Here is a 110,683-nt window from a genome sequence, read left to right on the forward strand (position 1 = left end):
GCCGCGCGCAAGCGCGGCTGCGATCATCCGCACGCAGTGCGCATATTGGCTCGCGCCTGGACTCGTGTGCTCTGGCGTATCTGGACCGATGGCTGCGCCTACGACCCCGCCGTCCATTCCAGCGCTTGTCGCATCGAAATTTCTCAAGAGGGTTGACACCGGATGTCTCATGCCTCGACTCCTTCGGCCGCAGCCGCAGCAACGGCCTCCAGCCGCAGGCAGCGCACCGCATGGTCGCCCGGCAGCGGCGTCGGCGGCACCGGCGTCGTGTGGCAATAGTCTTCGGTGAAACTGCAGCGGCCCGCGAACGGGCAGCCGGCCGGCAGGTCGACCAGCTCGGGCACGCTGCCGCGGATGGTGGCCAGCCGGCCCCCGCGCGGTGCGCCCAGCACCGGCCGGGCGGCGAAAAGCCCCTGGGTGTAGGGATGCGCCTTGGCCGCGAACACCGAGGCTGTCGGTCCGCTTTCGACCACGCTGCCGCCATACATCACCAGCATGCGCTGGACGTTGTTGGCGATCACGCCCAGGTCGTGCGAGATGAGGATCAGGCCCATGCCGCGCTCCTTCACCAGGTCCTGGATCAGATCGAGGATCTGCTTCTGGATGGTCACGTCCAGCGCGGTGGTGGGCTCGTCGGCGATCAGCAGGTCGGGCCCGCAGGCCAGCGCCATGGCGATGCCGATGCGCTGGCGCTGGCCGCCGGAAAACTGGTGCGGATAGGCGTCCAGCCGCGAGGCTGCATCGGGAATGCCCACGCGGTCGAGCAGGGCCAGCACTTCCTTGCGCGCCTCGGCCTTCGACAGGCCGCGGTGCAGCCGCAGCGGCTCGCCCACCTGGCGGGCGATGGTGTGCACCGGGTTCAGCGCCGTCATCGGCTCCTGGAACACCATGCCGATGCGGTTGCCGCGGAGGGCGCACATCGCCTTCTCGGGCAGGCCCACGAGTTCCTGGCCGTCGAAGCGGATGCTGCCGGTCACGCGTGCGGTGTTGGGCAGCAGGCCCATCAGTGCCATCACGGTGATGGACTTGCCGCAGCCGGATTCGCCAACGATGCCGAGCGTCTCGCCGCGCTCCAGCGAGAAGGAGATGCCGCGCACCGCTTCGGCCGGGCCGCGGTGGGTCTGCAGGCCGATGTGCAGGTCGTTGACGTCGAGCAGGGCCATGGTCAGCGCGCCGCCCGGTGCAGGCCGGGCGCGTAAAGGAAGGCGAAGGGAATGCGGTTCATCGTGCGCGGGCCAAGCGGGGATCGAGCAGGTCACGCAGACCATCGCCCATCAGGTTCAGGCCGAGCACCGCCATGGCGATGGCGGCGCCGGGCCACACGGCCAGCAGCGGCTGCTGGAACATCAGCGTCTGCGCCTCGCTCAGCATTCGGCCCCAGGAGGGCTGCGGCGGCTGCGTGCCCAGGCCCAGGTACGACAGCGCGGCCTCGGCCAGGATGGCGATGGCGAAGCGGATGGTGATCTGCACGATCAGCACCGCCGAGATGTTGGGCAGCACGTGCTGCATCGTGATCGCGAACGGCCCCTTGCCGCAGGCCTGCGCCGCGGCGATGTACTCGCGCGACCACACGGCATTGGCCGAGGCGCGCGTGATGCGCGCAAAGATCGGGATGTTGTAGATGCCGATGGCGATGATGGCGTTGACGATGCCCGCGCCGAACACGGCCGTCAGCATGATCGCCAGCAGGATCGCCGGGAAGGCCAGCGAGAAGTCGGTCAGGCGCATGATGGCCTCCTCGACCCAGCCGCGTTTTGCCGCTGCCAGCAGGCCCAGCGCGGTGCCAGCCACCAGGCCGATGCCCACCGCGATGATGCCCACCAGGATCGACGCCCGTGCGCCGACCAGCAGCAGCGAGGCCACGTCGCGGCCGAAGGCGTCCGTGCCCAGCCAGTGCTTTGCCGACGGACCGGCCAGCTTGTTGGCCATGTCCATGTCGTAGGGCGACCAGGGCGTCCACACGAACGAAAGCGCAGCCGCCACGATCAGCGCCAGCGTGAGCACGCCGCCGATCATGAAGCTGCGGTGGCGCAGCGCGCGCTGCCAGAAGCCGTGCCGGCCTGCAGGCCTTGCTGTGGCGGAGGGCGTGGCCGCAGGAATGCCGGCGCTGCTCATATGTCGGAAGCCTTGATGCGCGGGTCGATCACGGCATAGAGCACATCGACCACAAAGTTGACGATCACCACGAAGGCGGCCAGCAGCATCACGCAGTTGCGCACCACGACCAGGTCGCGGTTGCTGATGGCCTGGAAGATCAGGCGGCCCAGGCCGGGCAGGTAGAACACGTTCTCCACCACGATGGTGCCCGCCAGCAGTTCGGAGAACTGCATGCCCATGACCGTGATGACCGGGATCAGCGCATTGCGCAGCACGTGCAGCCACAGCACGGCGCGCTGGCTCACGCCCTTGGCGCGGGCGGTGCGCACGAAGTCCTCGCGCATGACCTCGAGCACCGCCGAGCGCGTGATGCGCGCCAGGATCGCGGCCTGCACCACCGCCAGCGACAGCGCGGGCAGCAGCAGCGACTTCACGCCGTCGAGGATGCCGCCCATGCCTTCGCCCCAGCCATCGAAGCCGCCCGCCGAGAACCACTGCAGCTTCACCGAGAACAGCAGGATCAGCAGGATGGCGAACCAGAAGTTGGGAATGGCGATGCCCACCTGGGTGAGGCCCATCAGGCCCACGTCGCCCAATTGGTTGTGGCGCGCGGCGGCCGTCATGCCCACCAGCAGCGCCAGCACCGTGGTGAGCAGCATCGCCATGAAGGCGAGAGGAATGGTCAGTTGCAGCCGCTCCAGGATCAGCTCAGCCACCGGCGAGCCGTAGGTGTAGCTGTCGCCCAGATTGCCGGTGAGCATGCCGCCCACCCAGTGCCAGTAGCGCGTCCAGGCCGGCTGGTCCAGGCCCAGCTTGGTGGCCAGGGCCGCCACGGCATCGGGCGAGGCATCCGGACCCATCAGCATCTGGGCCGCGTTGCCGGGCAGGATTTCGAGAACGAGGAAGATGATGACGGACGCCCCGATCAGGGTGCCGACCAGCGTCGCCAGACGCTTGAGAAGAAAGAGACTCATCGTGAAAGCTGGGCCCGCGAAGGCAAGCGGCGCAGCATAACCGGACAGGGGAATGATTCACGCGCATGCAACGTGCGTGCCCGCCCAGGGATAATCCGGGGATGGCCTTGATGATCACCGACGAATGCATCAACTGCGACGTCTGCGAGCCGGAGTGCCCCAACGACGCCATCTCGATGGGCGAATCCTTCTACCAGATCGATCCGCACCGTTGCACCGAATGCGTGGGCCACTTCGACGAACCGCAGTGCGTGCAGATCTGTCCGGTGGCGTGCATCCCGGTCAATCCCGCGCATGTGGAGACCCGGCCGATGCTGATGGCCAAGTACGAGCGGCTCACGGCTGCCGTGCCCCTGGAGCCGGCAGCGCCGCAGCGTTGAGCGCCGCGGCACCGGGCCGCGTCACGCCTCCGACTTTTTCTTCTTCTTTTTCTTGGTGCCAGCGGGTGCCTCGCCCGCGGCGCGCGCGCTGAAGTCGCCGCCGACGGTGGCGCGCTTGGGAGCGCGGGGCTTGTTGAGGTGGTTGTCGGCCAGCGCAGACCCGGTGTGCTGGGGCTGCGGATGCTCGAAGACGGCGGGGCGCTGGCCCGTGGCCCGGTCCTCCAGCCGCTCGCGCTCGCGAGCCATGGCGTCCGCGCGGCGCTGGATGCGGTCGGTCTGGGCCTGTGCCTCGCGCGCCTTCTGCGGCGACGACGCTGGCGCCTCGTCGAGCGACCGGCCGTTGTCGCAGGGAATCTGGCTGTAGAGGTTGCCGCAACGCCAGATGGTGCCGCTGCGTGCGGGTTGGGGCTGTTGCGCTGCTGCGGTGGCGCCCAGCAGCGCCGTCAGCAGGACCAGCGTGGCCTGGCGACTCCTGCGGAGCCTGGACTGATCGGTGTGCGCCGTTTGTAGGTGGTGATGGGGTCGCACGGTCTCTCCCTGATCGAAAGTAGGTGGTTTAGCCTGGCGGTTTATCCGCAGGCGCGCTCTCCTGGCGCGGCAGCTTGGGCCGGGGCGGCTTGTGGGTGTGGATCTGCTGCATCGCGGCGGTCATGTCGCCGGCCAGGAGGGTGGGGACCGCCCGCAGGCTGCGGACGATGGCGTCGTCGATGGCTTCGCGCTGTTCGCGCAGCGGCTTCTTCAGCACCCAGTTCACCACTTCGGACTTCACGCCCGGATGGCCGATGCCGATGCGCAGACGCCAGTAGTCGCCGGTGCCGAGCTGGGCGTGGATGTCGCGCAGGCCGTTGTGGCCGGCGTGGCTGCCACCGAACTTGAGCTTGGCCTGGCCGGGCACCACGTCCAACTCGTCGTGCACCACCAGGATTTCTTTCGGCGCGATCTTGAAGAAGCGGGCGAGCGCCGCCACAGACCTGCCCGACAGGTTCATGAAGGTCTGCGGCTCCAGCAGCCAGACCGTCTGGCCGCCCACATTCGTTCGGGCCGCCAGGCCGTGGTAGCTGCGTTCGGGTGCGAGGTGGAGCTTCCAGTCGCGGGCGAGGGCGTCGATCCACCAGAAGCCGGCGTTGTGGCGCGTGTCCTCATACTCGGGCCCCGGATTGCCGAGGCCGACGAAGAGCTTGATCATGGATGGATTATCCCGGCGCCTGGCCGGGCCAAGGAGAGAAGGAGTGGACGATCGGCCCATGAAAAAGGCCCGCGCGAGGCGGGCCTGTTCGAGCCGTGAGGCGGGCGCACCGAAGGTGCGCAGCCTCGGGCGAAGAAGCAATTACTTCTTCTTGCCCTTGCCCTTGGCGGGCTCGGCAGCCGGAGCGGGCGCAGCAGCAGGCGCCTCTTCCTCGACCACAGGCGCCACGGCCGACACGATCACGGGGTTCGGCTTGCCATGGGTGATGGCCTTGGCGCGGCCGGGCAGCTTGATGTCGGCCAGGTGCACGGTACCGCCGGCAGCCAGACCCGACAGATCAACCTCGATGAACTCGGGCAGGTCGGCCGGCAGCACGCTGATTTCGATTTCCGTCATCACGTGGTTCACCAGGTTCTGGTGCAGCTTGACGGCTTCGGACTCTTCCTCACCCTTGAAGTGCAGCGGCACCTTCACGGTCAGGCGGGTACGGGCATCGACGCGCTGGAAGTCCACGTGCTGGACCAGTTGCTTGTACGGGTGGTACTGCACATCGCGCAGCAGCACCTTGGTCACGTTGCCGCCCAGGTCCATCTCGAGGATGGAGGAGTGGAAGGCTTCCTTCTTCAGGGCGTGCCACAGGGCGTTGTGGTCGAGCTCGACCAGTTGCGGCTGGCCTTCGCCACCGTAGACGATGCCGGGCGTCTTGCCCGAATTGCGGAGACGGCGGCTCGCACCCGTGCCCTGCTTGGCGCGCTCGAAAGCGACGAATTTCATAAGTGACTCCTGTGAGGCCTGGGCCGAAGGCCCGCCTCTGTGGCACCCACCGCGACCAGTGCGGTGCCGTTCGACAAAAAGGCGCCGCGAGGGCGCCCACTGAAAGTTCCAGGACCGGAATGTGCCTCAGGCGGCGCTGTCCGAATCCGAGAACAGGCTCATGACCGATTCGCCATTGGCGATACGGTGGATGGTTTCCGCGAAGAGGGGAGCCACGGACAGCTGGCGGATCTTGCCGCAGGCCAGGGCGCCGTCGGACAGCGGGATGGTGTTGGTGACGCAGACCTCATCGAGTGCGCTGCCCTGGGCGATGCGTTCAATGGCGGGACCCGAGAAGACCGGGTGCGTGCAATAGGCGTACACCTTCTTGGCGCCGCGCTCCTTGAGCACCTCGGCCGCCTTTACCAGCGTGCCGGCGGTGTCGATCATGTCGTCCATGATCACGCAGTTGCGGCCTTCGATCTCGCCGATGACGTGCATCACCTCACTGACGTTGGCCTTGGGGCGGCGCTTGTCGATGATGGCCAGGTCGCAGCCCAGTTGCTTGGCGATGGCGCGGGCACGCACCACGCCGCCGACGTCGGGGCTCACCACCATCAGGTCTTCGTAGTTCTTGGTGCGCAGATCGCCCAGCAGAACCGGAGAGGCGTAGATGTTGTCGACGGGGATGTCGAAGAAACCCTGGATCTGGTCGGCGTGCAGGTCCATCGTCAGCACGCGCGATACGCCGACGGTCTGCAGCAGGTTGGCGACGACCTTTGCCGAGATCGGCACGCGCGAGGAGCGCGGGCGGCGGTCCTGGCGGGCATAACCGAAGTAGGGAATCACGGCGCTGATCCGCTCGGCCGAGGCGCGCTTGAGTGCGTCGACCATGATCAGCAGTTCCATCAGGTTTTCGTTCGTGGGCGCGCAGGTGGACTGCACCACGAAGACCTCACGCGCCCGCACGTTCTGGTTGATTTCGACCGTGACCTCGCCATCGGAGAAGCGGCCGACGCGCGCAGCGCCAAGCGAGGTGCCGAGATGCTGAACGATCTCTGCTGCCATGCCCGGGTTGGCATTGCCGGTGAAAACCATGAAGTCAGGATGTGGGGCCTGCATGTGTGCTTCCCGGCGGTCAGAGAGAAAAGGTGGGGCCTGATGCTTTAGAGCATTTGGCAGGGGAGGAAGGACTCGAACCCTCGAATGCCGGAATCAAAATCCGGTGCCTTAACCAACTTGGCGACTCCCCTACACAGGAGGACGGTCCAGTGACCATCCACCGATGAATGTCGCAACCAATCGCGAGCGACTGGTTATTGCCTACGCGGCCCAGCCCTGGAGGGGATGGTGCGCGAGATTGCTGCAGATCCGATATTGCCAACCCTCGGGAAGATCCTTCGAGAGATGATCGATCGGGCCCTGCGGCGCATCGTTCGGCAGCTGCGCGAAGACGGCACTTCCGGAGCCGGTCATCCTGGCGCTGAGGCCTTGTGCATCGAGCCATTGAATGGCCTGACTCACTTGCGGACAGAGCCGCTGGGCAACCGGCTGCAGGTCGTTGTGTCCGAATCGGAAGATTCGTTTGCCGTCCTGAGCAGCGAAGACAGAAACTATAGCAGGTTTTGTGGCCCTGTGAAGATCATCCGCAGAAAAAATATGGCGTGTGTCGAGTCCAGCCTCTGGCTTGAGCACGGCGAAGCGGGCTGCGGGCACCGTCAGCGGAGTGATCTGCTCGCCGATGCCCTCGACCCACGCATTGCGGCCGCGAAGAAAGAAGGGCACGTCGGCGCCGAGCTTGAGGCCGATGCGTTCGAGTTCGGCCAGCGGCAGATCCAACCGCCAGAGCCGGTTCAGCGCCAGGAGGCAGGTGGCCGCATCCGATGAGCCGCCGCCCATGCCCGCCTGCGCCGGTATGCGCTTGTGCACGCCGATGTGGGCACCCTGCTGCGTGCCGGTCGCGCTCTTCAGCGCGCGGGCGGCGCGCAATACGAGATCGTCGGCGGGCAGGGGTTGTCCCAGGTCTTCGCGCGACAGGCCACCGTCCAGGCGCAAGTCCGCATGCAGCGTGTCGCACCAGTCGATCAACATGAACACCGACTGCAGCAGGTGGTAGCCATCTGCACGCCGACCGGTGATGTGAAGGAAGAGGTTCAGCTTGGCAGGCGCGGGCAGGTCATAGAGGGCCTTCACGGCGAAGGGCGCTCGAAGACGACACGCAGCTGCGCGGTGGGCAAGGGGGCATCGCGCGTCGCCTGGAGTCGGCCTTGCGCCACCTGCGACAGTTCGGCCCGCCAGCCCGGGACCGGGGCCGGGCGGCCCTGCAGCCATTCGAACAATGCATCGATGGGCAGCGCCGCGCCGGTCACGGCCTCGGTCAGCGCGGCGATGGAGGCGAAGCGTCGCTGCTGTGCGCCATCGCGCAGCACGGCGGTGCCCGGGCTCCATTGCAAGGCGCCCAGGGTGTTGCCAAGCGGCGTGGTCAGCAAGAGCTCGCCTTGCTCCGGATTGCCGTCCAGCTCGAACACGGCTGCGAAGGACTGCGGCGGGTTGCTGTCGACCGACAGGGACAGACGGCCGCTCCAGTGGCTGCTGCCCGTGTCCGCGCGGCGTGCCGCCTGGGGGGCGGCACAGCCGGCCAGCGCAAGGGTGGCGCCCGCCACGCCGGCCATCAGCACGCGTCGCTTCACAGCTTGACGCGCAGGCGCCGCAGCGTGGCCTGCAGGGTCTCGTTCTCCGCGTCCGCCATGGAGGCCTCGCGCCAGATGCTCAATGCACGGTCGCGTTGGCCCTGCGCCCACAGCACCTCGCCGAGGTGGGCCCCGATCTCCGGATCGGGCCGCGTCTTGTAGGCGCCTTCGAGGATGCGCTGCGCCTCGGCCATATTGCCGAGCCGGAACTCGACCCAACCCAGGCTGTCGGCGATGAAAGGGTCGTTGGGCGACAGTTCCACCGCCTTGCGGATCAGCTGGCGGGCTTCGGGGAGACGGACATTCCGATCGGCGAGCGAATAGCCCAGCGCGTTGTACGCGTTGGCACTGTCCGGCTTGAGGGCGATCACGCGGCGCAGCAGCCGTTCGGTCTCGTCCACGCGGTTGAGCTTCTCGGCCGCCATGGCGAGGTCGTAGAGCAGGTCGGTGTCGTTCGGCGCCTGGGCACTGGCGGCGGCAAGCAGGTCGTACACCGCCTGGTTCATCTTGGCCTCACGCAGCACCTGGGCTTCGGCCTGCAATTGCTGGCGGCGGTCGGCATCCGTGCGTGCGGGCATGCTGCGCACGATTTGGCGTGCCTCGGCGACCTTGCCCTGCTTGGCCAGCAGCATCGCCCGACGCAATTGGGCGGACGCCATGTCCTCGTCGCCCTCCACGCGCGACAGGTACTGTTCGGCGGCGGCGAAATCCTTGCGACGTTCTGCCAACTGGGCGAGCTGCAGGTATGCCTGAGCAATGCCGCGGGCGCGCTCGTCCGCATCGCCCTGGCGGGTGGCGAGGTCCAGGTAGCGCTGCAGGGACGTCTGCGCGGCCGCGTCCTGATGGACTTGCGCCTGCAGGGAGCCGAGCAGCAGCCAGGGATCGGGCAGGTCGGGTCGGCTGCGCGTGAGCGTCTCCATCTGCGCCGTGGCCTCGTCGTAGCGCTGCCCCAGTGCCAGTGCGCGGGCATAGGCCACGCGTGCCTCGGGCAGGGCGTCCTCCTGGCTCAGGTAGCGGCGCACGAGTGCCTCGGCTTCGGGCCGGGACGGATCCATCAGTTCGAGTGCCAGCACGGCAGGCGCGTCGGCCTTCGGGTCGGCGGCGTTGCCCTGCTGGGCAGCCGCCAGGGCGCCGGCGGTGTCGCCCGCGTTCAGGCGCAGACGGCCGACGGCCGCCCAGGCCAGGCCAGCCGAGGGGGCGCCCGCCTTCAGTTCATCCGACAGGCCTTGTTCGAAGGCCTGGGCAGCGGCCTGCTTGTTGGACGCCCGGCTGTAGGCCCTGACGGCGCTCGCAAGGGCTGCGGGGCGCTCCGGCACCGGCGTGGCGGCGAGGTCCGCACGCAGCGGGTCCACGGTCTCGGTCAGGCGGCCCAGCAGGATCAGGATCTGCAGCTCCAGCCGGCGCGGCTCCCGGGCGTCCGGAATGGCCTGTTTCCAGGCACGAACGGCCACCAGGGCGGCTTCGGGCGAGCGGGCGCGCACGGCGACATCGACGGCGCGCTGGAAGAGGGCCGGCTCGCGGGTACGGCGAGCGGAGTCCAGAAGCAGTTGGAAGCCCTCGACCGGATCGCCGTCGCGGGCGTTGAGTTCGCCCAGCAGCACTTCGTAGAACAGCTCGGCCGTCATGGCCGAGGGCTGGGCGGGTTCCGCGGCCGGGGCGGGCGGCGCGGGTGGTGGACCGGGGGGCACCGACTGCGCGGCGGCGCTGAGCGAGGCGAGGGTCAGAACGGCTGTCGCCAGATGGCGCCGGCGGGGCAAGGGACTCATCGAACCATAATAATCCAAGCCTTTGTCCGCATCTGGGGCGAGGGCGATGGTCCGCTGCTCCTGCGCATGCGGCGTGTTCCGATGCCCGAGCTCCCAGAAGTCGAAGTCACCCGCCGCGGTTTTGCCGACCGCATCGCCGGCGGCGTCATCACCGCCCTGCGTGTGGGCAAGCCGCTGCGATGGGCGCTGGAGGTGGATCCGGACGCGCTGGTCGGGCGCACCGTGGTGCAGGTGCGGCGGCGTGGCAAGTACCTGCTGGTCGATCTCGACCGGGGCATGCTGCTGGTGCACCTTGGCATGTCGGGCAGCCTCCGGTTTGCGCCGGCGCTGCCCGAGCCCGGACCGCACGACCACTTCGACCTGACCACCACGCGTGGCACGCTGCGGTTGAACGACCCGAGGCGCTTCGGCGCGGTGATCCACGTCGATGGCGAGGATGCGCCGCTGGCGCGCAAGCTGCTGGGTGGGCTGGGCATGGAGCCGCTCGGCGATGCCTTCGACCTCGGCCGCTTCCACGAAGGTCTCAGAAGACGGCGCGCGCCGGTCAAGCAGGTGCTTTTGGCCGGCGACGTGGTGGTGGGGGTCGGCAACATCTATGCGTCCGAGGCATTGTTCCTTGCCGGCATCCGGCCGACGGTGCCGGCGGTCCGCATTTCACGGCCGCGTGCCGCACGGCTGCATGCCGCCGTCCGCGAGGTGTTGGCGCGTGCGGTCGAGGCGGGCGGCAGCACGCTGCGCGATTTCTCCCACATCGACGGTCAGGCTGGGCACTTCCAGCTGCAGGCCATGGTCTACGGACGGGCAGGCGAGCCCTGCCGGCAGTGCGGGGTGCCGATCCGGCTCCTGCGGCAGGGCCAGCGCTCGACCTATTTCTGTCCGAATTGCCAGAAGGCTTGAGGGCCCTGCGGGCCGGCCTCGCCGGGTGCGACCGCCTTGCCGCTGGGCCGTGAGGGGCATTCGCAACTGTTATATTTTGTAAATTCTTCTGCAGGCGTCCGTGAGCGTTCCTTTCTCCCAGCAGTTCGAGCAGCACGGCGCCTGGCGACGCAGCCTGGCACATCGGCTTCGCTGGCTGGCTTCCTGGCTGGGCGACAACGACCTGCTCGACGACGCCGTGGCGGAGCGGCTGAGGGATGCCGAGTCCCTGATGCGTGACAGCCGGGTCATGGTGGCCTTCGTCGCGGAGTTCTCGCGCGGCAAGTCTGAGCTGATCAACGCCTTGTTCTTTGCGGACTATGGCCGGCGCATCATGCCGGCCAGCGCCGGACGCACCACCATGTGCCCTGTGGAGCTTCGCCATGACGCGGGGCAGGCCCCCGGGCTGCGGCTGCTGCCGATCGACACGCGGCTCGTGCCGACGTCGTTGCAGCAGTGGCGCGAATCGTCCGATGGGTGGACGGAAATTGCCGTGTCGCCCGACGACGGCGAGCAACTCGCGGCCGCCATGCAGAAGGTGGCCGAGGTCGACCGGGTGCCGCTCGAACGGGCCAAGGCGCTGGGCTTCTGGCGCGAGGACGCCGGAGACGACGTCTTGCCCATCGATGGGCATCAGCACGTCGAGGTCCCGCGCTGGCGCCATGCGGTGCTCAACCTTCCGCATCCCCTGCTGGAGCAGGGCCTGGTCATCCTGGACACGCCGGGCCTCAATGCCATCGGCGCCGAGCCCGAACTCACGATGAGCCTGCTGCCCCAGGCCCACGCCGTGCTGTTCATCCTGGGGGCCGATACGGGGGTGACCCGCTCCGACCTCGCCATCTGGCGCGAACACCTGGGCGGGGCCGCACCGGCCGTTGCCTCGCGCATCGTCGCGCTGAACAAGATCGACACGCTGTGGGATTCGCTCAGCGCACCCGGACAGATCGAGGCCCAGATCGAGCGGCAGTGCGCCCTGTCCGCCGACATGCTGGGCGTGCCCCGCCGGCGCGTGCTGCCGGTGTCGGCGCAGAAGGGCCTGCAGGCGCGCATCGCAGGCGATGCACCGCTGCTGCAGGCGAGCCGGCTGCCGGCCCTCGAGGCGCTGCTGGGCCAGGGGCTGCTCGCCGAACGGGAGGCCATCCTGCGCCGCGCCGTGGAGGGCGGGCTGGACGCCGTGCGCGCCGAGGCGCAGCGCATCCTGCGCCTGCGCCAGCGGGAGCTGACGGAGCAGGGCATGGAGCTCGAAGGCCTGCGCGGCAAGAACACCGCCACGCTGCGGCACATGATGCGCCGGGTCGAGCAGGAACAGTCGGAATTCGAGGCGGGCGCCGAACGCGTTTCGGCCCTGCGTGCCGTCCTTGGCAAGCGCATGCGCGAGATGCAGGCCGTGCTCGGCCCGACGGCACTCAGGTCCGACATGGCGCAGTTCGCGCAGGCATTGGGCCGGCCCGGCATCAAGCTGCAGCTTGCGCAGGTCTACGCCCGCACCTTCGACGGGCTGCGCACCAACCTCGGCGATGTGCAGGCCACCATGGCCGAGCTGCAGGCCATGCTGCATGCGGCCTTCCGCCAGCTCAATGCCGAACATGGCTTTGCCCTGCAGGCCCCGGCCGAGCCCGATCTGTCGAAGTACATTGCCGAGATGAGCAGCATCGAGCAGAGCCATCTGCACTACCTCGGCATGGGCAACATCCTGCGCCTCGTGCAATCTGAATTCTGCGAGCGGCTGGCGCAGGCCCTGTCCAGCCGCGTGCGCACCGTCCGCGACGCCGCGCTGGGCGAGATCGAGGACTGGCGCCGCAGCGCCTTCTCCCAGATGGACCGCCAGATGAACGAGCGCCGCGCGACCTATGCCCGGCGCGTGGAGTCGATGGCCCGCGTGCGCGACGCCGCCAGCAGCCTGGACGAGCGCCTGGCGGAACTCGCCGGCCAGGGCGCGCAGCTTCGTGCCCTGGAGCAACGGCTGCGTGATCTCTGCGAGGTGCTCGTCGGCCGCAAGCCCGAGCCTGGCGCCCCGCCGGCTGCCGGCGACACCCAATTGCGCGCGGCGTGAGATCCGCCGCGACCGACGCCGCACCGGTCGTGCGGCAGGCGCGCCAATGCGCCGATGCTTTCTGGCTGCGCCTGGTGACCTGGCAGAAGACGCATGGCCGCAGCAGCCTGCCCTGGCAGAACACCCGAGACCCCTACCGGGTCTGGCTGTCCGAGATCATGCTGCAGCAGACGCAGGTGTCGACCGTGCTGGGCTACTACGAGCGCTTCCTGGCGCGCTGTCCCACGGTGGCGGACCTGGCTGCCGCACCTGAAGACGAGGTCATGGGCCTGTGGAGCGGACTGGGCTACTACAGCCGCGCACGCAACTTGCACCGCTGCGCCCAGGACGTGGTCGCGCGCTTCGGCGGCAGCTTTCCGCACAGCGCCGAACTGCTGCAGACGCTGCCCGGCATCGGCCGCTCCACGGCTTCCGCCATCGCCGCCTTCTGCTTCGGTGAGCGGGTGTCGATCATGGACGGCAACGTCAAGCGCGTGCTCTCGCGCCTGCTGGCCTTCGAGGGCGACCTGGCGAGCAGCGCCAACGAGAAACTGCTGTGGAAGGCGGCCGACGAACTGTTGCCGCCCGAGGGCAACACCGAGGCCATCTCCCGCTACACGCAGGGGCTGATGGATCTGGGCGCCACGGTCTGCCTGCCGCGCCAGCCGCAGTGCCTGATCTGCCCGGTCGAGGCGCTGTGCGAAGGCCGCCGGCAGGGCGATCCGGCGCGGCTGCCCATCAAGACGCGCAAGCTCAAGCGCAGCGCGCAGTCGCTGTGGCTGCTGCTGGCGCGCTCGGCCGACGGGCAGGCGGTGTGGTTGCAGAAGCGGTCGGCCAGCGGCATCTGGGCCGGCCTGCATGCGCTGCCGGTCTTCGACAGCGCCGAAGCGCTGGAGGCGGTCATGCCAGAGGCCTTGCGCTCGGCGTTGCAGCATCTGCCGGCTTTCCTGCATGTGCTCACGCACAAAGACCTGCATCTGCACCCCGTCCAGGTCGACGCGGCGCGCAGCGACATGGCCGGCCTGGAGGGGCGGTGGGTGGCGGCCGAGGACTGGCCGGCGCTGGGCCTGCCTGCGCCGGTGCGTCGGTTGCTGGAAGAGCGCGCCGCCCGGATCGGCTGAGTCCGCCGGGTGGGACCCGGGTCAGGACGCCTCGCCCGGGGCGGCGGAGTTCGGGAGATCAGCGGCTATTCGGCGTCCATCTCGCGGTGCCGCCGCAGCGTCACCCAGCGCTCGCCGAAGGTGCGGGCCAGTTGCTCGACCAGGAAGACCGAGCGGTGCTGACCGCCCGTGCAGCCGATGGCCACGGTGACGTAACTGCGATGGTCGTCCGCGAGTGCGTCCATCCAGTGCTGCAGGAACTGTTCGATGTCGCCGAACATGCGGGCCACCGCATCGTGCTGGCGCAGCCAGTCGATCACGGGCTGGTCGCGTCCGGTCAGCGGGCGCAGCGACGCGACGTAATGCGGGTTGGGCAGCATGCGCACATCGAAGACGTAGTCGGCATCGAGCGGAACGCCGCGCTTGAAGGCGAAGGACTGGAACACCAGGGTCAGCGTGCGCTGCGGCGCCTCGATCAGCGCCTTGATGTAGGTGCGCAGCTGGGCCGGGCGGATCAGGCTGGTGTCGATCAGGTCTGCACCTTCCCGCAATTCGGCCAGCAGTTCGCGCTCCAGCTCGATGGCCTGGATCAGTGCGCGCTCCTGCTCGGGCGCATCGACCCCGCCGTGCTGGCGCGACAGCGGATGCCGTCGGCGCGTCTCCGAATAGCGGCGCACCAGCGCCTCGGTGGTCGCATCGAGGAACAACGAGCGCACGGCCATGCCTTCCTGCCGCAGCGCCGCCAGGCGGATGGGCGCCTTCGACAGCGAGGTGCCGCTGCGCGCATCGATGGCCACGGCCACCAGCGGCGCCTGGTTCTCCTTCTGCAGCCGGATGAAGTCATCCAGCAGCTCGGGCGGCAGGTTGTCGACGCAGTAGTAGCCGGCGTCTTCGAGCGCGGCCAGGGCCACCGACTTGCCGGAGCCGGACATGCCTGTGATCAGCACCAGGTCCATGGAGGGATTCATCGTCGTCAGCTTTCCTGCGGGCTCAGCATTTCGCGGGCATGGGCGAGCGAGGCGGCCGATACCCGCTCACCGCCCAGCATGCGGGCGATCTCCTGCATGCGGCCTTCGCCGTCGAGCGGCGCGACCGTGCTTTCCGTGACCGGCTGCGGCTTGCCGCCCTGTGCGGTCGCCGCGTTCAGCGTGCGCTTGGCCACGCGCAGATGGTGGTCGGCGCAGGCGGCCACCTGCGGCAGGTGGGTCACCGCCAGCACCTGGCGATCGCGGCCGAGCTGGCGCATCAGGCGACCCACGGTGTCGGCCACCGCGCCGCCGATGCCGGTGTCCACCTCGTCGAAGATCAGCGCCTGCGCTGTGCCCAACTGGCTGGTGGTGACCGCGATGGCCAGTGCGATGCGCGACAGCTCGCCGCCCGAAGCCACCTTGCCCACCGGCCGCGGCGTGCCGCCGGCATGGCCGGCCACGAGGAAGGCGATGTCCTCCATGCCGTGGCGCGCTGGTTGCGGCAGCGGCTGCAGATCGACGGCAAAACGGCCGCCCTGCATGCCCAGGCCCTGCATCGCTTCGGTGATGGCCGCGGCCAGCTTGGGGGCGGCCTTCTTGCGGGCCTGGCCGACGGCGCGTGCCTCCTTGTCGAAGGCCTGGCGCGCCCGCTGCTCGGCCTGCTCCAGCGCGGCCAGGTCGGCCTGGGCTTCCAGCGTCTGCAGTTCCTGCCGCCAGCTGGCGAGCAGGGCGGGCAGCTCCTCGGGGGGGCGGCGGTAGCGGCGGGCCAGTGACATCCACAGGCCCAGGCGCTCGTCCAGCGCCTGCAACTGGTCGGCGTCGGTCTCGGTGCGGCGCAGGTAGCCGTGCAGCGCATGCAGTGCGTCGGAGGCCTGAGCCAGGCTACCGGCAAGTTCGTCGCCCAGCGTCTTGAATTCGGGTTCGATGTGGGCCAGATCCTGCAGGCGGTCGGCGGCGCGCGAGAGCAGAGCCAGGGCGCCCTGTTCGTCCTCTTCCAGCAGGCCGGCGGCGGCCTGCGCGGCGTCGATCAGCGACTGGGCGTTGGCCAGCCGGGTGTGCTGGCTGGAGAGTTCTTCCCACTCGTCGGCGCCGGGCGCCAGCTTGTCGACCTCGCCGATCTGCCACTGCAGGCGTTCGCGCTCGCGCAGCAGGCTTTCCTGCGCATTGCGGGCGGCTTCCAGCGCAGTGCCGGCCTGGCGCCAGCTCTGCCAGGCGGTTTCCAGTGCGGCGGTTCGGACCCCGGCATAGGCGTCCAGCAGGCCGCGCACGGCATCGGGGCGGGTCAGGCTCTGCCACGCATGCTGGCCGTGGATGTCCAGCAGGTGCGCGCCCAGTTCACGCAGCTGCGTGGCGGTGGCCGGGCTTCCGTTGATCCAGCCGCGGCTGCGGCCCTGGGTGTCGACGGTGCGGCGCAGCAGCAGGGTGTCGCCGGCCTCGAAGCCGCCTTCTTCCAGCCAGGTGCCGAGCGCCGGGTCGGCGTCGAATTCGGCGCTCACATCCAGCCGCTCGGCGCCTTCGCGCACGGAACCGGCGTCGGCCCGGTTGCCCAGCGCCAGTTGCAGGGCGTCGATCAGGATCGACTTGCCGGCGCCAGTCTCGCCCGTGAGCACGGTGAAGCCCTCGGCCAGGTCCAGGTCGAGCGCGCGGACGATGACGAAGTCGCGCAGGACGATGCGTCGCAGGGCCACTCAGGAGCCTCCTTCGTTCCAGTGAAGTTTCTTGCGCAGGGTGTCGAAATAGCTCCAGCCGCGCGGATGCAGGAAGCGCACCCTGTGCTCGGAGCGCCGCACCAGCACCTGGTCGCCATGGGCGAGGGAGGCGAGGGACTGCATGTCGAAATTGGCGCTGGCGTCGCGCCCGCCCACCACCTCGACCGAGATCTCCTCGGCGTCGGGCAGCAGGATCGGCCGGTTCGACAGCGTGTGCGGCGCGATCGGCACCATCACCCAGCCGGGGATGGAGGGATGCAGCATCGGCCCGCCCGCCGACAGTGCGTAAGCGGTGGAGCCGGTAGGCGTGGCGATGATCAGGCCGTCGGCACGCTGGTTGGCCACCAGATGCCCGCCGACCGAGACGCGCAGCTCGACCATGCCGGAGGTGGCGCCGCGGTTGACCACCACGTCGTTCATGGCCTGGGCGGTGAACACGACCTCGCTGGCGCGCATGACCCGGGCCTGGATCAGGCTGCGGTGGTCTTCCTCGTACTCGCCGGCCAGCATCGGCGTGAGTGTGGCCTCGTAATGTTCCAGCGGGATGTCGGTGACGAAGCCCAGGCGGCCGCGGTTGATGCCGATCAGCGGCACGCCGTAGCGGGCGAGCTGCCGGCCGATGCCCAGCATGGTGCCGTCGCCGCCGACGACCAGGCCCAGGTCGCACTGCTCGCCGATCTCCTGCACCGTGAGCAGGGGCCAGCGGCCCGCGCGCGGCACGCCGTCCTCGCCGCATTCGGCGCTGCTGCGCTCGAGCACCACGACGCAGCCGCGCGACTCCAGGAACGCCGCAATGCCCTCGATGACGGCATCGCGCTCGCGCGCCGCCGTCGCCTGGTACTTGCCGATGAGCGCCACATGGCGGAAGGGTGCGTGCATGGGGACAAATTACATCACGACACCGGAGGCGTCCCACCGCCTGGCAAGGCCTTGTCCGCCGCCTAGGGATCGCGGGCCGCGGGGTATCATTTGCCGATGCTGGACGACCGCGCCAAGCTGCTGCTCAAGACCCTGGTGGAACGCTACATCGCCGACGGCCAACCCGTCGGCTCGCGCACGCTCTCGCGTGCCGCCGGTCTCGAGCTTTCCCCCGCCACCATCCGCAATGTGATGGCCGACCTCGAGGACCTGGGGCTGATCGTCAGCCCCCACACCTCCGCCGGCCGCATTCCCACTGCGCGCGGCTACCGGCTGTTCGTCGACACCATGCTCACGGCCCAGCGGGCCCAGTTGCAGTCCACGCCGCCGAGCCTGCCGCCGGACCAGCCCCAGAAAGTGATCGCCAGCGCGGCACAGCTGCTGTCGAACCTCTCCCAGTTCGTGGGCGTGGTGATGGCGCCGCGGCGCACGACGGCCTTCCGGCACATCGAATTCCTGCGGCTGTCGGAGCGGCGGCTCCTGGTCATCATCGTCTCGCCCGACGGCGACGTGCAGAACCAGGTGATCTTCACCGACCGGGACTACACCCAGTCGGAGCTGATCGAGACCTCCAACTACCTCACCGCGAACTACGGCGGGCTGTCCATCGAGCAGGTGCGCGACCGCCTCAAGAGCGAGATGGACGGCCTGCGCGCCGAGATCGCCTCGTTGATGCAGGCGGCGGTGCAGGCGAGCTCGCAGGCGTTTTCGCAGGCGCAGGAAGAGGTCATCATCGCTGGCGAGCGCAACCTGCTGGCCGTGAGCGACTTCTCCAGCGACATGGGCCAGTTGCGCCGTGCCTTCGAGTTGTTCGAGCAGAAGGCCGAGCTGATGCGGTTGCTGGACATGTCCAGCAAGTCCGACGGCGTGCGCATCTTCATTGGCGGCGAAAGCCAGGTGGTGCCGTACGAAGAGCTGTCGGTCGTCAGTGCCAACTACGAAGTCAACGGCGAGGTGGTCGGCACCCTGGGCGTGATCGGACCGACCCGCATGCCCTATGACCGCATGATCCAGATCGTGGACATCACTTCCCGCTTGGTCAGCAACGCGCTGAGCCACAACAACAAGTAGCCGTTCGGCGCCGCGCCGACATGGCGTAGAGAGACGGGGCACGCCGTTCGGACGACCGCGGATCAGCGCGCCGGCGCTTCCCCCGCCAGCGCCTGCAGCGCCGGCACGTCGCGGATCAGTACGACGTAGCCATGCATCTCGATGCATCCCAGTTCCACCAGTCGCCGGAAGCAGCGGGACAGCGTGGCCTGTGCCATCACCAGCTGGCGCGCAATGGAGCGCTTCTGCACCGGCAATCGCACCGAGCGGTCCTTGCCGGCGGCTTCGAAAGGTTCGCGCAGCAGCCAGGCGGCCAGGCGCCCCAGCACGTCCTTGGTGGCCAATTCGTGCCGCCCGTCCGTCAGTTGGCGGATGCGCTCGGCCATCACCAGGCCGACGGCGCGCTGAAGGGCCGGATCCTGCCGAGCGGCTTCCAGCAGGTGCTCCAGCGGCAGTGCGGCCAGGGTGACGCGAGCCGGACACACGGCTGACTCGATCCAGTCCGACTCCAGCCAGGCGGAGGCGAGATCCAGCCACTGGCCCGGGCCGAGAACGCGGTTCTCGACCAGACCCCCATCCGCACCAATGCGGCCGACCACGATGCGGCCTTCGGCAACGAGCCACCACGACGGTGGATGGTTGTCCGGCATGGCGGCGATGGCGCCCTTGGGCAGCACATGCAGGCGCAGGGCGCCGGCCAGCCGCTCCAGCGTGGCCGGTGCTGGCTCGCGGGGGGCGAAGGCGCCGCGCAACAAGGGCACGCCGGACAGGACGACCGGCCGCCGCCCGGTGGCGGCTTTCCAGCGCCGCGCTTCGGGGCGCGGTGCGTCGGAGGTCAGGGAAGACAGGGCCGGCAGCATGAAAGGTCGGGGTGGCGTCAGGTGGTCGATGCCCGACTCTGCCCACGATGCGACCGCGCTGCCTTGAGCCAGCGCAAGGGTTGGCGGATCGGCCGCCGCCCGCCATCAGCCGCACAGTCCGGTGAAGCCGCAGGCGGTACAGAAGCTGCAGCCATCCTTGCGGATCAGGGTGGCGTTGCCGCATTCGGGGCAGGCGGCGCCGGCCATGGCCTGCTGCACGCCCGGCGCTGTGACGGCAGGGGCGGCCAGGATGCCCATCTCCTGAAGCGGAAAGCCTTCCTCGTCCAGCACACCGAGCATGGCGTAGCGATGGATCACCAGCCGCGCCAGGTAGGCCACGGTCGAGGGCCAGGTCTGCTGCCGCCGCACCTTCGGATCCAGGCTGGGCACGAAGGCCATGAAGTGGCCCAGCGGCTCGGCATAGCTCAGCAGCTTGCGCAGCTTCATGCCAATCCATGCCGGGTCGATCACCCGCATGTCCAGCGACAGCACGCGCGCCAGTCCGTCGAGCGCGCGCGGATAGTTGCCCGAGAAGCCCAGGGCGCAGGGCCGGGTGTGGGTGGCGCCGCTGGGGCTGGGCAGCAGCACCTCCTTGAGCGTGAGGGTGAAGGCTTCGCCCGTGGCCGGGTTCTCGATGTCCACGGCCCAGGCCAGCGTGCCGGAGGGGCCGGTGTGCGGCTCGTCCAGGCTGAACAGGGCGTCGAGCACCGGCGTGCCGGGCGCGGGCGGGTTCCACAGACCCAACTGCTCGCAGCGCCAGCGCAGCACGGCGGCGGTGGCGGCAACCACGCCGGGGAATGTGCGCACCTCGCCATGGGGTGGGAAGGGCATGTCGAAGGGGCGCTCCTCCTGCACGGTGGCCAGCGCGTCGAGCTTGAGGCGCACCCATTCGGCGTCGCGCGCCCGCAGGTCCATCGACAGCGTCTTGGCCAGGGCGCCCAGGCCGCGGGGCTGCTCGGCGCCGTTGACCCACACCTCGAAGGGCAGCGGCCGGGCGCCCTCGCCGCCGTCCGGGGCTTCGCCGACGAAAAGCGCGAACTGCCCGTGCGGATGCCGAACCATGGTGCACCAGGCCGCATTGCCGGCGGGAAAGTCCGGCCGGCCGGGCCAGCGCAGCGAGGCCAGCACCGGCTCGCGCGGCAGGCGATCCAGCGCCAGGCGGCGGTCGGCGATGCCCGGCGCGGGCAGGGCGGCGTCCGGCTGCGGCACGCTGAGCACGGCGCCCAGCACGGCATTGGGCCGGTAGGTGGCCAGGCCCTTCAGGCCGGACTGCCACGCCTGCAGGTAAAGATCCTGGAAGGCCGCGTAGGGATAGTCTGCCGGCACGTTCACCGTCTTGCTGATCGAGGTGTCGATGAAGGGCGCGACGGCCGCCACCATGGCCGCATGCGACTGGGCGCTCATCTCCAGCGCCGTGACAAAGGCGGGCGGCAAAGGCGCGTCCGGCCCGCGCAAGTGGCGGAACAGGCGCCAGGCATGGTCCTCCACCGCGAATTCCTGGAAGGTGCCGTCGGCCATGCGCTTCTTGCGCTGGTACGTCCAGCTGAACGGCGGCTCGATGCCATTGCTGGCGTTGTCGGCAAAGGCCAGGCTGATGGTGCCGGTCGGCGCGATCGACAGCAGGTGCGAGTTGCGCAGGCCGTGGCGGCGGATGCGCTCCCGCAGCGCCGCCGGCAGGCGCGCGGCGAAGCGCCCGCGCTGCAGGTAGAGGTCGGCATTGAACAGGGAGAAGGCGCCACGCTCGCGCGCCAGTTCGGCGGAGGCGGCATAGGCCGCGTCGCGCAGCCGCTCGGCGATGCGCGCCGCCATCTGCCGCGCCGGCGCCTCGTCGTAGCGCAGCCCGAGCATGGCCAGCGCATCGCCCAGTCCGGTGAAGCCCAGGCCGATGCGGCGCTTGGCCATCGCTTCCTCGCGCTGGCGGGGCAGGGGCCAGAGCGACACGTCGAGCACGTTGTCCAGCATGCGCACGCAGGTGGGGATGAGCGCGTCGAAGGCCGCCTCGTCGAAGCGTGCCTCGGGCTCGAAGGGCTGGCGCACGAAGCGCGTCAGGTCGATGGAGCCCAGGCAGCAGCAGCCGTAGGGCGGCAGCGGCTGCTCGGCGCAGGGATTGGTGGCGGAGATGGTCTCGCAGTAGCCGAGGTTGTTGTTGGCATTGATGCGGTCCAGGAAGAGCGCGCCCGGTTCGGCGTGGTCGTAGGTGGCGCGCATGATCTGGTCCCACAGCGCACGTGCGGGTACGCGGCGGTAGACCCAGGCGCCATCGCCACGTGGATGGGCACCTTCGGCCTTCTGCGCCTCGCCAGGCTCGGCGCGGTGCACCAGCTCGATTTCGGCATCGGCCTGCACGGCCTGCATGAAGGCGTCGGTGATGCCGACCGAGATGTTGAAGTTGCGCAGGTCGCCCGCGTCCTTCGCGTGGATGAATTCCTCCACGTCCGGATGGTCGCAGCGCAGCACGGCCATCTGGGCGCCCCGGCGCGCGCCGGCCGATTCCACCGTCTCGCAGGAGCGGTCGAACACGCGCATGTAGCTCACCGGGCCTGAGGCGCTCGATTGGGTGCTGCGCACCCGTGCGCCCTTGGGGCGGATGCGCGAGAAGTCGTAGCCCACGCCGCCGCCGCGCCGCATGGTCTCGGCCGCTTCGGTCAGGGCCGTGTAGATGCCGGGATGGCCTTCATCGTCCTCGGCGATGGAATCGCCGACCGGCTGGACGAAGCAGTTGATGAGCGTGGCTTCCAGCGTGGTGCCGGCGGCCGAAAGGATGCGCCCAGCGGGGATGAAGCCAGCCTCCAGCGCATCGACGAAGACGTTTTCGAAATGGGCGCGGCGCTCCGGTGCCTCGACGGCAGCCAGCGCCTGGGCCACCCGCCGCCGGACGTCGCCGACTTCGCGTTCGTCACCCTTGGCGTATTTCTCGCGCAGCACGTCCTGGCTGATGGCCTGGGCGGGCAGGACGGTGCAGTTCAGGATGGGCATGGGCAACTCCTGTTGGGTGGCGGCCGCTGTAGTGCCCGGCAGGCAAGCGGCAGCGATCGGGTGAACTGTATGAAAAACCAGCCCTTCGGTCTGTCGGAAAACCACTCTGCTGCCGTGGGCTGTAGCTTTGTCGTTTTTCTTGATCTTTCAAGATATATCATTGATTCATCTTGAGCTTTCCGAAGGATTCGCATGACTGAAGAATGGATGCACCCGGGGCGCGGCGGCGGTCGAGGCCATGGCCATCGGCGTTCAGGTGCCGACACGCTGGCCGAGGGGGCGATGGAGGGCCGCGGTGGCGGCCGGCGCCCGCGCCAGTTGGAGCCCGGCGACCTTCGCCTGCTGATGCTCCATGCGCTGGCCGCCCAGCCGAGCCATGGCTATGAGCTGATCAAGGCGATCGGGGAGTGGGTGGGCGGCGACTACACCCCCAGCCCGGGAACCGTCTATCCGACGCTGGCGTTGCTGGAGGACCTGGGCCTTGCCCGCTCGGAAGCCAGCGATGGCGGCCGCAAGCGCTTCCATCTGACGCCCCAGGGCGAGGCGGAACGTGCTGCGCAGGCGTCGGCCATCGAGGCGGTGCTGGAGCGCCTGGCGCAGGCGCGAGCCCGCGCCCACGCGCGCCGCTTGCCCGAGATCCGCCGTGCCATGGAGAACCTGAAGATGGCGCTGCGCCTGCGCCTGGAAGGCGAGATGGAGTCGACGGAACTGGTTCGTCGACTCGCCGAGATCATCGACCGCGCCGCGGTCGAGGTGGAACGCGCCTGAGTGGCGCCCCGACAGAGAGACCGACCATGAAACAACACCGCTACCGAATCACCGTCGAACACCTGGCCGATGCGCACGGCAACCCGTCCACTCACCCCGAGCCGCTGCGCTTCGAGGCCGGCAACCACGACGACATCCTCGCCATCGCTGAGCGCATGCGCGGCCGCGGCGAATTCCCGCCCGACACGGCCAACGCGCTGGCGGTGGGCCTGAAGCTGTTCAGCGAGGTGATGCTGGAGAACCGAGGCCATCCACTCTTCGCGGATTTCGCGCCGCACTTCCGTGCCTTCATGCAGCACCTGAAGAAGAGCCCGCAACGGCTGGGGGGCGATGCGCCGGCGGCCGACGTTTCGCCTGCAGCCGGCCAGGCTCAGTAGTTGAGCCGCTCCGGCCGCAGCTCCTGCAGGATGGTTGTCGCGATCTCTTCGATGGACTTGGTGGTGGTCGACAGCCAGCGGATGCCGGCCCGGCGCATCATGGCCTCGGCCTCGCTCACCTCGTAGCGGCAGTTCTCGATGCTGGCGTAACGCGAATTGGGCCGCCGCTCGTTGCGGATCTCGGCCAGCCGCTCGGGCTGGATGGTCAGCCCGAAGATTTTCTTGCGGAAGGCGATCAGCGCCGGCGGCAACTGCCGGCGGTCGAAGTCCTCGGGGATCAGCGGATAGTTGGCCGCCTTCAAGCCGTGCTGCATGGCCAGGTAGAGCGAGGTCGGCGTCTTGCCGCTGCGGCTCACGCCCACGAGGATGACGTCCGCCGCCTCCAGGTCCGCATGGCTCTGGCCATCGTCGTGCTGCAGGCTGAAGTCGATGGCGGCGATGCGGTCGTGGTATTCCTTGCTCTTGCTGATGTCCGAGAAGCGGCCGATGCGGTGGTTGGACTTCATCGCCAACTCGATCTCCAGCGGTCGCACGAAGGTGCCGAAGAGGTCGAGCAGCATGCCCTTGCAGCCAGTCTCGATCACCTCCAACACTTCCATGTTGGCCAGGGTGGTGAAGACGATGGGCCGGTAGCCTTCGAGCTCGGCCGTGTGGTTGATCTGGCGCACCGCCTGGTGGGCCTTGTCCACCGTGTCCGTGAAGGGCATGCGCACATGGCGTGCCTTGAGTTCGAACTGGTTGAGCACGGCATTGCCGAAGGTCTCGGCGGTGATGCCGGTGCCGTCCGAAACGAAGAAAACGGTGCGCTTGTGCATGGGGCGGCCTGTAGTTTCTGTCCTGCGGCGCCGGCTCGGGCCGGCCCCTACAATCCCGCAGATTATCGGCGCGCGCCCTCCGTGCGCCTCACCCGCATCCCTTCCCATGCAGTCGCCCCGCGCACCCAGAGCAAGAAGAACGATCGCGCCCGGCTGCCCGCTGCATGGAACGCACCGCTTTTTAAACTCCGGAGTCTTCCCATGTCTGCCCTGTTCGAAGCGACCGCCCTGGTCGTCCCCTTCGAAAACCTGAGGATGAGCGATGTCGAGGCCGTTGGCGGCAAGAACGCCAGCCTCGGCGAGATGATTTCCCAGCTGCCCGAGGGCGTGCGCGTGCCCACCGGCTTCGCCACCACCGCCCATGCCTTCCGCGAGTTCCTCGCGCACGAAGGCCTGACGCAGCGCATCAGCCAGCGCCTGGCCACCCTGGACATCGAGGACGTGCGCGCCCTGGCCGCCGCCGGCGCCGAGATCCGCGGCTGGATCGAGGCGCAGCCCTTCCCCGCCGACCTCGAAAGGGCCGTGCGCGAGCACTTCGCCAAGCTGAGCGCGGGCAACGACCAAGCCAGCTTCGCGGTGCGTTCCTCGGCCACTGCCGAGGATCTCCCCGACGCTTCCTTCGCCGGCCAGCAGGAGACCTTCCTGAACGTCGTCGGCATCGAGGACGTGCTGCACAAGATGAAGGAGGTGTTCGCCTCTCTCTACAACGACCGTGCCATCAGCTACCGCGTCCACAAGGGCTTTGCCCACGACGTGGTGGCCCTGTCGGCCGGCGTACAGCGCATGGTCCGCTCCGACCTGGGTGCCGCAGGCGTGATGTTCACCATCGACACCGAATCGGGCTTCGACCAGGTCGTCTTCATCACCTCCAGCTACGGTCTGGGTGAGACGGTGGTGCAGGGCGCCGTCAACCCCGACGAGTTCTACGTCCACAAGCCGATGCTCGAAGCCGGCAAACGCGCGGTGATCCGCCGCAACCTGGGCTCCAAGCTGATCCAGATGGAATTCGCCACGCCCGAGGAGAAGAAGGCCTCGGGCAAGCTGGTCAAGACCACCGACGTCAAGACCGAACTGCGCAACCGCTATTCGCTGACCGATGCCGAGGTGGAGCAACTGGCGAAGTACGCCATGGTCATCGAGAAGCACTACGGCCGCCCGATGGACATCGAGTGGGGCAAGGACGGCACCGACGGCCAGCTCTACATCCTGCAGGCCCGTCCCGAGACGGTGAAGAGCCAGCAGCAGGGCAAGGTCGAGCAGCGCTTCAAGCTCAAGGGCAAGAGTGCCGTGCTGGCGGAAGGCCGCGCCATCGGCCAGAAGATCGGGACCGGCCCCGTGCGCCTGGTGCACAGCATCAGCGAGATGGACAAGGTGCAGGCCGGCGACGTGCTGGTCACCGACATGACCGACCCCAACTGGGAGCCGGTGATGAAGCGCGCCAGCGCCATCGTCACCAACCGCGGCGGCCGCACCTGCCATGCGGCGATCATCGCGCGCGAACTGGGCATTCCGGCCGTTGTGGGCTGCGGCGACGCCACCAGCCTGCTCAAGGACGGCACGCTGGTCACCGTGAGCTGCGCTGAGGGCGACACCGGCCACATCTACGACGGCCTGCTGGAGACCGAGGTCACCGAGGTCCAGCGCGGCGAGATGCCCAAGATCCCGACCAAGATCATGATGAACGTGGGCAACCCGCAGCTCGCCTTCGACTTCGCCCAGCTGCCCAACGAAGGCGTGGGCCTGGCGCGGCTGGAATTCATCATCAACAACAACATCGGCGTGCATCCCAAGGCCATCCTGGACTATCCGCAGGTCGATCCCGACCTGAAGAAGGCCGTGGAATCGGTGGCCCGCGGCCATGCCTCGCCCAAGGCCTTCTACGTCGACAAGGTGGCCGAGGGCGTGGCCACCATCGCGGCGGCCTTCTGGCCCAAGCCGGTGATCGTGCGCCTGTCGGACTTTAAGTCCAACGAGTACCGCAAGCTGATCGGTGGCAGCCGCTACGAGCCGGAGGAAGAGAACCCCATGCTGGGCTTCCGCGGCGCGGCGCGCTACATCAGCGCCGAGTTCGGCGAGGCCTTCGCCATGGAGTGCGAGGCGCTCAAGCGCGTGCGCAACGAGATGGGCCTGACCAACGTGCAGATCATGGTGCCCTTCGTGCGCACGCTGAAGCAGGCCGAGCGCGTGACCACGCTGCTGGGCGAGCACGGCCTCAAGCGCGGCGAGAACGAGCTCAAGATCATCATGATGTGCGAGGTTCCCAGCAACGCCATCCTGGCGGACGAGTTCCTGCAGTACTTCGACGGCTTCTCGATCGGCTCGAACGACCTGACGCAGCTCACCCTGGGCCTGGACCGCGATTCCGGCCTGGAACTGCTGGCGGCGGACTTCGACGAACGCGACCCGGCGGTGCAGGCCATGCTGTCGCGCGCCATCGAGGCCTGCAAGAAGCAGGGCAAGTACGTGGGCATCTGCGGCCAGGGCCCCAGTGACCATCCCGACTTCGCCCTGTGGCTGGCGGACCAGGGCATCGCATCGATCTCGCTCAACCCGGACAGCGTGATCGAGACTTGGCAGCGACTGGCGCAGCGCTGATCGCAGCCTTCAGCGCTGCGAGACCGACCCGGCATGTCGCCGGGACGGACGCACATTGAAAAGGGCGGCCCGTCTGTGCGGGCCGCCTTTGTCTTTGCAGGTTCTGGAACTAAGCTGGCGAGGTTGGCCTGTTCCGGTATATACTCGTGGGCTTTCCCTTGCCACACTGCCTGGACGCGGCGGGTGGCTTTTCTGGACCTCGCGCATGCGCGCCTGGTCCGCAAACCCCCAAGGAGTGTCATGCGTCACTACGAAATCATTCTGCTGATCCATCCGGATCAAAGCGAGCAGGTTCCGGCCATGCTGGAGCGTTACAAGGGCATGATCGCCGCCGGCAACGGCAAGGTGCATCGTGTCGAAGACTGGGGCCGCCGCCAGCTGGCCTACCAGATCAACAAGCTGAACAAGGCCCACTACCTGTGCGTCAACATCGAGGCCGACCAGGCCGTGATGTCCGAACTGGAGCATGCCTTCAAGTTCAACGACGCCGTGCTGCGCCACCTGACCGTGCTGAAGAAGAAGGCCGACACCGGCCCCTCCTCGATGATGAAGACCGTCGAGCGCGAGGAAGCCCGCAAGGCCCAGCAGGCCGAGTACGCCGCCAACAACAGCAGCAACTGATGTGGCTGCGCCCGCGGCGGCCAACCATCTGCTCCTGACGGCCTGCATCGAAGAGATCGCCGCCTTGCGTTTCACCCCGGCCGGGCTCCCGGCCATCGACCTGCGGCTCGACCATGAGTCGACCCAGGACGAAGCCGGACAGACCCGGCAGGTGAAGGCGGCACTCAAGGCAGTGGCCTTTGGCGCAGTGGCCGAGCGGCTCGCGCGGCAGGCGCTGGGCAGCCAGTGGCGGTTCCAGGGTTTCCTGGCCAACCCCCGCAACGGCAAGCACCCGGTGCTCCACGTCACGGATTTTCAGCAAGATTAATTTTCGACAGAGGTCCCTCCATGGCCACGTTCAAGAAATTCAACAAGGACAAGCGTCCGAAGCGCAACACCCAGTCGCTGCTGTTCAAGCGCAAGCGTTTCTGCCGCTTCACCGTCGCCGGTGTCGAAGAGATCGACTACAAGGACATCGACACCCTGCGCGACTTCGTTGGCGAGAACGGCAAGATCGTCCCCGCCCGCCTGACCGGCACCCGCGCCATCTACCAGCGTCAGCTGAACACCGCGATCAAGCGCGCCCGCTTCCTCGCGATGCTGCCGTACAGCGACCAGCACCGCGTCTGAGCCGGAAGGAGTACATCCCATGCAAGTCATTCTTCTGGACAAGATCGTCAACCTCGGTGCGCTTGGCGACATCGTCAAGGTCAAGGACGGTTACGCCCGCAACTTCCTGATCCCCACCGGCCGTGCCCGCCGCGCCACCGAATCGGCCAAGGCCGAGTTCGAAGCCAAGCGTGTCGAGCTGGAAAAGGCTGCCGCCGCCAAGCTGGCTGAAGCCCAGTCCCAAGGTGAGAAGCTGTCTGGCTCCACCGTCAAGCTGACCCAGAAGGCCGGCGTCGATGGCCGCCTGTTCGGCTCGGTGACCAACCACGACATCGCCGACGAACTGAAGAAGTCCGGCTACGACGTGGCCAAGTCGCAGGTCCGCCTGCCCAACGGCCCGATCAAGACCGTTGGCGACACCACGGTGAGCGTGGCCCTGCACACGGACGTGGTCGTCGAGATCACCGTCACGGTCTACGGCGAAACCGCCTGATCCCCCTGCGAACGGCCGGCGGATTTCCGCCCGCCTTCACATCCCAAGGCCGCCTCCGGGCGGCCTTCTCATTGGCGCACCGGCCAGTTGTCCCGGCCTGCGCACCGGAAGCCCACGGGTTGTCCCCAGACTTATCCCGTGACTCGGCTGCCATGGCGGCCTAGCATCGCCGCCTGCACTGCACGCCATGTCCGCTGTCTTTTCTCCCTTTGCTCCCAACGATCCTTCCGGTGACCGCCAGGTGGCGCAGCTGCGCGTGCCGCCGAACTCGGTGGAAGCCGAATCCAGCGTGCTGGGCGGCCTGCTGCTCGACAACAGCGCCTGGGACCGCGTGGGCGACCTGCTCACCGATGGCGACTTCTACCGTCACGAGCACAAGCTGATCTTTGGCGCCGTCGGCCAGCTGATCAACGGCAACAAGCCGGCGGACGTGATCACGGTGCACGAGCACCTGCAGAACCTCGGGCAGTCCGAGGAAACGGGCGGCTTGGCCTACCTCAACTCGCTGGCCCAATTCGTGCCCAGCGCGAGCAACATCCGCCGCTACGCCGAGATCGTGCGCGAGCGGGCAGTGCTGCGAAAGCTGATCTCCGCCGCCGACGAGATCTCCACCGCCGCCTTCAATCCGCAGGGCAAGGCCGTCGACAAGATCCTGGACGAGGCCGAGCAGAAGATCTTCAACATCGGCGAAGAGGGCTCGCGCAACAAGCAGGGCTTCCACAGCATGGACTCGCTGGTGGTCGAGCTGCTGGATCGCGTGACCGAGATGGCCGACAACCCCAACGACATCACTGGGGTGCCGACCGGCTTCTACGACTTCGACCGCATGACCTCGGGCATGCAGGCTGGCGACATGATCGTGCTGGCAGCGCGCCCGTCCATGGGCAAGACCTCGCTGGCCATCAACATCGCCGAGCACGTGGCGCTCAACGAGGGCCTGCCGGTGGCGGTGTTCTCGATGGAAATGGGTGCCGCTCAGCTGGCCATCCGTATCGTGGGCTCCATCGGCCGCATCGACCAGGGGCACCTGCGCACAGGCAAGCTGACCGACGAGGAATGGCCGCGCCTGACCGAGGCCATCGAGAAGCTGCGTAACATCTCGCTGCACATCGATGAGACCCCGGGCCTGTCCACGAGCGAGTTGCGTGCCAATGCGCGACGCCTCGCGCGCCAGTGCGGCCAACTGGGCCTGATCGTGGTCGACTACCTGCAGCTGATGAGCGTGTCGGGCGGCATGGCCGACGAGAACCGCGCGACGGCCGTGGGCGAGATCTCGCGTGGCCTCAAGATGCTGGCCAAGGAACTCAAGTGCCCGGTGATCGCGTTGTCGCAGTTGTCGCGCGGCGTGGAAAGCCGCACTGACAAGCGTCCGATGATGAGCGACCTGCGCGAATCGGGCGCCATCGAGCAGGATGCGGACGTGATCATGTTCATCTACCGCGACGACTACTACAACAAGGACTCCAAGGAGCCCGGCGTCGCCGAAGTGATCATCGCCAAGCAGCGGAACGGCCCGACCGGCACGGTGAAGCTGGCCTTCCTGAAGCCGTTGACCAAGTTCGAGAACCTGGCAGGCGGCTTCGGGGGCGATGACTTCTGAGTAGGAGCGACCGCCGACTCGCTGGTGAATGCGCACGTCGCGAGGCCGGCGTGGCTGGAGGCGCTCCCGATGCTGCATATGCGGCGCGCCGTCGTGGCAATCGGCACGCTCTATTTCTTGAACGTCGCCGGTCGGCCGCTCAGATGCTGCGGTCGTCCGCGCAGTTGGCTTCGATCCGGCGGCGCAGGTCGGCCAGTGTGCGACCGGGCTCGTCCCTGAAGCCTTCCTCCAGCATCCGCGCATCGCTGATCCGGTCCATGCGGAAGGCGCGGAAGTCCTGCCTCAGCTCGCACCAGGCGGCCAGCGTCCAGACCTTGCCCCAATAGAAGCAGCCCAGCGGACGCACCTGGCGCTCGCTGGGCTTGCCGCCCTCGTCGCGATAGTCGAGCCAGAGCTTGCGGCGCGCCTGCGCCGCCTCGCGCAGGGTGCGCAGGTGGATCCGGGTCACGTCGTCCAGGGCAATGGCAGGCGCGTACAGCGCGAGCGATTCGGCGGCCGCCCGCGCCGTTGGCGGCAGCACCGACAGGATCTTGCCCAACGCACTGTCGATGTTGTCGCCCAGCGCCGGATCGACCCAGCTTTGCGCCAGCCGTGCCGCAGCCACCAGCGCCCGGGCCTCATCCTGCGTGAACATCAGCGGCGGCAGATCGAAACCCTGGCCCAGCCGGTAGCCGATGCCCGCTTCGCCCTCGAGTGGCACACCTTGGCGCTGCAGGTCGGCGATGTCGCGGTAGACGGTGCGCTCCGACACCTCCAGCCGCCCGGCCAGGAAGGCGGCGGTGGTCAGCCGACGGCCGCGGATCAGCTGGACGATCTGGAACAGGCGGTCGGCACGGCGCATGGGGCAAACGGATCAGGTGGGATCGGCGATGGGAAGGCGGGCCTGCATGGCGGCGGCGATACGTCGCATGTCGTCCGCGCCGATTTCGAACAGGCCGAAGCGCAGCTTATAGCCCCATCCGCGGCGGTCTCGGGTGAAGTCCAGCTGGTCCACCAAGCCGGCGATGGGCACCTCGCAGGCCTCGGCATAGTGCACGTCGCGCCGCCAGGGCACGAAGCCACCGCCCATGTCGGCCTGGTAGGGGGCCGACGGCGCCACCGTGCCCACCGAGACGAAGGCCTGCAGCCGGTCACGCGCGCCGAAGCGCTCGGAGGGCGCGTAGTAGGCCACGCAGTCGCCCGCCGCCAGGCGCCGCAGCGGCGCGCCGCGGCCATGGCAGACCTGCATGAAGCCGGCGGGCCGGTGATCGCGGCCCAGGCGGGCATGTTCGGCGCTGGCCACGGCGATCCAGTGGCGGGCCGGCCGGGCGGACGCGCTGCACGGCGGCATGAGCAGGCCGAAGGGTGGGGGCGGCACGGCGTCAGTCCAGGGCATGCAGACCGACCACATTGCCCTCGGGATCGCGCACCAGGGCGAAATAGCCGATGCCGGGGGCGATGAGCGTGCGCGGCGTGACGACCTGGCCGCCGGCTTGCATGGCGCGGTCGAGCGCGCCTTGCACGCCTGGCTCGCAGTCGAGGTAGACGACGGTGCCGCCTTCGGCCGGACGATGCCCCTCGCGGCGCACCAGGCAGCCGCCCGCGCCGGGCTTGTCGTGGGCGAACACGGCCATGGTGCCGCCGCCCATGTCCTCGGTGCCGCGCATCGCGCGGTCGAGCATGCGTTCGTAGAAGCGCTGGGCAGCAGCAAGGTCGGTGACGGGGATCTCGAACCAGGTGTTGGCGTTGCGCATGGAAAGCTCCTTTCGGTGGTGATGAACAGGAGCGTGATGCTGCGCCGAGGCTCCTGACAGCGTGTTGTCAGGAGGCCGGCGGTGGTACGCGTTCGGCCGGCGAGCGCCCAGGAAAAAGCCCGCGCGGCCTGGCGGCGGCGCGGGCAGTGACGACGATGCGGCCGTCGATGGACGAGCGTCAGAGCACGTCGCTGGCGAAGTCGGCCAGCCGCGAGCGCTCGCCGCGCGCCAGCGTGATGTGGCCGCTGTGCGGCCAGCCCTTGAAGCGGTCGACCGCGAAGGTGAGGCCCGAGGAGCCTTCGGTCAGGTAGGGCGTGTCGATCTGCGCGAGGTTGCCCATGCAGATGATCTTGGTGCCCGGGCCGGCGCGGGTGATCAGCGTCTTCATCTGCTTGGGCGTCAGGTTCTGCGCCTCGTCGATGATCACGTACTTGTTGAGGAAGGTGCGGCCGCGCATGAAGTTCATGCTCTTGATCTTGATCTTGGAGCGGATCAGTTCATTGGTGGCCGCACGGCCCCATTCGCCGGCGCCGCCGTTGTCGCCCTTGGCCAGGAACTCCAGGTTGTCGTCCAGGGCGCCCATCCAGGGGCCCATCTTCTCCTCCTCGGTACCGGGCAGGAAGCCGATGTCCTCGCCCACGCTCACGGTGGCGCGGGTCATGATGATCTCGGTGTAGCGCCTGTCGTCGAGCACCTGCGTCAGGCCCGAGGCCAGGGCCATCAGCGTCTTGCCCGTGCCAGCGGTGCCGGTCAGGGTGACGAAGTCGATGTCCGGGTCCATGAGCAGGTTCATGGCGAAGTTCTGTTCGCGGTTGCGCGTGGTCACGCCCCAGACGGCGTTCTTGCCCGAGCTGTAGTCCTTCAGCGTCTTGAGCACCGCCGTCTTGTCGCGCACCTCGGTCACACGGGCGTACATGCTCGGCTCGCCGGGGGCTTCGAAGTAGACGAACTGGTTGATGTAGAGGCTGGGCACCAGCGGCCCCGTGATGCGGTAGAAGGTGCTGCTGCCCGACTGCCAGCTTTCCACCGCCTTGCTCTGGCGCGTCCAGAAGTCGGCCGGCAGCGCGAGCGAGCCCGAATACAGCAGGTCGCCGTCCTCGAGCGCCTTGTCGTTCTGGTAGTCGTCGGCGGCCAGGCCCAGGGCGCGCGCCTTGACGCGCATGTTGATGTCCTTGGACACCAGCACCACCTCGCGCCGGTCCGCGCCCTTGTTCTTCTCGTGCAGCGCGCGCAGGGCCTGCACCACACCCAGGATCTGGTTGTCCGCCTTGCCCTGGGGCAGGCTGGTGGGCAACTGGTAATCGAGCGGCTGGGTCTGGAAGAACAGCCGGCCACCCGCTTCCTTGTGGCCGGTGGTGTCGAGCTTGAGCCCCTCGCTCATGTCGGCGCCCTGCGCGGCGGCCAGGGCGTCGAGCGTGCGGCTGGCCTGGCGGCCATTGCGCGCGACTTCGGTCGTGCCTTTCTTGTGGCCGTCCAGTTCCTCCAGCACGATCATCGGCAGGTAGATGTCGTGCTCCTCGAAGCGGAACAGACAGGTCGGGTCGTGCAGCAGCACGTTGGTGTCGAGCACGAACAGGCGCTTGGGGCCGGTCTTTTTCACGCTGCGCTTGCGGCGATCCTGGGCCGGCTCCTCGGCGGCACGGCTGGCCAGGGGTGCCGGGGGCAGCGGGGCGACGACCGGCTCCGCCAGGCGAGCCGTGATCGGCGCCGCGACGGGCGCGAGCGCCACGGCTGGCGAGGCGCCGCCTGCATCGGGCAACTGGCGGTCGTCGAACAGCGTGGGGGATTCTTTCCGCGCGTCCGTCTGCCGTTCAGCCGAAGTACGGCGCGCCTTGGGGGCGGCGCGCGCCGGTGCGTCGAGCGCTTCCGGCGAAAGCAGGGCTGCACGCTTGGTCGGGGCGGGGGGCAGGGGCATGGAGGAACAGGCTCGCTGAAAAGTCGCGCGCAAAGGCGCAGGGGCCGAAAAACGAAAAAGCCGCCTGGAGACCAGGGCGGCTTCTTTCGGGGGATGCTGTCGTCGGGCTCAACGGCATGGGGCCATTATGCACACCGACCGGGCTCCCTCTCGTGACGGACGGCGCCGCTTGGCGATGACCGCCACCAGGGCGTCAGGCGGCCTTCTTGAGCGCCTTGACTTCCTTGAGGACCTCGTCCACATGGCCGGGCACCTTGAGTCCGCGCCATTCGGCCTTGAGCACGCCGTCGGGGCCGATCAGGAAGGTGCTGCGCTCGATGCCCTTGACCTTCTTGCCATACATGATCTTGTTCTTGACCACGCCGAACATGTGGCACATCTTTTCTTCGGTGTCGGCGATCAGTTCGAAGGGCAGCTCGAGCTTGGCCTTGAACTCGTCATGGGACTTCATGTTGTCGCGCGACACCCCGAAGACCACCGCGCCGGCCTTCACGAAATCCTTGTAGTGGTCGCGGAACTGCATGGCCTCGGTGGTGCAGCCGGGCGTGTTGTCCTTGGGGTAGAAGTACAGCACGACGGTCTGGCCGAGGTGGGACGTGTTCGAGACCTTGATTCCGCCGGTGGCGCTGGCATCGAATTCGGGAATGGGTTTGTTGACAACGATCGCCATGAAACTTGTAATCTCCGCTCTGGGTTCCCGAGAAATGACGCGAAACCGGGATCCCTTGATGCAACGAGGTTGCGTTCCACGACGCAAGCATGTGCAAATTCTTCGAGGGAACGCGGTCCGGTCTGCAACCGCAGATTTTATCCCGATTGCCAATCAGCGGATAGCCGTCCGTGCTTCCAAAAGGAGGGCGGCGACCACATGGCGTCCTTCGCCGGCCAGGATGTTGTAGGTGCGGCAGGCGGCGGCGGTGTCCATGGTCTCCACCCCGGTGCCCGCCGCGATCAGCGGGGCAAGCCATGCAGGCTTGGGAAAACGGATCCGCTCCCCGCTGCCGAAGATCACCACCTCCGCCTTCAACTCGGCCAGCTGTGCGAAGTGCGAGGGCGTCAGCGCCTCGAACCGGTCGCAGGGCCAGTCGAAACGCTCGTCGCGCGAGCCGACGACCACGCTCGCATCCACCCGCTGACCATTGATGGCCACCCATCCAGGCCCCGTCGCGGTGACGGTCTGGACGTCGTGTTTGTCGGGCTGGAGCTTCATCGGGAGGGGGCTTTCATCTGTGTTCCAATTGTAGGTTTCCCCTTTTGGCGGGCCCCTCGGAGGGACTTTGAAAGCGATCAAGAAATCGGCCAAGCTGGCCCATGTGCTGTACGACATCCGCGGTCCCATCATGGACGCGGCCAAGCAGATGGAGGAAGAGGGCCAGAAGATCATCAAGCTGAACATCGGCAACCTTGCGCCCTTCGGCTTCGATGCGCCCGAAGAGGTGCAGCAGGACATGATCCGCCACCTGCCGGCGTCGGCGGGCTATTCCGACAGCAAGGGCATCTTCGCCGCACGCAAGGCGGTGATGCACTACACCCAGCAGCAGGGCATCGCGGGCGTCACGCTCGAGGACATCTACCTGGGCAATGGCGCCAGCGAGCTGATCGCGATGGCCACCAACGCGCTACTGGACGACGGCGACGAACTGCTGCTGCCCGCGCCCGACTATCCGCTGTGGACGGCGGTCACCAGCCTGTCGGGGGGCAAGCCGGTCCACTACCTGTGCGACGAGGCCAACCAGTGGATGCCCGACCTGGACGACATCCGCGCCAAGATCACGCCGCGCACCAAGGGCATCGTGGTCATCAACCCCAACAACCCGACGGGTGTCGTCTACAGCGACGCGTTGCTCAAGGGCCTGGTCGAGATCGCCCGCGAGCACGAGCTGGTGCTGCTGGCCGACGAGGTCTACGACAAGGTGCTGTACGACGGCGTCAAGCACACGGCGCTGGGCAGCCTGTCCACCGACGTGCTGACGCTGACCTTCAACTCGCTGTCCAAGAGCTACCGCTCCTGCGGTTACCGCGCGGGCTGGATGGTGGTGTCCGGCGACAAGCGCGCCGCCAGCGACTACATCGAAGGCCTGAACATGCTGGCCAACATGAAGCTGTGCTCCAACGTGCCGGGCCAGTGGGCCATCCAGACGGCGCTGGGCGGCTATCAAAGCATCAACGAGCTGGTCGGCCCCGGTGGCCGGCTGCGCCGCCAGCGCGACCTAGCCTATGACCTGATCACCTCGATCCCCGGCGTGAGCTGCGTCAAGCCGCAGGCGGCGCTGTACATGTTCCCGCGGCTCGACCCCAAGGTCTATCCCATCGCGGACGACCGGCAGTTCTTCCTCGAACTGCTCAAGGAAACCCGCGTGATGCTGGTGCAGGGCACCGGCTTCAACTTCCCCGACCAGCAGCACTTCCGCATCGTCTTCCTGCCGCACGAGGACGACCTGCGAGAGGCCATCGCCCGCATCGAACGCTTCCTTGCGCGCTACCGCCAGCGCCACGCCTGATTCCCGAGCATCCCGATTGACTGACGAGTGATCCGCTATGACGACTGAATCCATGAAACCCATCCAGGTCGGCCTGCTCGGCATCGGCACCGTGGGCAGCGGCACCTTCGAAGTGCTGCGCCGCAACCAGGAAGAGATCCGCCGCCGCGCGGGCCGCGGCATCGAGATCGCCATGGTGGCCGACCTCGACACCGAGCGCGCCCGTCGCGTGGTGGGCGAGGGAGTGAAGGTGGTGGGCGATGCCCGCGAGGTGATCGCCAATCCCGAGATCGACATCGTGATCGAGCTGATCGGCGGCTACGGCATCGCCAAGGCGCTGGTGCTCGAAGCCATCGCGGCTGGCAAGCATGTGGTCACGGCCAACAAGGCGCTGCTGGCCGTGCATGGCACCGAAATCTTCGCAGCCGCCCATCAGCGCGGCGTGATGGTGGCCTTCGAGGCCGCGGTGGCCGGCGGCATCCCGATCATCAAGGCGCTGCGCGAGGGCCTGACGGCCAACCGCATCGAGTGGATCGCCGGCATCATCAACGGCACCACCAACTTCATCCTGTCGGAGATGCGGGACAAGGGCCTGGACTTCGGCACCGTGCTGAAAGAAGCGCAGCGCCTGGGCTATGCCGAGGCCGACCCCACCTTCGACATCGAAGGCGTGGACGCCGCCCACAAGCTCACGCTGATGAGTGCGATCGCCTTCGGCGTGCCTGTGCAGTTCGACAAGGCCTATGTTGAAGGCATCACGCAGCTGGCCGCGCAGGACATCAAGTACGCCGAGCAACTGGGCTACCGCATCAAGCTGCTGGGCGTGACGCGCCGCACGGCCAAGGGCATCGAGCTGCGCGTGCACCCCACGCTGGTGCCGACCAAGCGCCTGCTGGCCAATGTGGAGGGCGCGATGAACGCCGTGGTCGTGCACGGCGACGCCGTCGGCACCACGCTGTACTACGGCAAGGGCGCGGGCAGCGAGCCCACGGCCAGCGCCGTGATCGCCGACCTGGTGGACATCACCCGCCTGCATTCGGCCGACGTGCAGCACCGCGTGCCGTACCTCGCCTTCCATCCGCAGTCGATGAGCGACCTGCCCGTGCTGCCCATGAGCGAGGTCACCAGCAGCTACTACCTGCGCCTGCGCGTCGCCGACCAGGCCGGCGTGCTCGCCAAGGTGACGGGCCTGTTGGCCACCGCCGGCATCAGCATCGACGCCGTGCTGCAGCGCGAGGCCGAGGATGTGGGCGGCGAAGGCTCCACCGACACCGACCTGATCATCCTCACGCACGACGCGCGCGAAGGCGCGGTGGACAGCGTGATCGCCGAACTGCAGGCGCTGCCCACGGTGCTCGCGCCGGTGGTGCGTCTGCGCAAGGAAGAACTGCGCTGAAGACGCCGCGATGAACTACCTCTCCACCCGCGGGGACCCGACGCCCCGCAAGTTCTGCGAGATCCTGCTCGAAGGCCTGGCCCCCGACGGCGGCCTGTACCTGCCCGAGCGCTATCCGCAGGTCGATGCCACCATGCTGGCGCGCTGGCGCACGCTGGCCTACCACGAACTGGCCTTCGAGATCCTGTCGCTCTACATCGACGACATCCCGGCCGACGACCTGCGCACCCTGTGCGCGAAGACGTATACCGAAGAGGTCTTCGGCACGGCCGACATCACGCCGCTGCGCGAACTGGAAGACGGCGTCTACCTTGAAGGGCTGTCCAACGGCCCCACGCTCGCCTTCAAGGACATGGCGATGCAACTGCTAGGCAATCTGTTCGAGTACGAACTGGGCCGCCGCGGCGAGCAGCTGAACATCCTGGGCGCGACCAGCGGCGACACCGGCAGCGCGGCCGAGTACGCCATGAAAGGCAAGAAGGGCGTGTGCGTCTTCATGACCTCGCCCGACGGCCGCATGAGCCCCTTCCAGCAGGCGCAGATGTTCAGCCTGCAGGACGCCAACATCCACAACATCGCCATCACCGGCGTGTTCGACGATTGCCAGGACATCGTCAAGGCGGTGAGCAACGACCTGGTCTTCAAGCGCCAATACCGCATCGGCACTGTCAACTCGATCAACTGGGCGCGGCTGCTGGCCCAGGTCGTCTACTACTTCAAAGGCTGGATCGAGGCCACGGGACCGCAGGGCGGCGAGGTGAGCTTCACCGTGCCTTCCGGCAACTTCGGCAACGTCTGCGCCGGCCACGTGGCACGCATGATGGGCCTGCCGATCCGCAAGCTGGTCGTGGCGACCAACGAGAACGACGTGCTCGACGAGTTCTTCCGCACCGGCGTCTACCGCGTGCGCGGCGCGGCCGACACGCACGAGACCTCCAGCCCGTCCATGGACATCAGCAAGGCCAGCAACTTCGAGCGCTTCGTCTTCGACCTGCTGGGCCGCGACGGTGCGCGCACCAAGGCGCTGTTCCAGGACGCGCTGGCGCGCGAGGGCCGCTTCGACCTGAGCGCCGACCCGGTCTTCGCCGATGCGGCGGGCCGCTTTGGCTTCCGCTCGGGCCGCAGCACGCATGCCGACCGCCTGGCCACCATCCGCGACACCGACGAGCGCTTCGCCGTGCTCATCGACACCCACACGGCCGACGGCCTGAAGGTGGCGCGCGAGCACATCGAACCGGGCGTTCCGATGGTGGTGCTGGAGACCGCCCTGCCGATCAAGTTCGCCGCCACCATCGTCGAGGCCCTGGGCCGCGAGCCCGATCGGCCGGCCAGGTTCGAGGGCATCGAGTCGCTGCCCAAGCGCGTGGTGCGGCTGCCGGCCGATGCCGAGCAGGTCAAGCGCTACATCGCCGAGCACTGCGCCGCATGAAGGTCGTGGTCTTTGCCGGCTACTCCGGGGCGGGCAAGACCACCCTGGTCGAGCGGGTGATCGCCGAGCTGCGCGGGCAGGGCCGGCGCGTCTCGGTCATCAAGCATGCCCACCACAAGTTCGACATCGACCATCCCGGCAAGGACAGCTGGCGCCATCGCCAGGCGGGCGCCTTCGAGGTGGTGGTCGCCTCCGACCGGCGCATGGCGCTGATGCGCGAATTCGAGCAGCCGACGGAGCCCGACGTGCACCACCTGCTGGCCGAACTGTGGGACGGCGTGGACTGGGTGCTGGTCGAAGGCTTCAAGCACTGCGACCTGCACAAGGTCGAGGTCATGCGCCGCATCGAGCCGGGCCAGGAACCGCGCCCGGCGCTCTATCCGCTGGACGATTCCGTCTGCGCCATCGCCACCGACACGACCGAGAACCTGCCCCAGCCCACCGACCTGCCAGTCTTCGACCTGGACGATGCCGCGGGTGTGGCGCAGTGGCTGCTGCAGAGCGGCGAACGCTTCGTCTACCACCCCGAGCACCATGTCTGACGCAACCGCTGCCCCGGCGCCCGCTGCGCGCCGCCCGCTGATGCCCCTGGACGACGCCCTGGCCCGGCTGATGGCCCAGGCGCAGCCGCTGGCGGGCATCGAGGACTGCAACACCTTCGACGCCGATGGCCGCGTGCTGGCGCGTGACCTGGTCGCGGCGCTCACCGTGCCGCCGGCGGACAACAGCGCCATGGACGGCTATGCCGTGCGCACCGCCGACTGCGCCGCGCCGGGCACGGTGCTGCGCGTGGCGCAGCGCATCCCGGCCGGCAGCACCGGCGAGCCGCTGGCGGCCGGCACGGCGGCGCGCATCTTCACCGGCGCGCCCATCCCGCCCGGTGCCGATGCCGTGGTCATGCAGGAAGACGCCGAGGCCCTGCCCGACGACGGCAGCCTGGGCCGGGTGCGCGTGACGACCGTGCCGCAGGCCGGGCAATGGATCCGCCGCGCCGGCGAGGATGTCGAGCGCGGCAGCGTGGTGCTCGCCGCCGGCCAGCGCCTCACGCCGCAGGCCCTGGGCCTGGCCGCCAGCATCGGTTTCGCCAGCCTGCCGGTGCGCCGCCGGCCGCGCGTGGCGATGCTTTCCACCGGCGATGAGCTGGTCATGCCCGGCACCATCGCGCCCGAGGCCATGCCGCCCGGCGCCATCTACAACTCCAACCGCTTCTTCCTGCGCGCGCTGCTGCTGCGCATGGGGTGTGAGGTGCAGGACCTCGGGCTGGTGCCCGACCGGCTGGAGGCCACCATCGACGGCCTGCGCGCTGCGGCCTCGCAGAACGACCTGATCATCACCACCGGCGGCGTGTCGGTGGGGGAGGAAGACCATGTGAAGGCCGCCGTGCAGTCGCTCGGCACGCTGGAGCACTGGGCGCTGGCCATCAAGCCGGGCAAGCCGTTCGCGTACGGCACCATCGCGCGGCCGGCGCTCGAAGAGGGCGGCATCGAGCGATGCCATGTCTGCGGACTGCCGGGCAATCCGGTCTCCAGCTTCATGACCTTCCTGCTGCTGGTGCGGCCCTTCCTGATGGCGCTGCTGGGCGCCACCCAGGCCGTGCCGGCCGCGGTGCAGATGACGGCGGGCTTCGACTGGCCGCGGCCCGACCGGCGGCGCGAGTTCCTGCGCGCGCGCATCGGTGCAGACGGGCGGCTCGACCTCTTCGCCAACCAGAGCTCGGGCGTGCTGACGTCGACCGTCTGGGGCGACGGCGTGATCGACAACCCGGGCGGCCAGGCCATCGCCGCGGGCGACACTGTGCGCTTCATCCCCTTCGGCGCCTGGCTGGCATGACGAAGACGATCCGCGTCCGCTATTTCGCTTCGATCCGCGAGGCCCTGGGCACCGGCGAAGAAGCTGTCATTACACAGGCCGAGACGCTCGGCGCCCTGCGCGACGAACTCATCGCACGGGGTGGGCCGCATGCCGCCGCGCTGGCCCGCGGCCGCGCCGTGCGGCTGGCGCTGGACCAGGTGATGGCCAAGGACGACGCCGCGCTGCGCGACGGCGCCGAGGTCGCCTTCTTTCCGCCCGTGACAGGCGGCTAGGGTCGGGGAACGGCCCCTGGGCGTCTGCCGCGGTCCTCTGCGTCGTCGGCCCGGCGATGCTGTGTCCCGATGATGCTGATCGACCTCAGCCGCCGCTGGACAGCGCCGCATCCAACGCCAGCAGGCGCGCCGTCAACGCCCCACCGGCGCTGGTCATCGGTGCGCGCAACTCACCGGCCATCTCGGCACGGCCGCTCAGCACCGCCTTGATCGGCGCCGGGTTGGGTGCCTCGAACAGCCCCTCGATCAGCGGCAGCAGCGGCTGCCACAGCGCCCGGGCCTCCAGCAGCCGGCCCTGGCGCAGCAGCGTGATGACGCGGGCCAGCCGTGCCGTCTGCACATGGGCGCAGGCTGCGATGGCGCCGCAGCCGCCTTCGGCGACGGTGGGGAAGATCTGGGCGTCCTCGCCCGCCAGCACCTGCAGCCGGCCGTCGGCGATCAGGGCGCGGGTCTTGCTGAAGTCGCCCCCGCAGTCCTTCACGCCGACGATGCGCGGGTGGGTGGCCAGGGCCAGCAGCGTCTCGCGGGCCAGCGTGCTGCCCGTGCGATATGGGATGTCGTAGACGAGCACCGGCACCGGGCTGGCATCGGCCAGCTGCTGGAACCAGTCGAGCAGGCCGGCCTGCGAAGGGCGGATGTACAGCGGTGCGGGCAGCAGCACGCCGGCCAGGTCTGCACCGACGAGTGCGCGCAGCCGCTGGGCGGTGTCGCCCAGGTGGTAGCCGGAGATGCCGAGCACCCGACGCACGCCGGGTGCCACGTCGGCAACAGTGGCCAGCACGGCCTGCTGCTCCGCATCGCCCAGGGACGCGGCTTCGCCGGTGGAGCCGCAGACCACGAAGCCGGCGATCGGCTCGGCGGCCAGGCGCAGGGCCAGCGCTGCCAGGGCCGCATGGTCCACGGCCCCGTCACGGAAGGGCGTGACGAGCGGCACCCAGAGGCCGGAGAAGTCGCGGCTCGGCGAAACATGGGGCGATGCGCCGACGGCGTCCGATGCCGGATCGGTGGAGAGGCGGGGGGAGAAAGAGGACACGCGTTTTCCTTGAACAACAGGCTTCGACCGACGACGAGGCCGTCGGCGGATGCAGGCAACAGGGGAAACGCAAGGGCGGCTGCTGCCGCCCGGAGGCTGCCGTGTCGCTCATCCGACGACGGCAGCCGCAGCTCCGGTCAGATGAGCTGGACTTTCTTGGCTTTGGCCGCAGCCGCCGGCTGCATGCCGACCGCCTGGGCGCGATGCCGGGCGGAGAGCGTGTGCAGGAAGCGGGTGGCCATGGGGCGCGAGTGTAGCGACCCTGGGCCCGCCCGCGCCCGCCCGGGGCCAGCCACAGCGGCCGGGGACATCGGGCGCGGCAGAATGGGCGGATGACTGCCCCATCGCGTGTTCGCATCCAGACCGAGGACTTCGACCTGACCACCGAGGTGGCCCTGCTGCGTGCGGGCAATGCCGGCGTCGGCGCCGTGTGCGCCTTCATCGGCACCGTGCGCGACCACAGCGAGGGCGCCACTGTGGCGGCCATGGAGCTGGAGCACTATCCCGGCATGACCGAATCGTCCATCGAGGCCATGATCGACGAGGCGCATCGGCGCTTCGACATCCTCGGCGCACGGGTGGTGCACCGGGTCGGCCCGCTGCAGCCGACGGACCAGATCATGATGGTGGCGGTGGTCTCGGCCCACCGGGGCCAGAGCTTCGAGGCCTGCGAGTTCCTGATGGACTACCTCAAGACCCAGGCGCCGTTCTGGAAGAAGGAGTCGACGCCCGATGGTGCCCGCTGGGTCGACGCACGGGTGAGCGACGACCGGGCGTTGGCGCGGTGGGGGCTGGACCTGCCGAACGCCTGAGCGCCACGCGGGCGTCGGTCGTGCAACGGACCGGCCCGGCTCGCCTGTCCGCGTCCACGCCTCTCAGGAGCCGTCCTGCAGCCGCCGCCAGGAGATGCGGCGGGTGCCGGCCGCGGTGGTGGAGGTGGGCACCGTCGTGATCTTCACCGCGCCGGTCGAGTCCTTGGTGGTGGCCACGATCCGGCCCGACGGCGTGATCGAGAGCGTCGCCGCGCTCGACACGCCGGCGCTCGACAGCAGCGCCCCCACGTTGGTGGTCCCCGTCACCGCCAGGCCGGTGGCGAAGTTCACGTAGTTGATGAAGCTCGAGCCGCCCGTGGTGCAGGCGCCTGCATTGCTGGGCGTGTTCGACACGTAGACCAGCGTGCCCGCGTACAGGATCGGATCCACATCCACCCGCTCGCCGGAGCGCGGCAGGTCGGCATACCAGCCGTTCATCGTGCGGAAGTCCATCGTCGTGTTCGCCAGGCTGCTGGCCGTGCGCGTGCCGGCGTTGTCGGTCAGCGTGATCGGCATGAAGCAGTTGGTGGTGGCACCCGTGGTGCAGGCGTTGGTGCGCGGCGTGTTGAACAGGGCGCTGGTGCTCGTGGTCAGCGGGTCCTTGATGGCGTACATGGTCTGCGCCTGCGTGGTGGTGACGTCGGTCACGCCCAGGTAGGCGCCAGTGCCGACGAAGACCACGTGCTGCCCGGCCGCCAGGCCCAGTTCGGGCGTGGTCGTGACGGGTTGGCGGGTGTTGGCGGCATCGGTCAGCACGGCCAGAAGCTGCACGGGCGCGGTGCCGCCGCTGGCGGTCACGCTCCGCAGGTCGAAGCGCCAGAGATTGCCGTAGAGGTCGCCGCCGTAGACCTGCGTGGCGGTGTTGTCGACGGTGCTGTCCGTCCAGGCGCTGATCTGCGACAGGCCGCTGGGACAGGGCGCTGCCGAGCAGCCGGTGACCGTGCCGGTGCCGCTGGTGCCCAGGCCGTTGCCGATCTTCTTGATGAGCGCGCCGGTCACGGCGTTGAGCACCCAGATCGTGCCCTGGCCACTGCCGGGCGACAGGTTGTTGTAGCCCGAGCTGACGATGGCGACCCAGGTGCCGTCCGACAGCTTGGTCACCACCGGTGCACCGTAGGTGAAGCCCACGTCGTCGTCGCGGCGGCTGGTGGGCAGCACGCTGCTGCTGCCGAATTCCCACAGCACCGTGGGCGAGGCCGGGTTGGTCACGTCCAGCGCCCAGTACGCACGGCCGCCGCCGCCCAGGCCACCCACCAGGATCGTGCGCCAGCTGCCGCTGGCGTACACGTCCGCCTGCGTGATCTGGCCATCGACGAAATAGCTGTGGTTGGCGGCGTAGTTCTTGTCGGCGAGCTTGTACAGGTTGGGCAGCAGCACGGAAGGGATGTAGGCCCAGGCCTCGGCGCCGGTGCCGGCATTGATGGCGTGCAGCATGCCGTCGTTGGCACCCACGTAGACCATGCCGGTGCGCGAGGCCTGGCTGGACTTGTAGGCGGCGTAGCCGGTGTCGGCATAGTTGCGGATCGGCGCCTGCACGTACACCGGCGCCGAGTTGACGATGTCGCCCAGCACATGCGTGCGCGAGCGGTAGTAGCGGGTGCGCGGCGTGCCCTCGTTGCTGCGGTCGCCGCGCAGGTAGTTGACGAGGTTGAGGCCGCCGGCGCCGGTGGTCGTGCCGGCCTGCGTGCTGTCCACCCGCTGGTCCGCCGGCAGGCAGCTGGTGCCGGCGGTGCACAGCTGCGACATCGACGAGATGGACGCGATCTGGAAGTAGCCCTGCATGGTGGTCGTGAGCGAACTCCAGTCGAAGCTCACGCGCGCGCTGTTGGCCGCGTCGTAGGTGAAGATGGTGCGGGCGGTGTAGGCCGTGTTGTCCAGCAGCGGCGCCGTGGTGAGGGCGCCGGAGTTGCTCGCGCAGTCGCTGCCCGCGCCCGAGAGCGACCAATCGGGTGTGGTGCCGGTTGCGCCCGTCGTGGCGTCCACGGGGTAGCGGGCCAGGTCGCCGAACCACTTGCCGGAGCAGAAGGTCGCCGAGTAGGTGTAGCTGCTGGTGCTGGTGCTCAGCACCTGGGCGCTCTGCGCCACGGCCGCCGAGCTGGCGGTGGTGGCGTCCACCGTGTTCAGGAAGTTGCTCAGTCCGGCCTTGATGTCGGCGGCGTTGGCGGCGCTGTAGTAGGTGCCGCGGCCGTTGACGGCGGCGTGCCAGAGGTCGTCGATGGCCGTCTGCGTGTCGCCCACCGGCGCGGGCCAGGTGCAGCGGCCCGAGCTTTGCCAGATGCAGGTGCCGGCGGTCTGGGTGCTGCTGCTCGTGAGCGTGCCGTTGGCCACGGCGAAGTAATCGCCGCTGGTGGCGTTGGCGTAGTCCGGGTCGTAGAGCATGAAGCCCGAGGCCCCCAGCCCGATGGTGGACGTAACCATGTTCTGCAACTTGTTGGAATAGGCGTTGCTCGAGACGTCGGTGCCGGCGCTGTTGGTGGTGTTGCCGAAGGCCGAGGCGCGCAGGTCGGTGACGTAGTAGTACTCGGCCACGTCGGCCAGCGTGTCGGCGATGGCATTGCCGTCGAGGAAGGGGCGCGACTCGGCGCCGTCCCGGTCGCCGATGGCGCCGCCGGTGACGGTCACCCCCAACTGGCCGGTGGCGGTCGAGGCGTTCCAGTAGCCGTCGGTGGACAGCAGCGTGTAGTTGCGCTGGCAGGCGTACTGCATCGGGTCGGTGGTGGTCACGCCGTTGATGCTGCTCACCTTGGCCGCGTAGTACTGCCCGGCCTGCGACAGCGCGAAGCGCAGCGGCGTGCCGCCGCCGGGCAGGGCGGTGGTCAGGCGGCTGTACCACAGCTGCTTCTGCCCGCCGCTGCCCGCGTTGTTGTCCGCCACGTTCAGGAAGTTGGTGGTGCCGCTGCTGTTGTTGATGCTCATGTACCCCAGGCGGTAGTTGGCCGTCAGGGTGTTGAAGGCGATGCTGGTAGCGCTCTTCATGGCCTGCATCCGCGTGCGGTAGTACGCCCACCAGTTGGCGAAGTTGGTCATCTCCTCCGCGTAGGTGCAGGTGGTGGTGTTGGTGGTGCAGTCGGTGCGGGTGCTGGCGCGGGTCGTGGTGCCGGGGTAGGTGTAGGTGGCCGTGCTGGACGTGATCGTCGTCAGCAGGTTGCTGCCGGGCGTGCCGCCGCTGAAGGCGGTGGGCGTGACCGAGAAGGCCCCGGCGCGCGTGACCACCGGCGTGGCCGTCGTGCTGCCGTCCGGCGCCGTGACGGTCACCGTGCTGCCGCTGGCGCTCGCGCTGTAGCCGGCGGTCTGGCAGTTGCCGGTCGCGGCGGCCGTGCAGTTGTTGATGTTGCTGGCGATGCGGGAGGCCACGGTCGAGGTGCTGGTGCTGCCCGAGGTGGTGCCCGACAGGATCTCCAGGCCGTTGACCTTGATGCTGCTGACGGTGGTGTTGGTGAACAGTGTGAAGCCCGAGACGGAGATCGTGGCCGTGGCCGGCATGCCCGCAGGCCGCTCGAAGGTGTAGGTGGCCGGCGCACTGCTGCTGTCGATGCGCGAGGCCTGGCAGTTGCTCAGCGACGCCGAGGTGCACCAGCGCAGGTAGGCCGGAAAGGGGTAGGTCGTCGAGGGCGCGCTCTGCGTGTTGCAGGTGCGCAGGTTGGCAGCGGTGCAGTACTCGCCGGGCACGAAGGTGTAGTAGTAGGCCTGGCTGGTGAGGTTCTGCGTGCTGCCCGAATTGGAGTTGGTGAAGAGGTTGTTGGTGCCGGTGTTCGGGATGTTGCTCGTCGACATGGCACCGAAGCCGTCGTAGGGAACCCGCGTCCAGGTCGACGTATTGGCCGCCGTCATGCTGGGATAGCTGCTGCCGTCGTAGTAAAGCGGTGGCGAGTAGGTGATGGCCGGGTCGTAGTACACGCCGTTGAAGCGGCTGTTGCGCACCAGCGAATCGTTGTTCCGGTAGTCGCTGTCGCCCGCCCAGTCGGGCATGAAGTCCCACACCATGCTCCCGGAGTTGTCGAGCACGTACAGGATGTTGGGCTTGACCAGCGTGGCGCTCGATGTCTCCAGCGGGGCGGTGGCCAGGTCGGTCACCGCGCCGAGCGCCGGCGCCACCAGGCCGAGCGCCAGCAGGCCCAGTTGCACCCGCCAGCTGCGGGAGCGCGCGACGTGACGGCGAAGGGATGCATTCATAGCGCCACCATGGCTTGGATGAAGGAGACGGTGTTGCGCGGCCCCGCCACGCGCACGGTGATGCGGTAGTACACCTGGGCGTTGGTCGGAGGCGCCAGGCTGCCCGCCTTGCGGCTGCTGGAGGTGTCCAGCGCCAGCGGCGACGCGCTGCAGCCGTTGGTGCTGGAGGCATCGCCGGCCGTGCTGCACATGCGCTGGATCAGGTAGGCGGGGGTGTTGCCCGCACTGTCCTGCGCGGGGCTCAGCGTGACGGCGGTGTAGCCGGCCGCGACGAGGGTGTTCCAGACGGTGGTCCAGGTCTGGCCGCTGGCCGGGTCGGTGCGCACCGCCGCATAGCCGGCGGCCTTCTGGTCGCAGGCGAGCACGGTGGTGCCGGTGCTGCAGGTGCCCAGGCCCGACACGCTGGCCTTGCCGGTGCTGTTCTCCAGCCATGCGATGGCCGCCTCGACGGCGCGGTCGGCCGACGTCGCCGCCGCCTGTTCGAAGGCCAGGTTGCCCGCGATGGTGGCCGAGGTCGAGACGGTGCGCATCAGGCCCAGGGCCGCCAGCGTCATGATGACCAGCGCCACCAGCGCGATCACCATGATGAAGCCGCGCTGGCCGCGGCGTGGCCGGCGCGTGCTCAGCATTTGACGTTGCCCCCCTGGTAGCTCTGCTGGTTGCCGTTCCAGATGATGTTGCGCAGCGGGATGCTCACCTCGATGGTCTTGTAGCGGTAGTGCTGCCATTCGCTGTTGCCGCTCAGGTCGATGGGGGCGGCCGTGGGCGTGACGGTGGTGAGGGCGGTGGTGGTGCTGGTGTTGGCCGTGGAACCCGACCAGGTCGGCGCTGCCGTGGTGACGAGCGCCTTGTCGTACTGCTGGCTGCGCGCCACCAGCGCCAGGCGCAGCCCGATCACGCGCAGCCAGCCGCAGTACAGCGGCACGGTGCCGCCGCTCGCCGGCGTCGTCTGGTCGAAGGTGTCGACCACGCCGTCCATGGCCGAGGCGGCCAGGCCGCTCGTGTCGCGCCCGTACTGCGCACGCAGGCTCACTACGTTGCTGGTGACCGGCACCCACACGGCGCTGTTCGACACGTTGCTGCTGCTGCCGCAGTTGTTGACCAGGTAGTCGCACATGGTCAGGTTGCCGTTGCGCACGGCAAAGGCATGGATGCTCGGCTGCGCGCCCAGGTTGTAGGCGCCGCTGTTCAGCGGCAGGCTGGCGGTGGCCGAGGTCAGCGTCAGGGCTGAGCCGGAGATCGCCGTCACCCGGCCCAGGCGCAGGGCGCAGGCCGAGCTGCTGTCGCGCGTGGTGCCGGCCGCCACCACCCAGTCACCGACGGCGAAGCTGGCCGGCGTGCTGACCGTGAGGCTGGTCGATGTGCTCACGGCCAGGGTCGCGTCGCCCTCGGACGGGCTGCCGGAGGCGCCGCCGATGACCAGCAGCGTGTCGGTGTTCGCGTCGCCCGCCGGCACCAGCGAGGTGGCGGGATTGACCGTCACGGGCGCCAGCGCGCCCAGCGTCACGGCCGCGCCATCGCCGGTCGTGGTGTAGCCCAGCGAGCAGCCCAGCAGCGTGTAGGCGCTCAGGCCCAGGCCGGCCTGTGTCAGCTCACGGCTGAGCAGGTGCGAGGCGAGGGCGCCGTTGATCTGCGCGTCGCCGCTGCTGCCGGCCAGCCGCTGCTGCGTGCTGGCGGAGGACAGCAACTGCAGGATCACCAGCACGGCGAACATGCCGATCAGGATGCCCACCATGATCTCGACCAGGCTGAAGCCGCGCTGGCGGCTGCGGCGCCCGGCGCTGGGGGCGGGGACGGTAGGACGCGTGGCGGTCATGGCTTCATCTGCGCCAGGGCGACGTACTGGTGGGCGGTGGCGTCGCCGGGCCCCTTCCAGAAGATGGTGATGGTGGCCAGGCTGGTACTGACGGGCGACGTGCCGCCACCGCTCACGGTGCTGAAGGTGACGGTGGGGGCCAGCGTGCTGCTGTCCGCCCCGGGCAGGCCCGAGTTGGTGACCGCGGCGCGCCAGCTGGCATAGCCGGCGCCGTTGCCGCTGCTGCCGTAGTTGCCCTGCAGCGTGGCGGCGGTGCGGTCGCTCATCCACATGCGGCCGATCAGGTCGTTGGCCAGCATGGCCGCGGTGGTGCGGTACTCGGCACCCGAGGCTTGGCGCACGGCCGTGGCATAGAGGCCGGCGATGCCCAGCATGCCGATGGCGAAGATGGCCAGCGCGACCAGCACTTCGATGATGGTGGCGCCCTGCTGCGGCCGAGCGCAGCGGGCGCGGGTGTGCACCTGGGTCAGCATTTCATGGGGTCGTTGGTGGTGGTGCGGGTCAGGTCGCACAGGCGCGCGTCGCCGCTGACGCTCACGGCGATGCGCAGGCAGCGCACGTTGCCGCCCTGGGCGATGCAGCTGCCGCCGCTGCTGCCCAGGTCGACCGTGAACTGCGCCGGCGTCGCGACGGTAGGGTTGGTGGTGCCCGTCATGCGGCCCAGCGGATCGAAGGCGATCACGCCGCTGCCGCTGGCGGTCAGGGTGATGTCGCTGGTCGCATTGCTCACCACCGGACTCTTCTGGATCAGGAAGGGCGAGACGGTCGTGCTGATGGCGCCGGCGCAACCCGAGGCCGGCGACACGGAGGCGCCGGCGTTGCTCACCCAGAAGGGCCCGCTGGTGCTCAGCGCGCAGCCGTTGTCCAGGGTGGTCACGAGCTGGAAGCGCACGTTGGCATTGCGGCGGATGGCCTCGGCGCGCGCCTGCTGCAGCCCGGCGCGCAGCGACTCGGCCGTGGTGCGCACCCGGGCGTTGCGCATCCAGTCGCCGAAGGCGGGCACCGCGAGCGCCAGCAGGATGGCCAGCAGGGCCACGCCCACCATCAGCTCGATCAGGCTCATGCCCCCCGCGCCCCGCCGACGCCCCCGCTGCATCAGCAGATCCCGCCCTTGTTGGTGACCCAGCAGTTGTTGGGCGTGGCGGCCGTCCAGCCGGAGACGCCGGTGATGGTGCTCGTCTTGTTGCCGTCCTGGTCGACGGTGTAGGTGAAGCCAGCCATGCTGCCGGAGCCCGTGGCGGTGAGGGTGTAGGTGGTGGTCGAGCCGTTCGTGTTGGCCGCGCCCGGCGTGCAGCTCAGGCCGAAGTACTTCAGCGTGACCGCCGCCTGCATCGCGCCGCAGACGGTGGCGGAACCGGGCGCGGAGTAGGTCTTGGCGTCCTGGAACCATTGCTCCATGCGCCCCTGGTAGGCGGCGAGGTTCGAGGTCGCCTCGGGGATGCGCCCGCGGCGGACGTAGTCCGAGTAGGCGGGCAGGGCGATCGCCGCCAGGATGCCGACGATGGCCACGACGATCATCACCTCGATGAGGGTGAAGCCCGCCGACGCGGGGCGCCGTGGGCGGCCGGAGGAGGGGAGGGGGCAGTGCGAGGAGGTCACGTCAAGATTCTTCATATTGCAAACAAATGCAATATTCCTCGAACTTAACGTGGAGCCGGGCGGGTGTTAACGCTTTCGGTTGACGTTTATTAACATTTCCGACGAGCGGTTTTCAAGGCGCGACGAGTGGCACGGGCTGCGCTCGGCTTTGGCAGACGGGCGGGACACGTCCCCCGTGCATCGGTGGGCGTGCCCGGCAGCCCGCGGCCGTCCCGTCCGAGGGCGGACATGAAAAAGCCCCGGGACCGGAAGCCGCGGGACAAGTGGGACGTCGGCCGCGCCAGGGCGGCCCACCGGCTCACTGGGGCTGGAAGCCGCTGTCCTTGATGATGCGTTCCCAGGTCTGGGTGTAGCTGCGCACGCGCCCGGCGAATTGGCCCTGCGGCTCGTAGTTCACATGCAGGCCCATGTCGACCAGCTTCTTCTTGGTCTCGGGCTGCGCCAGCACTTTCTGCAGCGCCGCGCTGAACTTGTCGATGACCGGCTGGGGCGTGCCCACGGGAGCGAAGACGCCATACCAGGGATAGTCGTCGAGGTTCTCGAAGCCCAGTTCTGTGAAGGTCGGCACCTGCGGCAGCAGCGGATCGCGCTTGGCGCCGATGGCGGCCACCACGCGGACCTTGCCGGTGCGCTGCAGTTCCATCAGGTCGGGCACGCCCGCGATGCCGGCGGCGATCTGGTTGCCCATCATGTCGGCCAGCAGGGGCGCGCCGCCGCGGTAGGGTGCGGCCTGCACGTCGATGCCGTACTTCTTGCCGATCAGCTGCGTCAGGAAGACTGGGATCGAACCCGGCGCGGGCACGCCGATGGAGTCCTTGCCGTCCTTCTTGGTCTTCACCCACTGGACGTATTCCTGGATCGTCTTGGCGGGCGTGCCGCCCGAGACGGCCAGCACGTTGGAGAAGGTGGCGATGCCGGCCACGGGCGTGAAGTCGGCCGCGGGGTTGAAGCCGGGGTTCTTGGTCACGGCCGGCAGGATCGAGATCGTGTGGTCGTGCGACACGAAGAAGACATGGCCGTCGGCCGGCGCGGTCTTCAGGTACTGCGCGGCGATCTGTCCGCCCGCGCCGGCGCGGTTCTCCACCACCACGGGAGCGCCCAGCTCGTCCTTGAGCTTGTCGGCGATGGTGCGGGCCAGCGCGTCGGTGCCGGCACCGGCCGGGAAACCGACCAGCAGGCGGATCGGACCGGTCGACTGGGCCTGGGCCAGACCGGCGGCGACCAGCAGCGCGCCCAGTGCGAAGGTGCGGCGCATCAGGCCCGGACGAAAGACAGAAGGCAGGGACATGGGGCAGAACTCCGAGGAAAAAAGCGAGCGTACCCGCAACAGGGGCAGGGGACCGACTCGTTTGTTGAAGGAATGATCCATGGTTTCACCAATGGATCATGTGAGAGGTTTGAGCCAACGCAAGAGATGTGCCCGCGCTGGTCTTGAATCGTCCGCGGCCAGCCCAATCTCCCCGTCAACCCGGAGGTTTTTCACCACCATGCGCCAAGACAAACTCACCACCAAGTTCCAGGAAGCCCTGGTCGACGCCCAATCGCTCGCCCTGGGCAATGACAACGCCTACATCGAACCCGCCCACCTGCTGCTGGCCATGCTGCGCCAGAGCGACGGCCCGCGCCCGCTGCTGGAGCGCGCCGGCGTCAACGTGCCGGGCCTGAGCCAGGCGGCCGCGCAGGCCGTCAAGAACCTGCCGCAGGTGCAGGGCGGCGACGGCGTGCAGGTCGGCCCCGAACTCGGCCGCCTGCTTCAGGCCACCGAGAAGGAATCCATCAAGCGCGGCGACCAGTTCATCGCCAGCGAGCTCTACCTGCTGGCCGTGGCCGATGCCAAGGGCAGCGTGGGCGACATCGCCCGCCAGAACGGCCTGACGCGCAAGTCGCTCGAAGCGGCCATCGACGCCGTGCGCGGCGGGCAGTCGGTCAACAGCGCCGACGCCGAGGGCCAGCGCGAGGCCCTCAAGAAGTACACGCTGGACCTCACCGAGCGCGCCCGCATCGGCAAGCTCGACCCGGTGATCGGCCGCGACGAGGAGATCCGCCGCGCCATCCAGGTGCTGCAGCGCCGCAGCAAGAACAACCCCGTGCTGATCGGCGAGCCCGGCGTGGGCAAGACCGCCATCGTCGAAGGCCTGGCCCAGCGCATCGTGGCCGGCGAGGTGCCGGACTCGCTCAAGGGCAAGCGCGTGCTCTCGCTCGACCTGGCGGCGCTGCTGGCCGGCGCCAAGTTCCGCGGCGAGTTCGAAGAGCGGCTCAAGAACGTGCTCAACGAGCTGGCCAAGGAAGAAGGCCAGGTTATCGTCTTCATCGACGAGATCCACACCATGGTCGGTGCCGGCAAGGCCGAGGGCGCCATGGACGCGGGCAACATGCTCAAGCCCGCCCTGGCGCGCGGCGAGCTGCACTGCATCGGTGCCACCACGCTCGACGAATACCGCAAGTACATCGAGAAGGACGCCGCCCTGGAGCGTCGCTTCCAGAAGATCCTGGTGGGCGAGCCCAGCGTGGAGGACACCATCGCCATCCTGCGCGGCCTGCAGGAGAAGTACGAGGTGCACCATGGCGTGGAGATCACCGACGCGGCCATCGTCGCGGCGGCCGAGCTGTCCAACCGCTACATCACCGACCGCTTCCTGCCCGACAAGGCCATCGACCTGATCGACGAGGCCGCGGCCAAGATCAAGATCGAGATCGACTCCAAGCCCGAGCAGATGGACCGGCTGGACCGGCGCCTGATCCAGCTCAAGATCGAGCGCGAGGCCATGAAGAAGGAGACCGACGAGGCCTCCATGCGCCGGCTCGAACTGCTCGACCAGGAAGTGGCCAAGGTGCAGAAGGAGTACTCCGATCTCGAGGAGATCTGGAAGTCCGAGAAGGCCGCGGCCCAGGGCTCGGCCCAGATCAAGGAAGAGATCGACAAGCTGCGCTTCCAGATCGAGGAATCGACCCGCAAGGGCGACTTCAACAAGGTCGCCGAGATCCAGTACGGCCGCCTGCCCGAGCTGGAGAAGCGCCTGAAGGAAGCGCAGGCCAAGGAGGCCGGCGCCGACGGCAAGGGCAGTGGCAACCGCCTGCTGCGCACCGAAGTGGGCGCGGAAGAGATCGCCGAAGTGGTGTCGCGCTCGACCGGCATCCCGGTGTCCAAGATGATGCAAGGCGAACGCGAGAAGCTGCTGCGCATGGAAGACAAGCTGCACGAGCGCGTGGTGGGCCAGGACGAGGCCATCACCGCCGTGGCCAACGCCATCCGGCGCTCGCGCTCGGGTCTTTCGGACCCCAACCGGCCGACCGGCTCCTTCCTCTTCCTGGGCCCCACGGGCGTGGGCAAGACCGAGCTGTGCAAGGCGCTGGCGGGCTTCCTCTTCGACAGCGAGGACCACCTGATCCGCATCGACATGAGCGAGTTCATGGAGAAGCATTCGGTGAGCCGGCTGATCGGCGCGCCCCCCGGCTACGTGGGCTACGACGAAGGCGGCTACCTTACCGAGGCCGTGCGCCGCAAGCCCTACAGCGTGGTGCTGCTGGACGAGATGGAGAAGGCCCATCCGGACGTGTTCAACATCCTGCTGCAGGTGCTGGACGACGGCCGCCTGACCGACGGCCAGGGCCGCACCGTGGACTTCAAGAACACGGTGATCGTGATGACCAGCAACATCGGCTCGCCCATCATCCAGGCGATGGCAGGACGCGACCAGCAGGAGGTGAAGGACGCGGTGTGGGACGAACTGCGCAACCACTTCCGCCCCGAGTTCCTGAACCGGATCGACGAGACGGTGGTGTTCCACGGCCTGGACGCGAAGAACATCGAGGCCATCGCCGCCATCCAGTTGCAGGTGCTCAAGGCGCGCCTGGCCAAGCTGGAGATCGGCCTGGACGTGGCGCCGGCCGCGCTGGCCGAGGTGGCCAAGGTGGGCTTCGACCCGGTGTTCGGTGCGCGGCCGCTCAAGCGGGCGATCCAGCAGCGCATCGAGAACCCGCTGTCGAAGCTGCTGCTGGAAGGCCGCTTCGGCCCAAAGGACGAGGTGCGCGTCACCGTGGACCCGATCCGCGAGCCGGGCGCCTTCCACTTCGCCAAAGCGGGCGAGAGCGCCGAGGCGGCTGCCTGAATGCCGGGCGTGTCGTGAGGCAGGGGGCCTGCGTCCATCCAGGGCGCAGGCCTTCTTGCTTTTGCGAACTGCGCGCACGCCGGGCGCCGGCCGCTTCTTTTCAATTCGTATCGATGCGGAACCCCTGGGTGCCGCCTTCGCCTAAGCTCTCATGATGAACTTCCTGATCCGAATCGTCCTCGTCCTCATCGGCCTCGTGTTTGCGGCGAGCCTCGCCGTGGCAGCGCTGCTGCTGGCGGCCGTGCTGATGGTTCGGAGCCTGTGGGCGCGGCTGACGGGTAAACCGGTGTCGCCTCTGGGTGCGGCGGTGTTCGGCAGCCGCTTCGATCCGCGCGCCGGCTTCGAGCGCTTCCGCGCCGCGGCCGAGGCCCGCAAGCCCGAGCGCACCGCGGCCGACGAGATGGCCGCGCGGGCCCGCGGCGAGCTGGTGCCTGCCGGCCGTCGCGGCTTCAACGCCGACGTGAGCGACGTCAGCGCCCGTCCGGTCGGCCGCGACGACTGAGCATTCTTGCGGGCGTGCGGCCCGCCGCCGGGGCGTGCTAGAAACGCCCGCATGACCTCCGCGCTTCCTCCCATTACCGAACTGCGCCGGCGCATCGCTGGCGGCGCCCTGACGCACACGTCGCTGGTCGAGCAGGTGCTCGAAGGCGCCTCGGCGCCGGCCGCCGGCCACGTCTTCACCCGCCTCTATCCCGACGCCGCGCGGGCGGCCGCGCACCATGCCGATGCCATGCAGGCCGCCGGCGTGCCGATGCCCCCGCTGGCCGGGCTGCCGGTGTCGATCAAGGACCTGTACGACGTGGCCGGCGAGGTCACGCTGGCCGGCTCGGTGGCCTGCAAGGGCGAGCCGCCAGCCACCCGCGATGCAGCGGCAGTGGCCAGGCTGCGGCTTCAGGGCGCCGCCATCGTCGGTAAGACCAACATGACCGAGTTCGCCTTCTCCGGCGTGGGCATCAATCCGCACTACGGCACGCCGCGCAATCCGGCCGATGCGCAGGTGGCGCGCATTCCCGGCGGCTCCTCCAGCGGCGCGGCGGTGTCGGTGGCGCTCGGGCTGTCGGTGGGCGCGCTGGGCTCGGACACTGGCGGTTCGATCCGCATCCCGGCCGCGTTGTGTGGGCTGGTGGGCTTCAAGAGCACGCAGTCGCGCACGCCGCGCGACGGGGCCTTCGAGCTGGCCCGCTCGCTGGACACCGTCTGCGCCATGGCGCGCACGGTCGAGGACTGCCTGACCCTGGACGCCGCCCTCGCCGACACGCCGCTCGTCGTGCATCGGCGCGACAGCGTGGCAGGGCTGCGCTTCGCCGTGCCTGCGTCGCTCATGTTCGATGGCGTCGAGCCCGCGGTGGCACGCGCCTTCGACCAGGCGCTGTCGCGCCTGTCGGCTGCAGGCGCGCTTGTGACGGAATTGCCGCTGAATGAATTGACCGAGATCTCCCGCATCAACGCGCCCGGGGGCTTCTCGCCGGTGGAGGCCGCGGCGGTGCACCGCCGCCGCATCGGCGCCCGGCGTGCCGAGTACGACCCCCGCGTGGCGGCCCGCATCGACCTGGGCATGTCGGTGGGCGCGGCCGACTACATCGCCATGCAGGACGCGCGCCGCGACTGGATCGTGCGCATGGAGGCGGCCGTGCAGGGCTTCGACGCACTGGTCTGCCCGACCGTGCCGATCACCGCGCCGGCCATCGACGAACTGCTGGCCAGCGACGAGGCCTTCTTCAAGGCGAATGGCCTGCTGCTGCGCAACACCTTCGCCATCAACTTCCTCGACGGCTGCGCCTTCAGCCTGCCCTGCCAGGCGCCGGGCGAATTGCCGGTGGGGCTGATGCTGGCCTCGGTGCGGGGTGACGATGCGCGGCTGGCAGCGGCCGCGCTGGCCGTCGAGGCCGTGCTGGCTCAGTCCTGAGCCCGACCGGCGATCACTTCAGCCACTTGTCCGCGGCTTGCCGCAGCGCTCCGCGCGTCTCCATCTGGTCCCAGACGAAGTTCATCACGCGCAGGTAGTCGGCATCATCGGCCGGCAGCATGAAGCCCAGCTTGCTCGGTGGCGTCAACGGCGCGTCGATGAAGGCCGCGTGCAGGCGCGGATCGGCCTTGGCGTAGACCAGCGCTTCGTAGGTCTCGGTGATCATGACGTCGCCCTTGCCCTCGGCGATCAGCGCGGGGATCTCGGCGTTCTTCTCGTGCGTGCTCACCTGCGCCGCCTTGAGGTTCTCCAGGACGAAGGCCTCGTTGGTGCCGCCGGGGTTCTTGATGACGCGCACGCCGGGCTGGTTGAGCGATTCGAGCGTGGTGAACCTGGCCTTGTCGGCCGCGCGCACCAGTGCCACCTTGCCGAAGGGCGCGTAGCCTGGGAGCATCGCCACCACGCGCATGCGGGTCACGTTGCGGGTGATGCCGCCCACGGCCAGGTCGTACTTGTCGGCCTGCATGTCCTTGAGCAGGTTGGGCCAGGTGGTGGGCACCCATTCGATGCGAACGCCCAGTTCCTTCGCCATGCGCTCGACCAGGTCGATGTCGTGGCCCGAATAGCCGCTGTCGGTCTTGATGGCGAAGGGCCGGTAGTCGCCCGGCGTGCCGACACGCAGCACCTTGGTGTCCAGCACGCGGTCCAGGCGCGGGCCGGCGTGGGCGGTCGAGATCAGGGTGAGGCCGGCCACCAGGGCGGTGGCCGCGAAGGAGAAGAAACGACGGGTGAGCATGGGCGGTGGCTCTTTGGGAAGTGGAAGTGCGCGCATTGTGCGGCGCTCCCGCCGCGCGCCGCAGGAGCCCGTCCCTAGAATCCGGCGGCCCGCGCGTGCATCGCCGGCAGCGGGCGTCCTTCATCGGAGACAAACGAGCATGAGCGACGACACCTACCCCCTGCTGCTCTCGCGCGAAGGCGCGGTGGCCATCCTCCGCTTCAACCGGCCCCAGGCGCTCAATGCCATTGACGTGCCCATGGCCCAGGCCTTCCTGGCGGCCGTGCGGGGGTTGGCCGCCGATCCGGGCGTGCGGGCCCTGCTGTTGTGCGGCGAGGGCAATGGCTTCATGGCGGGCGGCGACCTGGCGGTGCTGTCGGCCGATCCGCAGGGCGGCGCCGCCGCGTTGATCGGGCCGCTGCACGAGGCCCTGCAACTGCTCGCCACGCTCGACCTGCCCGTCATCGCCCAGGTGCATGGGGTGGCGGCCGGTGCGGGCCTCAGCCTGATGCTGCAGGCCGACTTCGTGCTCGCCGCCAAGGGCACCCGTTTCAACCTGGCCTACGTCAACATCGGCGCCAGCTGCGACGTCGGCGCGTCGTGGGCACTGCCCCGCTGGGTGGGCCTGCGCCGTGCGCTGGAGATCGCCCTGCTGGGCGACATGCTGGATGCCGACGCAGCCGAGCGCATGGGCCTGATCAACCGCGTGGTCGAGGCCGACGCGCTGCCGGCCGAGGCCATGGCGCTGGCGCAGCGGCTGGCCGCCGGCCCCACCCGGGCGCTGGGCCAGCTGCGGCGTCTCCTGCGCGGCAGCACGGAACGCGATCTTCCGGCACAGTTGGCGGCCGAGGAGGCCGCCTTCCAGGCCTGTGCCGCCACGGCCGATTTCCGCGAGGGCGTCGACGCCTTCTTCGCGCGGCGCAAGCCCGCCTTCCAGGGCCGCTGATCGCGGCACCGCTCCCTTTTCACGACGAGGACCCCACCATGACCCCACGCGACATCTACGTCGTCGGCACCGCCCGCACGGCCATCGGCACCTTCGGCGGTGCGCTCAGGGACGTGCCCAACACCCAGCTCGCCACCACCGCCGTGAAGGCCGCTCTCACGCGCAGCGGCGTGGCGCCCGACGCCATCGGTCATGTGGTGATGGGCAACGTGATTCCCACCGACACCAAGGATGCGTACCTCAGCCGCGTGGCCGCCATCGATGCCGGCTGCCCCATCGAGACGCCGGCCTTCAACGTCAACCGGCTGTGCGGCTCGGGCCTGCAGGCCATCATCTCGGCGGCGCAGGCCATCGCGCTGGGCGACTGCGACATCGCCATCGGCGCCGGCTCCGAGTCGATGAGCCGCGGCCCCTACTTCGACACCGCCGCCCGCTACGGCGCCCGCATGGGCGACGTGCAGCTGGTGGACTACATGCTGGGCATCCTGCACGACCCCTGGCAGAAGATCCACATGGGCATCACGGCCGAGAACGTGGCCGAGCGCCACGGCATCACGCGCGAGCAGCAGGACGCGCTGGCCGCCGAGAGCCATCGGCGCGCGGCCGCGGCAATCGCTGCCGGTCGGTTCAAGGACCAGATCGTCCCGGTCGAGATCAAGACCCGCAAGGGCGTGGTGGTCTTCGACACCGACGAGCATGTCAAGGCGTCCACCACCGTCGAGGTGCTGGCCGGCATGAAGCCCGCCTTCAAGAAGGAGGGCGGCACGGTCACGGCCGGCAACGCCTCGGGCATCAACGACGGGGCCGGCGCGGTGGTGCTGGCCGAGGGCGAGCGCGTCAAGGCGCTGGGGCTCAAGCCGCTGGCGCGCCTGGTGGGTTATGCCCATGCAGGCGTGGAGCCGGCCTACATGGGCATCGGCCCGGTGCCGGCCACGCGCAAGGTGCTGGCACGCACCGGCCTGAAGGTGAGTGACCTGGACGTCATCGAGTCCAACGAGGCCTTCGCCGCCCAGGCCTGCGCCGTGATGAAGGAGCTGGACTTCGATCCGGCCAAGGTCAACCCCAACGGCTCGGGCATTTCGCTGGGTCATCCGGTGGGCGCGACGGGGGCCATCATCACCGTCAAGGCACTGGCCGAGCTGCACCGGGTGCAGGGCCGCTATGCGCTGGTGACCATGTGCATCGGCGGTGGCCAGGGCATCGCCGCGATCTTCGAGCGCGTGTGAGAGACGCCCGCGTGGCCGCTTCCAAGGGCATCTGCATACAGGGCGCGCTCATGGCGTCCAGGCACAGCAGGCGAGGGCCGGTGCGATGCCGGGACTGATCACCAGCCCGGCGGCCGAGCGCAACAAGGGCCCCATCCTGGCCGAACTGCTGCGCCTGCTGCCGGTGCGCGGCCATCTGCTGGAAGTGGCCGCCGGCACGGGCCAGCATGCGGCGCACTTTGCTGCGGCCCTGCCGGAATGGACCTGGTTGCCCACCGAGCCCGACGCCACCATGCTCCCCGCCATCGCGGCGCGCTCGGCAGATCTGCCGCAGGTCGCGGCGCCGGTGGCGCTGGATGTGCGTGAGGCCTGGCCCGTCGCCCCGGCCAGCCTGGACGCGGTGTACTGCGCCAACATGGTCCACATCTCCCCCTGGGACTGCACCGAAGGACTGATGCACGGCGCGGGCCGGGCGCTGCGGCCGGGCGGGCTGCTGGTGCTCTATGGACCCTATGTGGTCGAGGGCGAGCCGCTGGCGCCCAGCAATGCGGCGTTCGACGCCGACCTGCGCCGCCGCAACGCCGCCTGGGGACTGCGGACACTGGCCGATGTGACCGCGCAGGCGGCCGAAGCCGGACTCGATCCGCTGGAGCGGTTGGACATGCCGGCCAACAACCTGTTGCTGGCTTTCAGGCGGCGGGGCTGAGGCGCACGGCGCGCTTCGCGGCCCGCCGACGGGGGCGGGCGAAGGCGGGTTGCAATCCTACGCAGCGGCACTCCGGCGTCCCTCGCGCCTTCCCCTGGCGCGGATTCATAGTGCGTGCGCAAACTGCTCAGACACCCATGCGCATCACCAACATGCTGGCCGGCGTGGCCGTGAAGGACCTGGACCAATCCATTGCCTGGTATGCGCTGCTCATCGGCAGCGCGCCCGTGCGCCGCGACGCCGAGATCGCCGAATGGCGTTTCGAGGGTGGTTGCTGCCTTCGCCTTGTGCGGCAGTCCGCCGGCGGTACGGGCGCGTCGGTCACGATGGTGGTCGACGACCTGGACCAGCAGCTGGAACAGATGGATGGCGCTGGCGTGCGCCCCACCCGGCGCCAGGATGCCGACGCCGTCCGCATCGCCTTCCTGCGCGATCCCGATGGCAACCAGCTGGTGCTGGCGCAGGTGTTGAGCGCGGCGCTGGCGTGCTGAGCGCTTCTTCCAACCTTTTGAACTTCCGGTCGGTGCTTCGTCAACCGCGCTGACGGGCGTGCGCCTCGATCTGCTGGACGAGGGGATGGTGCTGCCCTCGCCGTGACCGGATCAGATGGATTTCTTCCTGAAGTTCGTCACTGCGACCGAGCAGCCGGAGCCCCCGCATCAGCCCCAGGTCTCCAGCCCCTAGCCGGCTGACGGGAAACACCCCCAGTCCGCGGGCCGCGAACACCGCCAGCAACGCCGAATCCTCGAACTCGCCCGCGACGCGCGGGCGCATGCCATGGCGCTCGAACCAGCGCTCCAGCTGCGGGCGCAGCGCGGAATGTGCGGTCGGCAGCAGCACGGGCAGATCGCCCAGGCTCTGCGGAAACTCGCGCATGGCGGCGGCGCGCACCAGCGCCGCCGGCCCCCACCAGTCGACCGGTGCCTCGGCGATGCGATGGCTGCTCAGCCGCAGGGCCGGCCTGGAGGGCGCCGGCTGGCCAGCCAGCACCATGTCGAGGTGGTGCATGGCCAGCTCGCCCAGCAGCTGTTCGAGCTCGCCCTCATGGCAGACCAGGCGCAGCGCGGGGGTCTGCAGCACCGGCTCCACCATCGCATGGGCGGCCAGCTTGGAGATGCCGTCCGACAGCCCGATGGCCAGGCGCACCGCCGGCTCCGTGGCGGCCTGGCGGACCAGCTCGGGCAGCTCCTGGCCAAGCTGGAAGATCTCCTCGGCCCGCTGCAGCGCGGCCATGCCCGCTTCGGTCAGCGCGACGCTGCGGCCCTCGGGCTTGAGCAGCTGGTGACCCAGCGACTTCTCCAGCTCGCGCACCTGGGCGCTCACCGTCTGCACCGCCACGCCCAGCCGGGCGGCCGCCTTGGAGAAGCCGCCCTCGCGCGCCACGGTCCAGAAGTAGTGCAGGTGCCGGTAGTTGAAGTCGTAGGACGCCATGCCTTGAAGTTTCGTAAAAACCGAAGAGTCGTTCCACCTCCGGCTGGTTTTTCTTGAGCGGACGGCTGGGCATCATCGCCGCCAGTTCCACTCCATCACCACCGACACCATGGAAACCCTGCTCTCCTTCCTTGCGGCCGACTTCCTCGGCCGGCCGGCCGGCCTCTGGCTGGCCTTCATGGCCATCGTGGTCACCCTGCTGGCGCTCGACCTGGGCGTGCTGCACAAGGGCGACCGCGAGATCGGCGTGCGCGAAAGCCTGCTGCTCTCAGGCGGCTACATCAGCGTGGCCCTGCTCTTCGGCGGCTGGGTCTGGTGGAGCCTGGGTGCGCAGAGCGGCATGGAATACCTCACCGGCTTCATGATCGAGAAGTCGCTGTCGATGGACAACGTCTTCGTCATCGCGCTGATCTTCAGCTTCTTCGCCATTCCGCGGCAGTACCAGCACCGGGTGCTGTTCTGGGGCATCCTGGGCGTGATCGTGCTGCGGGCGCTGCTCATCGGCGCAGGCGCGGCCCTGGTGACGAACTTCAGCTGGGTGCTGTACTTCTTCGGCGCCTTCCTGGTGTTCACCGGCATCAAGATGTGGCGCATGGCCGATGCCGAGCCTGACATCGCCAGCAACCCGGTGCTGCGCTTCCTTCGCGGCCGCATGCGGGTGACCGAGGGCCTTCGTGGCAATGCCTTCACGGTGAAGGAGGTCGACCCCAAGACCGGCCGCGTCGCCCGCTTCGCCACGCCGCTGCTGCTGGCCCTGGTGCTGATCGAGATCGTGGACCTGGTGTTCGCCGTGGACTCGGTACCGGCCATCTTCGCCATCACCACCGACCCGTTCATCGTCTACACCAGCAACATCTTCGCCATCCTGGGCCTGCGTGCGCTGTACTTCGCGCTGGCCGCGATGATCCATCGATTCCACTACCTCAAGTACGCGCTGGCCCTGGTGCTGGTGTTCATCGGCACCAAGATCTTCCTGGTGAACTTCATCGGCAAGTTCCCGCCGGTGATCTCGCTGGCGGTGACCTTCGGGCTGATCGCGGGTGGCGTGCTGTACTCGCTCTACCGGACGCGCGGCCAGCAGGCCGAGACGCCGCAGTTGCCCGGCCCGTCCGCCGCGCGCTGACCGTCTGCAGTCCCGCACGAAGCGGCCGGGATGGGCGCCCCGGCCGCTTTTTTTTTGGGCGGCGTCGGGCGCTCAGCCGCCGGACTGCATCTGCTGCAGCGCCTGCTGCCCTGCATAGAGCGCCGACATCATGGTGGGGAAGGTGCCGAGCGATTCGCACAGCGGCACGTCCTCCTCGTCCAGGCGTTCGACGATCAGCCAGGCATAGCGGCGGTAGGGTGGTGGCGTCTGCGCGGCGAGGACGGCGAACTGCTGGGAAGGCGACATGGCCGGCAGCTTGGCGGGCTTTCAAGTCGGCCTCATGAAGGCGCCGGTGGCGGCCCTGCGGCCGGGAGCGCCATGTCCGCCGGGTAAGCTCGCGCCCCATGAAGCGCAGCAGCCCCGCCCGACCGTCCAACGCCAAGACCCCTGCGCCTGCGCCCCAGCCGGTCGCAGCCGGCGGGCAGGCCCTGGCGGTGCTCGCGCGCATCGAGACGCTGTGGTCCTCGCTCGGGCCGGTGGGGCAGCGCATCGCCAGCTTCATCGCCAACCATCCGCGCGAGGTGGTGCACATGTCGGTGAGCGAGGTGGCCGAGCGCACCGGCTCCAGCGAAGGCAGCGTGGTGGGCCTGTGCAAGAACCTGGGTGCCACCGGCTTCCAGCAGGTCAAGATCGCCCTGGCCCAGGAGATCGTGCGGCCGGTGCAGTTCATCCACGAGGACCTCGATCCGCAGGACACGGCCGCGGGCGTGATCCGCAAGATCTTCCAGAGCAACATCCAGACCTTGCACGACACCCAGGCCTCGCTCGACGCGGCGGCGCTGGAGCGTGCGGTCAGGCTATTGCGCCAGGCCGAGCGCATCGAGATCTACGGCATCGGCAGCTCGGCCACCATTGCCGAGGATGCGCACTACCGCATGCTGCGCATCGGCCTGAATGCCAAGGTGGTGGTCGACTCGCATGTGCAGGCGATCTGCGCCTCGCTCACCGATGCGAAGGTGGCGGTGCTGACCATCTCGCATTCGGGCAGCACGCACGAGACGGTGACGGCCACGCGGCTGGCCAAGGAGGCGGGCGCCTCTACCGTGTGCATCACCAACTTCGGCAAGTCGCCGCTGCAGGCCTTCGCCGACGTGGTGCTGTTCACCATGGCACGCGAGACCCATTTCCGCACCGAGGCCATGACCAGCCGGCTTGCGCAACTGGCCATCATCGATGTGCTGATCGCGTGCTTGGCGCTGTCGGACTACGACACCGCCGTGCGCACACTGCGCCAGACCTTCGACGTGCTGTCGATCAAGCGCTACTGAGCTGCACCGGCGCCGCTGGCGGGGCCGCCAGCTGTGCCACGGAGGCGGCGTGGGCGCTGGGCGCATCCCCCACCAGCAGGCAGGCCAGGCCCAGCCGGGCCGCACCGGCGGCGTCGGTGGCCGGGTTGTCGCCCACCACCAGCGTGCGGGCCGGATCGGCGCCCAGGCAGCGCAGCCCCTGCTCGAAGAGAAGCGGCTCGGGCTTGCCCACGACGCGCCAGGGCCGCACGCCGCTGGCGGCCACCACGGCGGCCAGCAGCGCGCCTGTTTCCGGCACCAGCCGGCCCTGCGGACCCGGATGGCTGGTGTCGGCATTGGCCACCAGCAGGCGGGCGCCTCCACGCAGCTCGTGCACCACGGCGGACAGCCGGGCATGGCTGAAACGCAGGTCCAGCGCCAGCAGCACCACGTCGGCCTCTGTGGCCACCGGCCGCAATCCGCGCCCCACCGCGAGCCGCTGCAGTGCCGCGCTGCCCACCACCATCACACGCGCGCCGGGCTGCTGCCGCGCCAGCAGTTCCACGGCGCATTCGCCGGCCAGCACGATGCGCCCGGGCGGCACGCGCAGGCCCAGCCGCCGCAGGCGCAGCGACAGGCCCTGAGCCGTGTGCGTGGAGTTGTTGGAGACGATGGCGAAGCGGCCCTCGAAGCGCGCGAGCAGCTCGGCGGAGCCGTCGATGGCTTCGTTCTGCCGCACCAGCGTGCCGTCGAGGTCCAGCAGCAGGTGGTCGGCCCGTGCCAGCGCGTCGCGGACGTAAGCGCCCGTCTTCTGCAGGGGGTGCCGCGGCGGGCGGGCGAGGGAAGCGAAGGTGTTCATGAATCGCGGGGCAGTTGGCCGGCGGGCAGGGCGCCGGCGTGGGGCGCGATTCTATTGAGTAAAGCTCAGCATATGGCATTAAATGAAATGAGCTTATTTCATTTGCCTGTCATCTTGGCTTCCTAAGCTCACCGGCATCCGAGCGGCACCGGCCCTCGTCCCCGCCTCAGCAACGAAGGAATCCACCATGAAGAAGCTCCTGGCCCTCGCGGCCGCCGCCGTCTCGCTCACCGCCGTGCTGGCACTGCCGTCGGCCGCGCAGACCGTCGCCGACGGCTCGCGCGAGCATCCGCTGCGCGTGCTGCTGATTCCCGCGGATGGCGGCACCGAATCGGGCACCAAGGCCGACTACGCGCCGGTCTTCAACGCCGTGAGCCGGGCCACCGGCCTGAACTTCGACCTCAAGGTGGGCCAGTCCTACGGTGCCGTGGTGGAGGGCATGTGCAACCAGCTGGCCGACATCGCCTTCTTCGGGCCGGTGTCGTACGTGCAGGCCCACAAGCGCGGCTGCGCGCAGTTGCTGGCCGTGGGCGTGGAAAAGGGCGCCTCGGTCTACTACGCCGGCATGTTCGCGAAGGCCGATGCGCCGATCGCCACCATCGCGGACATCAAGGGCCGGCGCGTGGCCTTCGGCGATGTCAACTCGGCCTCCAGCTTCACCTTCCAGGTTGCGATGCTGCTGGATGCGGGCATCGATCCGGCGCGCGACTTGGCCGCCATCCGCATGACCGGCAGCCATGCCAGCAGCCTGGCGGCGCTGGTCCAGGGCCAAGTGGACGTGGCCTCGCTCTCCTTCGATTCCTACGAGAAGGCGGTCAAGCAAGGCGCCGTCGATCCGAAGACCATCAAGGTCGTCGCCCGCAGCATGGCCATTCCCTATCCGCCGCTGGCCCTCAACGCCCGCCTGCCAGAGGCGATGAAGACCCGGCTCAAGGAGGCCTTCCAGACCGTCAACAAGGCGCCGGGCGTGACGCCGGAAATGATCCGCGGCTACGGCGGCGCACGCATCGACGGCTACGACACCCGCTTCTCGGAGGACGAGTTCAATGTGGCGGCCGAGAAGCTGGGCCTGCTGACCGACGACCTCAAGGGCCGCATCCTCGCCAAGGCGGCCGAGCGTTGAGCGCCGGCGCCCGCACCACGATCCACGCTGCCGAAGGTCCACCCATGCTGTGTTTCGATTCGGTCGCCCTGCGCCACGCCGACGGCACCCAGGCGCTGGACGGTGTTTCGCTCGATGTGCCCGCCGGGCAGTTCTGCGTGGTGCTGGGGGCGTCGGGTGCGGGCAAATCCACGCTGCTGCGCACGGTCAACGGCCTGGCCCGGCCCACCGCGGGTGAGGTGCGGGTGCAAGGCGCGCTGGTGGCGCCGCGCAACCTGGCCCGCCTGCGTCCGTGCATCGGCATGATCCACCAGCAGTTCAACCTGGTGGCGCGGGCCACGGTGGCGCAGAACGTGCTGTGCGGCGCGCTGCCGGCCATGCCGCTCTGGCGCATGCTGCCGGGCCTGTTCACCGACGAGGCCCGGCGCAAGGCCTGTGCGCTGATCGAGGCCGTCGGCCTCGGCGAGGAGCATCTGCTGCGCCGGGTGAGCGAACTCTCCGGCGGGCAGCAACAGCGCGTGGGCATCGCGCGCGCCTTCATGCGCGATCCGCCGCTGGTGCTGGCCGACGAGCCGGTCGCCAGCCTCGATCCGCAGACCAGCCACGACGTGCTCGACCTGCTGCGCCGACAGGCGCGCGAGCGCGGCGCCACCGTGCTGTGCAGCCTGCATCAACTCGATCTGGCGCGCGAGTTCGCCGACCGCATCGTGGCGCTGCGCCGGGGCCGCGTGGTGTTCGACGGCGTGCCGCAGGCCTTCGGGCAGGGCGCCTTCGAGGCGGTGTACGGGCGCGCCGCCGACGCGCCTCCTGCGACCGGGGTGGCGGCAGGCAGTTGCGCGTCCCCTGCGCCGGCCCTGTCGCCGGCGCCGCAGCCCGCGTTGCCGGTCGGTCTTCTGGAGCTTGCGCCATGACCCTCCCCGCATCCCTCGCGACCGACGCGCAGGCGCCCGTGCGCCCCGCGGCGCAGTGGGCCCTGCCGCAGCCCTTCGGCCTGCGCACGCTGCTGGTCCTGGCGCTGGTGCTCGCCGGCGGGCTCTGGGCCGGGCAGCGTGTGGAACTGGGCCGGATGCTCTCGCTCACCGGCGAGGGCATGCTCGCCGCCGTCGGCCTGCGCGAGCAGTCGCAGGTGCTGAACGGGCTGGGCACCATCGCCCGCTCGCTCTTTCCGCCGCAGATTTCCGAGCGCACCGAAGTCGCCCGCATCGAGGGCTTCGATCGCCAGCAGCTGCCCTGGCTTTCGCACATCGAGACCGTGGAGATGCACGAGCCGCGGCTCAATCCGCAGACCCTCGCCATGGAGGACCGGGTGGTGCGCCAGGAGGTGCTGGTCGAGCCGCTGGGCTACCTGTGGCATGTGGCGGCCAAGATGCTGGAGACCTTCGAGATCGCCGCCTGGGCCACGTTGATCGCCATCGTGCTGAGCGCGCCGCTGGCCTGGTGCAGCGCCCGCAACTACGCGCCCAACCGGCTTGTCTACGGCGCTGCGCGGGCCGTGGTCGGCCTGCTGCGCGCGGTCCCCGAGCTGGTGAGTGCGCTCTTTCTGGTGCTGGCCTACGGCTTCGGTCCCATCGCCGGCGTGCTGGCGCTGGCCCTGCACGCGGCCGGCTTCCTCGGCAAGTTCTACGCCGAGGACATCGAGACCGCCGACGACCGCCCGCAGGAGGCGCTGCGTGCCATCGGCGCCGGCCCGCTGGCGGTGATGCGCTTTGCCGTGCTGCCGCAGGTGATGCCGGGCTTCATCGCCTACACGCTCTACGTGCTGGACCGCAACGTGCGCATGGCCACCGTGGTGGGCCTGGTGGGCGCCGGCGGCATCGGGCAGGAGCTCAAGGGCCGCTATGACATGTACAACTACGCGCACGTCGGGACGATCCTGATCGCGATCTTCCTGACCGTGCTCCTGCTCGACCGCGTCGCCGCCCGGCTGCGCAGCCGCTATGGCTGAGCCCTGATCCCGCGCCGGCCGCCGTGATGCGCCGTGACGCGCGTCTGCCAGCGCGCCGGCGTACCCCACCTTCCGCTTCCCCCGTCCGCCCGATGCCGCGTGGCCTGCCCGGCCCTGCGGATCGGCCCTGGCCGCGCCCTGCGCGCGCCTCCTTCTCCCCTCGTGTCCTTCGATCCAAAGGAAACCCCATGAAGACAGCATCTTCCCGGTACGGCCTCGCTGCGGCGGGCCTTCTCCTGTGCCTGACCCTCGGCGCCTGCGGCGGTGGCAGCGGCGGTGGTGGCGGCCTGGCCTTCCTGCCCGGGCAGGGTGCGCCGGCCGGCAACGGCAGTGGCGGTGGCACACCGCCCGCCGCGGGCGGCGGCACGGCCGCCGAGCCTGCGCTCAAGTGCGCGCCCTGAGCCCCCGGCGCACCGCCTTCTTCACCGAACCCCCTGTCGTCCCTGGCGTTGAAAGAACCCCATGAACTCCTCTTCCCGTCGCGATTTCTTCCGCAAGTCGGCCGGCGCGCTCGGCGCGGCCTCGGCCCTGAGCGTGCTGCCGCCCGCCATCCGCAAGGCCCTGGCCGTCGAGGCCGCTGTCGACAAGGGCACCATCGATGACGTCAAGCACATCGTCATCCTGATGCAGGAGAACCGCAGCTTCGACCATTACTTCGGCACCCTGCGCGGGGTGCGCGGCTTCGGCGACCGCTTCCCGCTGCCGCTGTCCACCGGCAAGCCGGTGTTCTACCAACCCAACCCGAGCGGCGGTGCGGACATCCCGCCCTTCCGTCGCGACTCGCGCATTGCCAATGCGCTGATCGGCTCGGGCACGCCGCACAACTTCCCCGACCAGCAGGCCGCCTGGAACCAGGGAAAGATGGACCGCTGGATCCAGTTCAAGAACCAGGCCACGATGGGCTACTACCTGCGGGACGACATCCCCTTCCAGTTCGCGCTGGCCGATGCCTTCACGCTGTGCGATGGCTACCACTGCTCCATCCTCACCGGCACCGATCCCAACCGGATCATTTTCTGGTCGGGCTCCAACTTCAATCCGGAGCTGCGCAAGAAGGGCATCAACAGCACCGATGCCGATTCGGAGCCCGTCAACTCGCGCTGTTGGCCCAGCCCCTCCAACTGGGTCGCCGGCCGCGCGCAGCAGGCGGACGGCTCCGGCCAGGTCGACCCCGGAACGGGCGCCTACAACTACAAGTACGTCAACACCGCCTTCAAATGGGACACGCTCCCCGACGTGCTGCAGCGGGCCGGCATCAGCTGGCACATCTACCAGAACATGAACAACAACTGGACCGGCGCCATGCACGGCTGCCTGGCCTTCCAGAGCGTCCGCACCGCGCAGCCGGGCTCGCCCATCTACGAGCACGGCCTCACGGGTGGCCCGGCCACCGCCGACGGCGCGACCAACTTCCTGGCCCAGCTCAGGCAGGACGTGATCAACAACACGCTGCCGCAGGTCTCGTGGGTGCTGCCCACGCAGGCCCTGGCCGAGCACCCGGGCAGCAGCGAAGGTGTGGCCGGCGCGGCCGACTTCATCGCCGATGTGCTGGACGCGCTCACCGCCAATCCGGCCGTGTGGAGCAAGACGGTGCTGTTCGTCACCTTCGACGAGAACGATGGCTTCTTCGACCACGCGGCCATGCCCGCCGTGCCGTCGTACGACGCCAGTGGCAACCTGATGGGCAAGTCCACCGTGTCGCTGGAGGGCGAGTACTTCGACGCCTCGGTCGGCAGCTACCTCAAGGCCGAGGACACCACCAGTGGCAAGACCCGCCCCTGGGGCCTGAGCTCGCGTGTGCCGATGTACGTGGTCTCGCCCTGGAGCAAGGGTGGCTGGGTCAACTCGCAGGTGTTCGACCACACCTCGGTGGCCCGCTTCCTGGAGCAGCGCTTCCGCATCAGCGTGGACGCCATCAGCCCCTGGCACCGTGCGGTGTGCGGCGACCTCACCTCGTGTTTCGACTTCGCCACGCCCAACGACCCGGTGGTGCCCAGGCTTCCCGACACCAGCAATTACGCGGCCATCAATGCCGCGCAGCGCCTGCTGCCTACCTCGCCGGTGACCACGGCGCCGGCCACGCCGCAGCCGCTCTACCAGGAGACCGGCACGCGTCCCTCGCGTGCGTTGCCCTACGAGCTGCACACCAGCGCGCGCGTGGAGTCGCGCGGCATGGTGCAGCTGATCTTCAGCAACACGGGCAACCAGGGCGCCGTGTTCCATGTCTACGACAAGCTGCACCTCGACCGCATTCCGCGTCGCTACACCGTGGAAGCGGGCAAGCAGCTGTCGGACTACTGGGACGCCGGAGCCACCGATGGCGGCAAGTACGAGCTGTGGGTCTACAGCAGCAATGGCTTCGTGCGCACCTTCAAGGGCGATGCGCTCGCCCAGGACGCGGCCGGCTTCAAGCCCGAGGTGCAGGTCTGCTACGAGCCGGCGGGCGGGCAGGTCTACGTCAAGGTGCGCAACGCCGGCAAGGCCGCCGGCAGCGTCACCGTGACGTCCAACGCCTACCGCAACGACGGGCCGTGGACGCTGGCCGTGGACCCCGGCGCCACCGGCATGCTGCACTGGAACCTGGACGGCAGTGGCCGCTGGTACGACTTCACGGTCGCCGCCGCCGGCATGGAGCGCCGCTTTGCCGGTCGGGTCGAGACCGGCAAGCCCAGCGTGAGCGACCCGGCCATGGCCCTGCACTTGGCCAAGCTCTGAAGCCGGCCACCGCGTCGGAAGAACAAGAGGGGAAGCAGCGTATGAACATGCGACACGACCCACGCGCGCGGCGCGCCGTGCCGCTCCGCTGGGCCTGGCCCTGGTTCTGGCTGCCGGTGGCGGCCTCGCCGCCGCGCAGCCGGTGGCCTGGGACCCGACCAAGGGAAACCTGGGCATCGGCGACGGCGCCGGCACGACCGGCGTCACCGGCAGCAACAACCAGGCGATCGGCAAGGGCGCCGGCAACGGCGTCGGCACCAACTGGAACCTGGCCATCGGCGAGGCCGCGGGCACCAACGTGAGTGGCGGCAATGCCAACGTGGCCATCGGCTTCAATGCAGGACAGAGCGTGCTGGGCGGCTGGAACCAGGCCATCGGACGCAGCGCTGGCCAGAACGTGACGGGCAACTACAACAACGCCACCGGCTTCTGGGCCGGCACCGGCGTGACGGGCTCGTACAACAACGCCTATGGCACCAATGCGGGCCGCACGGTCACCGGCAGCAACAACCAGGCCCTGGGCAATGGCGCCGGCAACAATGTGGGCACCAACTGGAACCTGGCCGTCGGCGAGGGCGCCGGCTCCAACGTGTCGGGCAAGAACGCCAATCAGGCCATCGGCTACTACGCCGGCACCAACGTCAATGGGGGCTGGAACCAGTCGCTGGGCCGCAGCGCCGGCCAGAACGTGACGGGCGACTACAACAACGCCCTTGGCTTCTGGGCTGGAACCAACGTGACCGGCAGCAACAACGAGGCCTACGGCAGCAACGCCGGCCGCGACGTGGTGGGCAGCGGAAACCAGGCCTACGGCGGCGGCGCGGGCGTGGGCGTGAACGGCAGCAACAACCTGGCGACCGGGCAGGACGCGGGCGTCGGCGTGCGCGGCTCGGGCAACCAGGCCGCGGGCACCATGGCCGGTGCGCAGGTCTCGGGCAGCAACAACCTGGCCATGGGGACGGGCGCCGGCGGCGGTGTGCAGGGCAACCGCAACCAGGCTTTGGGCACCGGCGCGGGCCAGGGTGTCGTGGGCGACGGCAACCTGGCGCAGGGCAGTGGTGCCGGCCGCAATGTGAGCGGTGCCAACAACATCGCCATCGGCACGGAGGCGGGCGCCTATGTGCGCGCCAACCAGGCGGTCTCCATCGGCATCGCGGCACGGGCCAGTGCCGACGACGCCCTGGCGTTGGGCGCCAATGCCACGGCGGCCCATGCTGGCAGCGTGGCGCTGGGTGCGGGCAGCGCGACCACGCGGGGCGCGCAGTCCGGCTACGCGGCGGCAGGCCTGGCCGACGCGCAGTCGTCGAGCGGCGAGGTGGCCGTGGGCAACCGGCAGATCACCGGCGTGGCCGCCGGCAGTGCGGCCGGCGACGCCACCAACGTCGGGCAGGTGCAGGGCATGGTCGGCGACGGTGTGGCCGCGGCCAACGCGCATGCCGACAACGCCGCGGCGCAGAGCCTGGGCGCCGCGCGGGCCTACACCGATCTGGCCTCCAGCCGCCTCCAGAGCCAGATCGACGACAACGCGCGCCGCGCCTACGCGGGCATCGCAGGCGTGGCGGCGATGGAGGCCGCGCCCGCCGTGCCGGGCCGGACCAGCTACGCCGTGGGCCTGGGCAACTACCGCAGCGAGAGCGCCGTAGGAGGCTCGCTGCGGCACACCACGCAGGACGGCCGCTACAGCGTCACCGTGGGCGTGGGCGCGACCAGCTCGGGCGTGGTGACGCGTGTGGCGCTGACGGGCCTGTTCGACTGATCGGACAGAGCGCAGCGCTGACCGGGCGCGCGCATTCAGTGCGTGCGCTCGCTGCCCGATGCCGGGCGCTGCCGCTTGTGCCGGTACATGGCCCGGTCCGCATCCTGGAGCAGGTCGTGGATGTCGGTACCGTCGCGCGGCGACCAGCGGGCCAGGCCGGCGCTGTAGCGCAGGGCCATGGCCGGCGGCCGCCCCGCGTTGCAGTCGTCGATGACGGCGCGCAGCCGGCCGAGCGCGGCCTCGGCGGCGTCGTCGTCGGCATTGCTCATGAGCACGACGAATTCGTCGCCTCCCAGGCGAGCCCCCACGTCGGCCGCGCGGAAGACCCGCCGCAGCGCCTCGGCAAAACGCTGCAGCGCGGCATCGCCCTCGGCATGGCCGAAGCGGTCGTTGATCTGTTTGAAGCCGTTCAGGTCGAGGAAGAGCAGCCGCGCGGGCATGGCCAGCCGTTCGCACACTTTCAGCACATGGCCGCCCAGCAGCTCCAGGCCGCGCCGGTTGCTGAGCTGGGTCAGATGGTCGGTGGTGGCCGCGTGGGCGGCGATCAGTTCCTCGCGCACCATGTCGGCCAGGTCGCGCAGCAGGGCGCGATCCTCCTCGCTGAGGCGGCGCGGCTTGTGGTCGAGGATGCACAAGGTGCCCAGGCGCTGGCCCTGCCTGTCCACCAGCGGCGCCCCGGCGTAGAAGCGCACATGGGGCGCCTCGATGACCAGCGGGTTGTCGTGGAATCGCTCGTCGCAGGTGGCGTCGGGGACCTCCGTGACCTCATCCTGCAGGATGGCATGGCTGCAGAAGGAGATGTCGCGCGGCGTCTGCGGCGTGTCGAGACCCTGGCAGGACTTGAACCACTGGCGTTCGGTATCGACCAGCGAAACGAGGGCAATGGGCACCTGGAACATGCGGCGCGCCAGGCGGGTGACGCGGTCGAAGCGTTCCTCGGGCGGCGTGTCCAGCACGCCCAGGGCGTGGAGGGCGCGCACGCGGGCGGCGTCATCGGGGGGAATGGGGGCAGCAATCATGGCGCGGGTCGAAGGCGCGGCGCGGCGGCCATGGCGGGCGGGCAGACGCCGGCGGGCTTCGCGCGTTGGGATGTCTCCAGGGAGAAGGGCGGCGGCCGGCCGGGGACGGGCCACGAAGCGGTCCATTCTGCGTGCCGTGTCCCGCACGGGGCAAGATCAGCCGAAAGCGCTACTTCCGAGGCAGGCGCCGGCGCCTCAGCGCCAGCCCTTGGCCAGGGCCATCACCTTGCCCAGGTCCATCTGACTGGCCTGCTGCTGCATCTGCGGCAGGTAGCGGCCCTGCAGGCCCTTGCCCTGTTCGAGGATGCTGGCGTAGCTGTCCTTGAGCATCTGGGGCGAGAAGCTGCGGCCGCCGGCGTAGTAGCGCCGCGCCAGGTGACCCAGCGCATAGGTGGTGGCGAAGCTCATGCCCGAGCTCACGGCCTGTTTGCCGACCCCGCCCAGCAGCCCGCCGCCCATCTTGCCCAGCAGCCCGCCGATCAGCTTGCGGCCGGCCTGCTCCAGGTACTGCGAGGTCAGGCCGACCCCGGCGGTGGCCAGGAAGTCCTTGATGTGGCCGCGGTCGAGTTCGTAGCCGTGGGCCTGCCCGATGGTGTAGACCAGCCTCATCTGCAGCGGAATGATGGCCAGCGTGGACAGGGTCTCGGGCAGCAGTTCCAGCGCGCCACAGGTGATGGCGGCCTTGAGGATGCGGTCGTCCAGTTCGGCGGAGTCCACCGCGGCGGCCGGTCGTGCGGCGGGTTCATCGAGCGGTGTGGGCGCGAGGGCCGCGGCGCCCGCGGCGGCGGCCGGCACCAGGGCGGTCGGGCCGGCCAGGGGCGCCTCGGCCAGCGTGCGGGCTTCGGACTCGAAGGCTTCTGCCGTGCCGTCCAGCGCCAGGACGCGGCGGGCCTCGGCCAGGAAGGCCTGCTCGCGGGGGGACAGGGCGCCGTCGGCATCGCATACGCACACGGCCATCTCGTAGGCCAGTTGCCGGGCGCCGCGCTCGGGCAGTCCCTGTGCCACGTCGGCCAGCGTCACACGCTGCAGCAGCACGTCCTGGTAGAGGGTGGGCAGGTGCACGGCGCCCTCGGCGCCCAGGCCCTGGGCGATGCGGCGGATCTCTTCGCGCTCGCGCTCGTGCTTGTCGCCATCGGCAAAGGCCGCCATCAGGCTGAGCGACAGGGTGGCGCGCAGGGCGGAGGTGTCCATGAAGGCATCCTTTCTGGGTGAAGAACGTCAGTCAGGTCATGGTCAGGAGGAAAAGTTTCCGCCAGGCCAAGGGCGGGCCTTGCGGGCAAGCCGCCCGGCGCCCGGCGGAGGCGACCGGGCCGCCCAAACCGCGCGCCGGCATGTCGCTCAGAACCGGAAGTCCAGATTGCCGCGCAGGCCCTGGCTGCGGGCGTGGCTGCCGAACTGCCCGGTGTAGGACAGGCGCAGCGAGGCATTTCGCGCGATCTGCGTGGTCACGCCGGCCTCGACGAGGGCGGCGTTCTTCGCGATGGGCACGCCGCTCACACCGAAGGCGTCCGAGCCGAGGAAGCGGAAGCTGGCCTGCGGCGTGGTGTCGCCGAAGGCATGGCGCCAGGCGAGCGAGGCGCTGGCGGTCAGGGTGCGCCCGCCCAGGTTGAACTCGCCCGAGCCGCGCAGTCCCAGGGTGGAGAAGTTGACGTCGGTGTTGCTGCTGCCGGAGCTCAGGGCCGCCACGCCGCCGCGCTCGGTGAAGCCGTCGGTGCGCACCGCCACATGCGCCAGGCCGCCGAAGGGCTCGAGCGCCACCGCGCCGGCGTCGATGCGGTAGCCCGCCTCGGCGAAGGCCTGGAAGGTGCGGGCGTCGTACTTGGCCGACAGGCCATTGGCCAGGCCGCTGAAGACGACGTCGCGGCGGGTGCTCACGTCGCTCCAGGTGTAGGCCGTGCCCAGCCGCACACCGAAGCCGCCGAGCTGCGTGCCGCCGTAGGCGCCCAGGGTGTAGCCGTTGGACGAGCCCGACGCGTTGCGCCCGTCGCTGTCGTAAGAGGCATGGCCATAGCCCAGCAGCACGCCGGCCCGGGCCGTGTCGAAGACGGGCAGGTCCGCACCGCCGACGAAGCCACCCGTGTCGTGCGAGAGCGAGGCGGCATTGCCGTTGCCGCTCGTCTTGCCCCAGGTGCCGTAGACGTGGGACCACACGGCCAGGCCGTTGGCGTCGGCACTGGCGCCCGCCGGCGCGGTCGCAGCGCCGGAGGCGGCGCGCAGCCGGTCGATGGCGGCCGTGCGCACGAAGCGGCTGTCCTCCACCATCGCGCCGCGGAGGGACGCGTGGATCTCGCCCGAGAGCTGGTCGAAGGCGACGCGGGCCTGGGCGTCGTCCGGCAGGTAGCCGATGGCGGTGCGCAGGGCGCCGCCGGCGGCCAGGCTCTGCAGCGCGCCGGCCGTGGTCATCTGGTTGGCCGTGAGCGCCGCGCTGGTGAAGGCACGCACCTGCTGGGCGGCGACGTAGACGCTGCCCGCGTCGGTGCCGGTCGTGAGGGCGTAGAAGGTGGAGATGCTGGTGTCGCCGGTCAGCACGTAGCGGCCGGTGACGCCGCCGTCGGCGGTCAGCACGGTGTAGCGGTCGGTGAGGCTGAAGGGCGCCGTGCTGCCGTAGCGCGAGACCCGCAGCACGGCACCATCGGCGATCTGGGCCGTGCCCTTGACGGCGATGCGGTCGGAGGTGGCGGTGCCGGGCACGAACTCGGCCTCGTAGGTGGAGCCGGCGGCCTGGGTGTAGTTGCCGGCGACGGTGAGCGTGCCCGGGCTGTTGCCGGGCGCCACGGTGGCACCGGACTGCAGGCTCAGGCTGCCCACCGTGCCGTTGCCCGACAGGCGCGCGCCGCTGCCCACCGTCACCGCGGAGCCGGCCAGCGAGCCGTTGACCCGCAGCTCGCCACCCTTGACAGCGGTGCTGCCCGTGAAGGCCGAGCTGTCGCCGCTCAGGATCGTGGTGCCCGCCAGCGCCTTGAGCGTGCCGTTGCCGCTCAGCGTGCTGCCGAACAGCAGGCCCGTGCCCGTGTGGTTGAAGACCAGCTCGCCCGCGCCGTCGCCGAAGACGATGCCGTTGGCCGCGATCACGTTGCCGGGTGCGGCCGCGGCCTGGCCTTCCTGCGCGCCGATCACCAGCTTGCCGAAGCCGCTGTCGTAGGCGATGCGCACCTCGTTGTCGGCCTTGATGGTGCCGCCGTCCGAGACCACGACCAGTGCGTCGCCCGCGTAGCCGACGTAGAAGTTGCCGCGCGTCGGCGTGGTCAGCGCCGTGTTGGCCTTGGCCCAGAGCTGCGAGCCGTTGCCGGTCACCACGGCCACGCCCTTGGAATGGGGGTCCATGCCCACGCCCACCGTGCCGCCCCACGCGGTGGCGCCGTCCGCGATGGTCAGCAGGCCATTGCCGTTGACCGGATCGACGTCGCGCGAGCCGTTCTGCCCGCCGACATAGATGCGCTGCTCGCCGATGAAGCTGGTGCCCTGGCCCGTCACGGTCATGGTGGTGGCCCAGGCGCCGCTCGCACCGACGTAGGTGCCGCTCGTGTAGAGGCTGGCACCGCCCGAGACCTGGATGTTGCCGCCATCGGCGCTCAGCCAGCCCGAGGACGTGGCCTGCAGATCGTTGGGGTCGGTGGGGTCGCCGATCTCGACGCGGGTGCCGGCGCCCGTGAAGTTGAGCGTGGCCCCCGCGCCGGTGTAGACGCCCGTGCTGCGGATGCGTGCCGTGGCACCCTCCGAGATGGTCAGGGTGCCGGTGGACCCCGGGCTTTCGTTGCGCGCGACGTCGACGCCGGCGGTGTTCTCCCACAGCGTGCCGGCACCGCTCACGGTGAGCGAGCCCGAGCCGCCTGCGGGCGTGCCGCCGGCCACCTCCCAGGTCGGCGTGCCGAGGGCCAGCCGGCGCGACACCAGGTGCGCGCCGTCGATGACGGTGAGCGAGCCGGTGCCGTTGCGGCCGATGGTGATTTCCGAGGTGTTGGTCAGCATCGAGCCGGGGCCGCTGACCACGACGCTGCCGCTGCCGCCCGTGGCGCCGATCACCCCGAGGGCGACGGTCAGGCGGCCACCGCCGCTGATCGTGAGGCGCGTCGTGTTCGCGAGGCTGGTGGCCAGCGAGAAGGCATTGAGGGTGACCGATTGGTCGGCGATCCGGATGCTGCCCGTGCCGTTGAGCACGGCCGTGTCGGTGCTGCCGGGGGCCGCGCCGCCGATCCAGTTGCCGGCCGTGGACCAGTTGCTGCCGCTGGCGCCTGACCAGCTGATGTCGGCGGCATGGGCTGGCAGCCCCCAGATGGACGCCAGCAGCAACGGAAGAGCGAGGCGTTTTGGCAGCCGCACGAATACTTTTTTCCGCAGGGCGTATTTCGTGTTTCCCGGGTGCGGCGGGCGCTTTGCTGAATGTGGGGCCATGGGTGTCATCTCCTTGGTGAAGATCGGACATTGGCGTTGGGTCCGATCAATTGGCTGGGAAATTGAATTGGCAGGCACACCGAGCCGCGGCGCAAAGGCAATGGCTCGCGCGAAATGGATTCAAAAGGAATTGCCCTGCTGCCAGGCGGCATCGGGGCCCGCGACTCAGGGCGCTGCGGCCATGCGTACCGCTTTCCGGACTTGCCGAGGTGTGCCTGCCCCGGTATCGGCGGGTGTGTTTGTCCAGGGAAGAACGCTCGCTTCATGGCGAGGTGGGATGCAGCTTTCAAGGACTGCAGATCGACGGCTCATGCCCCCTCCGGAGACGCATTGTTTTTGATTCGTGGATCGTCGGGATCCGCCATGGAACTGGCGGCCCGCATCCCGGTGAGCGAATAAATCGGCTTTCAATCCGAGAGCGCCATAGCGTATGTTGTCGGCGCGCAGGAGGCAAATATTTTTTCCCGCTTGTTGTTCACGGTCAATTTCACAATTGATCGTGATTAATTGAAACGGTGAATTTGAATCGGAATTTCTGGCAAAGCGGTGCAAGATTTCGAGCCAGAAATCCGAGCAGGATGGCGAGGCCCAGGCGCAGGGGTTTGAGAGAGGAGGGAGTCTGGGAGGCGCGCTTCGGGCCGCCACCTGCGCAGCGCACAGTGCGGACCAGACGAGCCTGGGGCCGCCGCTGGCTCGCACTGTGCCCGGCTGACCAGAGGGCGGGCGCTGTAGCCGAAAAGAAAAAAGCACCTGGATCTTTCGATCCAGGTGCTTGATTCATTTGTCTGGTGGGCCCTGAGTGACTCGAACACTCGACCTACGGATTAAGAGTCCGCTGCTCTACCAACTGAGCTAAGAGCCCGCTTGCATCGATCTGTCGATCAACTCAGCGAAGAACGCGATTATAGGCAGGCTTTTTCGGCATGGTCAACACCCCTCGCAAAAATTTTTGCCGGGGTGCGGTCGCCCCGTGATCCGGCTCGGTCGCGGCCGGCAAGGCAGCCCCAAACACGCGCGAAGCCGCGCTCCAGACGCGGGCGGGCACCAGCGAAGGGAGAGCGGCAATTAAGTTGACAACTAAACCAATCAAAAGTAATGTTTATATGGCCTCGGCAGACCCTCGTCCGCCAGCCACACCAGGAGCAGACATGAGGATTGCGGTATTGGGTGGAGGGCACGGCTGCTACGCCGCGGCCGCCGATCTGTCGGAGGCCGGCCACGAAGTGCGGCTGTGGCGCCGGGGCGCGCAGGCGCTGCAGCCGGTGGTCGAGGCGGGGAGCATCCGCCTGAAGGACGCGGCCGGGGCACGCGACGTGCCCATCGCCCTGGCCACGGCCGACATCGGCGAGGCCCTGCGCGACGCCGAGCTGATCGTGGTGCCGGTGCCGGCCACCGCCCAGGCCGACATCGCCCGCGCCATGGCGCCGCATCTGGTCGATGGCCAGGTGGTCTTTCTGCCGCCGGGCACCTTCGGCAGCGTGGTCATGGCGCGTATCGTGCGCGAGGCCGGCAACCGCGCGGATGTGGCCTGGGCCGAGACCGGCACGCTGCCCTACCTCGCGCGCAAGCATGGCGAGCGCGAGGTCAACGTCACCATCCGCGCGATCCGCCTGCCGACGGGCGTCTATCCGGCGCGCCATGCCGAGCGGGCCATCGACGTGATCCGCGGCGCCTATCCGGCGGTGCACGGCTGCGGCGATGCGCTCTCGGGCGCGCTGATGAACGCGGGGCCGATCATTCACCCGCCGCTGATGGTGATGAATGCCGCGCCTCTGCAGCACTTCGAGCGGTGGGACATCCACAACGAAGGCACGCAGCGCGCCGTGCGCGAGGTGACCGATCGCCTGGACCAGGAGCGCATCGCCGTGCGCGAGGCCTTCGGCCAGGGCGCGCCGCACTATCCGTTGGCCGACCACTACAACAACGACCGCTGGATGTACGGCGATGCGCATAAGCAGCTGGTGAAGTCCGGCGACTGGCGCGAGAACATCGACCTTTACGGCCACCGCTACATCACCGAGGACACCGAGCTCGGCCTGGCCTTCCTGGCCTCGGCTGCGCGGCATGCGGGTGTGGATGCACCCATCGCGCATGGGCTGCTGGCCATCGTCGGCGGCTTCCTGGGGCGCGACCTGCGGCAGGGGCCGCGCAGCTTCGAGGCGCTGGGTCTGGCGTCGCTGTCCCGTAAGGCGCTGACGCAGCGGCTGCACGATGGCGAATGAGCCGACGCCCATCGCGTCTGCCCGCGAGTCCACCGCGACGGCGCCACTGCCACGTTTCGTCGCCGTCGGCGCCGGCCGCATGGGCCGCGGCATCGCCATCGCCTTCGCCTACGCCGGCCACCGCATCGCCCTCGTCGACCTGCGCCCGCGCAGCGACGAAGCCTGGGCGCGCCTGACGGCCGAAGCCACGGCCGAGATCGAGGGCGCCCTGCGCGGCCTGGCCCGCCAGGGCGTGTTGCGCGAAGCGCAGGTCGCGCCCATCGCCGCCCGCGTGCAACTGGTGCGCGTGGACGAAGCGCCCGCCGCCCTTGCTGCCGCCGAGCTGGTCTTCGAGGGCGTGCCCGAGACGATGGAGGCCAAACGCGAGGCCTTTGACTGGCTCAACCGCCATTGCCGGGACGACGCCATACTCACCTCCACCACCAGCAGCATCCTGGTGACGCAGCTGGCGGCGCTGGTGCGTCGGCCGCAGCGCTTCCTCAACATGCACTGGCTCAATCCGGCCTATGTGATCCCGGTGGTGGAGCTGAGCTGCCACGACGGCACCGACGCCGAAGTGCTGGCCCGCACCAAGGCACTGCTGGAGGCCATCGGCAAGCTGCCCGTGGTCTGCGGCCCCACACCGGGCTACATCGTGCCGCGCCTGCAGGCGCTGGTGATGAACGAGGCGGCCCGCATGGTGGAGGAGGGCGCCGCCACCGCCGAGGAGATCGACAAGGCCACCCGCTTCGGCCTGGGCCTGCGCTTCGCAGCACTGGGCGTGGTGGAGTTCATCGACTTCGGCGGCTGCGACATCCTGCACCACGCCAGCCGCGAGATGTCGCAGACCATCGACCCGGCACGCTATGCCGCGCCTGCCATCGTCGAGGACATGGTGCGCCAGCAGCGCCTGGGCCTGAAGACCGGCAGTGGCTTCTATGCCTATGAAGGCCGCGACCTGGCCGCCTACCGTGCCGACGTGCTCGCCCGCACGCTGGCCCAGTTGCGCAGCGCCGGCCTGTGGCGCGGGCCGCAGGACGAGACGCTGGCATGAGCCCTGTGATCCGCCGCGCCTTCACCGACCTGTCGGTGGGCCAGGTGCACCATGCCGCCTGCGGCGACCCGGCCGCACCCGCGGTGCTGCTGCTGCACCAGTCGCCGCGCAGCTGGCGCGAGTACGCGGCGGTGCTGCCGCTGCTGGGTGAGCATTGGCACGCCATCGCGATGGACACGGCCGGCTTCGGCGATTCGGCCGCGGGTGAGGTGCCGGCCGCCATCGAGCATTACGCGCGTGTGGCGCTGGAACTGATCGACGCGCTGAGTCTGCCCCGCGTGCACGTCGTCGGCCATCACACCGGCGGCGTGGTCGCCGTTGAGCTGGCTGCGCTGGCCCCTTCGCGCGTGGCGTTGCTCGTGCTGTCCTCCACGCCTTTCACCGATGCGGCGTTTCGTCGCGCGCGTGCCGAGCGGCCGCCCATCGACGAGGTGGCGCCCAGCAACGACGGCAGCCACCTGATGGCGCTGTGGCAGCGGCGCCAGGGCTTCTATCCGCCGGACCGGCCCGAGCTGCTCGAGGCCTTTGTGCGCGACGCGCTGGCCGTGGCCGACCCCGAAGCCGGCCATCGTGCGGTGGCGGCCTATCGCATGGAGGAGCGCATCGGCCTGATCACGCAGCCCGTCTGCATCCTTCGCGCGACGGCCGATCCCTTTGCCGCGCCGCATGCGCAGGAGCTGATGCACCACCTGCCGCAGGCTACGCTGGTGGAGATCGACGGCGGCATGGTGCCCGTGCCGGACCAGATGCCCGAGGCCTTTGCGGCGGCGGTGCACGGCTTCCTGTCGGGCCTGCCGGCGTGAAGGCCTGGCGCGTCAATGCCTGGGGCCAGCCGCCGGTGCTGGAAGAGGTTCCCGATCCGCAGCCGCGCGCCGGCCACACGCTGGTGCGCACGGCCGCCGCGACGGTGGCCCATGTGGACCGTACGGTGATGAAAGGCGGCTTCCTGCAGCCGCCACCGCTGCCCTACACGCCCGGCGTGGAGGCGGCGGGCATCGTCGTGCAGTCGGACCGCTTCGCGCCCGGAACCCGCGTGTGGCTGCGCGGCGGCGGGCTCGGGACGCGGCGCGACGGCACCTGGTGCGAGTGGATCGACGCGCCCCATGAGTCCATCGGACTGCTGCCCGAGGGCGTGGATATGGCGCTGGGCTCGGCGTTCTTCTCGCCCTGCACCTCGGCGTGGGTGGCGCTGCGCCATGTGGCGGATCTGCAGCCGGGCGAGCGCGTGGGCGTCACCGGCGCGAGCGGGGCCGTCGGCAGCATCACGCGGCAACTGGCGCACGCATGGGGTGCCGACCTCGTCGAAGCGCCCAGTGCCACGGAGCCGGTGGACCTGCTGGTCGACACCGTCGGCGGCCCGGTGCTGGAGCAGGCGCTGTCGGCCATCGCGCCGGGTGGCCGCATCGTGCTGGTGGGCTACACCGCGGGCGAGCAGGTGAGCCTGTCGCTGCCGCTCTTGATGCAGCGGGACGTGCGGCTGCTGCCGCTCAACATGTACCGCCGCGAGGCGCAGGGCCGGGCGGCGGCGCCGCAGCTGCTGGAACTGCTGCGCGATGGCCGCCTGAGCCTGGCCACGCAGCGCTTCGCGCTGGCGCAGGCACCGCAGGCGCTGGCCTGGATCGGCCAGCGCGGGCACCGCGGCCGGGCCGTGCTGGCCTTCGACTGAAAGCCACGAACCGGCGCCGGCATCGGTGCGCACCTTGCGCTGCAGTGGCAGCGATGGGGCGTCACGTCAGCGGCATTCACTCTGCCTCTTCACTGTTCTCGGCCTGGTCCGCGTGCAGCGCGATCATCTGCCGCAATGTCTTCTTCAGCTCCTCTGCCCGTTGCAGCCCGAAGGGCTCCAGCACGCGGTGTTCATGCTCGCGCGCGAGCTTCATGAGATGGGCCACGGCCTCCGCGCCCTGGGGCGTGATGCGCACCAGCGTGATGCGGCGGTCACTCTCATGGGGCAGGCGCTCCACCTGGCCCTTGGCCTCCATGCGGTCGAGCAGGCGCGTCACCGTGGGCTGCTTGGTCACGGTCACCTGGGCCAGGTCGCCGATGCTGATGGCCTCGCCGTCGGCCAGCGAGGCCATCACCCGCCATTCGGACACCGAAAAGCCGTGCTGCCGCGCCACCTTGTGGAACTCGCCAGAGATGAGCTGGCTGGCCTGCGCCAGCAGCGCGGGCAGGTAGTCGTCGACGAACAGGCGCGACTCGGGGGTGTGCAATGTCATGGCCGGGATGGTCCTCTCGCTGGCATACCGATTGCTTGGCTAGGGTAATGCATGATTGTGAATAGATTCAGGTCTAAATAGAGTTGGATCTTGCCACCCCACGATTGGAAGCGCCGTACGCGTTTCCCAGGAGAGCAGTCCCATGGCCGAGCGTTCGTTCGTCGAAGAAGTGAAGAAGCTGCGTCTTGCCGAAGGCGAGACCTTTCGCGGTGAGGGCATTCTGGCCGTCACCAAGGCCTTGCTGGAGTCGGGCGTTTCGTACGTCGCCGGCTACCAGGGCGCACCCATCTCGCACCTGATGGACGTGCTGGCCGATGCGCAGGACATCCTGGCCGACCACGGCATCCGCTTCGAGAACAGCGCCAGCGAGGCCACGGCCGCCGCCACGCTGGCGGCCTCGGTCAACTATCCGCTGCGCGGCGCCGTGACCTTCAAGGCCACGGTGGGCACCAATGTGGCGTCGGACGCGCTGGCCAACCTGGCCTCCGGTGGCGTTACCGGCGGCGCGCTCATCATCGTGGGCGAGGACTACGGCGAAGGGTCCTCCATCATGCAGGAGCGCAGCCATGCCTTCGCCATGAAGTCGCAGATGTGGATGCTCGATCCGCGGCCCAACCTGCCCAGCATCGTGCAGGCCGTGAAGACCGGCTTCGAACTCTCCGAGGCCAGCAACACGCCGGTGATGCTGCAACTGCGCATCCGTGCCTGCCACGTACACGGGCAGTTCACCGCCTCCGACAACCGCCGCGCCAGCTTCACGCTGAAGGAGGCGCTGGAGAATCCGCGGCGCGACGTCGACCGCATCGTGCTGCCCCCCGCCAGCTTCCTGCACGAGCAGGAGAAGATCAAGCAGCGCTGGCCGGCGGCCGTGCGCTTCATCGAGGAGCGCGGCCTCAACGAGTTCTTCGCCGAGGGCGCGGACGACATCGGCATCATCGTGCAGGGCGGTTGCTACAACACGCAGGTGCGGGCGCTGGAGCGCCTGGGCCTGGCCGACGTGTATGGACGCTCCAAGGTGCCGCTGTACGTGATGAACGTGGCCTATCCCGTCATCGACAGCGAGGTGCTGCGCTTCTGCGAAGGCAAGCGCGCCGTGCTGGTGGTCGAAGAGGGCCAGCCCAACTTCGTCGAGCAGAATATCGCCACCATCCTGCGCCAGGCCGGCAGCAGCACCGCGCTGCACGGCAAGGACCTACTGCCCGTGGCCGGCGAATACACCGCCCAGGCCGTGATGGCCGGCACCCGTGCCTTCTGCGAGCGCTACGGCCGCCTCGCCCCCAAGGCGGCCCCGGCCGAGGTCGCGCCCGCCAAGCCGCGGAAGATCATTCCGCTGATCAGCGAAGCGCAGCTGATGCCGCTGGAGCGCAGCGTGCATGCGCGCCCGCCGGGCTTTTGCACCGGCTGCCCCGAGCGGCCCATCTTCAGCGCCATGAAGCTGGTGCAGCGCGAGCTGGGCCAGCACCATGTGTCGGCCGATATCGGCTGCCACCTGTTCTCCATCCTGCCGCCGTTCAACATCGGCAACACCACCATGGGCTACGGCCTGGGGGCGGCCGGCGCGGCGGCGCTCAACACCCAGGCCGACAAGCGCGCCATCGCGGTGATGGGCGACGGCGGCTTCTGGCACAACGGCCTGACCAGCGGCATCGCCAATGCGGTGTTCAACCAGAGCGACAACCTCACGGTGGTGGTCGACAACAACTACACCTCGGCCACCGGCGGGCAGGACATCCTGTCGTCCAAGGCCGTCAACGCCACGCGCAGCACCGGCCACGAGATCGAGCAGGCGGTGCGAGGCGTGGGCGTCAAATGGGTCAGGACCCTGCGCCGCACCTACGACGTGGCCGGCATGCGCGACACGCTCAGGGAGGCGCTGACCACGAAGGACAAGGGCCCCAAGGTCATCATTGCCCAGTCCGAGTGCATGCTCAACCGCCAGCGCCGCGAGAAGCCGCTGGTGCGCAAGGCCATCGCCGACGGCAAGCGCATGGTGCGCGAGAAGTTCGGCGTCGACCCCGACACCTGCACCGGCGACCATTCCTGCATCCGCCTGTCGGGCTGCCCCTCGCTGTCGATCAAGCCCAATCCCGATCCGCTGCGGCAGGAGCCCGTCGCCGCTGTGATGGACAGCTGCGTGGGCTGCGGCGTGTGCGGCGAGGTGTCGCACGCGGCGGTGCTGTGCCCTTCCTTCTACAAGGCCCAGGTGGTGAGCAACCCCACCGGCTGGGACCGGCTGCGCGAGCGCGTGCGCGGCGCCGTCATCGGCTGGATGCAGCGCCGCGACGCCGAGCGCCGGGCGCGCCTGGCGTTCTGATGCGAAGCAGGAGTTCGACATGACGCAACAGCAGCAACCCATCAAGATCGCCATCCTCGCCATGGGCGGCGAGGGCGGCGGCGTGCTGGCCGACTGGCTGGTGGACCTGGGCGAGGCCAACGGCTGGATCGCGCAGACCACCTCGGTGCCGGGCGTGGCGCAGCGCACCGGCGCCACCATCTACTACGTGGAGATGTACCCCGAGGCGCAGGCCCATGCCGACGGCGGCCAGCCCGTGCTGGCGCTGATGCCGCTGCCGGGCGACGTCGACGTGGTGCTGTGCTCCGAGCTGATGGAAGCCGGCCGCGCCGTGCAGCGCGGGCTGGTCACGCCCGACCGCACCACGCTGGTCGCCTCCACGCACCGCGTCTATTCCATCGCCGAGAAAAGTGCCATGGGCGACGGCCGGGTCGACAGCACGCAGCTGCTGGCCCATGCCGAGCAGGCCGCGCAGCGCTTCGTGCGCTTCGACATGGCCGAGGCCGCGGCGCAGAACGGCAGCGTGATCAGCGCCGTGCTGTTCGGCGCGCTGGCCGGCACCGGCGTGCTGCCCTTCGCCCGCGAACAGTTCGAGGCCACCATCGAGCGGGGCGGTGTTGGCGTGAAGCCCAGTCTCAAGGCCTTCGGCGCGGCTTTCGCCCGGGCGCAGGCCGGCGAAATGCCTGCCCAGACTGAGGCGGCAGCGCCGGCCACGCCGCGCGCGGACTCCTCCGATCCGGCCATCCAGGCGCTTTTGACGCGCCTCTATGGCGAGTTTCCGGTCCAGGCCCAGCCGCTGATGCTCGAAGGCCTGCGTCGCCTCGTCGACTACCAGGACGTGGCCTATGCCGCGCTCTACCTCGACCGCATGGCCGAGGTCTGCCAACTGCCCGACGACGCGGCCCGCACGCTGGCCTGCGAGACGGCGCGCCACCTGGCCCTGTGGATGAGCTACGAGGACACGGCGCGCGTCGCGCAGCTCAAGACCCGCTCCAGCCGCTTCGCCCGCGTGAAGCAGGAGACCGGCGTCAACGCCGACCAGGTGATCGCGATCAACGAATACATGCACCCGGGCCTGCGCGAGATCTGCGAGACCCTGCCCGGCGGCATCGGCCGCTGGCTCATGGGCTCGGGCGCGCCGCGCCGGTTGGTGGAGGGCATGACGAAGAAGGGCCGCGTCGTGCAGACCAGCTCGGTGCATGGCTTCCTGCTGCTGTCGGCCGTGGCCTTCGCCCGCCGCTGGCGCCGCAGCACCATCCGCTATGCGGAGGAGAACGGCCGCATCGCGCAATGGCTGCAGGGCCTGCGCGACGCGGCCGCCGCCTCGCCGGAACTCGCGGTGGAACTGGCCCGCTGCCAGAAGCTGGTGAAGGGCTACAGCGACACCCACGAGCGTGGCGTGCGCAACTACGACACCGTGATCGCTGCCTGGCGCGAAGCCGGTCCTACGCTCGCGCCCGCCACGCTGCGCGCATGGCGCGAGGCCGCGCTGGCCGACGAGCATGGCCATGCGCTCAACGCTGCGTTGGCGCAGCATGCGGCGACCACGAGCACGGCGACCGGCCAGGCCACGCCGCCGGTCGCTGCCATGGCCCTGCCAGCCTGACGCGGAGCGCGCATGACCGCATCGCCCGCCATCGCGACCCTGCCGCTGCGCGTGACTGAGGCCCGCCTGCTCAACCCGCTGATCCGCCTGCTGCGCCTCGAACATGCCGAGGGCGCCGCCTTGCCCGGCTGGACGCCCGGCGCCCACATCCAGGTGCAGGTGCGCTTGCCCGACGGCCAGGCCGACTGGCGCCACTATTCGCTGATCGACCTGGAAGGCGTGGCCGGCACGCCGGGCTTCGCGCCCGCGGCCTACACCATCGCCGTGCGGCGGGAGGAGGGCGGCCGTGGCGGCTCGCGCTTCATGCACCAGGCGCTGCAGCCCGGCGACGCGATCAACGTGCAGCCGCCGCGCAACGACTTTCCCCTGGATGACAGCCCGGCCCGCGCCGTGCTGCTGGCCGGTGGCATCGGCATCACGCCACTGGCCAGCATGGCCGCACGCTGTCGTGCCGAGGGCCGGCCCGTCGCACTGCACTACGCCGGCCGCAGCCGCACGCTGCTGGCTTTCGCCGACGAGCTTCAGACGCTGCTGGGCGAGGGCCTGCGCCTGCATGCCGACGACGAGGCGGGCGGCGCGACCTTCGACATCGGCACGCTGCTGGACGGCATGGCCGCCGACGAGCCGCTCTACGTCTGCGGCCCCAAGCCGCTGCTCGACGCCGTGCTGGCCGCCACGCAAGCCCGCGGCTGGGCGCCGGGCCGCGTGCACTTCGAGCTGTTCAGCGCGCCGGTGGTGGAAGCGGGCGACCAGCCCTTTGAGGTCGAGCTGGCGCAATCGGGCCAGCGCTTCACCGTGCCCGCTGACCAGACCCTGCTGGACTGCCTGATCGAACACGGCTGCGACCCGTTGTACGACTGCAAGCGGGGCGAATGCGGCGTGTGCGCCGTGCCGGTGATCGAGGGCGAGATCGACCACCGCGACTATGTGCTGTCGCAGGCCGAGAAGGACGGCGGCCAGGTGATGCAAATCTGCATCTCCCGCGCCAGGGGCCCGCGCCTGGTGATCGACCTGTAGGCACTGCACGACCCCCAAGAGAAAGGCCTGCCATGACACGCTACCGAGACAACCCCGATGCGATCCGTGCGCTGGTGCAGCCGCAGCAGGTGCACCGCGACCTCTACATCAGCCCCGAGCTCTTCGCGCTGGAGCAGGAGCACTTCTTCGCCAACACCTGGAACTACGCCGGCCACGACAGCCAGGTGCCGAAGCCCGGTGACTACATCACCGTGGACATCGCCGGTCGGCCGCTGATCGTGGTGCGCCACACCGACGGCACGGTCAGGGTGCTCATGAACCGCTGTGCTCACAAAGGCTCGCGCGTGGTCAACGGCGCCTGCGGCAACACCGGCAAGTTCTTCCGCTGCCCCTACCACGCCTGGACCTTCAAGACCGACGGCGCGCCGCTGGCCATTCCGCTCAAGAACGGCTACGAGGGTACAGCGCTGAAGGAGTGCGATGCGGCCAAGGGCTTGGTGCCGGTGCGGCATGTGCGGCTCTACCGCGGCTTCATCTTCGTCAAGCTCAATGACGTGGGGCAGGACTTCGAGGAGTACTTCGGCGATTCGCTCTCGTCCATCGACAACATGGCCGACCGCTCGCCCGAGGGCGAGCTGGAGGTGGCCGGCGGCTGCCTGCGCTTCATGCACCAGTGCAACTGGAAGATGTTCGTCGAGAACCTCAACGACACGATGCATCCCATGGTGGCGCACGAATCCTCGGCCGGCACCGCCAAGGCCATGTGGGCGGGCCAGCCGGCCGATGCGCCCAAGCCCATGGCCATCGAGCAGTTCGTGCCCTTCATGTCCGACTACCAGTTCTTCGACGGCATGGGCGTGCGGGTCTACGACAACGGCCACAGCTTCTCGGGCGTGCACTTCAGCATCCACAGCAAGTACTCGGGCATCCCGGGTTATGAAGAGGCGATGAAGGCCCGCTACGGGGACGAGCGCACGGCGCAGATCCTGGGCATGGCGCGGCACAACACCGTGTATTACCCCAATCTCACGATCAAGGGCGCGATCCAGGCCATTCGCGTGGCGCGGCCCATCGCGGTGGACCGCACGCTGGTCGAGAGCTGGACCTTCCGCCTCAAGGGCGCGCCGGACGAGCTGCTGCAGCGCACCACCACCTACAGCCGCCTCATCAACTCGCCCTTCTCGGTGGTGGGCCACGACGACCTTCAGGCCTACCGCGGCATCCAGGCCGGCCTGCATGCCAGCGGCAACGACTGGGTCAGCCTGCACCGCAACTACGACGAGAACGAAGGCCGCGAGCGCGAAGAGACGAGCAACGGCACCAACGAGCTGCCCATGCGCAACCAGTACCGGTCGTGGCTCAAGCACATGACTATGACGATGGGAGCATGACCATGGCCGAACTCACGCCCGCCACCGTCACCCGTGACCAACTGATCGACTTCGTCATGCACGAGGCCCGTCTGCTCGACGAGAAGCGCTTCGACGAATGGAATGCGCTGTTCACCGACGACGCCATCTACTGGGTGCCGCTCACGCCGGGCCAGCCCGACGGCCTGAACCACACCTCGCACCTCTATGAGGACAAGCTGCTGCGCGACCTGCGCATCGAACGCTTCAAGAGCCCGCGCGCCTTCTCGCAGCAGCCGCCCAGCCGCTGCCAGCACGTGCTGCAGCTGCCCGGCCTGGAGTCGCGCGACGAGGCCGCCAACCGCTTCGTGCTGCGCACGCCCTTCCACTACAGCGAGGCGCAGGCGGACGAGATGCTCTTCCTCACCGGCGTGGCCTGGCACCACCTGTGCGTGCAGGATGGGGCCCTGCGCATGGTGCTCAAGCGCGTGGACCTGATCAACAGCGATGCCGCGCTGCCGGCGGTTCAGCTCTTTCTCTGAAGTGAAGCCCGGCATGGACCACCGCACCATCCACGACGCCTTCGCGGCCAGCGCCGCGCGCACGCCGCAGGCGGACTTCCTCTACACCGAGCCGGTCACGGCCGAGGTCTATGGCATCGCATCCGGCCCCATCGCCTGGGCCGCAGCCGCCGCCGAGGTCGACCGCCTGCGCCTGGCCTATGCGCATGCCGGCTGGGGCCACGGGCACCGGGTCGGCCTGCTGCTGGAGAACCGGCCAGCCTTCCTGTATCACTGGTTCGCGCTCAATGCGCTGGGCGTGAGCGTGGTGCCCATCAATGCCGAGATGCGCTCGGCCGAGCTGGCCTACCTGATCGGCCACAGCGAGATCGGCCTGGCCGTCACGCTGCCGCAGCGTGTCCGCGACCTGGAAGCCGCTGCAGCCCAGGCCGGCCGAATGCTGCACACCATGGGGGCCGACGCCGCGGACGTGCCCGCACCCTCCGAGCCCGCGCCCCGCGCCAACGAGGTCGTGGGCCTGGGCACCGAATGCGCGCTGCTCTACACCTCGGGCACCACCGGCCGGCCCAAGGGCTGCATGCTGAGCAACGCCTACTTCCTGCGCGCGGGCGAGTGGTATGCAGGCCTGGACGGCGTGTGCGCCTTCCGCCGCGACCAGGAGCGGCTGATGACGCCGCTGCCGCTGAACCATGTCAATGCCATGGCCTTCTCGACCATGGTGGTGCTGGTGGCCGGCGGCTGCCTGGTGCAGCTGGACCGCTTCCATCCCCGCAGCTGGCTGCAGAGCGCGCGCGACAGCGGCGCCACCATCGTCCATTACCTGGGCGTGATGCCGGCCATGCTGCTGGCCGCCGCCGAGACGCCGGCCGACCGCGACCATGCGATCCGCTGGGCCTTCGGGGCCGGCGTGGACCGCAAGAACCACGCGCCCTTCGAGGCCCGCTTCGGCTTTCCGCTGGTAGAGGCCTGGGCCATGACCGAGACTGGCGCGGCCGCCTGCATCATGGCCAACCACGAGCCGCGCCACGTGGGCACCAGCTGCTTCGGCCGGGCTGAGGATTTCGTCGAGGTGCGCCTGGTTGACGACGAGGGACAGGACGTGCCCGCCGGCACGCCCGGCGAACTGCTGGTGCGTTCCAACGGCAGCGATCCCCGCCGCCACTTCTTCGGCGGCTACTTGAAGGACCAGACGGCCACCGACGAAGCCTGGCAGGGCGGCTGGTTCCACACCGGCGACATGGTCCGGCGCGACGAGTCAGGCAGCCTCTATTTCGTCGACCGCAAGAAGAACGTCATCCGCCGCAGCGGCGAGAACATCTCGGCGGTGGAGGTCGAGAGCGTGCTCAACCAGCACCCGGCCGTGAAGGTGTCGGCGGTGGCCGCCACGCCCGATGCGGTGCGCGGCGACGAGGTGCTGGCCTGCATCGTCATCGACCCCGACGCCGCGGTTGAGCCGGGCGAGGCGTTGGCCGCGGACATCGTGCGCCATGCCCTGGCCCAGCTGGCCTACTACAAGGCGCCGGGCCACGTTGCCTTCGTCGATGCGCTGCCGCTCACGGCCTCGCAGAAGATCCAGCGCGGCGAGCTGCGGCAAATGGCACAGGCGCTGCCCGGCACTGCGGCCTGCTTCGACACCCGCGCCATGAAGAAGAGGCAGGACTGATGGGCCGCAGACAACGCAGCAACTACGACGGCGTGGCCGTGGCCGTGCCGGTGACGGTGCCCTACCAGCGCTATTCCACCGAGGGTGCGCACTTCTTCCTGGGCAGGGCCGTGCGCGCGCTGCTGGAAGCCAGCGGCATCGCCAAGGACGACATCGACGGCCTGTGCCTGTCGAGCTTCTCGCTGGCCCCCGACACTGCCGTCGGCGTCACGCAGCACCTGGGCCTGTCGCCGCGCTGGCTGGACCATGTGCCCACCGGCGGCGCCTCGGGCGTGATGTGCCTGCGCCGCGCTGCGCGCGCGGTGCAGTGCGGCGATGCGGACGTGGTGGCCTGCGTGGCGGCCGACACCAACCATGTCGACTCGTTCCGCCAGACGTTGGGCGCCTTCAGCAACTTCGCGCGCGACGCGACCTACCCCTATGGCTCGGGTGGACCGAACTCTATCTTCGCGATGATCACCGCGCATTACATGCGGCAGTTCGGCGCGCGGCGGGAGGACTTCGGCCGCATCTGCGTGGCGCAGCGGCAGAACGCGCTGGGCAACCCCAACGCCATGTTCAAGAAGGCGCTGACGCTCGACGAGTACATGGCGGCGCGGCCCATCTCCGACCCGCTGCACCTGTTCGACTGCGTCATGCCCTGTGCCGGCGCCGAGGCCTTCCTGGTAATGACGGCCGAGCGGGCCCGCGACCTGGGTCTGCCGTACGCCACGGTGCGGGGCAGCATCGAGCGCCACAACGCCTTCGCCGATGACCCGATCATGGTGCGCGGCGGCTGGGCGCGCGACCGCGACGACCTGTATGCGCAGGCCGGCGTGCAGCCGAAGGACATCGACTTCATCCAGACCTACGACGACTACCCGGTCATCGTGATGATGCACTTCGAGGACCTGGGCTTCTGCGACAAGGGAGAAGGCCCGGCCTTCGTGCAGTCGCACACGCTCACGCACGACGGCAGCTTTCCCAACAACACCAGCGGTGGCCAGCTTTCGGCCGGCCAGGCGGGCGCCGCGGGCGGCTTCCTGGGCATGACAGAGACGCTGCGCCAGCTCACCGGCCAGGCCGGGCCGCGCACCGTGCCCGACGCGCAACTGGGCCTGGTGGCGGGCTTCGGCATGGTCACCTACGACCGCTGCCTGTGCACGGGCGCCGTGATCCTTGGGAGACAGGAATGAACCGCCCATCCGCCATGAGAAGGGAGGCGCCATGACCATGCCCCTGATGCGCCCCAAGCGCAAGAACCCCGTCCTGCGTACCCGCCAGATGAACCTGCCGCCCTGGGCGCGCGGGCGCGAGGCGCTGGGCATCACCGCCGCGGCCGCCGAAGGCCGATTCGAGCTGCAGGTGTGCGAGGAATGCGGCACCGTGCAATACCCGCCGCGCGGCGCCTGCAAGCAGTGCCTCTCGACCGAACTGCGCTGGCGACTCCAGACCGGCGAGGGCGAACTGCTCAGCGCCACCACGCTGCACCACAGCAACGACCTGTTCTTCCGCGAGCGCCTGCCCTGGCGCCTGGGCATGGTCAAGCTGGACAGCGGCCCCTCCCTCATGGTCCACCTGCATGGCGAGGTGGGCGAGGCACCGCAGCGCGTGCGCGTGGGTGCCCGGCTCGACCGCGCCGGACAGGCGGTACTGATCGGATTCCCTTTTGAAGGAAGCACACACATGGCCGACGACCCGATGCTGCGCGAGATGACCAGCGACCCCAAGTTCCGCAAGGTGCTGGTGACGGACGGCAAGACGCCCGCCGGCCAGGCCCTGGTGCGCGCCCTGGTCAAGGCCGGCGCCGACATCGTCTGGGTCGGCCATGCCGAACCCTGGAAGCAGCTGGGTGGCCTGGAGGACATCAGCGCGCTGCCGCAGGTGACGCTGGTGCCGCTGGACCTGACCAATGGCCGCGCCATCACCGAGCTGGCCGGCTCGATCGGCGGCAAGGTGGACATCGTCATCAACAATGCGGAGGTGCACCGCACCTTCGGCATCGGCGCGCGGCGCGGCACCGACGTGGCCAAGCTGGAGATGGACATCAACTACTTCGGCCTGCTGCGGCTGGCACAGGAGTTCGGCCCGGCGCTCAAGGGCCGCTCGGCCGATGGCGCGATCGGGGCCACCGCCTGGGTCAATCTGCTGTCGATCTACGCGCTGTCCAACTTCCCGCCGCACGGCACCTTCAGCGCCAGCAAGGCCGCGGCCTATTCGCTGGCGCAGTGCCTGCGGGCCGAGATGCGGCCGGCCGGCATCCGTGTCATCAATGTCTTTCCCGGCCCCATCGACGACGAATGGAACCAGCACATGCCACCGCCCAAGCTGGGCCCGGACGCGCTGGCCAATGCCATCGTGAAGGCGCTGCGCGACGGCGTGGAGGACGTCTATCCCGGCGACGTGGCGCAGGAATGGCTGCAGCGCTGGCGTGACAACCCCAAGGTGCTCGAGCGCGAGCTGGCGACGAATGGTGGATGAGGCCACCGGCAAGGAGACACCCATGAGCAATGCAACCCTGCCCCCCGCTGCGGCACCCACCGGCCTCGACGCCCTGGCCGGCCTGGTGAGCGCCCTGGCCACCGGCCGCATCCGCGTGGTCGACCTCACGCAGACGCTGACGCCCGAGTTCCCGCAGATCGCGCTGCCGCCCGAAATGGGCCAGTGCTGGCCCTTCCGCATCGAGGAGGTGTCGCGCTACGACGAGCGCGGCCCGGGCTGGTACTGGAACAACTTCTCCTGCGGCGAGCACACGGGCACGCACTTCGACGCGCCCATCCACTGGATCTCGGGCCGCGACCTGCCCAACAACGCGGTGGACACCATCCCCGTGCAGAACTTCGTGGCGCCGGCCTGCGTGATCGACTGCTCGCCGCAGGTCAAGGACGACCCGGACTACCTGCTCACGCTGGAGGACATCGCCAAATGGGAGGCCGCGCATGGCCGCATCCCGAAGGGCGCCTGGGTGCTGATGCGGACCGACTGGTCCAAGCGCACCGACCCGGCCGAGTACCAGAACTTCGACGAGACGGGCCAGCACACGCCCGGCCCAAGCACGGCGGCGGTGCGCTTCCTGGTGGAAGAGCGCGACGTGCTGGGCTTCGGCTCCGAGGCCATCGGCACCGATGCCGGTCAGGGCTACCACCTGCGCCCGCCGTACCCCTGCCACTACTACATGCACGGCGCAGGCCGCTACGGCCTGCAATGCCTCTGCAACCTGGACCTGCTGCCGCCGGCCGGCGCGGTGCTCATCTGCCCGCCGCTGAAGATCGAGAAGGGCAGCGGCAGCCCGCTGCGCGTGCTGGCGCTGGTGGGGGCGGCATGAGCGCCGTGCAGGACCGCGGCGTCGCCGTCGTCACCGGCGGCAGCGCGGGCATCGGCAAAGCGATCTGCCAGGACCTGCTGGATGGCGGCTGGGAGGTGGTCAGCCTCGCGCGACGGCCCGCCGACATCGCCCATGCGCGGCTGCACAGCATCGAGGTGGACCTGAGCGACCGCGCCGCCACGGCCCAGGCAGTGGCCGAGGTCGCGTCGCGCTGGCAGGTGACGACCGTGGTGCACAACGCTGGCGTGATCCGCGCCGCCTTGCTGCCGCAGGTGCAGCTGACGGACCTCGACGCGCTGGTGGACCTGCACCTGGGCTGCGCCGTGCAACTGGTGCAGGCCGCGCTGCCGGCCATGCGCGCCGCCGGCTTCGGCCGGGTGGTGCTGCTCTCTTCGCGCGCGGCCCTCGGTCTGGCCACGCGCACCAGCTATTCGGCCACCAAGGCCGGCATGCTGGGCATGGCCCGCACCTGGGCGCTGGAGCTGGGCGGCGAGGGCATCACCGTCAACGTGGTCGCGCCCGGGCCCATTCGCACCGACATGTTCTACGACGTGGTCGATGCGGGCAGCGAGAAGGAAAAGGCGCTCGCGGCCAGCGTGCCCGTCAAGCGCCTGGGCGAGGCCGCCGATGTGGCACGGGCCGTGCGTTTCTTCGTGGAGCCGGCCAACAGTTTCGTGACCGGACAGGTGCTCTACGTGTGCGGAGGCACCAGCGTGGGGAGCCTGACGCTCTAGGGCGTGCATCGGCGCACCATGCTGCGCCGCGGCTTTCCACCATGAGGACAGTCCCCTTGCAACGCCTGGATGTGCTCGCTAGGATTGTTTAAGACTAAATAATTGATAAGTCATGTGCCAGTGCGGCAGCCGCAGGAGCGTGGAAGAGGCGGCCCGTCGACACCGGCGTTGTTCCACCGTGTTGCCACCGAATCAGATGGAGTTCGCGATGAAGATGATGAAGTCACTACGTCCCCTGCGCAGCCTGGCTGCCCTGGCCTGCGCCACGCTGCTGGGCGCCGCGGCGCCCGCCGCCATGGCCGCCGACTACAAGGTCGGCTTCATCACCTCGCTGTCGGGGCCCGTCTCGTCGCTGGGCATTCCCTACCAGAAGGGCATGGCCGCGGCGCAGGCCTTCAAGGGCGAGATCGACGGCAAGAAGGTGCAGGTCATCCAGCTCGACGACGCATCGGACCCGAGCACCGCGGCCCGCAATGCCCGCAAGCTGATCGACGAGGACAAGGTCGACGTCATCATCGGCACGGCCGGCTCGCCCGGCGCGCTGGCCATCGCCGCCGTGGCGCGCGAGACCAAGACGCCGCTCATTTCCATCGCCAATGCCAACCTGCCGGGCGAGGAGGGCGCCTGGATGGTCACGCTGCCGCAGCCGGCGCCGCTGATGGTCAGCGCGGTGGTGGACCGCATGAAGAAGTCCGGCGTCAAGACGGTGGGCTACATCGGCTTCTCCGACGCCTGGGGCGACCTGGTGTACGACGCGCTGCAGAAGAGCGCCGAGCCGGCCGGCATCAAGGTGGTCTCCAACGAGCGCTATGCGCGCGCCGATTCGTCGGTGACAGGCCAGGTGCTCAAGATCGTGGCGCTGCGGCCGGACGCGGTGCTCACCGGCACCTCGGGCACGCCCGGCGCGCTGCCCTACCTGGCGCTGGCCGAGCGCGGCTACAAGGGCCAGATCTACGGCATGCATGCGCTGATCAACCCCGACTTCGTGCGCGTGGGCGGAGCGTCCGTCGAGGGCCTGCTGGCGCCCACCGGCCCAGTGATCGTGGCCGAGCAGCTGCCGGCCGACAACCCCATCCGCAAGGTGTCGATGGACTTCCGCGCCGCCTACCAGAAGGCCAACGGCGCGGCGCCCACCGATGCCTTCTCGGCCTACAGCTTCGACGCCTGGCTGATCTTCCTGGACGCCGCCAAGCGCGCCTCGGCCAAGGCCGAGCCGGGCACACCGCAGTTCCGCGTGGCCTTGCGCGATGCCATCACCAGCACGAAGGAGCTGGCTGGCACCCACAGCGTCTACAACTTCACGCCCAACGACCGCTACGGTTCGGACGAGCGCTCGCGCGTGGTCGTGCGGCTCGAAAAGGGCCAGTGGAAGCTGGTGCCCTGAGCCGCTTTCAGCTGCCCGGCATTTGGGCGACCGCTTTCGCACTTCGTTGAGCGGATGCCGGCGGCAGCCGCTCCGCCCGGCCGCTTCTTTGCTCCTTCCTTTTCTTTCCATTTTTCGGAGTCCCTCCCGATGGCCTCTCGTGTGCTTCGTCCCCTCGCCCTGCTGGCTGCCTCGGCCTTCGCCGTCGGCGCCTTCGCGGCCGACCTCAAGGTGGGCGTCATCAGCTCGCTCTCCGGCCCGGTGTCGGCGCTGGGCATCCCGTACGAGAAGGGCATCCGCGCCGCCCATGCGCAGATGCCCACCATCGGCGGCCGCAAGGTCGAGCTGATCGTGCTGGACGATGCCTCCGACCCGACCACGGCCGGCCGCAATGCCCGCAAGCTGGCCACCGAGGACAAGGTGGACGTGCTCATCGGCACCTCCGGCGTGCCGGGTGCCATGGCCATCGCCGCCGTGGCGCGCGAGCTGAACGTGCCACTGATCTCGCCGACGCCGGTGTCGCTGCCGGGCGCCGAGAACGGCTGGACGGTGTCGGTGTCGCAGCCCTTCGAGTTGATGGTCGCCGCCGTGGTGGACAAGATGAAGGCGGCGGGCGTCAAGACGGTGGCCTTCATCGGCTTCTCCGACGCACTGGGCGACCTGGCCTACGACTCGCTGGTCAAGAGCGCGGGCGAGGCCGGCATCAAGGTGGTGGCCAACGAGCGCTATGCGCGCACCGACAGCTCGGTGGCGGGCCAGGTGCTCAAGATCGTCGCGCAGCGGCCCGACGCGGTGTTCGCCGGCAACTCGGGCACGCCCGGCGCGCTGCCCTACCTGGCGCTGGCCGAGCGCAACTACAAGGGGCGCATCTACGGCACGCACGGCCTGATCAATGCCGACTTCGTGCGCGTTGGCGGCAAGTCCATCGAGGGCCTGGAAGTGCCCAGCGGCCCGGTGCTGGTGGCCGAGCAGCTGCCGGCCGACAACCCGATCCGCAAGGTGTCGATGGACTTCCGTGCCGCCTACCAGAAGGCCAATGGCGCGCCGCCGGTCGATGCCTTCTCGTCGTACACCTACGACGCCTACCTGCTGCTGGCCAATGCCGCGGCGCGCGCGAAGGGCGAGCCCGGCACGCCGGCCTACCGCCAGTCGCTCAAGGACGCCATCGTCGCCACCCGCGAGCTGGTGGGCACGCACGGCATCTACAACTTCACGCCCGACAGCCGCTATGGCTCGGACAAGCGCGCGGTGGTGATCGTGCGGATGGAAAAGGGCCAGTGGAAGCTGGTGCCCTGAGCCTCGGCTGACGACGCCCGGCCATGACCGCCTACCGCCACGACCCCGCCGCGATCCAGGCCCTGGTGCAGGACCGGCGCGTTCACCGCGACCTGTACCTGAGCCAGGAGCTCTTCGCGCTGGAGCAGGAGCGCTTCTTCGCCCGCACCTGGCAGTTTGCCGGCCACGCGAGCGAGGTGCCGGCTGCCGGCGACTACTGCACGCGGGAGATCGCGGGCCGGCCGCTCCTCATGGTGCGGCAGGCCGATGGCGGCGTGGGCGTCTTCTACAACCGCTGCGCTCACAAGGGCGCCCAACTGGTCACCGAAGAGCGCGGCAACACCGGCCGCTTCTTCCGCTGCCCCTACCACGCCTGGACCTACAAGCTGGACGGCGCGCCGCTGGCCCTGCCACTGAAGGCGGGCTACGAGGGCACGGGTCTGGCGCAGTGCGAATCGGGCCAGGGCCTGCAGCCCGTGGCAGGCGTCGCCGTGTACCGCGACTTCGTCTTCGTGCGCCTGGCGAAGGACGGCCCGGGCTTCGACGCGTACTTCGGCGACATCCTGCAGATGATCGACAACATGGTCGACCGCTCGCCCGAGCGCCGGCTGACGGTGGCCGGCGGCGTGCTGCGCAATGTCATCCACTGCAACTGGAAGATGTACCTGGAGAACATCAACGACACGGTGCATCCCATGTCCACGCATGAGTCGGCCACCCAGGCGGCCAACGCGCTGTGGAAGGACCAGCCGGCCGATGCGCCCAAGCCGATGGCCATGGAGCAGATCCTGCCCTTCGGTTCGGGCTACGACTTCTTCGATCGCATGGGCGGGCGTGTGTACCCCAACGGCCACAGCGTGCTGGGCACGCGCTTCAGCATCCATTCCAGCTATGCGCAGTTGCAGGACTACGAGGATGCGCTGCGCGCCGCCCTGGGCGAGGAGCGCGCCAACGAGGTGCTGCAGCGCTCGCCGCAAAACGCGGTGCTCTTTCCCAGCCTGTCGGTCAAGGGCTCGCCGCAGGCCATCCGCGTGATCCGACCTCTGGCGGCGGACCGCACGCTGGTGGAGGCCTGGAGCTTCCGCGCCGAGGGCGCCCCCGAGCTGCTGCTGCAACGTTCGATGAACTACAACCGGCTGGTGTTCTCGCCCATGTCGGTGGTTGCGCATGACGACGTGCACCTGTTCGAGAGCATGCAGCAGGGCCTGCGCGGCGAGGGCAACGAATGGGTCAGCCTGCACCGCGGCTTTGCCGAGGGCGAGCGCAGCGACGTGGTGGAAGAGACCAGCGGCACCGACGAGCGCCTCATGCGCAACCAGTTCCGCGCGTGGGCACGGTGGATGGGGGAGGCTGCATGACGCTTTCTGCCGAGGACTTCGTCGTCCACGAAGCCGAGCTGATCGACGACCGCTGCTGGGACGACTGGCTGGCCCTCTTCGCGCCCGATGGCCGTTACTGGATCCCGCTGCAGGGCGCTGCGCAGGCCGACGACCAGACCCACAACGCGCTGGCGCTCGAAGACCGGCTGCTGCTCGAACTGCGCGTCAAGCGACTGCACAGCCCGCGTGCCCATTCGCAGCATCCGGCCAGCCGTTGCCAGCATGTGCTGCAGGCACCTCGGCGTCTGTCCGCCACACCGGCCGGCGGCGAGTCCATCCGCCTGCGCACCGCCTTCCTCTACATCGAATCTCGCGGCCCGCAGCAGGTGCTGCTGGCCGGCCACTGCATCCACACGCTCGTGCCCGGCGGGCCGCTGGGCTGGCTGATCCACGAGAAGCGGGTCAACCTGCTCGATGCGGGCCAGCCGCTGCCGGCCATCCAGTTGTTCGTCTAGTCCCTTCCGTCCCTGCCTCTCCCAACCAGGAGTTCCTCCATGAAGAAGAAGCTGATGTCCCTCGGCCGCGGTGCGCTGGCTGCCGGTGCCCTGGTCGCGGCCGCGGTTGCCGCCCAGGCGGCCGACCTCAAGGTCGGCCTGAGCGTGTCGCTCTCCGGCCCGAACTCCTCGCTGGGCGTGCCCTATGCCAAGGGCATGCAGGCCGCGCTGGCCTACAAGGGCGAGATTGCCGGGCGCAAGGTGCAGCTCATCGTGCTGGACGACGGCTCCGACCCCACCACTGCCGGCCGCAACGCCCGCAAGCTGGTGGAAGAGGACAAGGTCGACGTGCTGATGGGCACCTCGGGCGTGCCCGCCGCCATCGCCATGGCGCAGGTGGGCCGCGATGCCAAGGTGCCGATGATCGGCCTCACGCCCATCCTGCTGAACCCGGCGGACAACGCCTGGGTGATGACGGTGGCCCAGCCCACGCAGCTGATGATCGACGCGGTGGTACAGCGCATGAAGAAGGACGGCGTGCGCAGCGTGGGCTACATCGGCTTCTCGGACGCCTGGGGTGACCTGGTGTTCAGCGCCCTCAACCAGGCGGCCAAGGATGCCGGCATTCAGGTGCTGGGCAACGAGCGCTATGCACGCTCCGACCAGTCGGTCACCGGCCAGGTGCTCAAGCTGCTGGCCATGCGGCCCGACGCGGTGATGACCGGGGGTGCCGGCACGCCGGGTGCCTTGCCCTTCCTGGCCCTGGCCGAGCGCGGCTTCAAGGGCAAGGTCTATGGCCAGCACGGGCTGATCAACCCCGACTTCGTGCGCGTGGTCGGCGCGGCGGGGCAGGGCGCGCTGATGCCCACCGGCCCCGTCATCGTGGCCGAGCAGCTGCCGGCCGACCATCCGACCCGCAAGATGGGCCTGGCCTTCCGAGACATCTACCAGAAGGTCAACAACGCGCCCACCAGCGATGCCTTCTCGGCCTATTCCTTCGACGGCTGGCTGGTGTTCGCCGACGCCGCCCAGCGCGTGCTGGCGGCCGGCAAGGGCGAGCCCGGCACGCCCGAGTTCCGCGCCGCCCTGCGCGATGCCATCTTCAGCACCCGCGAGGTGGTGGGCACGCACGGCGTCTACAACTTCAAGCCCGGCGACCTGTACGGCGTGGACGAGCGCGCCCGCGTGATCGTCACGCTCGACAAGGGCCAGTGGAAGCTGGCGCCCTGAGCGCCCGCGGACGCATCCGACACATGGGAAAGAACGCAATGACGCAAAGGACCGCCCGACCATGACCTGGGACGTCGCCCTCATCCTGGGCATCGACGGTTTGGCCAACGGTGCCATCTATCTGCTGGCCGGCATCGGACTGGTGCTGATCTTCTCGGTCACGCGGGTGGTGTTCGTGCCTTTCGGCGACATCGCGGCTTTTTCCGCGCTGACGCTGGCCGCCTTCGAGACCGGCAAGCTGCCGCCCACCATCGGCATGGTGATCTTCCTGGCCGCGCTGGCGCTGCTCACCGAGGTGGGCAGCCTGCTGCGCAAGGGCGAGTCGCGGCACATTCCGAAGGCACTGCTTTTGTGGGGCGTGCTGCCGCTGGTGCCCTGCGCCATCGCCTGGGCCGCCGCGCGCGCCGGCGTGCCGGTCGCGCTGCAGATCGTGGCCTCGGTGCTGTTGGTGGTGCCGGTCGCACCGCTGCTGGCGCGGGTGGTCTTCCAGCCCATCGCCGATGCCTCGGGGCTGGTGCTGCTGATCGTCTCGCTGGCGCTGCATTTCCTGCTGTCGGGCCTGGGCCTGCTGTTCTTCGGGCCCGAGGGCTCGCGCACCAGCGCCTTGACCTCAGCCACGTTCACGCTCGGCGACGGCTTCACCGTCAGTGGCCAGGTGGTGCTGATGGTGAGTGCGGCCATCGTGCTCAGCGGCCTGTTCTTCCTGGTGTTCGAGCGCACCGTGACCGGCAAGGCGCTGCGGGCCACCGCGGTCAACCGCACGGGTGCGCGGCTGGTGGGCATCCGGCCCGCGCGCACCGCGCTGCTGGCCTATGGCTGCGCCTCGCTGCTGGCGGGGCTGATCGGCGTGCTGATCGCGCCCGTCACTACGATGTACTACGACTCGGGCTTCATCATCGGCCTGAAGGCCTTCGTGGCCGCCATCATTGGCGGGCTGGTGAGCTACCCGGTGACGGCCATCGGCGCGCTGGCCGTCGGCATCATCGAAAGCTTTGCCTCCTTCTGGAGCGGGGCGCTCAAGGACGTGATCGTGTTCAGCCTGCTGATCCCGGTGCTGATGGCGCGCTCGTACATGGCGCGCCACCACGAGGAAGAAGCCGAGGAGATCGACCAATGAAGCGCGGCACTTCCGCATTCGTCATCGCGGCGGTGGTCGTCGTGCTGGCCCTGCTGCCGGCGGTGGCCGGCAGCTTCACCGTCTCGTTGCTCAACGACATCGGCATCGGCGCGCTGGTGGCGCTGGGGCTGGTGCTGCTGACCGGCGTGGGCGGTGCCACGTCGTTCGGACAGGCAGCCTTCGTGGGCATTGCGGCCTACTCGACGGCCTGGCTCACCACGGCGCAGGGCCTGTCGCCCTGGCTGGGGCTGCCCTTCGCGCTGCTGCTGACGGGCCTTTCGGCCTTGGCCATCGGCGCGCTCACGCTGCGGCTGGGCGGGCACTTCCTGCCGCTGTCCACCATCGCGTGGGGGCTGTCGATCGCGCTGCTCTTCGGCAACGTGGACGGACTGGGACGGCATACGGGCCTGTCCAACATTCCGCCGCTTCGCATCGGCAACTGGGCGCTGTCGGACCCGCGCTCCATCTACTACCTGATCTGGGCCATCGTGGGCCTGGCCTGCCTGTTCAGCCACAACCTGCTCAATTCGCGACCCGGCCGCGCCATCCGCGGGCTGCGCGGCGGCGCCACGCTGCTGGCGAGCGTGGGAGCCGATGCCTACCGCGTCAAGCTCACGCTCTTCGTCACGGCCGCGCTGTTCGCGGGGCTGGCGGGCTGGCTCTATGCGCACATGAACCGCTTCGTCAGCCCTTCGCCCTTCGACGTGCGGGCCAGCATCGAGTACCTGCTGATGGCCCTGGCCGGCGGCCTGGGCAGCCTGGCGGGCGCGCTGGTGGGCGCGGGCCTGGTGCTGGTGCTCAAGAACGTGCTGCAGGACGTGCTGCCGCTGGTCACCCAATGGGCCGGCCAGCTGGAAGCCGTGACCTTCGCGGCCCTGTTCATCGCGCTGCTGCACTTCGCGCGCGGCGGCGTGATGGGCTATGTGCGCCGCTGGCGCCTTCGCCGCGGTGCACGCGCGCCCGTCGCCGTGCCCGAACTGGCCGCACCGGTGCCGCCCCTGGCGCAGCGCGCCATGCCGGCGCGCGGCACGCCGCTGCTGTCGGTGCAGGGCGCCGTGAAGCGCTTCGGCGGGCTGGTGGCGGTCAACGACGTGAGCTTCGACGTGCAGGCCGGCGAGATCGTGGGCCTGATCGGGCCCAACGGCGCGGGCAAGTCGACGATGTTCAACCTGCTCACGCGCACGGCGCAGATGACCTCGGGCCGGGTGCAGTTCCTGGGCCAGGACATCAGCACGATGCAGCAGCGCGACGTGGCCCGGCTGGGCCTGGCGCGCACCTTCCAGCACGTCAAGCTGCGTCCGCACATGAGCCTGCTGGACAACGTGGCCCTGGGCGCCCATGCCCGCGCGGGTGCCGGCGTGCTGCGCGCCGGCCTGCGGCTGGACCGGCAGGAAGAGCGCCAGATCCTGCAGGAGGCCCAGCGCCAGCTGGACCGCATCGGCCTGGGCGATCGCGCCCATGAGATGGCCGGCGCGCTGCCCCTGGGAACCCAGCGCATCCTGGAGATCGCCCGCGCCCTGGCGGCCGACCCCGTGCTGCTGGTGCTGGACGAGCCCGCCGCGGGCCTGCGCCGCAAGGAGAAGATGGCCCTGGGCGACCTGCTGCGCAAGCTGCGTGACGAGGGCGTGACCATCCTGATCGTGGAACATGACATGGACTTCGTGATGAAGCTGGTGGACCGCCTGGTGGTCATGAACTTCGGCTCCAAGCTGGTCGAGGGCGTGCCCGCCGCGGTGCGCGCCGACGAGCGGGTGCAGGCGGCCTACCTGGGGAGCACGGTATGAGCGATACGCCCATGCTGGAGATCGCCGACCTGCACGTGGGCTACGGCCAGGTCGAGGCGGTGCGCGGTGTCTCGCTGGCCTTGCAGCCGGGGCAGATCATCTCGGTCATCGGGCCCAACGGCGCGGGCAAGACCACGCTGCTGGCGGCGGCCATGGGCCTGCTGCCTTCGCGCGGCACGATCCGCTTCGAGGGCGAGGACCTGGCCGGGCTCGACGTCGAATCGCGTGTCGAGCGCGGCCTGTGCCTGGTGCCCGAGAAGCGCGAACTCTTCGGCGAACTCACCGTGCTGGACAACCTGCGCCTGGGTGCCTATTCGCGCCGCCTGCGCTCGGACGCGCTGCGACAGCGGCTCGACGGCGTGTATGCGCGCTTTCCGCGCCTGGCCGAGCGTCGGGGGCAACGTGCCGACACGCTCTCGGGCGGCGAGCGGCAGATGCTGGCCGTGGGCCGCGCGCTGATGTCCGCGCCGCGCCTCCTGATGCTCGACGAGCCCAGCCTGGGGCTGGCGCCGCTCATCGTGCAGGAGATCCTGTCCATCGTGCGGCAGCTGCGCGAGGACGGCGTCTCGATCCTGCTGGTGGAACAGAACGCCCGCGCCGCGCTGGAAAGCTCGGACTTCGGCTACGTGCTGGAGACGGGCGAGGTGGCGCTGTCGGGCGACTCGGCGGCGCTCGCCGACGACGAGCGCGTGCGTGCGACCTACCTGGGCGGCGGCACCCATGACGACGACTGAGGCCGACGCCCTGCTGCCGGTGGCGCAGCGCACGCTGCCGCAGATGCTGCGGCGGCAGGCCGAGCGCTTCGGCGACGCGCCGGGGGTGCGCATCGGCGGCCAGCGCTGGGGGCATGGCGAGGTGCCGCACCGCGCCGCGGCCCGGGCGGGCGCGCTGCAGGCTGCCGGCATCGAACGCGGCGACCGTGTGGCCATCCTCGCGGGCAACCGGCCGGAGTTCCTGGAGGCCTTCCTCGGCTGTGGCTGGGCCGGCGCGGTGGCGGTGCCGGTCAACACGGCGTCCATGGGGCCGCAGATCGAATACTTCCTGGCCAACAGCCAGGCGAAGCTGCTGGTCATCGAGGCCCAGTACCTGCCGCGGCTGGCCACGGCCGACCTGGCGCGCACGTCGCTGCAGCGCATGTGGGTGCTGGAAGGCGAGGACGGCACGCCTGGCGTCGATCTGCCGGGCGTCGTCGTTGAAGCCTGGCCAGCGGCCGGCGAGGCGGTCGCGGCGGCCGAGGTCGGCCCCGCCGATACGCTGGCCATCCTCTACACCTCCGGCACCACCGGTCCATCGAAAGGCGTGCTCTGCCCGCATGCCCAGTACTACTGGTGGGGCGCCAACAGCCTGCGCGTGCTGGGCGTGCGCGCCGACGATGTGCTGTGCACCACGCTGCCGCTGTTCCATATCAATGCCCTCAACACCTTTGCCCAGGCCTGTTTGTCGGGCGCCGAGGTGGTGTTCGAAGGCCGCTTCTCGGCCTCGGGCTTCTGGCCTTCGATGCGGTCCTGCGGCGCCACGGTGGTCTACCTGCTGGGCGCCATGGTGCCGATCCTGCTTGCGCAGCCCGAAGGCGCCGCCGAACGCGAGCATCGCGTGCGCATCGGACTGGGCCCGGGCGTGCCAGGCGCCGCGGGCCAGGCCTTCGCGGCCCGCACCGGCGTGCGCCTGCTCGAAGGCTATGGCTCCACCGAGACCAACTTCGTCATCGCCACCGCGCCCGATTCGCCGCGCGGTGGCGTGATGGGCTGGGTGCTGCCCGGCTTCGAGGCCCGCGTGGCCGACGAGCACGATGCCGAGTTGCCCGACGGCCAGGCCGGCGAGCTGCTGCTGCGCGCGCATGAGCCGCATGCCTTCGCGAGCGGCTACTTCAACATGCCCGACAAGACCGTCGAGGCCTGGCGCAACCTCTGGTTCCACACCGGGGACCGCGTGGTGCGCGAGCCCGATGGCGCCCTGCGCTTCGTGGACCGCATCAAGGACGCGATCCGCCGCCGGGGCGAGAACATCTCTTCCTTCGAGGTCGAGCAGGTGCTGCAGAGCCATCCGGCCGTTGCGACCGTGGCGGTGTACCCCGTGCGCTCCGAACTGGCCGAGGACGAGGTGATGGCCGCGCTGATCCTGCGCGAAGGCCAGGCCCCGGCACCGCAGGAACTGGCCGACTGGTGCGAGGCGCGCCTGCCGTACTTCGCGGTGCCGCGCTGGTTCGACATCGTCGACGACCTGCCGCGCACCGAGAACGGCAAGGTGCAGAAGTACAAGCTGCGCGAGCGTGGCGTCACGCCCACCGCATGGGAGCGGCCGCCGCAGGCGCGCGCCCGCCGGGCCTGAGCATGCCGGCGCCACCTTCCGCCCCCGTGCTGGCCGGCCGCGTGGCCCTGGTCACCGGCGCGGCGCAGGGGCTGGGCCTGGCCATGGCCCATGCGCTGGGACAGGCCGGTGCGCGCGTGCTGATGGCCGACGCGCAGGCGGCGGTGCACGACGCTGCCGCACCACTGCGGGCCGAAGGGCTGGAGGTGCGGGCCGTGGTGGCCGACGTCGCGGCGGAGGCCGGCTGGCAGCAGATGCTGCAGGCCGGCTGCGACGCGTGGGGCTTCGTCGACGTGCTCGTCAACAACGCGGCGCGCACCGTCTCCACTCCGCTGTGGGACATCGCGGTGGAGGAATGGGACGCCCTCATGGCCGTCAACCTGCGCGGCTGCTTCCTGGGTTGCCGTGCCTTGGGTGCGCACATGCGCTTGCGGGGGCAGGGCGGTCGGATCATCAACCTGGCGTCGCTCGCCGGTCAGCAGGCGAGCGCGGCCACGGGCCTCCATTACGCCGCCTCCAAGGCCGGCATCCTGGCGCTCACGCGCGGCTTGGCCACGGAACTGGCGGCCGACCGGATCACCGTCAATGCCTTGGCCCCGGCGGCCATCCGCAGTCCGGCGCTGGAGGCCCTGGCGCCCGACCGGCAGGAAGGACTGTTGAGCGCCATTCCCCTGGGCCGTTTCGGCGAGCCCGAGGAGGTCGCCGCGGCGGCGGTCTTTCTGGCATCGGACGCGGGGGCCTTCATCACGGGCGCGACGCTGGACATCAATGGCGGGCGGCTGATGCGTTGATGGCCCATTGCGCGACACACGGTCTTCCTTCACCGGACACCCATCGGCGTGCAGCCGGCGAACGGCTCGCGTGGGCGAGGTGATGGGCACGCCCGGCGCCGACAGCCGAAGGCAGGCCTGCCGGCTATGCTCGGCGGCAGGGATCCGGCATGCGCTGGCCGGCGGGTGGGGGCGTGATGGGGCGCCCCGGCCCCACGAGCGTGACTGAAGACACAACAACAGGACAACCCGAATGGCCACCCATTCCAAGCATTTCCGCCTCGTCGAGTCGCTGGGCGACGAACACATCGGCCTGGAGGCCCGTGCCCAGGTCGACGACCACCTGGACACCAAGATCTGGCTGCGCCTCTTGGCCTGCAGCACACAGATCGAGCAGCAGATCCGCCAGCAGTTGCGCACCCGTTTCGGCACCACGCTGCCGCGCTTCGACTACCTGGCCCAGCTCGACCGCTATCCGGAGGGGCTGCGCATGAATGTGCTGTCGCGCTACCTGATGGTGACCGGCGGCAATGTGACGGGCCTGACCGATCAGTTGGTGAAAGAGGGTCTGGTCGAGCGCATCGACGACCCCGAAGACCGCCGGTCCTGGCGCGTGTGCCTGACCGACAAGGGCCGCACCGAATTCGCCGCCATGGCGGCCGAGCACGAGAAATGGCTGATCGCGATGTTCCAGGGCCTGCCCGCGGGCAGCAAGGAAGCCCTGTACGAGCACCTGGGCCGCCTGCGGGTTCACCTGGTGCAAAAGCCCGCCGAGCCGGAAGGCGGCGCGGGGGCCGAGAAGCGCGCGGCGCGCAAGCCGCGCAAATGAAAACGCCCGCAGTGGCCGAAGTCACTGCGGGCATTCGCATGGATTGGTCGGAACGGCGGGATTCGAACTCGCGACCCTCTGCTCCCAAAGCAGCCTGTCAAACCTGGAAAATCAACGACTTAGGTCGTTTCTGTCTAACTTCTGGAGGCCCGCTTTTCGGCCGACTTCCGAGGGAAGCAGAAAGCGAAGTTAGACAGCTTCGCTACCTCGTCGCGCCTACCTGCCGGGCCTTCTTCTGGCGCACGTAGTCGGCGGTCTGCGACTCGGTGGAGTGGCCGCCCATGCGCTGGGCCTTGCGGATGCCCTCCACCTCTTCGACGTCCGTCAGCGCCTTCGCGCGCAGGTCGTGGAAGTGTGCGTTCTTCACGCCGGCCCGCTCCCGGGCCCGCGTCCAGGCTGTCGATGCGCCGTCGTAGGTGTAGCGCTGGCCGTTGAGCTTGCTGAACACCCAGATCGAGCTGACCGGCTTCACCTTGCCGGGCTCGCCGTCCTTGCCTGGCAGGGCGGGCGGGTTCTTCAGCCGTTCCACCAGCGCTTTCAGGCGCGGCGTCCACTTGATCGTGATGCGCACGCCGGTGCTGTCCTCGGTCTTGCTGGGCTCGAAGTGGATCCCGTCCTGGCGGATGTCCGACCACGACAGGGAAAGCAGGTCGCCGATGCGCTGGCCTGTCAGGTAGGCCATGTCCATCAGGCAGCAGATGGTGAAGCCGGAGCGCGTGCGCAGGCCGTCCTTGCCTCGCATGGCCGCGGCCTTGATGCGGCGCACCTCGGAGTCGGTCAGGTAGCGCGTGCGGGCCTTGGTGGCCATCGTGGGTACCGAGTCGACGGGATTGGAGCCGGGCGGTCGCATGTCCTTCGACTCGGCGTAACGCAGGCGCTCCCGCAGCGCCGTGCGGTAGGCGTTGTAGCTGCGCGGCATGCTGCGGAACTGGGCCAGGAACTCGGCCACCACCTTGGGCGTGATCTGGGCCGCCTTGAACTCGGCGAAGGCCTCGGAGATCACGCGGTTGTGCGTGCGGTCGTTGGCCTGGGTCTTCGGCTTGTGCCGGCTGCCGATCTCCTTCATCCAGTCCTCGCACACCTTGGGCATGCGATCGTCGCCGGAGAGCTCGGCTGCGCCCAGCTTGGCCAGGGCCGCGTACATGGCCGGCAGGCCGTCCTTGACGGCGGACAGGCGGATCCAGCGCCGCTTGGCGCCGTCGGCCCTGACGCGGTAGAAGGCGCCGTGCTTCTCGAACACCCCGGCCGGCAATGCGGCGCGCTTCTTCCTGGGGGTGGGCTGGGGCTTCATCGGGTGACAGGACGTAGGCGGGGCTCGGATTGGCCGATGGATTCTCTGGCGCAGGTGCCGCCAGCGCACACGGCCAGGTAGTGGGCGCGCTCGAGGATCACCTCGCCGGTGACCCGCGAGCGCCGCGCCCGCCAGAATCCCTGGCGCAGCAGTTCCTCGTGCTGCTCGTGGGGTCGGCGGTAGCCGCCGCTCACCTCGACCAGCTCGGCAGGAGAGAGGACCAGTTCGAAGCGGGCTTCGTTCGCAGGCTGCTTCGTGGTGTCCACGGCGGAATGGCGGTTCATACTCGCACTCCATGGCCAAACCGACCCGCACCGCTGGAGAACTGCACCGCCTCGTGCTCGAACGGGTCGAGCGGCTTCCCGGCCTTGAAGGGCTTGAGACCGACATCCATCGTGGCGCGGTGGTGGGCACTGGCGGCCATGGCGACGAGGCGCCGAACTGGACGATCCGCACGGCTGTGCCGCCCAGCGGCTGGCGGCTGGACGTGGCGCGCGTCATCCGCGAGGTGCAGATGCGATACGACCTGGACGAGTAGAGCGGTCATTCCGGCAGGTCCTTCAGCGCTTCGTCCCGGGCCGCGTTCAGTTGCGCCATCTTGCTGGCGTCGCCGCCACGGTCAGGATGGTGGAGCCCAGCCAGGCGGCGATAGGCTTCCTGCAACTGCGCGCGGGTCGCCACCTCGGCGCCGAAGACCTCGCGCCAGGCGGCGGGCGCCGGCGCGGGCAAGGCGGCGAAGCCGGTGAATGCGGCCTCCAGCATGTCACCCGTCCCCCATCGAGCGATGCCGCGCAGCGCTTCGATCGTCTTCGCGATCGCCTGCATGTTGTGTTCGACTTTCTCCCATCGGTCGCAGGCGAAGACGACCTGCCGCTTCTTGTAGAGGAAGTACACCGCGACGCCAGGGTCGGCAGGGGCGCGCTGATTGGCCAGCGGCAGGCCATCGCGGCGCAGTGCGATGTTCGTGCTCAGGACGATGGCCGGGTCTGGCCAGCGGCCTGCGAGGCGGCCGATCTCGGCAACGATGTTGTCGCGGGCTCGGGTA

General features: G+C 69.3%; 102 protein-coding genes and 2 tRNA genes (1 of these 104 cut by a window edge). 61 read left to right on the plus strand and 43 right to left on the minus strand.

The genetic code is table 11. The annotated features are described in order from the left end of the window. Nucleotides 1–167: 167 nt before the first annotated feature. Genes ABIC63_RS09830 through ABIC63_RS09840 form a run of 3 tightly spaced genes read right to left on the minus strand, consistent with a single transcriptional unit; the run spans nt 168 to nt 3,071 of the window. The gene (locus tag ABIC63_RS09830; RefSeq protein WP_354319608.1) at nt 168–1,163 is read right to left on the minus strand and encodes an ABC transporter ATP-binding protein; all 996 of its coding nucleotides are present in this window, start codon (nt 1,161–1,163) and stop codon (nt 168–170) included. Nucleotides 1,164–1,221: 58 nt separating this feature from the next. Further along, nucleotides 1,222–2,115 carry an ABC transporter permease gene (locus ABIC63_RS09835; RefSeq protein ID WP_294377568.1) on the minus strand — a complete coding sequence of 298 codons (894 nt, stop codon included), beginning with the start codon at nt 2,113–2,115 and terminating at the stop codon, nt 1,222–1,224. Next, the gene (locus ABIC63_RS09840; RefSeq protein ID WP_354319609.1) at nt 2,112–3,071 is read right to left on the minus strand and encodes an ABC transporter permease; all 960 of its coding nucleotides are present in this window, start codon (nt 3,069–3,071) and stop codon (nt 2,112–2,114) included. Before ABIC63_RS09840 ends, ABIC63_RS09835 begins: the two co-directional genes overlap by 4 nt. 101 nt (nt 3,072–3,172) lie before the next feature. On the opposite strand from ABIC63_RS09840, the gene ABIC63_RS09845 reads away from it, so the two are divergent. Beyond that, on the plus strand, nt 3,173–3,451 hold the full coding sequence (locus ABIC63_RS09845) for a YfhL family 4Fe-4S dicluster ferredoxin (protein ID WP_354319610.1): 279 nt from the start codon (nt 3,173–3,175) through the stop codon (nt 3,449–3,451). A 21-nt stretch (nt 3,452–3,472) separates the two neighbouring features. Here ABIC63_RS09845 and ABIC63_RS09850 read toward each other — a convergent pair whose 3' ends face one another. From ABIC63_RS09850 to ABIC63_RS09885, 8 genes are all read right to left on the minus strand, one after another. Continuing rightward, a complete protein-coding gene (locus tag ABIC63_RS09850; RefSeq protein ID WP_354319611.1) occupies nt 3,473–3,979 on the minus strand; it encodes a hypothetical protein in 507 nt (168 codons plus the stop codon). 28 nt (nt 3,980–4,007) lie between these two features. Continuing rightward, nucleotides 4,008–4,637 carry an aminoacyl-tRNA hydrolase gene (gene pth / locus ABIC63_RS09855; RefSeq protein WP_354319612.1) on the minus strand — a complete coding sequence of 210 codons (630 nt, stop codon included), beginning with the start codon at nt 4,635–4,637 and terminating at the stop codon, nt 4,008–4,010. A gap of 141 nt (nt 4,638–4,778) precedes the next feature. Further along, nucleotides 4,779–5,411, minus strand: coding sequence for a 50S ribosomal protein L25/general stress protein Ctc (locus ABIC63_RS09860; protein WP_017758154.1), 633 nt, complete (start codon nt 5,409–5,411; stop codon nt 4,779–4,781). Nucleotides 5,412–5,537: 126 nt separating this feature from the next. Next, entirely contained in the window at nt 5,538–6,512 is a 975-nt protein-coding gene (locus ABIC63_RS09865) for a ribose-phosphate pyrophosphokinase (RefSeq protein ID WP_017758153.1), read from the minus strand. Nucleotides 6,513–6,566: 54 nt separating this feature from the next. Next, nucleotides 6,567–6,643: transfer RNA gene (locus ABIC63_RS09870), tRNA-Gln, on the minus strand. Nucleotides 6,644–6,713: 70 nt separating this feature from the next. After that, nucleotides 6,714–7,583, minus strand: a complete 870-nt coding sequence (gene ispE / locus ABIC63_RS09875; protein ID WP_354319613.1) for a 4-(cytidine 5'-diphospho)-2-C-methyl-D-erythritol kinase — start codon at nt 7,581–7,583, stop codon at nt 6,714–6,716. Continuing rightward, nucleotides 7,580–8,080, minus strand: a complete 501-nt coding sequence (locus ABIC63_RS09880) for an outer membrane lipoprotein LolB (protein ID WP_294371802.1) — start codon at nt 8,078–8,080, stop codon at nt 7,580–7,582. The genes ispE and ABIC63_RS09880 overlap by 4 nt, the downstream gene beginning before the upstream one ends. Continuing rightward, nucleotides 8,077–9,846 carry a tetratricopeptide repeat protein gene (locus ABIC63_RS09885; RefSeq protein WP_354319614.1) on the minus strand — a complete coding sequence of 590 codons (1,770 nt, stop codon included), beginning with the start codon at nt 9,844–9,846 and terminating at the stop codon, nt 8,077–8,079. Before ABIC63_RS09885 ends, ABIC63_RS09880 begins: the two co-directional genes overlap by 4 nt. A gap of 81 nt (nt 9,847–9,927) precedes the next feature. Between ABIC63_RS09885 and mutM the strand changes: the two genes are divergently transcribed. The 3 genes from mutM (at nt 9,928) to mutY (ending at nt 13,914) form a co-directional block, all read left to right on the plus strand. After that, nucleotides 9,928–10,743: a bifunctional DNA-formamidopyrimidine glycosylase/DNA-(apurinic or apyrimidinic site) lyase gene (gene mutM, locus ABIC63_RS09890; protein WP_354319789.1), complete on the plus strand. Its 816-nt coding sequence runs from the start codon at nt 9,928–9,930 to the stop codon at nt 10,741–10,743. Nucleotides 10,744–10,843: 100 nt separating this feature from the next. Then, a complete protein-coding gene (locus ABIC63_RS09895) occupies nt 10,844–12,814 on the plus strand; it encodes a dynamin family protein (protein ID WP_354319615.1) in 1,971 nt (656 codons plus the stop codon). 29 nt (nt 12,815–12,843) lie between these two features. Then, nucleotides 12,844–13,914, plus strand: a complete 1,071-nt coding sequence (mutY, locus tag ABIC63_RS09900) for an A/G-specific adenine glycosylase (protein ID WP_354319790.1) — start codon at nt 12,844–12,846, stop codon at nt 13,912–13,914. A gap of 65 nt (nt 13,915–13,979) precedes the next feature. On the opposite strand, the gene rapZ is transcribed toward mutY, so the two are convergent. From rapZ to ABIC63_RS09915, 3 genes are read right to left on the minus strand one after another with little or no spacing between them, the layout of a single operon-like run. Next, entirely contained in the window at nt 13,980–14,861 is an 882-nt protein-coding gene (gene rapZ, locus ABIC63_RS09905) for an RNase adapter RapZ (RefSeq protein ID WP_294371796.1), read from the minus strand. A 5-nt stretch (nt 14,862–14,866) separates the two neighbouring features. After that, nucleotides 14,867–16,549: a DNA repair protein RecN gene (recN, locus tag ABIC63_RS09910; protein WP_354319616.1), complete on the minus strand. Its 1,683-nt coding sequence runs from the start codon at nt 16,547–16,549 to the stop codon at nt 14,867–14,869. After that, entirely contained in the window at nt 16,550–17,449 is a 900-nt protein-coding gene (locus ABIC63_RS09915; protein WP_354319617.1) for an NAD kinase, read from the minus strand. 96 nt (nt 17,450–17,545) lie between these two features. Between ABIC63_RS09915 and hrcA the strand changes: the two genes are divergently transcribed. Further along, nucleotides 17,546–18,559 (plus strand): heat-inducible transcriptional repressor HrcA, encoded by a 1,014-nt coding sequence (gene hrcA, locus ABIC63_RS09920; RefSeq protein ID WP_295521924.1) that lies wholly within the window; start codon nt 17,546–17,548, stop codon nt 18,557–18,559. Between the two features lie 62 nt (nt 18,560–18,621). Here hrcA and ABIC63_RS09925 read toward each other — a convergent pair whose 3' ends face one another. Both ABIC63_RS09925 and ABIC63_RS09930 read right to left on the minus strand, forming a co-directional pair. Further along, nucleotides 18,622–19,398, minus strand: a complete 777-nt coding sequence (locus ABIC63_RS09925) for a Crp/Fnr family transcriptional regulator (protein WP_354319618.1) — start codon at nt 19,396–19,398, stop codon at nt 18,622–18,624. Nucleotides 19,399–19,503: 105 nt separating this feature from the next. After that, a complete protein-coding gene (locus tag ABIC63_RS09930) occupies nt 19,504–22,374 on the minus strand; it encodes an adenosylcobalamin-dependent ribonucleoside-diphosphate reductase (protein WP_294371779.1) in 2,871 nt (956 codons plus the stop codon). A 192-nt stretch (nt 22,375–22,566) separates the two neighbouring features. On the opposite strand from ABIC63_RS09930, the gene ABIC63_RS09935 reads away from it, so the two are divergent. After that, nucleotides 22,567–23,142 carry a PadR family transcriptional regulator gene (locus tag ABIC63_RS09935; protein WP_294371776.1) on the plus strand — a complete coding sequence of 192 codons (576 nt, stop codon included), beginning with the start codon at nt 22,567–22,569 and terminating at the stop codon, nt 23,140–23,142. A gap of 26 nt (nt 23,143–23,168) precedes the next feature. Beyond that, nucleotides 23,169–23,519, plus strand: a complete 351-nt coding sequence (locus ABIC63_RS09940; RefSeq protein WP_294371773.1) for a DUF3861 domain-containing protein — start codon at nt 23,169–23,171, stop codon at nt 23,517–23,519. On the opposite strand, the gene ppsR is transcribed toward ABIC63_RS09940, so the two are convergent. After that, complete coding sequence (ppsR, locus tag ABIC63_RS09945) at nt 23,513–24,334, minus strand: posphoenolpyruvate synthetase regulatory kinase/phosphorylase PpsR (RefSeq protein ID WP_017757862.1); 822 nt, start codon at nt 24,332–24,334, stop codon at nt 23,513–23,515. The genes ABIC63_RS09940 and ppsR overlap by 7 nt on opposite strands. A gap of 201 nt (nt 24,335–24,535) precedes the next feature. Here ppsR and ppsA point away from each other — a divergent pair, with 201 nt between their 5' ends. The 6 genes from ppsA to dnaB all read left to right on the plus strand — a co-directional run bounded on the left by ppsA (nt 24,536) and on the right by dnaB (nt 30,231). Beyond that, nucleotides 24,536–26,929 carry a phosphoenolpyruvate synthase gene (ppsA, locus tag ABIC63_RS09950; protein ID WP_294371769.1) on the plus strand — a complete coding sequence of 798 codons (2,394 nt, stop codon included), beginning with the start codon at nt 24,536–24,538 and terminating at the stop codon, nt 26,927–26,929. A gap of 240 nt (nt 26,930–27,169) precedes the next feature. Beyond that, complete coding sequence (gene rpsF / locus ABIC63_RS09955; RefSeq protein WP_017757860.1) at nt 27,170–27,550, plus strand: 30S ribosomal protein S6; 381 nt, start codon at nt 27,170–27,172, stop codon at nt 27,548–27,550. 1 nt (nt 27,551) lies between these two features. Further along, on the plus strand, nt 27,552–27,857 hold the full coding sequence (priB, locus tag ABIC63_RS09960) for a primosomal replication protein N (protein WP_234197001.1): 306 nt from the start codon (nt 27,552–27,554) through the stop codon (nt 27,855–27,857). Nucleotides 27,858–27,877: 20 nt separating this feature from the next. Then, the gene (gene rpsR / locus ABIC63_RS09965; protein ID WP_017757858.1) at nt 27,878–28,159 is read left to right on the plus strand and encodes a 30S ribosomal protein S18; all 282 of its coding nucleotides are present in this window, start codon (nt 27,878–27,880) and stop codon (nt 28,157–28,159) included. Between the two features lie 19 nt (nt 28,160–28,178). Next, nucleotides 28,179–28,631 carry a 50S ribosomal protein L9 gene (gene rplI, locus ABIC63_RS09970; RefSeq protein WP_294371745.1) on the plus strand — a complete coding sequence of 151 codons (453 nt, stop codon included), beginning with the start codon at nt 28,179–28,181 and terminating at the stop codon, nt 28,629–28,631. A gap of 187 nt (nt 28,632–28,818) precedes the next feature. After that, on the plus strand, nt 28,819–30,231 hold the full coding sequence (gene dnaB / locus ABIC63_RS09975) for a replicative DNA helicase (RefSeq protein ID WP_294371743.1): 1,413 nt from the start codon (nt 28,819–28,821) through the stop codon (nt 30,229–30,231). Nucleotides 30,232–30,370: 139 nt separating this feature from the next. On the opposite strand, the gene ABIC63_RS09980 is transcribed toward dnaB, so the two are convergent. From ABIC63_RS09980 to ABIC63_RS10005, 6 genes are all read right to left on the minus strand, one after another. Further along, the gene (locus ABIC63_RS09980) at nt 30,371–31,072 is read right to left on the minus strand and encodes a helix-turn-helix transcriptional regulator (protein WP_354319619.1); all 702 of its coding nucleotides are present in this window, start codon (nt 31,070–31,072) and stop codon (nt 30,371–30,373) included. Nucleotides 31,073–31,084: 12 nt separating this feature from the next. Continuing rightward, entirely contained in the window at nt 31,085–31,588 is a 504-nt protein-coding gene (locus ABIC63_RS09985) for an EVE domain-containing protein (protein ID WP_354319620.1), read from the minus strand. Between the two features lie 4 nt (nt 31,589–31,592). Then, on the minus strand, nt 31,593–31,964 hold the full coding sequence (locus ABIC63_RS09990) for a VOC family protein (RefSeq protein ID WP_354319621.1): 372 nt from the start codon (nt 31,962–31,964) through the stop codon (nt 31,593–31,595). A 178-nt stretch (nt 31,965–32,142) separates the two neighbouring features. Further along, a complete protein-coding gene (locus tag ABIC63_RS09995; protein ID WP_354319622.1) occupies nt 32,143–33,879 on the minus strand; it encodes a PhoH family protein in 1,737 nt (578 codons plus the stop codon). A gap of 193 nt (nt 33,880–34,072) precedes the next feature. Beyond that, nucleotides 34,073–34,549, minus strand: coding sequence for a peroxiredoxin (locus ABIC63_RS10000; protein ID WP_017759323.1), 477 nt, complete (start codon nt 34,547–34,549; stop codon nt 34,073–34,075). Between the two features lie 153 nt (nt 34,550–34,702). Further along, entirely contained in the window at nt 34,703–35,089 is a 387-nt protein-coding gene (locus ABIC63_RS10005) for an Mth938-like domain-containing protein (protein ID WP_354319623.1), read from the minus strand. A gap of 67 nt (nt 35,090–35,156) precedes the next feature. On the opposite strand from ABIC63_RS10005, the gene ABIC63_RS10010 reads away from it, so the two are divergent. The 6 genes from ABIC63_RS10010 to moaD are packed head-to-tail and all read left to right on the plus strand — an operon-like array spanning nt 35,157 to nt 41,268. Beyond that, nucleotides 35,157–36,380 carry a pyridoxal phosphate-dependent aminotransferase gene (locus ABIC63_RS10010; protein ID WP_017757303.1) on the plus strand — a complete coding sequence of 408 codons (1,224 nt, stop codon included), beginning with the start codon at nt 35,157–35,159 and terminating at the stop codon, nt 36,378–36,380. Between the two features lie 52 nt (nt 36,381–36,432). Beyond that, a complete protein-coding gene (locus ABIC63_RS10015; RefSeq protein ID WP_294371840.1) occupies nt 36,433–37,755 on the plus strand; it encodes a homoserine dehydrogenase in 1,323 nt (440 codons plus the stop codon). Between the two features lie 10 nt (nt 37,756–37,765). Beyond that, nucleotides 37,766–39,184: a threonine synthase gene (thrC, locus tag ABIC63_RS10020; protein WP_354319624.1), complete on the plus strand. Its 1,419-nt coding sequence runs from the start codon at nt 37,766–37,768 to the stop codon at nt 39,182–39,184. After that, nucleotides 39,181–39,726, plus strand: coding sequence for a molybdopterin-guanine dinucleotide biosynthesis protein B (gene mobB / locus ABIC63_RS10025; RefSeq protein ID WP_354319625.1), 546 nt, complete (start codon nt 39,181–39,183; stop codon nt 39,724–39,726). Before thrC ends, mobB begins: the two co-directional genes overlap by 4 nt. Continuing rightward, nucleotides 39,719–41,014 (plus strand): molybdopterin molybdotransferase MoeA, encoded by a 1,296-nt coding sequence (locus tag ABIC63_RS10030; protein WP_354319626.1) that lies wholly within the window; start codon nt 39,719–39,721, stop codon nt 41,012–41,014. The genes mobB and ABIC63_RS10030 overlap by 8 nt, the downstream gene beginning before the upstream one ends. Then, nucleotides 41,011–41,268, plus strand: a complete 258-nt coding sequence (moaD, locus tag ABIC63_RS10035; RefSeq protein WP_354319627.1) for a molybdopterin converting factor subunit 1 — start codon at nt 41,011–41,013, stop codon at nt 41,266–41,268. Before ABIC63_RS10030 ends, moaD begins: the two co-directional genes overlap by 4 nt. Before the next feature lie 85 nt (nt 41,269–41,353). On the opposite strand, the gene ABIC63_RS10040 is transcribed toward moaD, so the two are convergent. Further along, nucleotides 41,354–42,301, minus strand: coding sequence for a dihydrodipicolinate synthase family protein (locus ABIC63_RS10040; protein WP_354319628.1), 948 nt, complete (start codon nt 42,299–42,301; stop codon nt 41,354–41,356). A 332-nt stretch (nt 42,302–42,633) separates the two neighbouring features. Here ABIC63_RS10040 and ABIC63_RS10045 point away from each other — a divergent pair, with 332 nt between their 5' ends. Then, nucleotides 42,634–43,113 (plus strand): molybdenum cofactor biosynthesis protein MoaE, encoded by a 480-nt coding sequence (locus tag ABIC63_RS10045; RefSeq protein ID WP_354319629.1) that lies wholly within the window; start codon nt 42,634–42,636, stop codon nt 43,111–43,113. Between the two features lie 63 nt (nt 43,114–43,176). Here ABIC63_RS10045 and ABIC63_RS10050 read toward each other — a convergent pair whose 3' ends face one another. The 7 genes from ABIC63_RS10050 to ABIC63_RS10080 form a co-directional block, all read right to left on the minus strand. Further along, nucleotides 43,177–47,286, minus strand: coding sequence for a pilus assembly protein (locus tag ABIC63_RS10050; protein ID WP_354319630.1), 4,110 nt, complete (start codon nt 47,284–47,286; stop codon nt 43,177–43,179). After that, the gene (locus ABIC63_RS10055) at nt 47,283–47,915 is read right to left on the minus strand and encodes a pilus assembly PilX family protein (RefSeq protein WP_234197017.1); all 633 of its coding nucleotides are present in this window, start codon (nt 47,913–47,915) and stop codon (nt 47,283–47,285) included. The genes ABIC63_RS10050 and ABIC63_RS10055 overlap by 4 nt, the downstream gene beginning before the upstream one ends. After that, nucleotides 47,909–49,102, minus strand: coding sequence for a PilW family protein (locus tag ABIC63_RS10060; RefSeq protein WP_354319631.1), 1,194 nt, complete (start codon nt 49,100–49,102; stop codon nt 47,909–47,911). Before ABIC63_RS10060 ends, ABIC63_RS10055 begins: the two co-directional genes overlap by 7 nt. Then, nucleotides 49,099–49,575 (minus strand): type IV pilus modification protein PilV, encoded by a 477-nt coding sequence (gene pilV, locus ABIC63_RS10065; RefSeq protein ID WP_354319632.1) that lies wholly within the window; start codon nt 49,573–49,575, stop codon nt 49,099–49,101. Before pilV ends, ABIC63_RS10060 begins: the two co-directional genes overlap by 4 nt. After that, on the minus strand, nt 49,569–50,198 hold the full coding sequence (locus tag ABIC63_RS10070) for a GspH/FimT family pseudopilin (protein WP_354319633.1): 630 nt from the start codon (nt 50,196–50,198) through the stop codon (nt 49,569–49,571). The genes pilV and ABIC63_RS10070 overlap by 7 nt, the downstream gene beginning before the upstream one ends. Next, entirely contained in the window at nt 50,198–50,701 is a 504-nt protein-coding gene (locus ABIC63_RS10075; RefSeq protein WP_294371703.1) for a type IV pilin protein, read from the minus strand. The genes ABIC63_RS10070 and ABIC63_RS10075 overlap by 1 nt, the downstream gene beginning before the upstream one ends. A gap of 298 nt (nt 50,702–50,999) precedes the next feature. Then, the gene (locus tag ABIC63_RS10080; protein ID WP_294371838.1) at nt 51,000–51,956 is read right to left on the minus strand and encodes a Bug family tripartite tricarboxylate transporter substrate binding protein; all 957 of its coding nucleotides are present in this window, start codon (nt 51,954–51,956) and stop codon (nt 51,000–51,002) included. A 232-nt stretch (nt 51,957–52,188) separates the two neighbouring features. Here ABIC63_RS10080 and clpB point away from each other — a divergent pair, with 232 nt between their 5' ends. The 3 genes from clpB (at nt 52,189) to ABIC63_RS10095 (ending at nt 56,716) form a co-directional block, all read left to right on the plus strand. After that, entirely contained in the window at nt 52,189–54,810 is a 2,622-nt protein-coding gene (gene clpB / locus ABIC63_RS10085; protein WP_354319634.1) for an ATP-dependent chaperone ClpB, read from the plus strand. A 154-nt stretch (nt 54,811–54,964) separates the two neighbouring features. Next, nucleotides 54,965–55,312, plus strand: coding sequence for a hypothetical protein (locus ABIC63_RS10090; RefSeq protein WP_234197022.1), 348 nt, complete (start codon nt 54,965–54,967; stop codon nt 55,310–55,312). 51 nt (nt 55,313–55,363) lie between these two features. Then, the gene (locus ABIC63_RS10095; RefSeq protein WP_294371691.1) at nt 55,364–56,716 is read left to right on the plus strand and encodes an amidase; all 1,353 of its coding nucleotides are present in this window, start codon (nt 55,364–55,366) and stop codon (nt 56,714–56,716) included. 13 nt (nt 56,717–56,729) lie between these two features. On the opposite strand, the gene ABIC63_RS10100 is transcribed toward ABIC63_RS10095, so the two are convergent. After that, nucleotides 56,730–57,512: a transporter substrate-binding domain-containing protein gene (locus ABIC63_RS10100; RefSeq protein WP_354319635.1), complete on the minus strand. Its 783-nt coding sequence runs from the start codon at nt 57,510–57,512 to the stop codon at nt 56,730–56,732. Nucleotides 57,513–57,651: 139 nt separating this feature from the next. Between ABIC63_RS10100 and ABIC63_RS10105 the strand changes: the two genes are divergently transcribed. From ABIC63_RS10105 to ABIC63_RS10120, 4 genes are all read left to right on the plus strand, one after another. After that, a complete protein-coding gene (locus ABIC63_RS10105; RefSeq protein ID WP_354319636.1) occupies nt 57,652–58,437 on the plus strand; it encodes an enoyl-CoA hydratase/isomerase family protein in 786 nt (261 codons plus the stop codon). A gap of 38 nt (nt 58,438–58,475) precedes the next feature. Further along, on the plus strand, nt 58,476–59,663 hold the full coding sequence (locus ABIC63_RS10110; protein ID WP_354319637.1) for an acetyl-CoA C-acyltransferase family protein: 1,188 nt from the start codon (nt 58,476–58,478) through the stop codon (nt 59,661–59,663). Between the two features lie 85 nt (nt 59,664–59,748). Continuing rightward, the gene (locus ABIC63_RS10115) at nt 59,749–60,348 is read left to right on the plus strand and encodes a DUF938 domain-containing protein (protein ID WP_354319638.1); all 600 of its coding nucleotides are present in this window, start codon (nt 59,749–59,751) and stop codon (nt 60,346–60,348) included. 137 nt (nt 60,349–60,485) lie between these two features. After that, nucleotides 60,486–60,839, plus strand: coding sequence for a VOC family protein (locus tag ABIC63_RS10120; RefSeq protein WP_354319639.1), 354 nt, complete (start codon nt 60,486–60,488; stop codon nt 60,837–60,839). Between the two features lie 40 nt (nt 60,840–60,879). Here ABIC63_RS10120 and ABIC63_RS10125 read toward each other — a convergent pair whose 3' ends face one another. Continuing rightward, a complete protein-coding gene (locus ABIC63_RS10125) occupies nt 60,880–61,779 on the minus strand; it encodes a LysR family transcriptional regulator (RefSeq protein ID WP_294371677.1) in 900 nt (299 codons plus the stop codon). A 109-nt stretch (nt 61,780–61,888) separates the two neighbouring features. Here ABIC63_RS10125 and ABIC63_RS10130 point away from each other — a divergent pair, with 109 nt between their 5' ends. Beyond that, nucleotides 61,889–62,902, plus strand: a complete 1,014-nt coding sequence (locus ABIC63_RS10130) for a TerC family protein (protein ID WP_294371674.1) — start codon at nt 61,889–61,891, stop codon at nt 62,900–62,902. Between the two features lie 72 nt (nt 62,903–62,974). Here ABIC63_RS10130 and ABIC63_RS10135 read toward each other — a convergent pair whose 3' ends face one another. Then, nucleotides 62,975–63,169, minus strand: a complete 195-nt coding sequence (locus ABIC63_RS10135) for a hypothetical protein (RefSeq protein WP_354319640.1) — start codon at nt 63,167–63,169, stop codon at nt 62,975–62,977. Nucleotides 63,170–63,267: 98 nt separating this feature from the next. Here ABIC63_RS10135 and ABIC63_RS10140 point away from each other — a divergent pair, with 98 nt between their 5' ends. Next, a complete protein-coding gene (locus ABIC63_RS10140) occupies nt 63,268–64,191 on the plus strand; it encodes a MurR/RpiR family transcriptional regulator (protein WP_354319641.1) in 924 nt (307 codons plus the stop codon). On the opposite strand, the gene ABIC63_RS10145 is transcribed toward ABIC63_RS10140, so the two are convergent. After that, nucleotides 64,178–65,008: an HAD-IIA family hydrolase gene (locus ABIC63_RS10145; RefSeq protein ID WP_354319642.1), complete on the minus strand. Its 831-nt coding sequence runs from the start codon at nt 65,006–65,008 to the stop codon at nt 64,178–64,180. The two genes, ABIC63_RS10140 and ABIC63_RS10145, sit on opposite strands and share 14 nt — an antisense overlap. A gap of 187 nt (nt 65,009–65,195) precedes the next feature. On the opposite strand from ABIC63_RS10145, the gene ABIC63_RS10150 reads away from it, so the two are divergent. The 6 genes from ABIC63_RS10150 (at nt 65,196) to ABIC63_RS10175 (ending at nt 72,526) form a co-directional block, all read left to right on the plus strand. Beyond that, complete coding sequence (locus ABIC63_RS10150) at nt 65,196–66,131, plus strand: phosphate/phosphite/phosphonate ABC transporter substrate-binding protein (RefSeq protein WP_354319643.1); 936 nt, start codon at nt 65,196–65,198, stop codon at nt 66,129–66,131. 44 nt (nt 66,132–66,175) lie between these two features. Continuing rightward, a complete protein-coding gene (locus ABIC63_RS10155; protein WP_354319644.1) occupies nt 66,176–67,021 on the plus strand; it encodes a phosphonate ABC transporter ATP-binding protein in 846 nt (281 codons plus the stop codon). Further along, nucleotides 67,018–68,055: a phosphonate ABC transporter, permease protein PhnE gene (phnE, locus tag ABIC63_RS10160; protein WP_354319645.1), complete on the plus strand. Its 1,038-nt coding sequence runs from the start codon at nt 67,018–67,020 to the stop codon at nt 68,053–68,055. Before ABIC63_RS10155 ends, phnE begins: the two co-directional genes overlap by 4 nt. Nucleotides 68,056–68,243: 188 nt before the next feature. Next, nucleotides 68,244–68,456, plus strand: a complete 213-nt coding sequence (locus ABIC63_RS10165; RefSeq protein WP_294371655.1) for a hypothetical protein — start codon at nt 68,244–68,246, stop codon at nt 68,454–68,456. A gap of 61 nt (nt 68,457–68,517) precedes the next feature. Continuing rightward, nucleotides 68,518–70,770: a phosphocholine-specific phospholipase C gene (locus ABIC63_RS10170; RefSeq protein WP_354319646.1), complete on the plus strand. Its 2,253-nt coding sequence runs from the start codon at nt 68,518–68,520 to the stop codon at nt 70,768–70,770. Nucleotides 70,771–70,912: 142 nt separating this feature from the next. Next, nucleotides 70,913–72,526, plus strand: coding sequence for a YadA family autotransporter adhesin (locus ABIC63_RS10175; protein WP_354319647.1), 1,614 nt, complete (start codon nt 70,913–70,915; stop codon nt 72,524–72,526). 35 nt (nt 72,527–72,561) lie between these two features. On the opposite strand, the gene ABIC63_RS10180 is transcribed toward ABIC63_RS10175, so the two are convergent. From ABIC63_RS10180 to ABIC63_RS10195, 4 genes are all read right to left on the minus strand, one after another. After that, nucleotides 72,562–73,545, minus strand: a complete 984-nt coding sequence (locus ABIC63_RS10180) for a sensor domain-containing diguanylate cyclase (RefSeq protein ID WP_294371649.1) — start codon at nt 73,543–73,545, stop codon at nt 72,562–72,564. Between the two features lie 195 nt (nt 73,546–73,740). Then, on the minus strand, nt 73,741–74,736 hold the full coding sequence (locus ABIC63_RS10185; RefSeq protein ID WP_294371648.1) for a YcjF family protein: 996 nt from the start codon (nt 74,734–74,736) through the stop codon (nt 73,741–73,743). Between the two features lie 147 nt (nt 74,737–74,883). Beyond that, entirely contained in the window at nt 74,884–77,835 is a 2,952-nt protein-coding gene (locus ABIC63_RS10190) for an autotransporter outer membrane beta-barrel domain-containing protein (RefSeq protein ID WP_354319648.1), read from the minus strand. 888 nt (nt 77,836–78,723) lie between these two features. Continuing rightward, nucleotides 78,724–78,799 (minus strand) — tRNA-Lys (locus tag ABIC63_RS10195). A gap of 286 nt (nt 78,800–79,085) precedes the next feature. Between ABIC63_RS10195 and ABIC63_RS10200 the strand changes: the two genes are divergently transcribed. The 4 genes from ABIC63_RS10200 to ABIC63_RS10215 are packed head-to-tail and all read left to right on the plus strand — an operon-like array spanning nt 79,086 to nt 82,858. Beyond that, nucleotides 79,086–80,159: an NAD/NADP-dependent octopine/nopaline dehydrogenase family protein gene (locus ABIC63_RS10200; protein WP_294371481.1), complete on the plus strand. Its 1,074-nt coding sequence runs from the start codon at nt 79,086–79,088 to the stop codon at nt 80,157–80,159. Continuing rightward, nucleotides 80,149–81,192, plus strand: a complete 1,044-nt coding sequence (locus ABIC63_RS10205; RefSeq protein ID WP_294371480.1) for a 3-hydroxybutyryl-CoA dehydrogenase — start codon at nt 80,149–80,151, stop codon at nt 81,190–81,192. Before ABIC63_RS10200 ends, ABIC63_RS10205 begins: the two co-directional genes overlap by 11 nt. After that, entirely contained in the window at nt 81,189–81,995 is an 807-nt protein-coding gene (locus ABIC63_RS10210; RefSeq protein ID WP_354319649.1) for an alpha/beta fold hydrolase, read from the plus strand. Before ABIC63_RS10205 ends, ABIC63_RS10210 begins: the two co-directional genes overlap by 4 nt. Next, the gene (locus ABIC63_RS10215) at nt 81,992–82,858 is read left to right on the plus strand and encodes a quinone oxidoreductase family protein (RefSeq protein WP_354319650.1); all 867 of its coding nucleotides are present in this window, start codon (nt 81,992–81,994) and stop codon (nt 82,856–82,858) included. Before ABIC63_RS10210 ends, ABIC63_RS10215 begins: the two co-directional genes overlap by 4 nt. Before the next feature lie 76 nt (nt 82,859–82,934). Here the strand turns inward: ABIC63_RS10215 and ABIC63_RS10220 are convergent, their stop codons facing one another. Next, nucleotides 82,935–83,411, minus strand: coding sequence for a MarR family winged helix-turn-helix transcriptional regulator (locus ABIC63_RS10220; protein WP_354319651.1), 477 nt, complete (start codon nt 83,409–83,411; stop codon nt 82,935–82,937). A 142-nt stretch (nt 83,412–83,553) separates the two neighbouring features. On the opposite strand from ABIC63_RS10220, the gene ABIC63_RS10225 reads away from it, so the two are divergent. The 21 genes from ABIC63_RS10225 (at nt 83,554) to ABIC63_RS10325 (ending at nt 108,347) form a co-directional block, all read left to right on the plus strand. Further along, on the plus strand, nt 83,554–85,725 hold the full coding sequence (locus ABIC63_RS10225) for a thiamine pyrophosphate-dependent enzyme (RefSeq protein WP_354319652.1): 2,172 nt from the start codon (nt 83,554–83,556) through the stop codon (nt 85,723–85,725). 19 nt (nt 85,726–85,744) lie between these two features. Continuing rightward, entirely contained in the window at nt 85,745–87,310 is a 1,566-nt protein-coding gene (locus tag ABIC63_RS10230; RefSeq protein WP_354319653.1) for an indolepyruvate oxidoreductase subunit beta family protein, read from the plus strand. A 12-nt stretch (nt 87,311–87,322) separates the two neighbouring features. Beyond that, on the plus strand, nt 87,323–88,327 hold the full coding sequence (locus tag ABIC63_RS10235) for a PDR/VanB family oxidoreductase (RefSeq protein ID WP_294371469.1): 1,005 nt from the start codon (nt 87,323–87,325) through the stop codon (nt 88,325–88,327). A 32-nt stretch (nt 88,328–88,359) separates the two neighbouring features. Then, on the plus strand, nt 88,360–89,679 hold the full coding sequence (locus ABIC63_RS10240; RefSeq protein ID WP_354319654.1) for an aromatic ring-hydroxylating dioxygenase subunit alpha: 1,320 nt from the start codon (nt 88,360–88,362) through the stop codon (nt 89,677–89,679). 2 nt (nt 89,680–89,681) lie between these two features. Beyond that, on the plus strand, nt 89,682–90,179 hold the full coding sequence (locus tag ABIC63_RS10245) for an aromatic-ring-hydroxylating dioxygenase subunit beta (RefSeq protein WP_354319655.1): 498 nt from the start codon (nt 89,682–89,684) through the stop codon (nt 90,177–90,179). 13 nt (nt 90,180–90,192) lie between these two features. After that, nucleotides 90,193–91,821, plus strand: coding sequence for an AMP-binding protein (locus ABIC63_RS10250; RefSeq protein WP_294371460.1), 1,629 nt, complete (start codon nt 90,193–90,195; stop codon nt 91,819–91,821). Then, nucleotides 91,821–92,996 carry a thiolase family protein gene (locus ABIC63_RS10255; protein WP_354319656.1) on the plus strand — a complete coding sequence of 392 codons (1,176 nt, stop codon included), beginning with the start codon at nt 91,821–91,823 and terminating at the stop codon, nt 92,994–92,996. The genes ABIC63_RS10250 and ABIC63_RS10255 overlap by 1 nt, the downstream gene beginning before the upstream one ends. 31 nt (nt 92,997–93,027) lie before the next feature. Next, nucleotides 93,028–94,281: an SDR family NAD(P)-dependent oxidoreductase gene (locus ABIC63_RS10260; RefSeq protein ID WP_354319657.1), complete on the plus strand. Its 1,254-nt coding sequence runs from the start codon at nt 93,028–93,030 to the stop codon at nt 94,279–94,281. A gap of 22 nt (nt 94,282–94,303) precedes the next feature. Beyond that, the gene (locus tag ABIC63_RS10265; protein WP_354319658.1) at nt 94,304–95,125 is read left to right on the plus strand and encodes a cyclase family protein; all 822 of its coding nucleotides are present in this window, start codon (nt 94,304–94,306) and stop codon (nt 95,123–95,125) included. Beyond that, nucleotides 95,122–95,859 (plus strand): SDR family NAD(P)-dependent oxidoreductase, encoded by a 738-nt coding sequence (locus ABIC63_RS10270; protein WP_354319659.1) that lies wholly within the window; start codon nt 95,122–95,124, stop codon nt 95,857–95,859. The genes ABIC63_RS10265 and ABIC63_RS10270 overlap by 4 nt, the downstream gene beginning before the upstream one ends. 217 nt (nt 95,860–96,076) lie before the next feature. Further along, nucleotides 96,077–97,243, plus strand: coding sequence for an ABC transporter substrate-binding protein (locus ABIC63_RS10275; protein ID WP_294371823.1), 1,167 nt, complete (start codon nt 96,077–96,079; stop codon nt 97,241–97,243). Between the two features lie 129 nt (nt 97,244–97,372). Further along, complete coding sequence (locus tag ABIC63_RS10280) at nt 97,373–98,518, plus strand: ABC transporter substrate-binding protein (RefSeq protein WP_354319660.1); 1,146 nt, start codon at nt 97,373–97,375, stop codon at nt 98,516–98,518. A gap of 23 nt (nt 98,519–98,541) precedes the next feature. Continuing rightward, nucleotides 98,542–99,855, plus strand: coding sequence for an aromatic ring-hydroxylating dioxygenase subunit alpha (locus ABIC63_RS10285; RefSeq protein WP_114803050.1), 1,314 nt, complete (start codon nt 98,542–98,544; stop codon nt 99,853–99,855). Further along, nucleotides 99,852–100,331 carry an aromatic-ring-hydroxylating dioxygenase subunit beta gene (locus tag ABIC63_RS10290; protein ID WP_114803049.1) on the plus strand — a complete coding sequence of 160 codons (480 nt, stop codon included), beginning with the start codon at nt 99,852–99,854 and terminating at the stop codon, nt 100,329–100,331. Before ABIC63_RS10285 ends, ABIC63_RS10290 begins: the two co-directional genes overlap by 4 nt. 39 nt (nt 100,332–100,370) lie before the next feature. Beyond that, the gene (locus ABIC63_RS10295) at nt 100,371–101,540 is read left to right on the plus strand and encodes an ABC transporter substrate-binding protein (protein ID WP_114803048.1); all 1,170 of its coding nucleotides are present in this window, start codon (nt 100,371–100,373) and stop codon (nt 101,538–101,540) included. 61 nt (nt 101,541–101,601) lie between these two features. Further along, nucleotides 101,602–102,657, plus strand: coding sequence for a branched-chain amino acid ABC transporter permease (locus ABIC63_RS10300; protein WP_354319661.1), 1,056 nt, complete (start codon nt 101,602–101,604; stop codon nt 102,655–102,657). Further along, entirely contained in the window at nt 102,654–104,441 is a 1,788-nt protein-coding gene (locus ABIC63_RS10305; protein ID WP_294371437.1) for a branched-chain amino acid ABC transporter ATP-binding protein/permease, read from the plus strand. Before ABIC63_RS10300 ends, ABIC63_RS10305 begins: the two co-directional genes overlap by 4 nt. Further along, on the plus strand, nt 104,438–105,175 hold the full coding sequence (locus ABIC63_RS10310) for an ABC transporter ATP-binding protein (RefSeq protein WP_354319662.1): 738 nt from the start codon (nt 104,438–104,440) through the stop codon (nt 105,173–105,175). The genes ABIC63_RS10305 and ABIC63_RS10310 overlap by 4 nt, the downstream gene beginning before the upstream one ends. Next, nucleotides 105,162–106,769: an ATP-dependent acyl-CoA ligase gene (locus ABIC63_RS10315; RefSeq protein ID WP_354319663.1), complete on the plus strand. Its 1,608-nt coding sequence runs from the start codon at nt 105,162–105,164 to the stop codon at nt 106,767–106,769. The genes ABIC63_RS10310 and ABIC63_RS10315 overlap by 14 nt, the downstream gene beginning before the upstream one ends. A gap of 2 nt (nt 106,770–106,771) precedes the next feature. After that, complete coding sequence (locus ABIC63_RS10320; RefSeq protein WP_354319664.1) at nt 106,772–107,539, plus strand: SDR family NAD(P)-dependent oxidoreductase; 768 nt, start codon at nt 106,772–106,774, stop codon at nt 107,537–107,539. Between the two features lie 232 nt (nt 107,540–107,771). Beyond that, nucleotides 107,772–108,347 (plus strand): MarR family winged helix-turn-helix transcriptional regulator, encoded by a 576-nt coding sequence (locus tag ABIC63_RS10325; protein ID WP_354319665.1) that lies wholly within the window; start codon nt 107,772–107,774, stop codon nt 108,345–108,347. Between the two features lie 202 nt (nt 108,348–108,549). Here the strand turns inward: ABIC63_RS10325 and ABIC63_RS10330 are convergent, their stop codons facing one another. Both ABIC63_RS10330 and ABIC63_RS10335 read right to left on the minus strand, forming a co-directional pair. Then, nucleotides 108,550–109,638, minus strand: a complete 1,089-nt coding sequence (locus ABIC63_RS10330) for a tyrosine-type recombinase/integrase (protein ID WP_354319666.1) — start codon at nt 109,636–109,638, stop codon at nt 108,550–108,552. Next, nucleotides 109,635–109,922 (minus strand): hypothetical protein, encoded by a 288-nt coding sequence (locus ABIC63_RS10335; RefSeq protein ID WP_304305836.1) that lies wholly within the window; start codon nt 109,920–109,922, stop codon nt 109,635–109,637. Before ABIC63_RS10335 ends, ABIC63_RS10330 begins: the two co-directional genes overlap by 4 nt. An 11-nt stretch (nt 109,923–109,933) precedes the next feature. On the opposite strand from ABIC63_RS10335, the gene ABIC63_RS10340 reads away from it, so the two are divergent. Then, a complete protein-coding gene (locus tag ABIC63_RS10340) occupies nt 109,934–110,176 on the plus strand; it encodes a hypothetical protein (RefSeq protein WP_304305835.1) in 243 nt (80 codons plus the stop codon). A gap of 5 nt (nt 110,177–110,181) precedes the next feature. On the opposite strand, the gene ABIC63_RS10345 is transcribed toward ABIC63_RS10340, so the two are convergent. Further along, nucleotides 110,182–110,683, minus strand: partial view of a J domain-containing protein gene (locus tag ABIC63_RS10345; protein ID WP_304305834.1) — the 3' portion only. The gene runs 92 nt beyond the window's last position; the window shows 502 of its 594 coding nt (coding positions 93–594); the start codon falls outside the window, past its right edge; the stop codon is at nt 110,182–110,184.

Source organism: Pseudacidovorax sp. 1753 (genome assembly GCF_040544975.1).
Taxonomy (GTDB): domain Bacteria; phylum Pseudomonadota; class Gammaproteobacteria; order Burkholderiales; family Burkholderiaceae_C; genus Xenophilus.

Excerpts from the sequence above, each read along its gene's own strand:
- ABIC63_RS09830 (WP_354319608.1), bottom strand. The coding sequence starts at position 1,163 with ATGGCCCTGCTCGACGTCAACGACCTGCACATCGGCCTGCAGACCCAC.
- ABIC63_RS09835 (WP_294377568.1), bottom strand. The coding sequence starts at position 2,115 with ATGAGCAGCGCCGGCATTCCTGCGGCCACGCCCTCCGCCACAGCAAGG.
- ABIC63_RS09840 (WP_354319609.1), bottom strand. The coding sequence starts at position 3,071 with ATGAGTCTCTTTCTTCTCAAGCGTCTGGCGACGCTGGTCGGCACCCTG.
- ABIC63_RS09845 (WP_354319610.1), top strand. The coding sequence starts at position 3,173 with ATGGCCTTGATGATCACCGACGAATGCATCAACTGCGACGTCTGCGAG.
- pth (WP_354319612.1), bottom strand. The coding sequence starts at position 4,637 with ATGATCAAGCTCTTCGTCGGCCTCGGCAATCCGGGGCCCGAGTATGAG.
- ABIC63_RS09860 (WP_017758154.1), bottom strand. The coding sequence starts at position 5,411 with ATGAAATTCGTCGCTTTCGAGCGCGCCAAGCAGGGCACGGGTGCGAGC.
- ABIC63_RS09865 (WP_017758153.1), bottom strand. The coding sequence starts at position 6,512 with ATGCAGGCCCCACATCCTGACTTCATGGTTTTCACCGGCAATGCCAAC.
- ABIC63_RS09885 (WP_354319614.1), bottom strand. The coding sequence starts at position 9,846 with ATGAGTCCCTTGCCCCGCCGGCGCCATCTGGCGACAGCCGTTCTGACC.
- mutM (WP_354319789.1), top strand. The coding sequence starts at position 9,928 with ATGCCCGAGCTCCCAGAAGTCGAAGTCACCCGCCGCGGTTTTGCCGAC.
- rapZ (WP_294371796.1), bottom strand. The coding sequence starts at position 14,861 with ATGAATCCCTCCATGGACCTGGTGCTGATCACAGGCATGTCCGGCTCC.
- ABIC63_RS09915 (WP_354319617.1), bottom strand. The coding sequence starts at position 17,449 with ATGCACGCACCCTTCCGCCATGTGGCGCTCATCGGCAAGTACCAGGCG.
- hrcA (WP_295521924.1), top strand. The coding sequence starts at position 17,546 with ATGCTGGACGACCGCGCCAAGCTGCTGCTCAAGACCCTGGTGGAACGC.
- ABIC63_RS09925 (WP_354319618.1), bottom strand. The coding sequence starts at position 19,398 with ATGCTGCCGGCCCTGTCTTCCCTGACCTCCGACGCACCGCGCCCCGAA.
- ABIC63_RS09930 (WP_294371779.1), bottom strand. The coding sequence starts at position 22,374 with ATGCCCATCCTGAACTGCACCGTCCTGCCCGCCCAGGCCATCAGCCAG.
- ABIC63_RS09935 (WP_294371776.1), top strand. The coding sequence starts at position 22,567 with ATGACTGAAGAATGGATGCACCCGGGGCGCGGCGGCGGTCGAGGCCAT.
- ABIC63_RS09940 (WP_294371773.1), top strand. The coding sequence starts at position 23,169 with ATGAAACAACACCGCTACCGAATCACCGTCGAACACCTGGCCGATGCG.
- ppsR (WP_017757862.1), bottom strand. The coding sequence starts at position 24,334 with ATGCACAAGCGCACCGTTTTCTTCGTTTCGGACGGCACCGGCATCACC.
- ppsA (WP_294371769.1), top strand. The coding sequence starts at position 24,536 with ATGTCTGCCCTGTTCGAAGCGACCGCCCTGGTCGTCCCCTTCGAAAAC.
- rpsF (WP_017757860.1), top strand. The coding sequence starts at position 27,170 with ATGCGTCACTACGAAATCATTCTGCTGATCCATCCGGATCAAAGCGAG.
- rpsR (WP_017757858.1), top strand. The coding sequence starts at position 27,878 with ATGGCCACGTTCAAGAAATTCAACAAGGACAAGCGTCCGAAGCGCAAC.
- rplI (WP_294371745.1), top strand. The coding sequence starts at position 28,179 with ATGCAAGTCATTCTTCTGGACAAGATCGTCAACCTCGGTGCGCTTGGC.
- dnaB (WP_294371743.1), top strand. The coding sequence starts at position 28,819 with ATGTCCGCTGTCTTTTCTCCCTTTGCTCCCAACGATCCTTCCGGTGAC.
- ABIC63_RS09980 (WP_354319619.1), bottom strand. The coding sequence starts at position 31,072 with ATGCGCCGTGCCGACCGCCTGTTCCAGATCGTCCAGCTGATCCGCGGC.
- ABIC63_RS09990 (WP_354319621.1), bottom strand. The coding sequence starts at position 31,964 with ATGCGCAACGCCAACACCTGGTTCGAGATCCCCGTCACCGACCTTGCT.
- ABIC63_RS09995 (WP_354319622.1), bottom strand. The coding sequence starts at position 33,879 with ATGCCCCTGCCCCCCGCCCCGACCAAGCGTGCAGCCCTGCTTTCGCCG.
- ABIC63_RS10000 (WP_017759323.1), bottom strand. The coding sequence starts at position 34,549 with ATGGCGATCGTTGTCAACAAACCCATTCCCGAATTCGATGCCAGCGCC.
- ABIC63_RS10005 (WP_354319623.1), bottom strand. The coding sequence starts at position 35,089 with ATGAAGCTCCAGCCCGACAAACACGACGTCCAGACCGTCACCGCGACG.
- ABIC63_RS10015 (WP_294371840.1), top strand. The coding sequence starts at position 36,433 with ATGAAACCCATCCAGGTCGGCCTGCTCGGCATCGGCACCGTGGGCAGC.
- thrC (WP_354319624.1), top strand. The coding sequence starts at position 37,766 with ATGAACTACCTCTCCACCCGCGGGGACCCGACGCCCCGCAAGTTCTGC.
- mobB (WP_354319625.1), top strand. The coding sequence starts at position 39,181 with ATGAAGGTCGTGGTCTTTGCCGGCTACTCCGGGGCGGGCAAGACCACC.
- ABIC63_RS10030 (WP_354319626.1), top strand. The coding sequence starts at position 39,719 with ATGTCTGACGCAACCGCTGCCCCGGCGCCCGCTGCGCGCCGCCCGCTG.
- moaD (WP_354319627.1), top strand. The coding sequence starts at position 41,011 with ATGACGAAGACGATCCGCGTCCGCTATTTCGCTTCGATCCGCGAGGCC.
- ABIC63_RS10045 (WP_354319629.1), top strand. The coding sequence starts at position 42,634 with ATGACTGCCCCATCGCGTGTTCGCATCCAGACCGAGGACTTCGACCTG.
- ABIC63_RS10050 (WP_354319630.1), bottom strand. The coding sequence starts at position 47,286 with ATGAATGCATCCCTTCGCCGTCACGTCGCGCGCTCCCGCAGCTGGCGG.
- ABIC63_RS10055 (WP_234197017.1), bottom strand. The coding sequence starts at position 47,915 with ATGCTGAGCACGCGCCGGCCACGCCGCGGCCAGCGCGGCTTCATCATG.
- ABIC63_RS10060 (WP_354319631.1), bottom strand. The coding sequence starts at position 49,102 with ATGACCGCCACGCGTCCTACCGTCCCCGCCCCCAGCGCCGGGCGCCGC.
- pilV (WP_354319632.1), bottom strand. The coding sequence starts at position 49,575 with ATGCTGACCCAGGTGCACACCCGCGCCCGCTGCGCTCGGCCGCAGCAG.
- ABIC63_RS10070 (WP_354319633.1), bottom strand. The coding sequence starts at position 50,198 with ATGCAGCGGGGGCGTCGGCGGGGCGCGGGGGGCATGAGCCTGATCGAG.
- ABIC63_RS10080 (WP_294371838.1), bottom strand. The coding sequence starts at position 51,956 with ATGCGCCGCACCTTCGCACTGGGCGCGCTGCTGGTCGCCGCCGGTCTG.
- clpB (WP_354319634.1), top strand. The coding sequence starts at position 52,189 with ATGCGCCAAGACAAACTCACCACCAAGTTCCAGGAAGCCCTGGTCGAC.
- ABIC63_RS10090 (WP_234197022.1), top strand. The coding sequence starts at position 54,965 with ATGAACTTCCTGATCCGAATCGTCCTCGTCCTCATCGGCCTCGTGTTT.
- ABIC63_RS10095 (WP_294371691.1), top strand. The coding sequence starts at position 55,364 with ATGACCTCCGCGCTTCCTCCCATTACCGAACTGCGCCGGCGCATCGCT.
- ABIC63_RS10100 (WP_354319635.1), bottom strand. The coding sequence starts at position 57,512 with ATGCTCACCCGTCGTTTCTTCTCCTTCGCGGCCACCGCCCTGGTGGCC.
- ABIC63_RS10105 (WP_354319636.1), top strand. The coding sequence starts at position 57,652 with ATGAGCGACGACACCTACCCCCTGCTGCTCTCGCGCGAAGGCGCGGTG.
- ABIC63_RS10110 (WP_354319637.1), top strand. The coding sequence starts at position 58,476 with ATGACCCCACGCGACATCTACGTCGTCGGCACCGCCCGCACGGCCATC.
- ABIC63_RS10115 (WP_354319638.1), top strand. The coding sequence starts at position 59,749 with ATGCCGGGACTGATCACCAGCCCGGCGGCCGAGCGCAACAAGGGCCCC.
- ABIC63_RS10120 (WP_354319639.1), top strand. The coding sequence starts at position 60,486 with ATGCGCATCACCAACATGCTGGCCGGCGTGGCCGTGAAGGACCTGGAC.
- ABIC63_RS10125 (WP_294371677.1), bottom strand. The coding sequence starts at position 61,779 with ATGGCGTCCTACGACTTCAACTACCGGCACCTGCACTACTTCTGGACC.
- ABIC63_RS10130 (WP_294371674.1), top strand. The coding sequence starts at position 61,889 with ATGGAAACCCTGCTCTCCTTCCTTGCGGCCGACTTCCTCGGCCGGCCG.
- ABIC63_RS10135 (WP_354319640.1), bottom strand. The coding sequence starts at position 63,169 with ATGTCGCCTTCCCAGCAGTTCGCCGTCCTCGCCGCGCAGACGCCACCA.
- ABIC63_RS10140 (WP_354319641.1), top strand. The coding sequence starts at position 63,268 with ATGAAGCGCAGCAGCCCCGCCCGACCGTCCAACGCCAAGACCCCTGCG.
- ABIC63_RS10145 (WP_354319642.1), bottom strand. The coding sequence starts at position 65,008 with ATGAACACCTTCGCTTCCCTCGCCCGCCCGCCGCGGCACCCCCTGCAG.
- ABIC63_RS10150 (WP_354319643.1), top strand. The coding sequence starts at position 65,196 with ATGAAGAAGCTCCTGGCCCTCGCGGCCGCCGCCGTCTCGCTCACCGCC.
- ABIC63_RS10155 (WP_354319644.1), top strand. The coding sequence starts at position 66,176 with ATGCTGTGTTTCGATTCGGTCGCCCTGCGCCACGCCGACGGCACCCAG.
- phnE (WP_354319645.1), top strand. The coding sequence starts at position 67,018 with ATGACCCTCCCCGCATCCCTCGCGACCGACGCGCAGGCGCCCGTGCGC.
- ABIC63_RS10165 (WP_294371655.1), top strand. The coding sequence starts at position 68,244 with ATGAAGACAGCATCTTCCCGGTACGGCCTCGCTGCGGCGGGCCTTCTC.
- ABIC63_RS10170 (WP_354319646.1), top strand. The coding sequence starts at position 68,518 with ATGAACTCCTCTTCCCGTCGCGATTTCTTCCGCAAGTCGGCCGGCGCG.
- ABIC63_RS10180 (WP_294371649.1), bottom strand. The coding sequence starts at position 73,545 with ATGATTGCTGCCCCCATTCCCCCCGATGACGCCGCCCGCGTGCGCGCC.
- ABIC63_RS10185 (WP_294371648.1), bottom strand. The coding sequence starts at position 74,736 with ATGGACACCTCCGCCCTGCGCGCCACCCTGTCGCTCAGCCTGATGGCG.
- ABIC63_RS10200 (WP_294371481.1), top strand. The coding sequence starts at position 79,086 with ATGAGGATTGCGGTATTGGGTGGAGGGCACGGCTGCTACGCCGCGGCC.
- ABIC63_RS10205 (WP_294371480.1), top strand. The coding sequence starts at position 80,149 with ATGGCGAATGAGCCGACGCCCATCGCGTCTGCCCGCGAGTCCACCGCG.
- ABIC63_RS10210 (WP_354319649.1), top strand. The coding sequence starts at position 81,189 with ATGAGCCCTGTGATCCGCCGCGCCTTCACCGACCTGTCGGTGGGCCAG.
- ABIC63_RS10220 (WP_354319651.1), bottom strand. The coding sequence starts at position 83,411 with ATGACATTGCACACCCCCGAGTCGCGCCTGTTCGTCGACGACTACCTG.
- ABIC63_RS10225 (WP_354319652.1), top strand. The coding sequence starts at position 83,554 with ATGGCCGAGCGTTCGTTCGTCGAAGAAGTGAAGAAGCTGCGTCTTGCC.
- ABIC63_RS10230 (WP_354319653.1), top strand. The coding sequence starts at position 85,745 with ATGACGCAACAGCAGCAACCCATCAAGATCGCCATCCTCGCCATGGGC.
- ABIC63_RS10235 (WP_294371469.1), top strand. The coding sequence starts at position 87,323 with ATGACCGCATCGCCCGCCATCGCGACCCTGCCGCTGCGCGTGACTGAG.
- ABIC63_RS10240 (WP_354319654.1), top strand. The coding sequence starts at position 88,360 with ATGACACGCTACCGAGACAACCCCGATGCGATCCGTGCGCTGGTGCAG.
- ABIC63_RS10245 (WP_354319655.1), top strand. The coding sequence starts at position 89,682 with ATGGCCGAACTCACGCCCGCCACCGTCACCCGTGACCAACTGATCGAC.
- ABIC63_RS10250 (WP_294371460.1), top strand. The coding sequence starts at position 90,193 with ATGGACCACCGCACCATCCACGACGCCTTCGCGGCCAGCGCCGCGCGC.
- ABIC63_RS10255 (WP_354319656.1), top strand. The coding sequence starts at position 91,821 with ATGGGCCGCAGACAACGCAGCAACTACGACGGCGTGGCCGTGGCCGTG.
- ABIC63_RS10260 (WP_354319657.1), top strand. The coding sequence starts at position 93,028 with ATGACCATGCCCCTGATGCGCCCCAAGCGCAAGAACCCCGTCCTGCGT.
- ABIC63_RS10265 (WP_354319658.1), top strand. The coding sequence starts at position 94,304 with ATGAGCAATGCAACCCTGCCCCCCGCTGCGGCACCCACCGGCCTCGAC.
- ABIC63_RS10270 (WP_354319659.1), top strand. The coding sequence starts at position 95,122 with ATGAGCGCCGTGCAGGACCGCGGCGTCGCCGTCGTCACCGGCGGCAGC.
- ABIC63_RS10275 (WP_294371823.1), top strand. The coding sequence starts at position 96,077 with ATGAAGTCACTACGTCCCCTGCGCAGCCTGGCTGCCCTGGCCTGCGCC.
- ABIC63_RS10280 (WP_354319660.1), top strand. The coding sequence starts at position 97,373 with ATGGCCTCTCGTGTGCTTCGTCCCCTCGCCCTGCTGGCTGCCTCGGCC.
- ABIC63_RS10285 (WP_114803050.1), top strand. The coding sequence starts at position 98,542 with ATGACCGCCTACCGCCACGACCCCGCCGCGATCCAGGCCCTGGTGCAG.
- ABIC63_RS10290 (WP_114803049.1), top strand. The coding sequence starts at position 99,852 with ATGACGCTTTCTGCCGAGGACTTCGTCGTCCACGAAGCCGAGCTGATC.
- ABIC63_RS10295 (WP_114803048.1), top strand. The coding sequence starts at position 100,371 with ATGAAGAAGAAGCTGATGTCCCTCGGCCGCGGTGCGCTGGCTGCCGGT.
- ABIC63_RS10300 (WP_354319661.1), top strand. The coding sequence starts at position 101,602 with ATGACCTGGGACGTCGCCCTCATCCTGGGCATCGACGGTTTGGCCAAC.
- ABIC63_RS10305 (WP_294371437.1), top strand. The coding sequence starts at position 102,654 with ATGAAGCGCGGCACTTCCGCATTCGTCATCGCGGCGGTGGTCGTCGTG.
- ABIC63_RS10310 (WP_354319662.1), top strand. The coding sequence starts at position 104,438 with ATGAGCGATACGCCCATGCTGGAGATCGCCGACCTGCACGTGGGCTAC.
- ABIC63_RS10315 (WP_354319663.1), top strand. The coding sequence starts at position 105,162 with ATGACGACGACTGAGGCCGACGCCCTGCTGCCGGTGGCGCAGCGCACG.
- ABIC63_RS10320 (WP_354319664.1), top strand. The coding sequence starts at position 106,772 with ATGCCGGCGCCACCTTCCGCCCCCGTGCTGGCCGGCCGCGTGGCCCTG.
- ABIC63_RS10325 (WP_354319665.1), top strand. The coding sequence starts at position 107,772 with ATGGCCACCCATTCCAAGCATTTCCGCCTCGTCGAGTCGCTGGGCGAC.
- ABIC63_RS10330 (WP_354319666.1), bottom strand. The coding sequence starts at position 109,638 with ATGAAGCCCCAGCCCACCCCCAGGAAGAAGCGCGCCGCATTGCCGGCC.
- ABIC63_RS10335 (WP_304305836.1), bottom strand. The coding sequence starts at position 109,922 with ATGAACCGCCATTCCGCCGTGGACACCACGAAGCAGCCTGCGAACGAA.
- ABIC63_RS10340 (WP_304305835.1), top strand. The coding sequence starts at position 109,934 with ATGGCCAAACCGACCCGCACCGCTGGAGAACTGCACCGCCTCGTGCTC.